This is a genomic window from Lactiplantibacillus modestisalitolerans, from assembly GCF_005405425.1.
In the GTDB taxonomy this organism is placed as follows: domain Bacteria; phylum Bacillota; class Bacilli; order Lactobacillales; family Lactobacillaceae; genus Lactiplantibacillus; species Lactiplantibacillus modestisalitolerans.
On the sequence record NZ_BJEA01000013.1, the window covers coordinates 1 to 114,042 of the forward strand.

Annotated in this window: 108 protein-coding genes, 1 tRNA gene and 1 other annotated feature; of the genes, 63 read left to right on the top strand and 46 right to left on the bottom strand. The window is 48.6% G+C overall.

Features of this window, described 5'->3' with window-relative positions; genetic code table 11:
• Positions 1-689 (bottom strand): RNA-guided endonuclease TnpB family protein (locus FFM79_RS08430; protein ID WP_170177425.1); only part of this gene is annotated, 689 nt, incomplete at its 3' end.
• Between the two features lie 94 nt (positions 690-783).
• On the opposite strand from FFM79_RS08430, the gene tnpA (FFM79_RS08435) reads away from it, so the two are divergent.
• Entirely contained in the window at positions 784-1,230 is a 447-nt protein-coding gene (gene tnpA / locus FFM79_RS08435) for an IS200/IS605 family transposase (RefSeq protein ID WP_137643039.1), read from the top strand.
• 181 nt (positions 1,231-1,411) lie between these two features.
• Positions 1,412-1,666 (top strand): hypothetical protein, encoded by a 255-nt coding sequence (locus FFM79_RS08440; RefSeq protein WP_137643040.1) that lies wholly within the window; start codon positions 1,412-1,414, stop codon positions 1,664-1,666.
• Positions 1,667-2,169: 503 nt separating this feature from the next.
• Here the strand turns inward: FFM79_RS08440 and FFM79_RS08450 are convergent.
• Both FFM79_RS08450 and FFM79_RS08455 read right to left on the bottom strand, forming a co-directional pair.
• The gene (locus FFM79_RS08450) at positions 2,170-2,349 is read right to left on the bottom strand and encodes a hypothetical protein (protein WP_225424410.1); all 180 of its coding nucleotides are present in this window, start codon (positions 2,347-2,349) and stop codon (positions 2,170-2,172) included.
• A gap of 84 nt (positions 2,350-2,433) precedes the next feature.
• A complete protein-coding gene (locus FFM79_RS08455) occupies positions 2,434-3,417 on the bottom strand; it encodes an AraC family transcriptional regulator (protein ID WP_137643041.1) in 984 nt (327 codons plus the stop codon).
• 135 nt (positions 3,418-3,552) lie between these two features.
• Between FFM79_RS08455 and FFM79_RS08460 the strand changes: the two genes are divergently transcribed.
• The 3 genes from FFM79_RS08460 to FFM79_RS08470 are packed head-to-tail and all read left to right on the top strand — an operon-like array spanning position 3,553 to position 8,405.
• Positions 3,553-4,830: an MFS transporter gene (locus FFM79_RS08460; protein ID WP_137643042.1), complete on the top strand. Its 1,278-nt coding sequence runs from the start codon at positions 3,553-3,555 to the stop codon at positions 4,828-4,830.
• 28 nt (positions 4,831-4,858) lie between these two features.
• Entirely contained in the window at positions 4,859-6,439 is a 1,581-nt protein-coding gene (locus FFM79_RS08465; protein ID WP_137643043.1) for an alpha-L-rhamnosidase-related protein, read from the top strand.
• 13 nt (positions 6,440-6,452) lie between these two features.
• A complete protein-coding gene (locus FFM79_RS08470; RefSeq protein ID WP_137643044.1) occupies positions 6,453-8,405 on the top strand; it encodes an alpha-L-rhamnosidase-related protein in 1,953 nt (650 codons plus the stop codon).
• A gap of 154 nt (positions 8,406-8,559) precedes the next feature.
• Here the strand turns inward: FFM79_RS08470 and brnQ are convergent, their stop codons facing one another.
• The gene (gene brnQ / locus FFM79_RS08475; RefSeq protein WP_137643045.1) at positions 8,560-9,957 is read right to left on the bottom strand and encodes a branched-chain amino acid transport system II carrier protein; all 1,398 of its coding nucleotides are present in this window, start codon (positions 9,955-9,957) and stop codon (positions 8,560-8,562) included.
• Between the two features lie 62 nt (positions 9,958-10,019).
• Positions 10,020-10,277: a binding site (T-box leader), on the bottom strand.
• Between the two features lie 186 nt (positions 10,278-10,463).
• Between brnQ and FFM79_RS08480 the strand changes: the two genes are divergently transcribed.
• Positions 10,464-12,221 carry an ABC1 kinase family protein gene (locus tag FFM79_RS08480; RefSeq protein WP_225424411.1) on the top strand — a complete coding sequence of 586 codons (1,758 nt, stop codon included), beginning with the start codon at positions 10,464-10,466 and terminating at the stop codon, positions 12,219-12,221.
• Between the two features lie 924 nt (positions 12,222-13,145).
• On the opposite strand, the gene FFM79_RS08485 is transcribed toward FFM79_RS08480, so the two are convergent.
• The 5 genes from FFM79_RS08485 to FFM79_RS08500 all read right to left on the bottom strand — a co-directional run bounded on the left by FFM79_RS08485 (position 13,146) and on the right by FFM79_RS08500 (position 19,069).
• Positions 13,146-14,984, bottom strand: coding sequence for a glycosyltransferase family protein (locus FFM79_RS08485; protein ID WP_137643046.1), 1,839 nt, complete (start codon positions 14,982-14,984; stop codon positions 13,146-13,148).
• Between the two features lie 12 nt (positions 14,985-14,996).
• Positions 14,997-16,826: a glycosyltransferase family 2 protein gene (locus FFM79_RS08490; protein WP_225424412.1), complete on the bottom strand. Its 1,830-nt coding sequence runs from the start codon at positions 16,824-16,826 to the stop codon at positions 14,997-14,999.
• On the bottom strand, positions 16,814-16,975 hold the full coding sequence (locus FFM79_RS12760) for a hypothetical protein (RefSeq protein ID WP_225424413.1): 162 nt from the start codon (positions 16,973-16,975) through the stop codon (positions 16,814-16,816). The genes FFM79_RS08490 and FFM79_RS12760 overlap by 13 nt, the downstream gene beginning before the upstream one ends.
• Positions 16,956-18,041 (bottom strand): bifunctional glycosyltransferase family 2/GtrA family protein, encoded by a 1,086-nt coding sequence (locus FFM79_RS08495; protein ID WP_137643047.1) that lies wholly within the window; start codon positions 18,039-18,041, stop codon positions 16,956-16,958. The genes FFM79_RS12760 and FFM79_RS08495 overlap by 20 nt, the downstream gene beginning before the upstream one ends.
• Positions 18,042-18,418: 377 nt before the next feature.
• Positions 18,419-19,069, bottom strand: coding sequence for an MIP/aquaporin family protein (locus FFM79_RS08500; RefSeq protein ID WP_137643048.1), 651 nt, complete (start codon positions 19,067-19,069; stop codon positions 18,419-18,421).
• A 313-nt stretch (positions 19,070-19,382) separates the two neighbouring features.
• On the opposite strand from FFM79_RS08500, the gene FFM79_RS08505 reads away from it, so the two are divergent.
• Genes FFM79_RS08505 through FFM79_RS08515 form a run of 3 tightly spaced genes read left to right on the top strand, consistent with a single transcriptional unit; the run spans position 19,383 to position 22,206 of the window.
• Entirely contained in the window at positions 19,383-20,576 is a 1,194-nt protein-coding gene (locus FFM79_RS08505) for a P-loop NTPase family protein (RefSeq protein WP_137643049.1), read from the top strand.
• A gap of 12 nt (positions 20,577-20,588) precedes the next feature.
• Complete coding sequence (locus tag FFM79_RS08510; RefSeq protein WP_137643050.1) at positions 20,589-21,935, top strand: vWA domain-containing protein; 1,347 nt, start codon at positions 20,589-20,591, stop codon at positions 21,933-21,935.
• Positions 21,910-22,206 (top strand): hypothetical protein, encoded by a 297-nt coding sequence (locus FFM79_RS08515; RefSeq protein ID WP_137643051.1) that lies wholly within the window; start codon positions 21,910-21,912, stop codon positions 22,204-22,206. Before FFM79_RS08510 ends, FFM79_RS08515 begins: the two co-directional genes overlap by 26 nt.
• Before the next feature lie 374 nt (positions 22,207-22,580).
• Here FFM79_RS08515 and FFM79_RS08520 read toward each other — a convergent pair whose 3' ends face one another.
• Positions 22,581-23,183, bottom strand: a complete 603-nt coding sequence (locus FFM79_RS08520) for a TetR/AcrR family transcriptional regulator (RefSeq protein WP_137643052.1) — start codon at positions 23,181-23,183, stop codon at positions 22,581-22,583.
• Positions 23,184-23,831: 648 nt separating this feature from the next.
• On the opposite strand from FFM79_RS08520, the gene FFM79_RS08525 reads away from it, so the two are divergent.
• The 5 genes from FFM79_RS08525 (at position 23,832) to FFM79_RS08545 (ending at position 28,636) form a co-directional block, all read left to right on the top strand.
• Entirely contained in the window at positions 23,832-24,101 is a 270-nt protein-coding gene (locus FFM79_RS08525; protein WP_137643053.1) for a cell surface protein, read from the top strand.
• Positions 24,098-24,667 (top strand): WxL domain-containing protein, encoded by a 570-nt coding sequence (locus FFM79_RS08530; RefSeq protein ID WP_137643054.1) that lies wholly within the window; start codon positions 24,098-24,100, stop codon positions 24,665-24,667. Before FFM79_RS08525 ends, FFM79_RS08530 begins: the two co-directional genes overlap by 4 nt.
• A 12-nt stretch (positions 24,668-24,679) precedes the next feature.
• Positions 24,680-25,354, top strand: a complete 675-nt coding sequence (locus FFM79_RS08535; RefSeq protein WP_137643055.1) for a WxL domain-containing protein — start codon at positions 24,680-24,682, stop codon at positions 25,352-25,354.
• Positions 25,355-25,440: 86 nt separating this feature from the next.
• Entirely contained in the window at positions 25,441-26,454 is a 1,014-nt protein-coding gene (locus FFM79_RS08540; RefSeq protein ID WP_137643056.1) for a WxLIP family cell surface protein, read from the top strand.
• 22 nt (positions 26,455-26,476) lie between these two features.
• Positions 26,477-28,636 (top strand): lectin-like domain-containing protein, encoded by a 2,160-nt coding sequence (locus FFM79_RS08545; protein WP_137643057.1) that lies wholly within the window; start codon positions 26,477-26,479, stop codon positions 28,634-28,636.
• Positions 28,637-28,784: 148 nt separating this feature from the next.
• Here FFM79_RS08545 and FFM79_RS08550 read toward each other — a convergent pair whose 3' ends face one another.
• The gene (locus tag FFM79_RS08550) at positions 28,785-30,131 is read right to left on the bottom strand and encodes an FAD-dependent oxidoreductase (RefSeq protein WP_137643058.1); all 1,347 of its coding nucleotides are present in this window, start codon (positions 30,129-30,131) and stop codon (positions 28,785-28,787) included.
• Positions 30,132-30,545: 414 nt separating this feature from the next.
• Positions 30,546-30,983, bottom strand: coding sequence for an IS200/IS605 family transposase (tnpA, locus tag FFM79_RS08555; RefSeq protein WP_137643059.1), 438 nt, complete (start codon positions 30,981-30,983; stop codon positions 30,546-30,548).
• A gap of 95 nt (positions 30,984-31,078) precedes the next feature.
• Between tnpA (FFM79_RS08555) and FFM79_RS08560 the strand changes: the two genes are divergently transcribed.
• Entirely contained in the window at positions 31,079-32,338 is a 1,260-nt protein-coding gene (locus FFM79_RS08560; protein WP_137643060.1) for an RNA-guided endonuclease InsQ/TnpB family protein, read from the top strand.
• A 633-nt stretch (positions 32,339-32,971) separates the two neighbouring features.
• Here the strand turns inward: FFM79_RS08560 and FFM79_RS08565 are convergent.
• From FFM79_RS08565 to FFM79_RS08575, 3 genes are all read right to left on the bottom strand, one after another.
• Positions 32,972-33,451, bottom strand: coding sequence for a GNAT family N-acetyltransferase (locus tag FFM79_RS08565; RefSeq protein ID WP_137643061.1), 480 nt, complete (start codon positions 33,449-33,451; stop codon positions 32,972-32,974).
• Positions 33,452-33,523: 72 nt separating this feature from the next.
• Positions 33,524-35,440, bottom strand: a complete 1,917-nt coding sequence (locus FFM79_RS08570; protein WP_137643062.1) for a M13 family metallopeptidase — start codon at positions 35,438-35,440, stop codon at positions 33,524-33,526.
• 101 nt (positions 35,441-35,541) lie between these two features.
• The gene (locus FFM79_RS08575; protein WP_137643063.1) at positions 35,542-36,213 is read right to left on the bottom strand and encodes a Crp/Fnr family transcriptional regulator; all 672 of its coding nucleotides are present in this window, start codon (positions 36,211-36,213) and stop codon (positions 35,542-35,544) included.
• A gap of 193 nt (positions 36,214-36,406) precedes the next feature.
• Between FFM79_RS08575 and FFM79_RS08580 the strand changes: the two genes are divergently transcribed.
• From FFM79_RS08580 to FFM79_RS08595, 4 genes are all read left to right on the top strand, one after another.
• Positions 36,407-36,625 (top strand): heavy-metal-associated domain-containing protein, encoded by a 219-nt coding sequence (locus FFM79_RS08580; RefSeq protein ID WP_137643064.1) that lies wholly within the window; start codon positions 36,407-36,409, stop codon positions 36,623-36,625.
• 18 nt (positions 36,626-36,643) lie between these two features.
• Positions 36,644-37,201, top strand: a complete 558-nt coding sequence (locus tag FFM79_RS08585) for a Dps family protein (RefSeq protein WP_137643065.1) — start codon at positions 36,644-36,646, stop codon at positions 37,199-37,201.
• A 186-nt stretch (positions 37,202-37,387) separates the two neighbouring features.
• On the top strand, positions 37,388-37,606 hold the full coding sequence (locus FFM79_RS08590) for a hypothetical protein (protein WP_137643066.1): 219 nt from the start codon (positions 37,388-37,390) through the stop codon (positions 37,604-37,606).
• A gap of 441 nt (positions 37,607-38,047) precedes the next feature.
• Positions 38,048-38,800: an MIP/aquaporin family protein gene (locus tag FFM79_RS08595; RefSeq protein WP_137643067.1), complete on the top strand. Its 753-nt coding sequence runs from the start codon at positions 38,048-38,050 to the stop codon at positions 38,798-38,800.
• Positions 38,801-38,967: 167 nt separating this feature from the next.
• Here FFM79_RS08595 and FFM79_RS08600 read toward each other — a convergent pair whose 3' ends face one another.
• The 3 genes from FFM79_RS08600 to FFM79_RS08610 form a co-directional block, all read right to left on the bottom strand.
• A complete protein-coding gene (locus FFM79_RS08600; protein WP_137643068.1) occupies positions 38,968-39,240 on the bottom strand; it encodes a metal-sensitive transcriptional regulator in 273 nt (90 codons plus the stop codon).
• Between the two features lie 13 nt (positions 39,241-39,253).
• Entirely contained in the window at positions 39,254-39,574 is a 321-nt protein-coding gene (locus FFM79_RS08605; protein WP_137643069.1) for a thioredoxin family protein, read from the bottom strand.
• Positions 39,575-39,826: 252 nt separating this feature from the next.
• A complete protein-coding gene (locus FFM79_RS08610) occupies positions 39,827-41,740 on the bottom strand; it encodes a heavy metal translocating P-type ATPase (protein WP_137643070.1) in 1,914 nt (637 codons plus the stop codon).
• Positions 41,741-41,862: 122 nt separating this feature from the next.
• Between FFM79_RS08610 and FFM79_RS08615 the strand changes: the two genes are divergently transcribed.
• Both FFM79_RS08615 and FFM79_RS08620 read left to right on the top strand, forming a co-directional pair.
• Entirely contained in the window at positions 41,863-42,837 is a 975-nt protein-coding gene (locus FFM79_RS08615) for an SGNH/GDSL hydrolase family protein (protein WP_137643071.1), read from the top strand.
• A gap of 64 nt (positions 42,838-42,901) precedes the next feature.
• Positions 42,902-43,696: an SDR family NAD(P)-dependent oxidoreductase gene (locus FFM79_RS08620; protein ID WP_137643072.1), complete on the top strand. Its 795-nt coding sequence runs from the start codon at positions 42,902-42,904 to the stop codon at positions 43,694-43,696.
• A gap of 67 nt (positions 43,697-43,763) precedes the next feature.
• On the opposite strand, the gene FFM79_RS08625 is transcribed toward FFM79_RS08620, so the two are convergent.
• From FFM79_RS08625 to FFM79_RS08645, 5 genes are all read right to left on the bottom strand, one after another.
• On the bottom strand, positions 43,764-44,462 hold the full coding sequence (locus FFM79_RS08625; protein ID WP_137643073.1) for a YdcF family protein: 699 nt from the start codon (positions 44,460-44,462) through the stop codon (positions 43,764-43,766).
• Positions 44,459-45,181 (bottom strand): demethylmenaquinone methyltransferase, encoded by a 723-nt coding sequence (locus FFM79_RS08630; RefSeq protein WP_137643074.1) that lies wholly within the window; start codon positions 45,179-45,181, stop codon positions 44,459-44,461. The genes FFM79_RS08625 and FFM79_RS08630 overlap by 4 nt, the downstream gene beginning before the upstream one ends.
• Positions 45,182-45,512: 331 nt before the next feature.
• Positions 45,513-46,469, bottom strand: coding sequence for a Dyp-type peroxidase (locus FFM79_RS08635; RefSeq protein ID WP_137643075.1), 957 nt, complete (start codon positions 46,467-46,469; stop codon positions 45,513-45,515).
• Positions 46,470-46,864: 395 nt separating this feature from the next.
• Positions 46,865-46,937, bottom strand: a tRNA-Ala gene (locus FFM79_RS08640).
• A gap of 55 nt (positions 46,938-46,992) precedes the next feature.
• Entirely contained in the window at positions 46,993-47,364 is a 372-nt protein-coding gene (locus tag FFM79_RS08645; RefSeq protein ID WP_137643076.1) for a hypothetical protein, read from the bottom strand.
• 106 nt (positions 47,365-47,470) lie between these two features.
• On the opposite strand from FFM79_RS08645, the gene FFM79_RS08650 reads away from it, so the two are divergent.
• The 3 genes from FFM79_RS08650 (at position 47,471) to FFM79_RS12645 (ending at position 49,364) form a co-directional block, all read left to right on the top strand.
• Positions 47,471-47,800 carry a hypothetical protein gene (locus FFM79_RS08650; RefSeq protein ID WP_137643077.1) on the top strand — a complete coding sequence of 110 codons (330 nt, stop codon included), beginning with the start codon at positions 47,471-47,473 and terminating at the stop codon, positions 47,798-47,800.
• A gap of 325 nt (positions 47,801-48,125) precedes the next feature.
• Entirely contained in the window at positions 48,126-49,124 is a 999-nt protein-coding gene (locus FFM79_RS08655) for a C40 family peptidase (RefSeq protein WP_137643078.1), read from the top strand.
• An 84-nt stretch (positions 49,125-49,208) separates the two neighbouring features.
• Positions 49,209-49,364 (top strand): hypothetical protein, encoded by a 156-nt coding sequence (locus FFM79_RS12645; RefSeq protein ID WP_170177426.1) that lies wholly within the window; start codon positions 49,209-49,211, stop codon positions 49,362-49,364.
• Positions 49,365-49,406: 42 nt separating this feature from the next.
• Here the strand turns inward: FFM79_RS12645 and FFM79_RS08660 are convergent, their stop codons facing one another.
• The gene (locus tag FFM79_RS08660; RefSeq protein ID WP_137643079.1) at positions 49,407-49,601 is read right to left on the bottom strand and encodes an LBP_cg2779 family protein; all 195 of its coding nucleotides are present in this window, start codon (positions 49,599-49,601) and stop codon (positions 49,407-49,409) included.
• 106 nt (positions 49,602-49,707) lie between these two features.
• Complete coding sequence (locus tag FFM79_RS08665) at positions 49,708-51,366, bottom strand: phosphoenolpyruvate carboxykinase (ATP) (RefSeq protein ID WP_137643080.1); 1,659 nt, start codon at positions 51,364-51,366, stop codon at positions 49,708-49,710.
• Positions 51,367-51,682: 316 nt separating this feature from the next.
• Here FFM79_RS08665 and FFM79_RS08670 point away from each other — a divergent pair, with 316 nt between their 5' ends.
• Both FFM79_RS08670 and FFM79_RS08675 read left to right on the top strand, forming a co-directional pair.
• Positions 51,683-52,351, top strand: a complete 669-nt coding sequence (locus FFM79_RS08670; protein ID WP_137643081.1) for a TetR/AcrR family transcriptional regulator — start codon at positions 51,683-51,685, stop codon at positions 52,349-52,351.
• Between the two features lie 164 nt (positions 52,352-52,515).
• Positions 52,516-53,013 carry a MarR family winged helix-turn-helix transcriptional regulator gene (locus tag FFM79_RS08675; RefSeq protein WP_137643082.1) on the top strand — a complete coding sequence of 166 codons (498 nt, stop codon included), beginning with the start codon at positions 52,516-52,518 and terminating at the stop codon, positions 53,011-53,013.
• Between the two features lie 253 nt (positions 53,014-53,266).
• Here the strand turns inward: FFM79_RS08675 and FFM79_RS08680 are convergent, their stop codons facing one another.
• Entirely contained in the window at positions 53,267-54,244 is a 978-nt protein-coding gene (locus FFM79_RS08680; RefSeq protein WP_137643083.1) for a DUF1002 domain-containing protein, read from the bottom strand.
• A gap of 172 nt (positions 54,245-54,416) precedes the next feature.
• Here FFM79_RS08680 and FFM79_RS08685 point away from each other — a divergent pair, with 172 nt between their 5' ends.
• The 4 genes from FFM79_RS08685 (at position 54,417) to FFM79_RS08700 (ending at position 56,840) form a co-directional block, all read left to right on the top strand.
• Positions 54,417-54,740 carry a DUF4870 domain-containing protein gene (locus FFM79_RS08685; RefSeq protein ID WP_137643084.1) on the top strand — a complete coding sequence of 108 codons (324 nt, stop codon included), beginning with the start codon at positions 54,417-54,419 and terminating at the stop codon, positions 54,738-54,740.
• 12 nt (positions 54,741-54,752) lie between these two features.
• Complete coding sequence (locus FFM79_RS08690; RefSeq protein ID WP_137643085.1) at positions 54,753-55,334, top strand: TetR/AcrR family transcriptional regulator; 582 nt, start codon at positions 54,753-54,755, stop codon at positions 55,332-55,334.
• A gap of 2 nt (positions 55,335-55,336) precedes the next feature.
• Positions 55,337-55,861: an O-acetyl-ADP-ribose deacetylase gene (locus FFM79_RS08695; protein ID WP_137643086.1), complete on the top strand. Its 525-nt coding sequence runs from the start codon at positions 55,337-55,339 to the stop codon at positions 55,859-55,861.
• A gap of 151 nt (positions 55,862-56,012) precedes the next feature.
• The gene (locus FFM79_RS08700; protein ID WP_137643087.1) at positions 56,013-56,840 is read left to right on the top strand and encodes an undecaprenyl-diphosphate phosphatase; all 828 of its coding nucleotides are present in this window, start codon (positions 56,013-56,015) and stop codon (positions 56,838-56,840) included.
• A gap of 120 nt (positions 56,841-56,960) precedes the next feature.
• On the opposite strand, the gene FFM79_RS08705 is transcribed toward FFM79_RS08700, so the two are convergent.
• A complete protein-coding gene (locus tag FFM79_RS08705) occupies positions 56,961-57,440 on the bottom strand; it encodes a threonine/serine exporter family protein (RefSeq protein WP_137643088.1) in 480 nt (159 codons plus the stop codon).
• An 11-nt stretch (positions 57,441-57,451) separates the two neighbouring features.
• The gene (locus FFM79_RS08710; protein WP_137643089.1) at positions 57,452-58,204 is read right to left on the bottom strand and encodes a threonine/serine exporter family protein; all 753 of its coding nucleotides are present in this window, start codon (positions 58,202-58,204) and stop codon (positions 57,452-57,454) included.
• Between the two features lie 216 nt (positions 58,205-58,420).
• On the opposite strand from FFM79_RS08710, the gene FFM79_RS08715 reads away from it, so the two are divergent.
• Positions 58,421-59,281: an aldo/keto reductase gene (locus tag FFM79_RS08715; protein WP_137643090.1), complete on the top strand. Its 861-nt coding sequence runs from the start codon at positions 58,421-58,423 to the stop codon at positions 59,279-59,281.
• Positions 59,282-59,861: 580 nt separating this feature from the next.
• On the opposite strand, the gene FFM79_RS08720 is transcribed toward FFM79_RS08715, so the two are convergent.
• Positions 59,862-61,409, bottom strand: a complete 1,548-nt coding sequence (locus FFM79_RS08720; protein ID WP_137643091.1) for a bifunctional metallophosphatase/5'-nucleotidase — start codon at positions 61,407-61,409, stop codon at positions 59,862-59,864.
• 234 nt (positions 61,410-61,643) lie between these two features.
• On the opposite strand from FFM79_RS08720, the gene FFM79_RS08725 reads away from it, so the two are divergent.
• Positions 61,644-64,262 carry a cation-translocating P-type ATPase gene (locus FFM79_RS08725; RefSeq protein WP_137643092.1) on the top strand — a complete coding sequence of 873 codons (2,619 nt, stop codon included), beginning with the start codon at positions 61,644-61,646 and terminating at the stop codon, positions 64,260-64,262.
• Positions 64,263-64,768: 506 nt separating this feature from the next.
• On the opposite strand, the gene FFM79_RS08730 is transcribed toward FFM79_RS08725, so the two are convergent.
• Positions 64,769-65,242, bottom strand: coding sequence for a nucleoside 2-deoxyribosyltransferase (locus FFM79_RS08730; RefSeq protein WP_137643093.1), 474 nt, complete (start codon positions 65,240-65,242; stop codon positions 64,769-64,771).
• Positions 65,243-65,515: 273 nt separating this feature from the next.
• On the opposite strand from FFM79_RS08730, the gene FFM79_RS08735 reads away from it, so the two are divergent.
• A complete protein-coding gene (locus tag FFM79_RS08735; protein WP_137643094.1) occupies positions 65,516-65,965 on the top strand; it encodes a DUF1836 domain-containing protein in 450 nt (149 codons plus the stop codon).
• A 20-nt stretch (positions 65,966-65,985) separates the two neighbouring features.
• A complete protein-coding gene (locus FFM79_RS08740) occupies positions 65,986-66,924 on the top strand; it encodes an alpha/beta hydrolase (RefSeq protein WP_137643095.1) in 939 nt (312 codons plus the stop codon).
• A 268-nt stretch (positions 66,925-67,192) separates the two neighbouring features.
• On the opposite strand, the gene FFM79_RS08745 is transcribed toward FFM79_RS08740, so the two are convergent.
• Complete coding sequence (locus FFM79_RS08745) at positions 67,193-68,410, bottom strand: MFS transporter (RefSeq protein WP_137643096.1); 1,218 nt, start codon at positions 68,408-68,410, stop codon at positions 67,193-67,195.
• A gap of 179 nt (positions 68,411-68,589) precedes the next feature.
• Between FFM79_RS08745 and FFM79_RS08750 the strand changes: the two genes are divergently transcribed.
• The gene (locus FFM79_RS08750; protein WP_137643097.1) at positions 68,590-68,883 is read left to right on the top strand and encodes a hypothetical protein; all 294 of its coding nucleotides are present in this window, start codon (positions 68,590-68,592) and stop codon (positions 68,881-68,883) included.
• A gap of 62 nt (positions 68,884-68,945) precedes the next feature.
• Here FFM79_RS08750 and FFM79_RS08755 read toward each other — a convergent pair whose 3' ends face one another.
• From FFM79_RS08755 to FFM79_RS08765, 3 genes are all read right to left on the bottom strand, one after another.
• Positions 68,946-69,332 carry a DUF1398 family protein gene (locus FFM79_RS08755; RefSeq protein WP_225424415.1) on the bottom strand — a complete coding sequence of 129 codons (387 nt, stop codon included), beginning with the start codon at positions 69,330-69,332 and terminating at the stop codon, positions 68,946-68,948.
• A 276-nt stretch (positions 69,333-69,608) separates the two neighbouring features.
• Entirely contained in the window at positions 69,609-71,075 is a 1,467-nt protein-coding gene (locus FFM79_RS08760) for a DHA2 family efflux MFS transporter permease subunit (protein WP_137643098.1), read from the bottom strand.
• Positions 71,076-71,189: 114 nt separating this feature from the next.
• Positions 71,190-71,606, bottom strand: coding sequence for a Zn-Finger Containing protein (locus FFM79_RS08765; protein WP_137643099.1), 417 nt, complete (start codon positions 71,604-71,606; stop codon positions 71,190-71,192).
• Positions 71,607-71,747: 141 nt separating this feature from the next.
• On the opposite strand from FFM79_RS08765, the gene FFM79_RS08770 reads away from it, so the two are divergent.
• The 7 genes from FFM79_RS08770 (at position 71,748) to FFM79_RS08800 (ending at position 79,159) form a co-directional block, all read left to right on the top strand.
• Positions 71,748-72,020, top strand: coding sequence for a hypothetical protein (locus FFM79_RS08770; protein WP_137643100.1), 273 nt, complete (start codon positions 71,748-71,750; stop codon positions 72,018-72,020).
• A gap of 218 nt (positions 72,021-72,238) precedes the next feature.
• Entirely contained in the window at positions 72,239-72,667 is a 429-nt protein-coding gene (locus FFM79_RS08775) for a CopY/TcrY family copper transport repressor (RefSeq protein ID WP_137643101.1), read from the top strand.
• Between the two features lie 236 nt (positions 72,668-72,903).
• Positions 72,904-74,952 carry a heavy metal translocating P-type ATPase gene (locus FFM79_RS08780; protein WP_170177430.1) on the top strand — a complete coding sequence of 683 codons (2,049 nt, stop codon included), beginning with the start codon at positions 72,904-72,906 and terminating at the stop codon, positions 74,950-74,952.
• A 90-nt stretch (positions 74,953-75,042) separates the two neighbouring features.
• Positions 75,043-76,029: a choloylglycine hydrolase family protein gene (locus FFM79_RS08785; RefSeq protein WP_137643102.1), complete on the top strand. Its 987-nt coding sequence runs from the start codon at positions 75,043-75,045 to the stop codon at positions 76,027-76,029.
• 655 nt (positions 76,030-76,684) lie between these two features.
• Positions 76,685-77,362 carry a VIT1/CCC1 transporter family protein gene (locus FFM79_RS08790; protein ID WP_137643103.1) on the top strand — a complete coding sequence of 226 codons (678 nt, stop codon included), beginning with the start codon at positions 76,685-76,687 and terminating at the stop codon, positions 77,360-77,362.
• Between the two features lie 26 nt (positions 77,363-77,388).
• A complete protein-coding gene (locus FFM79_RS08795) occupies positions 77,389-78,087 on the top strand; it encodes a VIT1/CCC1 transporter family protein (RefSeq protein WP_137643104.1) in 699 nt (232 codons plus the stop codon).
• 163 nt (positions 78,088-78,250) lie between these two features.
• Positions 78,251-79,159, top strand: coding sequence for a DMT family transporter (locus FFM79_RS08800; protein WP_137643138.1), 909 nt, complete (start codon positions 78,251-78,253; stop codon positions 79,157-79,159).
• A gap of 66 nt (positions 79,160-79,225) precedes the next feature.
• On the opposite strand, the gene FFM79_RS08805 is transcribed toward FFM79_RS08800, so the two are convergent.
• The gene (locus FFM79_RS08805) at positions 79,226-79,864 is read right to left on the bottom strand and encodes an SDR family oxidoreductase (RefSeq protein WP_137643105.1); all 639 of its coding nucleotides are present in this window, start codon (positions 79,862-79,864) and stop codon (positions 79,226-79,228) included.
• 163 nt (positions 79,865-80,027) lie between these two features.
• Between FFM79_RS08805 and FFM79_RS12650 the strand changes: the two genes are divergently transcribed.
• The 8 genes from FFM79_RS12650 (at position 80,028) to FFM79_RS08845 (ending at position 85,284) form a co-directional block, all read left to right on the top strand.
• Positions 80,028-80,177, top strand: coding sequence for a hypothetical protein (locus FFM79_RS12650; protein ID WP_170177427.1), 150 nt, complete (start codon positions 80,028-80,030; stop codon positions 80,175-80,177).
• Between the two features lie 661 nt (positions 80,178-80,838).
• A complete protein-coding gene (locus tag FFM79_RS08815; protein WP_137643107.1) occupies positions 80,839-81,282 on the top strand; it encodes an Hsp20/alpha crystallin family protein in 444 nt (147 codons plus the stop codon).
• A gap of 208 nt (positions 81,283-81,490) precedes the next feature.
• Positions 81,491-81,997: a putative immunity protein gene (locus FFM79_RS08820; RefSeq protein ID WP_137643108.1), complete on the top strand. Its 507-nt coding sequence runs from the start codon at positions 81,491-81,493 to the stop codon at positions 81,995-81,997.
• Positions 81,998-82,032: 35 nt separating this feature from the next.
• Positions 82,033-82,404: a hypothetical protein gene (locus FFM79_RS08825; protein WP_137643109.1), complete on the top strand. Its 372-nt coding sequence runs from the start codon at positions 82,033-82,035 to the stop codon at positions 82,402-82,404.
• Positions 82,405-82,469: 65 nt separating this feature from the next.
• Positions 82,470-83,585 carry an A/G-specific adenine glycosylase gene (gene mutY, locus FFM79_RS08830; protein ID WP_137643110.1) on the top strand — a complete coding sequence of 372 codons (1,116 nt, stop codon included), beginning with the start codon at positions 82,470-82,472 and terminating at the stop codon, positions 83,583-83,585.
• Positions 83,586-83,662: 77 nt separating this feature from the next.
• Complete coding sequence (locus FFM79_RS08835) at positions 83,663-83,986, top strand: hypothetical protein (protein WP_137643111.1); 324 nt, start codon at positions 83,663-83,665, stop codon at positions 83,984-83,986.
• Between the two features lie 307 nt (positions 83,987-84,293).
• Positions 84,294-84,668, top strand: coding sequence for a DUF488 domain-containing protein (locus FFM79_RS08840; protein ID WP_137643112.1), 375 nt, complete (start codon positions 84,294-84,296; stop codon positions 84,666-84,668).
• Between the two features lie 211 nt (positions 84,669-84,879).
• Positions 84,880-85,284, top strand: a complete 405-nt coding sequence (locus FFM79_RS08845) for a Spx/MgsR family RNA polymerase-binding regulatory protein (RefSeq protein ID WP_137643113.1) — start codon at positions 84,880-84,882, stop codon at positions 85,282-85,284.
• A gap of 113 nt (positions 85,285-85,397) precedes the next feature.
• On the opposite strand, the gene FFM79_RS08850 is transcribed toward FFM79_RS08845, so the two are convergent.
• Positions 85,398-85,898: a phosphatidylglycerophosphatase A family protein gene (locus FFM79_RS08850; protein ID WP_137643114.1), complete on the bottom strand. Its 501-nt coding sequence runs from the start codon at positions 85,896-85,898 to the stop codon at positions 85,398-85,400.
• Positions 85,899-86,133: 235 nt separating this feature from the next.
• Between FFM79_RS08850 and FFM79_RS08855 the strand changes: the two genes are divergently transcribed.
• Together FFM79_RS08855 and FFM79_RS08860 are read left to right on the top strand one after the other, a co-directional pair.
• A complete protein-coding gene (locus tag FFM79_RS08855; protein ID WP_137643115.1) occupies positions 86,134-87,030 on the top strand; it encodes an alpha/beta hydrolase in 897 nt (298 codons plus the stop codon).
• A 680-nt stretch (positions 87,031-87,710) separates the two neighbouring features.
• Positions 87,711-89,132: a Na+/H+ antiporter NhaC family protein gene (locus tag FFM79_RS08860; RefSeq protein WP_137643139.1), complete on the top strand. Its 1,422-nt coding sequence runs from the start codon at positions 87,711-87,713 to the stop codon at positions 89,130-89,132.
• Between the two features lie 157 nt (positions 89,133-89,289).
• On the opposite strand, the gene FFM79_RS08865 is transcribed toward FFM79_RS08860, so the two are convergent.
• Both FFM79_RS08865 and FFM79_RS08870 read right to left on the bottom strand, forming a co-directional pair.
• Complete coding sequence (locus FFM79_RS08865; RefSeq protein WP_137643116.1) at positions 89,290-90,270, bottom strand: SIR2 family NAD-dependent protein deacylase; 981 nt, start codon at positions 90,268-90,270, stop codon at positions 89,290-89,292.
• Between the two features lie 3 nt (positions 90,271-90,273).
• The gene (locus FFM79_RS08870; RefSeq protein WP_137643117.1) at positions 90,274-90,954 is read right to left on the bottom strand and encodes a hypothetical protein; all 681 of its coding nucleotides are present in this window, start codon (positions 90,952-90,954) and stop codon (positions 90,274-90,276) included.
• A gap of 242 nt (positions 90,955-91,196) precedes the next feature.
• Between FFM79_RS08870 and FFM79_RS08875 the strand changes: the two genes are divergently transcribed.
• A complete protein-coding gene (locus tag FFM79_RS08875; RefSeq protein WP_137643118.1) occupies positions 91,197-91,784 on the top strand; it encodes a TetR/AcrR family transcriptional regulator in 588 nt (195 codons plus the stop codon).
• Between the two features lie 98 nt (positions 91,785-91,882).
• Here FFM79_RS08875 and FFM79_RS08880 read toward each other — a convergent pair whose 3' ends face one another.
• The 3 genes from FFM79_RS08880 to FFM79_RS08885 form a co-directional block, all read right to left on the bottom strand.
• A complete protein-coding gene (locus tag FFM79_RS08880) occupies positions 91,883-92,980 on the bottom strand; it encodes an SIS domain-containing protein (RefSeq protein ID WP_137643119.1) in 1,098 nt (365 codons plus the stop codon).
• Positions 92,981-93,153: 173 nt separating this feature from the next.
• Positions 93,154-93,327 carry a hypothetical protein gene (locus FFM79_RS12655; protein ID WP_170177429.1) on the bottom strand — a complete coding sequence of 58 codons (174 nt, stop codon included), beginning with the start codon at positions 93,325-93,327 and terminating at the stop codon, positions 93,154-93,156.
• Positions 93,328-93,351: 24 nt separating this feature from the next.
• Positions 93,352-95,166: a heavy metal translocating P-type ATPase gene (locus FFM79_RS08885; protein WP_137643120.1), complete on the bottom strand. Its 1,815-nt coding sequence runs from the start codon at positions 95,164-95,166 to the stop codon at positions 93,352-93,354.
• A gap of 812 nt (positions 95,167-95,978) precedes the next feature.
• Between FFM79_RS08885 and FFM79_RS08890 the strand changes: the two genes are divergently transcribed.
• Positions 95,979-97,646, top strand: coding sequence for a BCCT family transporter (locus FFM79_RS08890; protein WP_137643121.1), 1,668 nt, complete (start codon positions 95,979-95,981; stop codon positions 97,644-97,646).
• 320 nt (positions 97,647-97,966) lie between these two features.
• Here FFM79_RS08890 and FFM79_RS08895 read toward each other — a convergent pair whose 3' ends face one another.
• A complete protein-coding gene (locus FFM79_RS08895) occupies positions 97,967-98,389 on the bottom strand; it encodes a hypothetical protein (protein WP_137643122.1) in 423 nt (140 codons plus the stop codon).
• Positions 98,390-98,666: 277 nt separating this feature from the next.
• Here FFM79_RS08895 and FFM79_RS08900 point away from each other — a divergent pair, with 277 nt between their 5' ends.
• Positions 98,667-98,909: a YdeI/OmpD-associated family protein gene (locus FFM79_RS08900; RefSeq protein WP_137643123.1), complete on the top strand. Its 243-nt coding sequence runs from the start codon at positions 98,667-98,669 to the stop codon at positions 98,907-98,909.
• 294 nt (positions 98,910-99,203) lie between these two features.
• Here FFM79_RS08900 and FFM79_RS08905 read toward each other — a convergent pair whose 3' ends face one another.
• Positions 99,204-100,124, bottom strand: a complete 921-nt coding sequence (locus tag FFM79_RS08905; RefSeq protein ID WP_137643124.1) for an aldo/keto reductase — start codon at positions 100,122-100,124, stop codon at positions 99,204-99,206.
• Positions 100,125-101,586: 1,462 nt separating this feature from the next.
• Here FFM79_RS08905 and FFM79_RS08910 point away from each other — a divergent pair.
• Genes FFM79_RS08910 through FFM79_RS08940 form a run of 7 tightly spaced genes read left to right on the top strand, consistent with a single transcriptional unit; the run spans position 101,587 to position 107,634 of the window.
• Positions 101,587-102,192: a VIT1/CCC1 transporter family protein gene (locus FFM79_RS08910; protein WP_225424416.1), complete on the top strand. Its 606-nt coding sequence runs from the start codon at positions 101,587-101,589 to the stop codon at positions 102,190-102,192.
• A 15-nt stretch (positions 102,193-102,207) separates the two neighbouring features.
• Positions 102,208-103,029 carry a Fe-S cluster assembly ATPase SufC gene (gene sufC, locus FFM79_RS08915; protein WP_137643125.1) on the top strand — a complete coding sequence of 274 codons (822 nt, stop codon included), beginning with the start codon at positions 102,208-102,210 and terminating at the stop codon, positions 103,027-103,029.
• Positions 103,019-104,257 (top strand): Fe-S cluster assembly protein SufD, encoded by a 1,239-nt coding sequence (gene sufD / locus FFM79_RS08920; protein ID WP_137643126.1) that lies wholly within the window; start codon positions 103,019-103,021, stop codon positions 104,255-104,257. The genes sufC and sufD overlap by 11 nt, the downstream gene beginning before the upstream one ends.
• On the top strand, positions 104,241-105,476 hold the full coding sequence (locus tag FFM79_RS08925) for a cysteine desulfurase (protein ID WP_137643127.1): 1,236 nt from the start codon (positions 104,241-104,243) through the stop codon (positions 105,474-105,476). The genes sufD and FFM79_RS08925 overlap by 17 nt, the downstream gene beginning before the upstream one ends.
• Entirely contained in the window at positions 105,466-105,921 is a 456-nt protein-coding gene (gene sufU, locus FFM79_RS08930) for a Fe-S cluster assembly sulfur transfer protein SufU (protein WP_137643128.1), read from the top strand. The genes FFM79_RS08925 and sufU overlap by 11 nt, the downstream gene beginning before the upstream one ends.
• Positions 105,914-107,323 (top strand): Fe-S cluster assembly protein SufB, encoded by a 1,410-nt coding sequence (gene sufB / locus FFM79_RS08935; RefSeq protein WP_137643129.1) that lies wholly within the window; start codon positions 105,914-105,916, stop codon positions 107,321-107,323. Before sufU ends, sufB begins: the two co-directional genes overlap by 8 nt.
• A complete protein-coding gene (locus tag FFM79_RS08940) occupies positions 107,323-107,634 on the top strand; it encodes a metal-sulfur cluster assembly factor (RefSeq protein ID WP_137643130.1) in 312 nt (103 codons plus the stop codon). Before sufB ends, FFM79_RS08940 begins: the two co-directional genes overlap by 1 nt.
• Before the next feature lie 823 nt (positions 107,635-108,457).
• On the opposite strand, the gene pflA is transcribed toward FFM79_RS08940, so the two are convergent.
• Positions 108,458-109,279 (bottom strand): pyruvate formate-lyase-activating protein, encoded by an 822-nt coding sequence (gene pflA / locus FFM79_RS08945; protein ID WP_137643131.1) that lies wholly within the window; start codon positions 109,277-109,279, stop codon positions 108,458-108,460.
• A 29-nt stretch (positions 109,280-109,308) separates the two neighbouring features.
• On the bottom strand, positions 109,309-111,567 hold the full coding sequence (gene pflB / locus FFM79_RS08950; protein ID WP_137643132.1) for a formate C-acetyltransferase: 2,259 nt from the start codon (positions 111,565-111,567) through the stop codon (positions 109,309-109,311).
• Positions 111,568-111,996: 429 nt separating this feature from the next.
• Between pflB and FFM79_RS08955 the strand changes: the two genes are divergently transcribed.
• Positions 111,997-112,980: a serine hydrolase domain-containing protein gene (locus tag FFM79_RS08955; protein WP_137643133.1), complete on the top strand. Its 984-nt coding sequence runs from the start codon at positions 111,997-111,999 to the stop codon at positions 112,978-112,980.
• Between the two features lie 49 nt (positions 112,981-113,029).
• Here FFM79_RS08955 and FFM79_RS08960 read toward each other — a convergent pair whose 3' ends face one another.
• Entirely contained in the window at positions 113,030-113,545 is a 516-nt protein-coding gene (locus tag FFM79_RS08960) for a VanZ family protein (RefSeq protein WP_137643134.1), read from the bottom strand.
• Between the last annotated feature and the right edge of the window lie 497 nt (positions 113,546-114,042).

Sequence of the window (114,042 nt, forward strand, 5' to 3'; positions counted from 1 at the left end):
CTGGCAGTAAGAAAATTGTCAGTATTAAGATCGATACCCACTTGCTTACCAGTTTTCTCTGGTATCTTTACAAATGCGTTATCAGATGCAAGCTGCATGGATACGAAGTATCGATCTAGGTTATCTTTGAAGACAGTTACAGTCCCAATGCGAGTTTCGCCAGGACGATTTAATATTTCATTATGTGATCCTGAAACTCTTAATCGTCCAATTTTTGGAAGTACAACGTGGGCTTTATCCAAAAACCTAACTGTGCCATTGTTTAAGAAAGCTTGCTTTTGTTTTGGGTATTGGCAATTAGTTTGATATTTTTCACAGTAATTTTTCTTATGAAACTTAGGTGTACCTGAACGATGCACTTTTCTAAATTGCCTCCAGGCTTTTTGGTAATTCTGGATGGCATTGGCTTTTGTTAAGCTATCGATCGATTTATCATTCAAGAATTGAAAATGATTGGATAATTGACGAGAATTTTTACGCTGTTGCAACTGTGCAATCCTTTGAATTACCAAGTCTATCGGAATTTTAACCTTTGAAAGCCTATATATCTCTTGATCGATGCCGACCATTTGATTGTATACGAACCTGCTTGCATCTGAATTTACTTTGATCATACGTTTTTGTTCATAATTTGGATACACTCTGATCTTCAATCCATAGTGGTATTCCAACTGTGCCATTGTCTTCATTATTTCACCTCTTCACTATGTTTACATTATATTACAATGTATCTATAATTAGAATTGATATACTTTGGTACAAAGAAGATAACAGTAAAAGACAATGACTAACAAAATAAATGATGCAATATACACAAAAAGATATGTTTACAACTTACATTTTCATCTTATCTGGTGCACGAAATATCGTAACCAAACGTTTGTAAATGAAGAATTATCGTCAGAGATGAAAGCGCTACTAGCTGATATTGCACAAACTAATGATATCACTATAGAAAAAATGGCAGTAATGCCAGATCACGTGCACTTGTTGATTTCATTTCCACCAAGAAAGTCAGCGGTTGACGTGATCAAGGCACTCAAGGGAAGAAGTGCTTTCTTGTTTTTGAAAGCTCATCCTGAAATAAGAAAAGACCAGTATTGGGGTGGTCACTTATGGTCGCCAAGTTATTACATAGGATCACTAGGAAACATGAGTAAAAGCGTGGTGGAGAAATACATCAACGACCAGAAATACAATCAAAGGCGTGGCTATCCATCCAATGACTAAAGTCACTGGATTTCCGCCATTAATTAATTAAAAATTTTGATTGGAGTGAATTGACATGTAATGGTGCGCGTTCGCTTGTAGCTGATGGCGAACCAGGCGTTTTTAATACATGCCCGTTTAGTATATACGTATGTATTTACATATAGATTATAGCTGTAAACGTAAGAAAGGGTGGTAACTTATGAGCAAGCTGGTGACATTGAGGAAATCTGGCAACAGCCTTGTTTTAACGGCTCCTGCTGACTTAAAAAATGAAGTTGGTCGTCAGTATTCTGTTGATAAACGATCGGATGGTTCTATTATTTATCAGCCAACAACCAAAAAGAATATTTTTGATAACTCGGATTGGCTACGGTATGACTACCAAAAAGACTTAACAGAAGACCCTGAATTACAACCATTGAATCCGGTCGGAAAGGAACGACTAGAAGAATAAAATTTCCAGTGCAGAAGGATGTTATCGTAGTGGATGGTGAACCACATTCTGGTAAAGAATACGGCGGACATGCACCTAGTGCTGGTAACGTTAGACGCTATATGGTGGTTATGAGTTCTGATAGTTATACACGGGCGACGGGAATGATACTAGCCATGCCAATTACGACAGTACAGCGATACATGAATAATCCCCAGTATTTTCCAATTCTTTTAGCCGGTGGCCCCTAAGATGGTGTTAAGGGCTTTATCGCATTATGGCAGTTACAAAACTTTGACTTTGTGTCTCGTAACGGTAGCGTGGTTAATCGGATTAATGACAAGACTTATAGGGAAACCCTTCCTTATGTTAAAGACATGTTAGGATTGTAAATTACGATAGTTGAATCATCAAAGTGCTTGGTGCCGATGCGCCCGGCACTTTTTTTGACACAAAAGCGGCTGTGACGGGTGCCACAGCCGCTTTTACATCTCTAAATGTCGAATAGGTGAAACGAGCTCGAATTAATAGTTGCGAAGTTGATTAAGATTTTGAACGTTAATGACGTAAGCCTGAGTGCCTAACCGGCTTAGTAAAGTACGCATTTCGTTTAAATTAATGGAAACGCACCCGGCAGTGGCCCACTGATTGCGGACGTGAATGAAAAAGCCAGAGCCGTTGCGTTGGCCGTGATTATCCATCATAACCGCTAGTTCATATTAGTTGGGGCCGCTTTCCCCAAATGCAAAGCTTAGCTGGTAAGTCCCTTTAGCGTAATGCTGCTACTTTCACGCATTCTTCCCACTAACTTTCCGCTTATAGGCGGAGGGGGTCGTGTGGAGGTGCTTCTTGAATAATCGGAACAGCGAAGACGTGTTTTCGTAGCCAACGACGGCGCAAATTTCCGGGAGCGTGCAGTTGGTTTTGATCATCAAGTTTTGGGCGGCCGATAAGCGCCGCTGGTCGACCAATTCCTTGAAAGTCTTGCCGGTCGCGTTTTTGAGCTTATTACCTAAGTAGTTCGTGTTGTAGTTGAACTTCGCACTAACCGCGGCCAGCGAAACCGACGCAAAGTTTTGATTGATGTACTCGATAATTGGGAGCAGGTGGTGATCGTTATTGTTCGCGAAGTTAATGTATTCCTGCTCGATAGATTGGGAGAGCTCTAAAATCAACGCCGAAAATAAAAGCCCCATCGAACGGTTGCGGAGGCGGTCGTGAGTTAGCCCCTTCATGATGAGACTTTCTACGAGGTTGATTGCCACGTGGCGGTCGGTCAGGTCGAACAAAATAAAGTTGTTATGCAACGTGTTAATTTGTGAGGCGTTGTATAGAAACTCCGTAATTTGATTGGTTTCGACCGGCATGTAATCGAATAAGCGGTTCATTGCCGAATCGTCCTTAACGAGAATATTCATCAGCAGGTCGTGTTCACCGGTCGATTCAATTTGTTGCACGATGTCCTTGTCCATCAAAATCAGATTATGCTTATGGAGCGTGACCTGTTCACCGTTGATGTACTGCGTACAAGTCCCAGAATACATGTAATTTAATTCGATGAAACTATGGGTGTGGGCGGGAACGTACGAAAAGCGGCTGTTTTTAGTGACAGCTAAATCGCCGTCCTTGAAGAAGTCCGACCGCGGCATTTGGGGAATTGGATTATGAATGTAGTCTAGGTCCATATAATTCACGTTACCGTGCGATGCCCGCTGCATTTGTTCGACTGAGTTAAGCGCAAATAGGTGTTGATCAAGCCATGGATTACTCATAAAAAGCACCTCCGTTTTTGAGTTTTAGTTTAACAGCAATCTGTGATTTTGCAATGGTTTCCATGTAGTCTGGATATGGTAGCCCTTCCAGCAATCGCTTACAATGACAGTGTAAATTAAAAGGAGGTTATTTAAATGAATAACGGTGAAACGTCATCATCATTAGTTAAGAAGTACCGCCCATTAGCCGTTGCCGCCGGAATTGGTTCAATTCTAGGTTCTGGTATTATTGTTGGTTTATCCGCAACCATTACGGTTTGGCAAACTGGTTTAGGGTTAACAAACGCCCAAGTTGGGGTGATTTCAGGGGCCTTAACCTTTGCGATTGCATTTGGCTCTTTATTCGCAGGACAAATTTCAAAGTCCTTTGGTCTAGTTAAATCTTTTAACTGGTTGAACTTAATTTATGCCATCGGGGCGTTAATTTGCGTTTTCGCGAGTGGCTACGCGATGTTACTGGTTGGGGTGATTGTAACGGGCTTTGCATCGGGGGCTGACCTGCCAATTAGTCTAACCGTGGTTTCGCACGATGCACCGGACGAGACGACTTCGGCGAGCCTAGTTTCGTCAACCCAAATTTTCTGGCAAATTGGGGTCTTCATGTCTTACATTTGTGCGTTCGTTGTTTCAAAGATGGCCGGTGCCACGGGTGCCCGGGTCGTTTTCACGATTTTAGCGGTCTTTGCCCTGATTACCTGGGCATGGCGGACCTTTTCCAAGAAGTTCCAAACGTTCCACGAAGAAGGGGAACGGCGGCGAATTAACCGCGAACAAGAAGCCCACACGACTGAAAAAGTTTCGATCAAGACCGTCTTTACGGGTGACAACAAACAACGCTTCCTCGGGTTCTTCTTCAGTATCATTATTTTCTACGTTTGCTGGAACTTGTTAGCGAACACGTTTGGTCAATTCCAAACCTTTACGTTAGTTCAAGCCCACGCTAGTCAAAGTTTCGCTACCGGGGCCGGGATTATTTTGAACTTTATTTCGCTATTAGCGACGATTGCGTTTGCGTCGGTTGCCGGCGGAAAGAACCGGAACCGTTTCTTCTTGGTCGGGATTACCGTTCAGTTCTTAGCCATGATTGGGTTAGCCATGAGCAGCCACGCGCTCTGGCCAATTGTCATTGCCATTGGCTGCTACAACGTTGGGAACAACATTGCCGGTGAAGCGATGTATAAAGTTTGGACGCAAGAAGCCTTTCCAGTTGAAGTGCGGGCATCCGTTCAAGGCTTTATTAACGGCTTTTCTCGGATTTGCTGTGGACTATTTGCCTTCATCACGCCTGCGCTGGTGGTTCCTTCCGCGATTCGTAACACGATGTTTGGTTTTGCCGGCATCGTCTTTATCAGTTTTGTTGCCGGAGTGACGATGATGCACTTGGAAAAGAAGCACGGGATTACGAAGTTTTAACGTGAAGTTTAGAAAGTGAGGATTAGGCATGGCATTTACTTTTCAAATTAACGACGACGTGCACTTTAAGCACGATCAACAATTATTAGCGAAGGCGAACCACAACCGGCCGACCTTGCACCACCAACAAGTTAAACCGCAAACGCTGGTGAAATTGGTGAAGCAAGCTGATCAGTTGGAAGGCTGGGGCGTCGAAGCCGTTGCGCCAGCAAGTGCGCTCGCTGAGCAACCGCTGAAACGGGACGGTAAGCTTATTTTGGACTTTGGCGACCATCAGGTGGGGCAATTTAGTATTCAAATTGACTCGGTCGGTTCGCCAATGGACGCGCCGTTAAGCTTAAAGTTGAAATTTGCGGAAATGCCGGCCGAACTGGCGCGAAATAGCGCGGACTACGATGGTTGGTTGAGTAAGTCGTGGATTCAGGAAGAAACGGTTCATTTGGATACGCTCCCCGCGACCCTAGCGCTCCCGCGGCGCTACAGCTTTCGCTATGTCGAGCTAACGGTTATCGATACGTCGCCAAAGTGGCAGGCGGTCTTTAGTGAGCCAGTCGTGACGACGGTTAGTTCGGCCAACCCGCAGGCGGTCAGCGTGCCGAAGTTGGCTGACCCGGAATTGAAAAAAATCTATCAGGTCGGTGTGAAAACGTTGGCGGACTGCATGCAAGACGTGTTTGAAGATGGCCCCAAACGCGACCGGCGGTTATGGATTGGCGACTTACGTTTGCAGGCGCTGGCCGATTACGCGACGTTTAAAAACACGGCGCTGGTTAAGCGGTGTTTGTACTTGTTCGGGGCGATGCCGGCTGAAGATGGCCGGGTACCAGCTAACGTGTTCACGAAACCGCAAGCCACACCGGACGACACCTTCTTGTTTGATTACAGTTTGTTCTTTATTTCGATTTTAGCTGATTATCAGGCTTTCCAAGCGGACGCGGAAGTGATGCAGGATTTGTATCCGGTAGCGAAGCGGCAGATGGACGTCGCGTTGAAGCAAGTTAGCGTTGCTGGTGAATTGCAGTTGACGGAGGATAACCCGGTCTTTATCGACTGGTCAAATGATTTTGATAAGGCCACTGCCGGGCAAGCCGTGATAATCTACGTTTTGAAGCAGTTCATCCAGTTGGCGAAACAACAAGCGGACCCGGATTTAGCGACGTATCAAAGCCAATTAGCAGCTTTAGTAGCGTTCGCGAAAACGAAGCTATTTGACGCGGACCAGGGGCTGTTTGTTTCGGGGCCTAACCGTGAAGTGAACGTTGCGAGTCAGGTGTGGATGACCTTGGCACACGTGTTATCCCCAGCGGAGCGTCAACGCGTGATGCAAACGACTGTCCACCAGCTTTTCCCGATTACGGGAATCGCGACGCCGTACATGTACCATCACGTGACCGCGGCGCTCTTTGAAGCGGGGTTAACGGATGATGCCATTGCGTTAATGAAAAATTACTGGGGTAAGATGATTCGATTAGGGGCCGATACGTATTGGGAAGCCTTTGACCCGAACCACCCCGACTACTCCCCGTACGGTAGCCCGATTTTAAACAGCTACTGTCACGCCTGGAGTTGTACGCCAGTTTATCTAATCGATAAGTACTTAGTGAAATAGAAAGGAGTCCCTTATGCAAAACGAAGCAGTATGGTTATGGTATCCCGGCGATTTTGAAATCCACCACGGGATGCTTCAAAATTTCAAACGGGAAGAACGGGGCATGGGCTGGCCGGCCTATTGGTACATTGACGATTGTAACCGCAACGTCAACTTTGAACGGCAGTACGATTTAGATGCCGCAACGACCTTTACGGTTCACACCACCGGGACTGGTTACGTGGACGTTAACGATCGTAAGTACCGGCTCGAAGAACCAATCGAGTGTCCAGCGGGGCCCGTCACGATTAAAGTCATGGTGGGAAGCGTTCAAGGACTGCCTGCAATTTACATTGACGGCCCGGTTATTAAATCTGACCAGGGCTGGCAAGCTAGCAACTTTGTCACGACGCTTCCAGCCGGTCACGACCCGTTATTTACTCGACCAGATCAGGACCCCAACGTGATCGAATACCACAAGCAAGCGGTTAAACCGCAGACGGAAACCGCCGTTAATGGTGGCACTCTGTACGACTTTGGGCGGGCGGTTAATGGTCAGGTTCAAGTTCAAACGCCCCACGCCGTCACGTTGTGCTATGGTGAATCGGCGACCGAGGCGGAAGACGTGGCCATGTGTTATTACAAGCAAACCGACGTTGATAGTCAGACGCCGGTTCGTAAGCGGGCGTTTCGGTACATTTTTATCCCGGACGTGGCGCCAAAAACGGTCCAATTAACCGCTATCCACGAATTCGTGCCCAAGCCCAATCGTTCGACGTTCAAGTCGGATAATTCAATCATCAATCAGATTTGGAACGTTTCGACCGAGACGCTCAACCTCTGCAGCGACGTATTCTTCATTGACGGCATCAAGCGCGACCGTTGGATCTGGGCCGGCGACGCCTATCAGGAAAACTTGATCAATCAATACTCGTTCTTTGATGAAGACGTGGATAAGCGGACCCTGCTGGCGTTGCGCGGTCAAGATGATATCAAGCAGCATATGAATACCATCGTTGACTACTCGATGCTGTGGGTAATCGGCGTTTTGAACCACTACCAGATGACCGGCGACCGGGAGTTCTTGGAAATTATTTACCCGAAATTGGAAAGTATGGTTCGGTACTTTATTCGGCAAACGAACGACCTGGGCTTCATTTACGGCCGTAAAAACGACTGGATTTTCGTCGACTGGTCCGAAATTGACCGTGACGGAACGGTTGCGGCCGAACAGATTCTCTTACTGGAAGACTACAAGACGATGATGACTTGTGGTCGGGTGATGGGCAAGGACGTTAGTGACTATCAACGCCGTTACGACGTGCTTAAGAAGAACTTGATGACCTACTTCTGGGACGCTGACAAGGGTGCCTTCATTGACAGTTATGAGTCTGGTAAGCGCCATGTGACGCGCCACGCCAACATTTTTGCCATCCTGTTTGACGTCGTGGACGCCGCTAAGCAGCAATCGATTCTCAAGAACGTTCTGTTAAACGACGCAATTACGCAAATCACGACGCCGTACTTTAAGTTTTTCGAACAGGACGCCCTCTGCAAGTTAGGCGAACAAAAACGGGTCTATCAAGTCCTCCTCGATTACTGGGGTGGCATGTTGGACCGCGGCGCCGTTACGTTCTGGGAAGAATTTGATCCGCAACAGACCGGTAAGGAAATGTACGCGATGTACGGTGATCCGTACGGTAAGAGCCTGTGCCACGGTTGGGGTGCTAGTCCCATCTACTTGTTAGGACGGTACTTTGTCGGCCTTAAACCAACGGCTCCCGGCTACGCTAGCTTTGAAGTGGCTCCGCACTTGGATGAATTTAACCAATTAACGACGGTTATGCCAATCAAGGACGGGACGGTCAAACTTGAAAAAGATGGTGACCGCCTAGTTGTCACGGCCAGTCGGGCTGGTGGGACGGTTAAGTACGCCGGCCATAGCGTTCCGTTGGAAGCGGGCGTTGCCACGGTTGTTAATCCATAATACTTATAGTTAAAAACGAAAACGGCCCCAACCACGATGAAAATGGTTGGGGCCGTTTTTTGTTGGCGGATCATGTTAATAGCCGAAACGTGCGCCAAAAGTCAGCTGGTTTTTGACACACTCGCGGCTACTTTTACTTATGAATGTTGGTGATTTAACGCTTCGTTGGCATCTCGAGGTTCGCGGTTGCGCCCGCTTTTCCCCGTTGTAAAACGAGGTAGTGAACGGTACCAAAGACCGCTCCCACTAGGGCGGGAACTAACCAGTCCATTCCACTTGAAGCCAGTGGTAGGTAGCTTTGCACGTGCGCCATGGCTAAGCCGAACGCACTCTGACTGACGACCGTTGGGAAGGCCGCAACCATGTCGAAAACGGCGGGAACGACCGTGAAAACAACGACCCAAACATAGACGACGCTAGCCTTGTGGAAGAGGGGTGACAAAATTGATAAGAAAATTAAGGCCATGGCAAGTGGGTACAGGAACATCAAAACGGGCGTTGACCAAGCAATGATTTGGTTTAAGCCGATGTTAGCCGTTAAAAAGGAAGCCAAGCAGGTGATCCGCAGCCATGCTTTGTAACTTAAGAATTTAAAGTGTTTGTGGAAATCTTGGGCGAAAGCGGCAACCAGACCAATCGCGGTCGTTAAACAAGTGGTGATGATCAGAACGGCTAGAATGGCTTGGCCGACGCCGCCCATGTAGTGGTTGACGATCTGGTTAAAGGCGACCCCGCCATTAGCTGACAGCTTAAACATGCCGAGGGACTGCGCACCCAATAAGATTAAGAGGACGTAGATCAAGCCTTCAAAGCTCATTGAGAATAACCCGGCACGCGCCGTGACCCAGGCCGCTTTGTTTGGGTCGGTTTGGCCCATAAACTTGACCGCCGTAACGATGGTGACCCCGAGGGCTAATCCAGCGAGGGCGTCCATCGTGTTGTAGCCTTGAAGGAAGCCGTTGACGAAACCGGCACCTTGGTAAGCCGCCGTGGCGGGCGTGCTACCAGCGTGGGCTAAGGGACTACTAAACGCAACCGTAAAGATCACGACGAGTAGTAACAGGAACAGTGGGTTAAGTAGTTTGCCGACCCGCGCCATGATTTTACTCTGTTCGACGGATAGGTAGTAGGCCAGTCCGAAGAAGGCGGCTGAAAAGGTGAGTAACGCTAGCGATTGGTACTTCGCCGGGAAGAACGGTGCTAAACCAACGGTGAATGAAACCGTGGCCGTCCGCGGCGTCCCAAAGAACGGTCCAATCGTAAAGTGAATGAGAACCATGAAGACGACCGCAAACGTCGCGCCTAGTGGCCGGCCAATGTCGTAAACGCCCTTGGATTTAGTGACACAAACGGCTAAAACGGATAATAATGGCAGTAATACGGCGGTAACTAGAAAGCCCACGGCCGCCATCCCCCAGTGGCCACCTGCGAGTTGGCCTAGGTGGAGTGGGAAAATTAAATTGCCGGCGCCAAAGAAGAGCGCGAAAATCATGGAACTGAGGGTGACGTAATCCCGTTTTGTAAGTGAACGTTTTTGGATTTTATCTAGCATTAACAAAACTCCCTTGTGTTTGGTTAAACAAAAAACGTCCCAGCTTCTGAATTAAGTTCAGAAACCAGGACGTTTAAAACGCGTTACCACCGTGGCTTTACGGCCGTATTACTACGAGGCCGCCTTAACAGGTACGGCGAGTGGCCGGCCACTCGTGATACCCGGGCTCGATAATGGGAGCACCCAACAGCAACTACTGGAACTGATCGCCACTGCCACTCAGAACTGATTTTCGGTTTGTCAGCCATGATTCCGTTTCACCAAGCCGGAATTCTCTAAGCATCGCCAAGCAAACTTACTGTGTTCATCAACGTGTTTGTTAACCGTTTTTTAATGTGCCTTTAATTTACAACCGTTATTTTGATTTGTCAACTTTTTTTGTTAAAAAGTGCGGAAGCTCGTGCAGAACGGCCGTGAAAGTTGGATAATGGAAGTAATTACGACGGTGAAAAAGACGCGTAACCGCAAGACCGTTAACTAGTTAAAGCACGAAGGAGGCGGGTCATTTGACTGAACCGAAAATAACGAAGACTGCGACAGCCGACCAGCCGGAACAATGGAAGGTCAATCAAAATCGCCATACGCGGTTCCGAACGATTGTGAGCGTGTTGCGGCGCTATAACGTCCTAAGTAACCTCGCCCGGCAAAAGAACCCGGACCAAGTCCGGCTTGCGTTTGAGGCGCTCGGCCCCACCTTTATTAAAATTGGGCAGATCTTATCGTCCCGAACGGACATCGTTAAACCCGAATTTGCCAACGAGTTTAAAAAGTTGCAGGATAACGTTCGTGCGGATCCCTTTACGACCGTTCAAGCGACAATTGAACGTCAAACGGGCAAACCGTTAAACGCGATGTTTGCTAGCTTTGACGAGCAACCGTTTGCGTCGGCCTCGATGGGGCAGACGCACCACGCAACTTTACTGGATGGTCAAAAAGTGGTCGTTAAGGTCCAACACCCCGGCATTGACGCCGAAGTAGCGCTGGACATCTCATTATTTGAACGGGCGTTGCCGTTATTAAAGTACATTCCAGATTCATCAGTCGTTGACCTGGGCGAAATGGTGGCGGAGATCAAGCGCTCGCTATTCAACGAACTTGACACGAGTATTGAAGTGAAAAACGGGACGCGCTTTTACCGCCTGAATAACGGTGACGACATTATCCGGGTGCCGCGCGTCTACGCAACTTATAGCACCCAAAAGGTGTTAGTTAACCAGTACATGCGCGGTAAGAGTATTCAGCACTTTATGGCGACGGTTCGCCAAGCTGACCAGGATGATGATCACCAGTACGATGCTGAGCGGCAGTACCTGGCAAATACGCTGGTTCGGAGCTTTTTAAAGCAGGTGTTTGAAGACGGCTTTTTCCACGCTGACCCGCACCCCGGCAACATATTGTTACGCGAATTAAAGCCGGGTGACATTGGCTACGATGATACGGTGCCGAAACATTTAGGGAAGGTCGGTCAGCGAAAATTACCGCCTTACCGCTTGGTATACCTCGATTTTGGAATGATGGGTACAATTAGCCCGGCCTTAATGGCGGGGATTGCAAACGTCGTTATCGCGGTAACGACCGAGGATACCCGCCAAGTCGGGAAGGCCATCCTCGCGATTTCTAACCGGACCGGCCCGGTCGATGAAGAGGCCTTTTTCAGCGAGTTAGCGCCGTTTCTTGGGCAGTACTATAACTCCGGCCTTGGTGATATTGACTTTCAGGGCTTATTGTTTGAAATGATCAAAGTTTGCCGGAGTAATAATATTCAAATGAATCCGGCGGTCACGATGCTCGGGAAGGCTTTTAGCACGATTGAGGGTATCGTTGAAACCCTGGATCCGAGCCTCTCAATGCTGGACGTCGCCCGACCGTTTGCCCGTAAGTACATGCGGGAGCACTTAAATTTACGCAACGAGTTGGAGGACGGCTTACTGGCGACGTTACAAGGACTACGAGACGCCCCCAAGTTGCCATCCCGGTTACTGGCCGCACTTGATACCTATGAAAACGGTCAGTCGCGCGTCAACTTGGTCTTTTCACACCGCAAGCAGTTTATGGATCGAATTGACCAAATGGTAAATAAAGTCGTGCTCGCGGTGATTTTAGCGGCGTTGATCGTCGGGTCATCATTACTGGTGCAAAGTCATTCGGATAACGGCTGGGTCACTAATATTGGGATTTTCGGCTACGTCACCGCGGTCGTTGTTATTTTGGGCCTGTTGATTGGCACTTTGCATACCTGGTATCAGCAGTGGCGACGGAAATAGTGGGGATGTACTTTAGTTCTATACCAATTGGTGTTGAGGTTGCCGCCAGCAGCGGGTGTAACCGGGTGGCTGGAACACTGCGGGCATCGATTTGAGCTTTATTCTAAGCCGGAAGCAGCCCACTTCCGGCCAAGAATAATTTCGCAGTTGAGCCATGGTTACACCCGCTGCTGGCTAGACTGGCTTTTATATTGAGTCTCACGGGTTACTCTAGTAAGTCTTAATTAATGAAGCTGATTCCGCAGAGCGGTTACCAAATTTAACGTAATCTTGCTTGCTATTTTGCTAGTCACAACGAACTGATTGAAAATACAATTGGCAACCTTCTTAGTAAATCAACACCAAATATCATAGACCCGTTTTAACACTAACTATTATAAAGTTTGTATTTTACACAGTAAAAAGCGGCGTGCCCTTAATAAGCACGCTGCTTTTTGGTGGTGAATGATTTTATTGAAACGTGCTTGGGCCGACTGATGCCTGCGCCTACTACGATAAGGTCACAATGCCAAACCCCGGCATCATGCCCTTATCGTAGTAGGCGCAGGCATCAACCCGTCGGCCCTCACACTCTAAACGTGCTCAACCAAGCTGACCTCTGCGCTTGCTACGCTAAGTCGCCATCGCCAAACCCGGGCGATAACGCCTTAGCTAGGCAATGCTCAGTTTGGTGCTTTCCTGCGAGATAGTCGAAACGTGTTCGGGCCAGCTGGCATCTGCGCTTGCTACGCTAATCAGCCATCGCCAAGACCGCGATAACTGCTTAGCTAGGCAATGCTGGGCGCTTCTCTGCGAGATAGCCGAAACGTGTTCAACCAAGCTGACCTCTGTGCTTGCTACGCTAAGTCGCCATCGCCAAACCCGGGCGATAACGCCTTAGCTAGGCAATGCTCAAGGTCAACCCGCTTGGTTTCACACTCTTTTTCACACTCTTTTCAATCCTCCACTCACCACCCGATACATTCCCGTTCGGATGCCCTTCTGGTGGTACGCGTGTTGCATCATCACCGTGAACGTATGGTGGTACTCCGGAATCGCCACGTACTGGTACCGCTGAATCTGTTTCCTAAACTGCGCCGGCGACTCCATGAAGTTTTCCTGCCCATCCGCGCGGTCCGTGAAGAAATAATAATGCGCCACAAACCCCACGTAATAATCATCCACGTCCCCCGCATGCGGATCGACCACCAAAATCTTCGTATGATTATAATGGTCGACCGGCTTCGCAATCCGCGCCAACTGCCGCGGCACCGTCTCCCGGTTGTAGCGGTTCGTAAACTGTGTTCCGTTAATTTCCGACAACATCAAAATAATTGCAAAAATCATCAGGATAAAAGTACTCATTTGATAGAGGTTCTTCGTAAACATCGACGCAAAACTCCGTAGGTCGCGTTTCGCGATTCTTTGTTCAAAAAGGCTGCGATCCAACGCCCGCACGAACGCCATCGCCGCCAAAAACAACCCTAAAATTACAATGCTCGACATGTAACGCTCATAACCGTCCAGGTGCATCGCCTCCAAGTAAGGCATCGACAGCCCGTACATCCCGTAGAGACTCGCAAAGTAGCCGACAAACATCAGGTCCAAGCCAAGCGCCACCTTCAACAAGTTAGTCCGGTTGGCGGCAAAGAGCCGCAGCACCATCCACGTGATGATCAGCACCGCATTAATGAGCAAGATGCCTTCAAAGGAGAGCGACGTCCAATTGAGTTGCTGCAACATGTGCCGGCCAATCTTCAGTAACTTATCAGGACCATCAGTTGTGAGCTGGTGGGCGTACGCTTGGGCGCTGATTTCGTGCTTTGAGACCGGAAACGTCTGCTTAACGTGGCGATTCCACCAGAAGAACGGGGCCGCACCAACGAGGACGACGCCTAGCCAACTGGCCGTGCCGTTGAGGACCCGCCGCCACCTAGTGTGCGCAGTTGAATGGCGAATGAGGGTGACGAGCAGGGCGCCGGCAATTAACGCGACGTAGAACGCGGCCGAATTTTTAACGAGCAGTAAAACGGCGATGAAGAGGGTGGTGTGCCCGAGTAGCAGGGCGGGGCGCCGCCGATAAACGAAGATACCGACGAGGGCGGCCACCGTTAGGAGCGGCAGCACGTAGTCGACCAGTAAGTTGTTCAGCCGAATCGCAATGTTAAAAACGAATGATAACGCAATCGTAAAGCAGAGCGTTAATGACAGGAGCGCCCGCGAGCGGTCGCGCAACAGCGCAAATACTGAGTAAACGGCCGCCCAAATCAAAATAAATTGAACGACCAGTAAAACGCCATCGTTAAAGCCGACGAGGGTCGCCCACTGGGTCAGCCACAGCGCGGTCGCGGGCGGGTACGACGTAAATTGAATAATCGTATCGTGCACGCCGGGTAACCGGCCTTCAAAGGTCATAAACTTGACCATGGTTGCCCAGTGCGAAAAGTTATCGTAGTGAATTAGGGGACTGTGGTACAGTACGTTCCCCATCGCCAGCCCTAAGCCGACCATCCAGAAATCGAATAGGTGAAAACCTTCAAATTGCAGACGACCGTAGCCGAAGAAGCTGGCAACCGTGCGGATGATAAACAGACCGACCCCGCCGCCAGTCACGATGAGAATCCCCCAACGAAGCGCGCCTAGCATGGCAAAAACGTATAGCCAGATGATTTGCCACGCGATGGCCGTGATCCAGGCGAGGTAGGGGCTAACGCCGAGGTAACGTAGGCTACCGTTATAGCCAATTAAGGCGAGCACTAATGCTAATAAACCTAACCAATGCATTGCAGTCCTCCTTTAGAACCGAGTCAAACGACTTAACTGGCGTTCCCACTTCTCGAGCCGCATCATGACGTTGGTGTAAAGTTCGTCGAAGGGCGTTACCCACGTGTCTTGTTGTTGTGGGAGGGCGTCGTTGAAGCCGTTGTAAATTAAATGTAAGTAACGGTCCTCGTTTTCCCTATCGGGTAATTGGACTTGCAAGCTGTAGACCGGCTTAGTGTCCGCGTCACTAACGCGCATCAGTTCGCCCGTTAAAGCGATTGGTGCGGACTGCGGCGGGGTTAACCGCAAGCGTAAAGTTTGCCCGGGATGCAGGTCGGTCGGATTGGTCAGTGAAAACGAGAGTCCGCCTTCGGACGTATCCAAGGTCGTGAGCGGTTGCCAACCATTTTTTACCCAGAGTTGGCCGTTGACTTGCCTTGAAAAGCGCTCCGTTTTGCGGTAAACCGGGCGCCCCATTGCGATGAACAGGCAAAAGCTGAGGTTGATAAAGTGCATCAATAACCAGAACGTAATTACGCTCCCAATTAAAATTTCGGAGCCGAATTTACCGTAATTAAACTTAATAATGGCAATTAACGTGACGAGCCAAAATAGGAAGTAGGGAATGATGTACAGCTTATCGATTAGCGAGAACGTGACGTGCTTGTCGGTGACCTTGAACTTCTTCGCCCGAATGCCGAGGGTTTCTAAAATCACCGGTAAAAACAGGTACGGGGCGAAGAAGGTTTCCTGAATTTCACCCCAGCGCTCGTTGCGAATTGAATCGGAAGTATCCTTCAAGACGTAGTGCAACAGGAAGTAACCCGGCGCCCAAATAATCATCAGAATCCAAAAGTTGGCATTGACGACTTGAACCTTAAAAAGCGCGTAAAGGATGGGGGCGATCATGTAAATGATGCGCCGTAAAAATGACCACCAGTATAAGTACGAGTTAATTAAGATCAGCCGGTTTTTAAACGACAGCTTCGGGTTAATGAAAATGTGCAAATTACGGCAACTCCGGATGACCCCGCGGGCCCAGCGCTTACGTTGCTTGATGACGCCTTTTAAATCGATGGGCGTAATCCCGCTGGACTGCGGTTTGGAAGTCGCTAGGCTGGTATAGCCGGCCATGTTGATTTCGGAGCCTAATTGAAAGTCTTCGGTCAACGTATTGGTCGGAAAGCCCCCGACGGCATCCACGGCCGCACGTGAAAATAGCGCGTTTGAACCGGTAAACAGGGCGGTTTCGTTACTGCCGTTTAAAACGTTGACGTCGCGTGAAAAGAAGTCCTGTTCGTTGGGGACGATTTTTTCGGAAAACAAGTTAAATTGAAAAATATCGGCGTTGTAAAAACTTTGCGGGGTCTGCACGAAGCCCAGTTGTTTAACGGGTGGTTGGTGTTTGGCCGCGGCTTCGGCCCGTAACTGGCGGTTTTGCTGGAAGAGCGGCACGGTGTCGGTCAAAAAGCCCGTGAAGGGGATCATGTCGGTATCGAAAATGGCAAACAATGGTGCGGAGAGGTGCTCGAGGGCGTGGTTAATGTTACCGGACTTGGCGTGCTGGTTGCCTTCCATACCAATGTATTGGACGTGGTACTGCCGCGCCAGCGCCCGGACCTCCGGGCGGTTTAAATCGTCCGCAATTACGACGTTGAGCTTGCGTTTGTCGGGATAATCAATGAACGTGGCGGCATTAACGGTCTTGCGCAGCAGGTCAACGTCCTCATTATGGGTCACGATGATCAAGTCTACGGCGGGGAGCGGTTGAGCAGTCGTTAACGCGGGCACTTGCAAGTGGACCTGATTTTTACGTGCCAGTAGCCGGAAGAAAATCAGGATAAACGCAGTCAGGTTGGACACGAGTTCACTGCAACCAATAACAGCGCGAAGATCAGCGCAAACAGCGAGGTGTGCCAAGGGATGGTGAAGCCGACGCGCCAGACTAAGTAAATCACCGACAGCGCAATCGCTAAAATATAGACAATTTTTTTAAAGCGGGTAATGGTCATATTGAGGGTCCTTTTTGAAAATTAAGCGGCGTTGCACCTGGTAACTCACCAGGAAGAGGCCCAGATCAACTGCCATTTTGGCAATCAACGGTACGACTGCCGGACTGTTCGGGCCGAACAGCGCGGTCACGCCATCGGTTAGCAGTCCCGACGCAATCATTTGCACGCAGAACAGGGCGGCGTATTTGATTAAGGTTTGCCGACCGGCGCCGTTAAAGACGACTTGGCGATTCAGGCCGTAGTTAACGATGCCGGACAATAACCGGGAACTAATGGTCGCAACCAAAATATTTGTTAAATCATGCTGACCAAGGAGTACAAGCGTGAGCTGAAAGCAGGCGATGTCGACGCAGAAACTGAGTAAGTCGCTCATCGTAAACTTAATAAATTGGGCGTAAATGGCGATGGAATCGCGCACGACTCGGAAGTGCGACGAGCGGTTCCCGTCGATGTAAATGGTTGGAATCGGCTGTTCAACAATCTGAACGTGGTAGTGACGCGCCCGTAAGAGCATGTTGAATTCATATTCAAAACGTTCGCCGGGCAATTGACATAGCGGTGCTAAGTACGCTTGGGGAATAATTCGTAGCCCGGTTTGCGTGTCGGAGATATGCTGCCGGGTCACCAACCGTGTCAGGGTCCGAGTAACGCGGTTCCCGAATTGACTCCGCCACGGAATGGCCGTGGTAAATTGCCGGACACCGAGCACTAAGGCGGTTGGCGTTTGTGCGAATTTTTCCACGCAGGCGTGTAAAGCGCCGACGGTGTGTTGACCGTCGGCGTCAAGGGTGGCAATCCCGGTTAAGTCCGGAGCGTTCGTTTGTAAATAGGTAAAAGCGGTTTTTAGGGCCGCCCCTTTACCGCGATTAGCGGCATGGTGCAAGATCGTCAGGGCGGGGGTTAAATGGATTAATTGGTTGAAGTAGGGTTGGTGTGCGGCGTCGCTACCATCGTCAACAATCACGATGGGGGCCGTTTTAAGTGGTGTTTGGGCTAGTTCTTTAATTAATTGAATTAACCGTTCGTCCGGGTTGAGGGCCGGAATAACGATTCCAATGTTTGTCATAATTCACTCCTAATAATCAATTGATAGATTAATAATTCATTGCTAGTATACGGCTTTTTTCATGGAAAAGATACTTATATTTTCATGAAAAGAAATCCAACGTTTATTTAATAATAAAAAGGTCGTAATTGGCGTGAATACAAGGATTATCGGTTGTATACAATTAACTAGCCCTGATAATTACGCATCGTCATAGTGAAAACAAATATAAATAATTATGGTATTTGGTTATATAGAAATGATAATTGCATTTTGATTATTAATTATGATTTGATAATTCAAAACTATAAAAAAGGAGGCCATGACATTAGTCACAGTCTCTTGTGTATCTTCGAGTATTATATCGTTAAAACGTGTACTCCAAATTGGAATGGTTGCTAGTCCTCAGAACCTAAGGCCCGGGAACAAAAGGCAGCTAAAATCGCACCAACTTCGGGTGCCAAGATGTAAACCCAGAGGTGGGTAAGGGCGCTCCCACCAGCAAAGATGGCCGGGCCAATTGACCGGGCCGGGTTCAACGAACCACCGGTCAAGTTTAAGGCCACGATAATGAGAAAGGCCAGCGTTAAGCCGATGGTTAAACCAGCAAAGTCCGCGTTTCCGTGGTCGCGACTCGTCACGTTTAAAATGACGAGAAGGAACAGGAACGTAACTAATGCTTCGACAAAGAAGGCCATCCCGGCCCCGATTTTGGGAAAATCAGTTTGACCGAGAGCGTGGGGCGCTAGCTTAAGCGCACTAACGAACGTGCGGATTGCGGCTGAGGCTACGATGGCGCCTAAAATTTGAGCGACCATGTAACCAACCGCATCAGTGACGTCGATCCGTCGGTTGATTAACATCGCGGTCGTCACGGCCGGGTTAAAGTGACCGCCCGAGATGCCCCCAAAGGCGTAGGCCGAAACGGTAATGGCTAACCCGAAGGCCAAACCAATCGCTAAGACGTTGCCCTGAGCGATGACAACGGTACCGGTCCCAAAGAAAACTAACAAAAAGGTTCCTAAAAATTCTGCAAAATAATTGCGCATACTTCGACTCCCTTTACAATTGAGATACTTCCATAATATAACACTTTTGCATATATAATTAAATTAATTAACGAAGGTCAATTTTGCAATGGATCCGCTGGTGACACAATCTTTACGGCTGCCTTTTAGAAAATGAACTAACGGTAATAGCTGGATTACGAAGATGTTGCTAAGCAACGGTGACCCCAATAATTTCACTGGGGTCTGTCCCAGAATCTGGCCTATAATATAAGTATTTAAGCCCCGTGAAAACTTAGGGACATTGTTTCACGTGAAACAACGGGGCAAATTAACGGAGAGGAGTTTTTAAACGATGGCATTAACCTACCAAGCAATGTTAACGGCGATTCCGGTTGTTTTAAAGGCCGGCAACGTTCCGAACATCGTTGGTGAAGCGGGAATTGGTAAGTCGGCACTAGTCGCCGACGTTGCCCGGCGGTTGCACGCTAAATTATTCACGACGGTTGTAAGTTTATCTGAAAAGGGGGACCTTGCCATTCCAGTTCCGCCCCTGACCGACGCATCCTTTATTCAAACCGAGGCCTATGGTCGCTTAGCGGACGTTCAGTACGGTTACGCCCATACTTTGATTGAAATTATTCAGTACGCGCAGAACCACCCGAACCAACCAATTTTGTGGTTCTTAGACGAATTCAATCGCGGTACGCAGGCCGTTCAGAGTGAGTTGATGAACCTTGTTTTACAACGCACGATCAATACGTTGAAACTGCCCGCCCAGGTTCAATTAATTTTGGCAGAAAACCCGGATGCTAGCATGGCGGGCTTTGAAGATAGCCGTTACGGCGTCGTTGCTGGCGACGCGGCCATTAAAGACCGGACCGTCCGGCTAGTGATGATCAGCGATGCCAGTGACTGGCTTCATTGGGCGAAAACGCAGGATCCAGATCAGCACCGCCCCCACGTCCATCCACTCGTCCAACAATTCATTAGCGAGGACGTTACGCGCTTAAATTTACCCGACGAACACGACGACTTAACGGCTACGCCCCGGGCTTGGGAACGCGTTTCAGCGAACCTTTACGCCTTGGAACGACTGCCGCGCGACCAACAAATGGCCGTGGCGCTCGACATTTTTCAGGGTGACGTTGGTCAAACTTTGGGCCTGCGGTTCGAGCAATTTTTTGAACAACAAACGATTCGGCTAACCCCAGCGATGCTCTACACGGCCACGCCAGCGGGGGCCCGGGTTCCGCGTGCCACCCTCACCGAATTTAAAGCAATGAGCGAGGCTCAAAAGAGCACGGTGCTCCGTAGTTGCCTCGCTTTGCAAGCGGACTACCCGCTAACGACGGACGCCAACGCGGGCCGCTTCTTACAATTGTTACAAACGGTCAGCGCGGACGGTCAGTTTGCCCTGGTTCAAGCCGTGGGGCAACGCTGCGAGTTGCTTAAACAGCTGTACACCGTGACGGTGACTGGTACGCAGCCATACGTGAACGCGCTCTATCAATATTTGCAGACGGTCGCGAGTTGGTCGAATCAGTAGGAGGGGACGGGCATGCTTAATAATGCGGCGGAATATCAGCAGTGGCGCCAGCGCATGTTGACGACCGAACGGACCCAGGCCAAAACGGCCGCCACGGTGATGGTCAGTCGCGCCATCATCGAACTGCTGGCTACCGACCAGTTTTACGGCGAGTTGTTAACCCGGTTACCGCGGACGGTAGTGACGGGCTTAACGGCGCCATTTGCACTCGCGTGGCGTGAAAATCAATTAGTGTTACAAGTCGATGCGGACGTGCTAGCGACCACCTTCGCTCGGTTTGACCAATTACAGGCGGGCCTCAAACACGTGGCGCTTCACGTGCTGTGGCAACATCCGCTCCGCTACCGCACAACGGTCCAACGCCAGCCTGAACTTGTCCACCTGGCGACCGACGTGGCCGTTAACCAGTACGTCAGCGGGTTGCCCCAGCCCACCGTTACGCTCGCTACGGTCCAGGCGCAGGTCGCCACGCGCTTGCCACGCAAGGCCGACTCGGGAACGTATTTGCGGCTACTACAAGCGGCACCGCAGCCAGTGTCACGGCCACAAGGTGGTCAACCAAGCGAGTCTAAGGGACGCCAGCCCGCACCATCGTCCGGCCCGAAACCGGTCTCGATTGACGATTCAAACAGTTGGTCCGCAACGACGGGACAACTGACGAACCCCAACTTGGCGGAGAGTCGACTCCAACAGCTGGCAAAAGATGCTTGGACCGCAACCCCGGAAGCGGGGCGGGGACTCGTTGCGGGGCGCGCCGTGGCCGCGTTAACGCGTGAACGCCGCCCGGCTAGTGTGGACTGGCGGCGACTTTTGATGCGGGGACTCGGGCGTATTCCAGCGGGACGGCGGCCTTCGCGGGCGCGGTTCAACCGCCGGCAGCCGGCCCGGATGGAACTTCCCGGTCAAGTGACAGATCGCCGGTTAAACATTGTCGTTTACGTGGACCATTCGGGGTCAATTAGCGACGCTCAGTTGGCGCGCTTTCTAAGTGAAGTGGCGGCGCTGACGCAGTTGGTTCAGGCACAAATCACGGTGCAGGCGTTTGACGCGGTCGTTCAACCCGGGGCCACCTATCAAGCTAGTTTGCCGCAGCAAATTCAATTCAGCCGGCACGGGGGCGGTGGGACCGTTTTTCAAAGTGTATTTGACGACTTAGCCGCCCGGCATTTGACGAACCAAAACGCGCTTGCCATCATCTTGACGGATGGGCGGGGTGAGCGTGAAGTGGCCGCCCACCACTTCACAAACGTGTTGTGGCTGCTAGCCCGGCCGACGGACCAGCTTTCCGTGCGGCCGGTGGTTGGGCGCGTTGTTCATTTAGGAGGGGAGCAGCATGGTGGAAGCCTTGAAACCGACTGATATGCAGTCGTTATTGACGCACGACCGGCGTTACCGGCGGGCGCTAGCACTGTTGAACGGAACATGGCAGGCGGTGCTGGCGGAGGAGCCGCAGCGGTATCGCCAGCAGATTTTAATTGATGACGTTCGCTTTGCGGTGGCGTTGATGAGGAGTGGTGCGGTCAAGAGCACGTGTGATTTTGACAGTTATGCGGGGGTCCAGCACTTAATAAGGCGGTGGGGGAGTTTGCTGTCGACGGAGGCACGGGGGTGGATGCTGGGTAGAGTGTGAAACCAAGCGGGTTGACCTTGAGCATTGCCTAGCTAAGCAGTTATCGCGGTCTTTGCGATGGCTGATTAGCGTAGCAGGCGCAGGTACCAGCTGGTCCGAACACGTTTCGGCAGAGTGTGAGGTTCAAACGGGTTGGTCAGAGGATTAGCCTAACAAGTCACTGTGTGCGGGTTGTGCATATAGTGACTTGTGTAGCTAACCGCAGGACCAGTTTGACCTGAACACGTTTCGGCCCCAAGGCAGGAACGCCGCCTCCAACCACCATCTCCAGCAACTCATTCAGCCAATTCAAAAAAATGAAAGCTCGGCACGTCACCCAAATTGGGCGGTCACGTGCCGAGCTTTCATTTCACGTTAATGTTTGATTGCAGGTGCTATTCAGCTACTTGGGCCACCGCTAAAAACTGACGCCAAGTCCGCTGACGTTGGGCCAAGTTGGGGTGGGCACCTTGTCGTAGCCGAATTTGTAGACCAATTCGGGCTTCTAACAGGGCCTGAGCCAGTTCGGTACTGGGCTGTTGGCTGGTTAGCTGCTGACTTGCTTGTCCCTTCAAAATGGCGGCGGCAATCAAGGTTAGGTAGTCTTCGTAAAACCAGTTTACGGCCTGCTGAACGGCGGCGTCGCTCGTCCCAAATTCGGCGCTGGCGTTAGCCATCAGGTCACCGATGGGGGCGTTTTTAGTGGGTTCGAGGCCCCGGGAGAACAACATCGCTAGCACTTCGAGTGCCGTTTTGCCGGCTTGTTCAAGGGCCTGCATTTCCCGCGCACAAGCGGTGAGCGTTTGCTGGTGGTAGCGTTGGAGGGCTTTTAAATACAGGGTGTGTTTATCCCCTAACGCGTTGTAGAGGCTTTGTTTTTTAACGCCGCTGGCAGTGACGATGTCGTCCATCGACGTGTGGTAATAGCCTTGTTGCCAAAAGAGGCGCATGATCTGTTCGAGCACTTGATCATCTTGGAACGTTTTTTTAGCTGGCAAATGGATTCCTTCTTTCACGGTCAACATTACTGCTGTTAAGTATACCATACCTTACGGGGGATCCCGGTTCGCGGTGACCACTAGGTTGGATTCGGCGATCCCTTAATTACTTAACAGTGTCTTCTAATCTAAATTGACGCGTCAGAATGGATTAACGGAATTCTTTAGTGCTGGTTTGCCTAATGATGAGCAATTGGTTTTGGGGTTCTTTGACTATCATGACGGTAATTATGGCGTATTTATGAATGCGTTTTAGTATGAATAATTGATTATAATTCCTAAAAAGATTAGCTAATTTTGAGTCTCATAAAAATTTAATTGAAATATAATCTTAACTCATTTTAATTGGATGACCAACTAAAAGTTAGTGGCGGGGGTAGCCAACAATCGAAGTGAAACCCTTGACTTTAAACTGATTGAAACAGTTTATATAAAAAGTTTTATTTTTGGATAAAATTAGAAACATACAAGAGCTTCGTTAAAAAGCAGTTTTTTGTTAATAGTTAAGCCCCAACATTAATTGACAATTGCTAGAATCCCGTGCTATATTCTCGTTGCTGATAGGGTTACTCAATAACGATTCACTATTAGTATTCAAAATTAGGAACAATTATTATATTAGTCGATAACCGGAAAGGTGGGGATTGGATGATACTATCGAACCTACTCGTCAATTTAACTGGTAGTCACTCGCTACACCTCGTTAGTGGGGATGTTCAGTCGGGGACGTACCAGCTATTGATTCAACCGGCTCCCGCAAACGCACCGACCGGTCCACTGGCGAACTGGTTGCCACAAATGAATGCGGTTCAACAGTGGGGCTTGGTGCTTGTGGGGTTAATCGGGCTAACGTTAACGTTGGGACTAATCACAATCTGGTGGCGTAACCGTCAAAGAATAAAGGAGCAACCGCAATGAAAAAATATATTGGAACGTTAATCGCAGGTGTAACGCTGATGGCTGGGTTTCCCGTGGTGGGACACGCGGCGGATCAAAAGACGACCGCGGACGTTAGTTTAACGCAGGATGAATTAAATAAGGATGTCACGTTGGATCAAGCGCCAAGCGTCGACTTTGGTAGCAACGTGCGCGATAACGGGACGGTGACTTATAGCGCCAAAAGCATTACGGACGCCATTAAGGTTACGAACCCGGGGAATACCGATGGCTGGCAAGTTTCCGTTTCACGGACTGGGTTTACAACAACTGATGCACAAGCCTTAAAGGGCGAGTTATTAAAATTTGGAACGGCGGCAGTTACGCCGGATGATGATCAAAATGCCTCTACCCGACCAACGGCGCATGAAATTACCATTAATAACGCGCCCCAGGCCATTTTAACGGCCAACGCGAAAGAGGGGATCGGGAAGTTTACGGCGACCCACGCGAACGACCAAATTACGCTGGTCGTACCGGCAGGGAACGTTGCCGGCGCCTACAAGTCAACCTTGACATGGACGCTTGCAAATACGCCCGAAGCTTAATGGTCCGGGCTGATGAAGCGCCAAGCATGGTCCGGTTGGGGAGCGGTCTTCGGACTGTGCGTCCTAATTGGTTACGGACAGCCCGCACATGCCGCGACGCAAACGACAGCCCAAGTTGAGTTAACACCGAGTACCGATGAGCGGCCGGTGCCGCCAGTCGATCCCGAACAGCCCGATCGGCCTTATCCGGGGGATCCGGCTGATCCTGATAATGAGACTGGGACCGGAGCTTACGGTCAGTTGACGATTGATTTTGTTAGTAACGTTCATTTCCAAACAACGACTGCGAAAACGGGCCCGCAAACGCTAACGGCCGCGAACCAGCGGGCTATGATTCAAGTGAGTGATCGGCGTACACGGCCTGACGGGTGGACGCTGCAAGTTACGGCGAGTCCTTTGCGTAGTCAGCAACGGACGTTAGCGAGTACACTAACGCTGGGGAGTGTCCAACTAACGCCCGGCAAAAATAACGTTAGTGCCGCACCCCAGCTTTTAACGACCGGTGAAATTCGGCCGGGGGTGACGGCTAACGTTGTTACGGCGCCAAGTGGAAGCGGTTTAGGGACCTGGCTAGTGAGCCTTAACCGCGGACCGACGCCAGTTCAGCTCCATCTTTACGAACACGAGTTAGAAGCGGGTCGGTATACGGGTAACTTAGCTTGGTCACTGACAAACGCGCCCGCTTAAACGGTTGGAAGCTGCGTTGACGATTGTCGAAACGCAGCTTTTCGCTACATAGCGTTTGACCCAAGAACAAAGGGAGGGGTTTTGAAATGAAAAAGACGTTGCAATGGTTATTAGTGTTACTTGGAATGGTTGCGGTTGGCACCGCGCTTACGGCGCAGGCGGACAATTTAAACTACGCCGTAACGGCTAATTTACCAGAAAATCAAATTAATGATCAGGTCTCCTATTTTGACTTGAAGGTTAAACCGGGACAAAAGCAGGACCTAACCATTCAAATTAAAAATAATGATGAACAGGCGCACCGTTACCAAGTGTCACCCAACTTAGCGGTGACCAATGACAACGGGGTGATTGATTACAGTCAGGCGAAGGCGAAGGCTGATCAGTCGTTGAAGTTTAACCTCAAGACGGCGTTGTCGGCGAAGCAGACGGTGACCGTCCCCGCTAAGAGTGCTAAAACGGTCACCATTAAATTGGCGTTGCCGACCAAAGCGTTTGATGGGATTGCGCTGGGCGGCATTAACGTGGTTCAAGAACTAGCGGATCAGAACCAGCAGTCGGGTGGCGTAGCGCTACAAAATCAGTACGCGTACGTGATTGGGTTACAGTTACGGGAAAAAACGACGACCAACCGCAAACCTAATATGCGCCTGCACGCGGTTAAAGCGCGCCAGCTCAATTATCGCAACTACGTGACCGCGAACCTGCAAAACGACCAGCCAGTCATTATGCGGCATTTAAAGATCAAGAGTACCGTCACTAAGGCGGGCAAGACGAAGCCGGTGCTGACCACGACGAAGGAGAATTTGTCGATGGCGCCTAATAGTAATTTTAACTTTGCGATTGGGGATGGCCAGCAGGCGCTCCAACCCGGGAAGTATACGTTACACCTAACTGCTAAGGCGGACGAAGGTCAGTGGAAATTCACCAAGAACTTTACGATTAGTAACCGGCAGGCGAAGAAATTAAACGATACGTCGGTCGCAACCCAGCAGTCACCAAACTATCTATGGTGGTTTGTGGGTCTCGGCGCGGTGATTGTCCTATTATTAGCGCTCGTCATTTGGTTGATTTTACGGAACCGGCGGCGCGATCAGTAACCCCCTTAAGGAGGAGATGACCATGCGGCAAGTGCCTAAACGAATTTTAACGATGATTACGCTATTAGTGGGGCTGGGACTGGGCCTCCCGCACGCATTCGCGGAGGATAGTGCCGTGAGTACGTCTTTAGCAACGGCTCCGTCCGGCCTAAATCAATTGGAACAACTCTTTACGGTGCCGGGAACCTTCAGTAACGGCATTGCTAATAGTGCCAAAATTGCGGATGCGACTAACCCGGATGCCCCCAATACGCAGGTGGTCCAAGTGGTTGGCAGTAAAAAGCAACTCGGAGGTTTTTGGTCAAACGACGCTAACCGCATTAACTTGAATCAGGATACGACTTTAAAGGCGTGGCTATTTTTAGGGAGTTCCCTGAGTGCGACGAAGAGTGCTGGTGATGGGATGGCCTTCGTGATGCAGAATGATTCTAACGCAACGACCGCGGCCGCTCAGCTGAAACCCGGCAGTATTATTGGGGAAACGCTAGGGACTTGGGGCGTTGATACGGATAATAAGCGCAAGGACCCGCAAGCCATTGCGGCTACGGCGATCCAAAATAGTTGGGCCTTAGAGTTTGATACCTACGCTAATAATTCGACGTCCTATGGGGATGCAGGAAACGGGACGTCGTTTGATAAGGGCGTTAAGACGCAACACATCGCGACCGGCTATCCCGGCGAAGCGAGCACCTATAACAGTGAGGTGCAAAAAAGTTGGGACTTAACCGGACTAATTTGGTCGACCCGGTACTATTTCTCACAAAATCACGATAACTTAGTGACCAACTTGAACTTAGGAACGGGTGGTTGGCACCACCTCGTCTTGCAGTGGTCGGCGGCTAACCAGACGATGACCTACACGTTTGACGACGTGCATCCGGACGGCTCCAATAATCCCGCCGCAATCACGAAAACGACGCCCATCGATCCGAGTGTTTTCAAGACGAGCGATGGCTTGGTTCGGTGGGGCTTCATGGGGGCTACCGGCAGCAATACTAGCGCGAACATGGTCGTGATTGAAAGCGTGCCGAACCTAGTGCAGGCGGAAGCCGACGTTACGGTTACCGACACAACGAAGCAGACGGTCGTGAAGGACGGCGCTAAGGTCAAGGCTAAGCACGGTTTACGTTATGATTATCAGTTGAACTATTTAGGTGGCCAGCAGGCGTGGGATAACGTGGTTGCCGACCTAAACCTACCCGCAAACGTAACGTTCGATCAGGCGGTGATCAAGTACGCTAACGGACAAGAACAGGCGCTAACGGCGCCGGCAGCGGACGCGACCAGCGTGACTTATACGCTGGACCACGCGCTGGCGGCCGATAATGAAAGCGCTACGATTACGCTGACCGGGAAAGCGGATGACGTCAGCGTCAATAGCCCGACGACTGCCCCGACGAGCACCTTTAAAAATAAGAGCTTCGAGACGACAGCGAGCGCACCCGATTTTACCATTACGGTTGACCAGGCAATTGAACTTTTCATTCTTAAATCCGAATACACGGCGTCCAAAGGTGACGATGTCCGGGTGACTGGCCTGGTCATTGCCGAAGACTCGGTGCAGTTGAAGAACAGTGATATTACGATTCACCCAACCCTGAACGGCGAAAAATTAACGGCTTTTCAAATGAGTGATGCGGACGAATCCGGCTTTTTCAGCCTGACAATTAAGGGTGATCAGCTCAACGTTGGAGCTAACGACCTGCGGCTATGGGCGGTGGACGTTGACGACAATGAATCACCAGAGGCCCGGACCAAAATTACGGTTAAGAGCGGCGAGCTCGGCTTTAAAGCGGTCGCAACGAACAGTAGCTTTAAACCGATTACGCTTGACGGTAACGCGCAACTGACCGACCGGCACGATGACTGGGAGCTCGTGGTCAGTGATGAACGTGGCAAGGGCGGCGCGTGGCAATTACAGGCCAGCGTAAGTGATTTTAAGAACGCGGCGGGTCAGAAGTTGCCGGGCGACGTACTATTTAAGCAGGATGGTCAGACGACCGTTCTGTCAGCAATCGGTGCCGTAATCGCGGAACGCCAAACGACGAGTGACACCGACGAAGTCGACGTTGCCGGTCAGTGGCGGGCGGATGACGGCTTATTGTACCGCAGTAACGCGGGGGCGACGCCGGGCGATTATTCGGGCACGATTACGTGGACGTTGAATAATGCGCCAAGTTAATTTTACAAAAATGAAAAGAGACAGCCGGTGACTTTTATCACCGGCTGTCTCTTTTCGCTTTTAAATACTAATCATCAAAATGACATTGAAACGCCCATCTTTTGGAGTGATGCTCAGGGTTAGCGCATCGCTTTGCGCACGCTAATACTTATTTTGCTTTATCCGCGTGGGCAATGGCTGCTTGACCAAGTAAGTTCAAGTAGTTAAATGGCCGGTCATAAGTTGGCTGGAAGAACATGTCAACAAAGCCAAGGTCGTCGATCGTATTTTGATTTTGAATCATGATCGAGATGGCGTTCGCCGATTGCGAAACGTCGTGCTTACTCATAAATTGCGCCCCTAAAATTTGCCGGTTTTCAGGGTTGTAAACGAGTTTCATGAGAACTGGTTCCGTCGTTGGCATGAATTCTGGCCGGTAGTTATCTTCAAAGAGCACGGCTTCAGCGGGCACGTTTTCGGCTTTAGCGTGTTCCACGGTCATCCCGGAGGAGACGATGGTGTTGCCGAATAACATTAGGCCGGAGGTTGCCTGAGTACCCATATACTTGCGAGTTGGCTTAAAGATGTTCAAGCCAACCAACGTCCCTTGCCGAACCGCGTTGGTCGCCAACGGAATGTAAGCGTCGCTGTGGGTTGGGTTGTAGTGAACGGCTACGGAATCACCGGCACCGTAAATGTCAGGATCAGAGGTTTGCATGTAATCGTTGGTCTTGATAGAACCGTTCTTGTTCATATCAACCTTGCCCTTCAGCAGACCAGTGTTTGGCCGGAAACCAACGCACAGGATGGCCATGTCTGCGGTGTAACTTCCCTTATCGGTCGTGACCGTTACTTCGTCGCCATCGCCACCAAAGCCTTGAACCATTTGGTTAAGGGCTAGCTTAATGCCGTGCGCTTCGAAGTCGGCTTCGATTCGGTCGGTGAAGTCCGCGTCGAGGTACTTGTTTAAGATACGTGGCAGGCCGTCGATTAACGTTACTTCCTTACCTTGTTGTTGGTAAGCTTCGACTAATTCGGTCCCAATGTAGCCACCGCCGATGACAATGATTCGCTTAGCATCCTTAGCATCGGTCCAAAGTTTTTGTGCGTGGCCCCAGTTCTTGCAGAGATAGACGTTTGGGTTATCAATGCCGTCAATTGGTGGAATCACGGGCCAGGAGCCGGTTGTCATGACTAATTTATCGTAGTGGTCAGTCGTTGCTTCGCCGGTCTTTAAATCGGTGACGGTGACGAGGTGACCGGTCGTATCAATATCGGTAACGTCGTGTTGCATTTTAACCGTTGCACCGAGCTTAGCTAAGTCGGCTGGGCTGGAGTAGAACAGTCCTTGGGGATCAGCGACCTGCCCGCCGAGGTAGAGGGCAATTCCGCAGGATAGGAACGACACGTTGTCGTTGCGTTCATAAACGGTGATCTCCGTCTCCGGATTAGTGGCCAAGATTTGTTTAACGGCAGCGGTGCCGGCGTGGGTACAACCAATAACGATAACTTTCATTGAAAACAGCTCCTTTAGGTGTTTGTTTTTTCACAAATATAGTTGTGTATCATCCATTTGGTAACAATTACATTGTACTAGATTAAAAAGAAAACGCAACCAAAAACGGTAAAAAAGCTTAACTTTCTCAGCTATCAACTGATAACAAATGCCTATAAAACAAGTGATAACGGGAGTTAAGCGAGTTGATGACGTTAGTACTAAATTATTTATATCCTTGCCTAAGTAAGACTAGTTTGCAAGTTAAAACAGGGGCTTAAATAGATTGTGATATAGGTTGCTAGAGTGATTGATAATCCGGTGCTGTTTCAAAAAATAAGGCTTAGCAAAATAGTGAAATAAAGGGGATGGCTAGTTTTCAATTAAAAGATGGCAGGAATCTTCTGATTTCAATCAGGAGATTCCTGCCAACAATTAGTGTCGAGCGGCGCCGTGCTTTTGATTATTAATATAGTTTTCGGCAACCTGTTTACTCATATTACCAAGCGTACTCATGTAGTAGCTGTGCGACCACAAATGGCCACCCCAAAATTTCTGGGATTTTATTTCAGGGTGTTGTTCGAAAAACATGCGCGCTGACCCACCTTTGAATGCTTTGACGATATTAGTCGGGGCATATTTGGGCTTAAAGCTGATAAGTAAGTGTACGTGGTCTGGCATAACTTCCATTTTTTCGATAGTAACTTCATTCAGTTTTGCAATCCGTACTAGAATCCGCTTCATATCGCTTTCTAATTTTACTGTTGAAAAAACTGGGTTGCGGTATTTCGTCACCCAGATCAAGTGATAATGAAAATTATAAACATAATTCCGTTCATAAATAGCATCGTCTAGCCCATGTTTTTCGCTCATGTGGTAGTTCCTCCGCTAATATTTTAAAGTGTTAATAGCTACATTTATTACACTCATGTGATATGCTGATTATAGCATAAAAGAGGTGAATTAGTATGAGTAAAACGATGGCCCAGTTGCCTTATCATTATGGTGTCAAGATTCGTATTTTTCCATCAACAGAACAGAAACGGTTAATCAAGCGTAATAGTGACGCTAGTCGCTTTATTTACAACGAAATGAATGGAATCAATCGCGAACTCTATCTGCTCCGGCAGGTGAAATTGCCAATCAAACTTGTTCAGCAACGTATTCAGACATTAGAAAACCGTATAAAGTCTCCGGCCACTGGCATATCCAACATTCATGGTTGGCTTAATAATCCGGACTATGATAGCGATATGAAAGCCAATACAATTAAAAATTATCGCTCGGCTTGGAATCTTTTCCGTAAAGTTCATCGGTCAGGAACACCAGTATTCCATAAACGCAGAACTGAACAAAGATACCAGACTTCGAATCATTATACGGCTAAGCGTGGGGAGCCCAACATGATGAATGGTAGTTTGCGACTGCTTGATTGTAAGCATGTGCGAATTGCGAAATTAGGGCGGGTAAGATTTAAGGGAATGCCGCAAAATCTATATGCACGCAGGGACAATATCCGAATTGGTACTGCTACAATTTCGATGGACGCCACTGGCCGCTATTACTTGTCGTTGCAATTAGGCTCAGAACAGCCATTTGTAAAAAAATTAAACGCGGCCATACAATCCAGCATTGGGATTGATTTGAATACCGATAATTTCCTGACCGATTCTACTGGCAACATCGTTGCCAATCCCCGCTATTACCGTTCTATCCGGGGAAAATTAGCAAAAGCTCAACGTAAACTATCTCGGCGTGCCTTACGAGCAAAGAAAGAACACCGGTCTCTTCGTGATGCTAAAAACTATCAAAAACAACGGCTGGTTGTGGCAAACATTCAGCGAAAAGTGGCAAATCGACGTAACAATTTCCTACACCTTATCTCAACAACACTTATCAAGAACCACGATTTGGTTGTTGCCGAGGAATTACGGAGCAAAAACTTGTTACGCAACCATGCGCTTGCAATGAGCATTGCCGACGTAGGCTGGCGAACTTTCCTTGAAATGCTGAGTTACAAAGCAAATTTGTATGATCGGCAATTTGTGACGGTTTCCCCTCGCAATACCACTCAGACTTGTTATGCTTGTAGCTTTGTAATGGGTACTAGGAATACTAGTAAGTTAACATTAGCTGACCGAGAATGGACATGTCCAAATTGTGGTATTCATCATATTCGTGATTTGAATGCTGCCCAAAATACCTTGGCTAAAGGATTAGCAAAATAAGATAACTGTCCGTCTGGCAACCTGCGGACGTAAAAGGCTTTGGTAATTAGCACGTAAGACCCGCATATGGGCAACCGCTGTATCTAAGCAAATTGTGGTGGGTGCTCCGTTAGGTGCAGTTCTCACAAGCTTCCGACTTTAGTCGGGAGTGGTTGACAAAAATTACAATATCTTTGCAATAAATTGAAGACGTGTCTTTCTGCGGTTGTTAGTATTATTCGTGTAACGTGTTGATGCACAAGGATCATGATTTTTAAGGAGTGTTTAGGCATGTTGTATTCGGATTTTTCAATCCTTTTGTTGTTAGTCGTAATCCTCCCTTGGCTTAGTCATAAAGGAGCGACAGATCCGGTCGTTAAATATTTGACTAAATTGAGATGGTTGGGTGCGGTGGGACTCAGCTTATATGTGATTTATAGGACTTTTCACTATCCGTTAAGTACGTTGCATTTCTTGCTTAACGTGCCATTGTTGTACATCGTTTACGAGCTAGTTTGGGGGAACAAAGTTAAGAAAGAAAAGAAACCGCCACTAGTTTAATTTTAAAACTTGTAGTGTTGTTATAAAATAATGCCAAAAAGCGACTTTAGAGGGACGAACATGACCTCTAAAGTCGCTTGCTTTATTTCTATATTAGGATGTCAAAAGCTGGTAGTGGCCCTGATCACTGGGTGTAAAGCCGAGGCGCGTTAAAATTGCCTCCAGTTCAGGGTTAGCACTAGTAAGGTTGACCGTTAATACCTTGAGCTGAAGCTCGGCGGTCGCAAAGGCGACTAGCCGTTGGTAGAGCTCCGTCCACGTCGCGGTTGTTTGTGCGTCAGCTAGCAGGTCAACAATCAATGTCGCTTGGTGATTGTGCAAATCAATTGGCGCGAAGCCGACCCGGCCGACGAACTGATCGGTGGTGCGGTTGGTAACGCCCCAAATTAATTGTTGGTCGCGGAAAATGAGCCGCATCGTTTGGTTGATTTGCGCGGCGGTCGTCGTTAACGCGACGGTAGTACTGGTTGCCTGCTGATCGAGCGTCTGGACGTCGATGGCCCGCGCCTTGGTCAGCCAGTCGAGCGTGTAGTGGGCGGTTAAGATGGGGTGATATTTTTCAAATTGAGCCATGCAGGTCCTTCTTTCAATTGAAGTAAAAATGACCTAGGCGCAAGCCCCGGCCATTTTAGTGGATTATTGGAATTACCAGATTTGAACGCGATCGGCCGGTGCTAAGTACATCGGGTCGCCGGGTTCAATCTTAAAGGTACTGTAAAAGTCGTCGAGATTTTTCGGCTGTACGTTTGCCCGGAGTTTCGCGGGAGCGTGCACGTCGATGGATAATAGTAGTTGCATGTATTGCTTAGTTGCTTTCATCCGCCAAATCATTGCCCAGTTGGTGAAGAAGGCGGTCAGGTCGACGTCGCTTTCACCCTTGGCAGCCTCTTCAGCACAACTAAGACCGCCAGCATCGGCGATGTTTTCGGAAACGGTGAGGGTCCCGTTGACCTTGGCCCCCGCAAAATCAAGTCCGTCAAATTCGGTGATCATCGCTTTTGCCAGCTCTTTAAAGTGCGCGGTATCCGCGTCAGTCCACCAGTTGTTCAGATTTCCGAACTCGTCAAAGAGCGCCCCGTTATTATCGAAGGCGTGTGAAATTTCGTGGGCAATTACCGCCCCAATCCCACCGTAGTTAGCACTGGAAGATTGGTCCAAACTATAAAACGGCGCTTGTAAAATGGCGGCTGGGAAGACGATGATGTTCATGAACGGATGGTAGTAAGCGTTGACCGTGTCCGCGCTCATTTCCCAACGGGTGCGATCGGTCGGTTGCCCCCACTTGGCAAACATTGTCTTACGGGCAATTCGACTAAAGTTTAAAACGTTACTTAAAACGTTGCCCCCTTCAGCCGGGGTGTGCGTCTTAAACTGTTTATAAACGGCTTCCAGTTTATCCGGATAGCCGACCTGAATACCGAGGTGGTTGAGCTTGGTAATCGCCTTGGCGCGGGTGGCCGCACTTAACCAGGTGTTGGCTTCTAGCCGGCGTTTATAAACGTCAATCATTTTTTCAACCATGTGGTGCACGTCGGCTTTAGCCGCTTCACCAAAGTATTTATGACCATAGTACAGACCAACAACTTGGTCGAAAGTACCGGCAGCTAAGTAGTAGGCACTCTTTTCCTTGCTACGTGGTTCGGCTTGACCGGAAAGTGTCCGTGAGTAAGTCGTTGCAAGGGTCCGTAGTTCATCACTGAGGTAGCCGCTCAACCGTTGGACTAACTTGGCTTTCATCCAGTTCTTCATAATGCCAAAGTTATCTGGATTGACAACTTCGTTAAAGTGGTCGAAGTAGGCCGGCTCTGGCAAGATGACCATGTCGGGATTGCCATCGATCACGGAATAAGTAATGGCGGCAAGGTCGAGGTAGCGACTCGTGTTGGTGAAGGCTTTGAATTTGCGGGGATTATACATTTTACTGTAATCGGCCGCTTCTTCGGCGCTCTTGACCCACGGTACGATCAAACGGTCAAATTTCAGCGCGTCGTCAACCACGGCCTGCGCGTCGGCTTCATCGTAGCCAATTTTTTGGAGGAGTTCGGTCATCATTTTGGCGTAAACGGCGAGTAGTTTTGGTCCCGACTGGTTACCTTCATCGTAGTAAGTTTTATCGGGTAAAATTGTCCCAGGCGCTTGCGCAAAGAGGGCGTTGACCTTGGTGTTTTTCATGTCCGCGTCAACGTCTAAACTGAATGGCAATGGCAAACCATCGTAAATCCAGTCTGGCATCCGGTGCTGTAAATCGGCAAAGTCGCGCAGACTGTCAATCTGATTGAGGCACGGGAGAATCGGCTTTGCACCGGCGGCATCCCGTTGCTTGAAATCCTTTGTTAACCGGTAAAATTTAATAAATTCGGCCAATTGCGGGTCGTCCGGATCGGTGTCACGATCGGCCATGGCATCAAAATCGTGCATTAACGTTTTTTCAATCGCATCAACTAAGTCCATGAAACCACCCGTCGAAGCGTGGTCAGCGGGAATTTCAGCGCTCTTGAGCCACTCACCGTTGACGGCATCGTAAAGGTCTTGTTTCACTGCTGCTTGATTAATGGTTGCCATTAAATCCAACTCCTTAATAAATTTTCTTATACTAACTTAAATTATACCGTAGATTACCGGAGAAAGTAGCGGTGACGGTCTGGATTTGCTGGCAAAACTGCCTATTCGGCTAATAACAATTGATCGGCATCGTTAATTTGAATGACCTTACCGGGCTTCTGCGTAATCAGGCCCTGTTGCGCAAAACGGGTCAATTTCCGACTGATCGTTTCGGGGGTCGTCCCTAAAAACGTAGCTAAATCCTTCTTCTTGAGGGGCAGTTTAAACGTATCAGTGTGCAGTGACGCGGCGGTTTCGGTCAGATAACTGGCTAGGCGGGCTTCCACGGACTCGGTTGCGGTACTCGTGGTTTGGCGCTCCAGTTGGGTGAGCCGTTTACCGAAGACGTTCAGCACATTAATACTGATGCTGGGAAACTTTTGCATTAGCGCCTGAAAGTCTTTGCGGCGAATGCCGCACACGTCGGTTGGAACTAGGGCTTCACCAAAGGACGTCCGCCGCTGATTTTCAAACAGTGCCGCTTCACCGTCAATATCTCCCGTTTGTAATAGGTAGAGGAGTTGTTCACGGCCGTTCGCGGCCAACTGATAAACTTTAACCTGCCCATTGGCGACAATCATTAACGTATCAAGTGGATCGTCGGCGCTGAAAAGCGTTTCACCAGCTTCAAAGTGGTGGTGACGGACGATTGATTCAATCGTATCCTGTTGTTCTTCAGCGAGTTCTTGAAAAATTGGGACAAGCTGGACGCATTCGTGGGTGTGAGTTGCCATAACAGAGAACCTCCTTGATTAATTTCATCACTACTATAGCAGATTTAAGCCGTTAATTGCGTTTGAAAGATTGAGGGCCCAATTTTCATTCAAAAAAGCAAACTTTTTTGAGTTTCTTGACGGCCGTCAAGTTCTGAATGCCAATTTCTGATTATGATATAGACATCAAATGAATTGATGGAGGTAATCATTTATGAAAACTATTATGCAATTAGGAACGTTAACTTGCCCGTCATGCATGACTAAGATTGAAAAAGCGGTTGCCAACCACGACGGTGTTGAAGACGTTAAAGTCTTATTCAATGCCAGCAAGGTTAAGGCTAACTTTGACCCCGAAGTCACCAACGCCGATGAATTAAAGGACGTTGTGACTGGGCTTGGTTACGAAGTCGAAAAAGTTAAGGTTAAATAATAGGAGGGTCCAATTATTATGAGTGAAGCAACGATTGATGAATTATACGCCGCAGAATTAAAGCAAAGCGACATTGACCACCACGCCCCAACGGCCGGTGCCATGACGAACCACATTTTATCAAACTTAATGGTCGCTTACGTTAAGCTGAGCCAAGTTAAGTGGTACGTTAAGGGCCCTGAATCATTTAGCTTACGGGCTGAATACCAACGGCTATTGGACCAAAACGTTCAACAGTTCGCGGAATTAGGGGACTTATTGTTGGATGAAAACCAAAAGCCATCTTCAACGACGGAAGAATTGATCAAGTATTCCATGTTGGAAGAAAACGGTGCGTTCAAGTACCAAAACGCAAGCGACTTAGTAGCAGGCACAATTAAGGATTTCGATACGGAAAACTTATTCGTGGACCGCGCGATTAAGTTAGCGGAAAAGGAAGACCGGCCAGCCTTAGCAGCCTGGTTAACTGACTACCGTGGTAGTAATAACCGCAACATCCGTGAACTTCAAGCTTACCTGGGCAACGATGCTCGGACCGGCCTTGACGAAGAAGACGATGATGAGGACGACGATTAAAGTACGATTTGACTAAAAGTGTGATTTGACCAATCATGCGTGAATAAAACCTAATCCCGAAAAGAAGCTGTGACTAGTGACGTGCTGTGTGGGCACGCGTCCTGGACATGGCTTTTTTTGTGCTGGTTGGGGGCAATGGGCTATACTGCTACTAGTAAAAGTTCTTAGGAAGCGAGGCTGAATTTGATGGCGATTAGTGAAATTTTGATGTGGACGCTGGTTTTTATTATTGCGACGGGGTTTGTGACGGTGGTGTCGACGGCCGTCCTTTTGAAGCGGGCGCGGCGCCGACCAGATGCAGATGATCCGCAAGCACCAAGTTCAGGAGCGGATACTGAAGGAGATGAGTGGAAAAAGGACGACTGGAATCATGATGATTGGAAAAAGGGGAATTGGAAGGACTAAGATTGTAGTAGGCGCAGGAATCCATTGGGCTGAACATGTTGAGCTTGCAGAAAAACGATGGGGTGACCTAAAGTCCGTTGTGAGAATTTTCATGCAGATAAATGGTGGCTGTGATTTTTATGACAGCCTTTTTCTTCAACCATTTGCTCATTGATGAGCAAATGAAAATATTTTCTAATTTTTTTTAACGAAATAAAATATTTAAAAAGGTGCTAAGTCTAGACCAATCAACGAAACCGGTTGCCATTCAGTGTTTATCAGGGTTTGTGAAGGACTGCTTTTTTTAGTTTGGGTGCAAGCTTAATTAACCCGGGTAAAAAAAGCATGAAAAAAGCAACTGAAAACCGCTATCACGATAAAGAAAGCGTTTACATAAAACGCAGTTTCTGATATAGTTCAAATTGTCAGAGATCATTGGTATACATGAAGGAGGATATCACGATGACAGGTTCATGGGAGGCACGCTACGCAGCGGAATTTTTTGGGACTCTAATTTTAGTCGTCCTCGGTAACGGGGCTGTCGCAAATGCGTTCCTAAAGGACACGACCGGGAACGATGATCCGGGATTAGCTAACGGGGGCTGGCTCCTCGTGGCAGCCGGATACGGGCTGGGGGTAATGCTCCCCGCCATGATGTTTGGTTCGATTTCTGGGAACCACTTGAATCCGGCGGTTACCTTGGCGCAGGCGTTTGCAGGAATTTTCCCGTGGTCACACGTTACCCCGTACTTAGTTTGGCAATTTGCGGGAGCAATTGTTGGTCAAATTTTAATTCTTGCCGTTTACTGGCCGCACTACAAAGCGACGAAGGATGCCGGTGCGGTACTGGGGACGTTTGCCACGAAGGACGTTGCTCAAAGTCAGCTCAACGGGTTCGTTACCGAAGCCGTTGGGACCGGGGTGTTACTCTTCGGTGCGATGGGACTTTACCGGGGAATGTTCTTCCATCAAAACGTCGATATTGCTAACATCGGGGTCGGGCTGTTGATTGCGGCGATGGTTATTTCGCTTGGGGGACCAACTGGCCCGGCGTTGAATCCAGCCAGAGACTTAGGTCCGCGGCTTGTGCACGCATTATTCCCGGTACCGAACAAGGGGAGTTCGCACTGGGAATATAGTTGGGTGCCAGTTGTTGCCCCAATCGTTGGTGGGACTATTGGTATTTTTATTTATAAAATATTCTTTGGATTATAAGTTTAATTGCGGTACATATCACAACGCGTTGTTTTAATTATTTAAATTTAAGTTACACGCTCGCTATAAATACGTACGTAAGCCATTGTTCTGACGGCGTCGTGGCGTCACCGCATTCGAAAAAAGCAAGCGACTGTGATCAACATCATAGTCGCTTGCTTTTGAATTTACTTAGTTTTCAGTAACAAGTCCAGCGCGTGCTCAAGCTGGCGTTCGCTGTCGGCGGCAAGTCCGTCCGTGCAGTCGTTGATATTTCGAGCGATAACGAGCTTCATGGCTTTATCGATGCTTGACTTGACGGCGGAGAGCTGAACGAGCACGTCCTCGCAAGGGCGCCCGTCATCCATCATCCGTAAAACGCCGTCTAACTGGCCAGCGGAGCGCTTGAGCCGGGTTTGAATTTGTTTACTAGTAACGTAATTGGAACCGGTCGTTGCCATGGTGACCGCCCTCCTAATTCAATGCTTTTTGAAGTTCCGCTTCAAACGCGGGCTTTGGACGCGCACCAACCATGCGGTTAACGACTTGGCCATCCTTTTTAATCAGAAAAGTCGGAATGCCCTGCACTTGAAACTGGGTTGCAACCTGTTTGTCGTTATCAACGTTTAAGGAAACGAAGTTGACTTGCCCCTTGTACTGCGGATCCTCGGACAAGGATTTGAGGATTGGGTCCATCATCCGGCAAGGCGGGCACCAGTCGGCCCGAAAGTCGACAACGGCGATGCCAGTATCGGTTTCCTTGGCGAAATCTTGATCGTGAATTTCTTTAATCATGAAAAAATACCTCCAGTAAGTGTTGGCCACAGGGACCACGTGATTGATTGCTTCTAATATACCCCTATGGGTATACAAATACAATTGAAACGTTCCAGTGTGATCTTTTGGTTGCCTTATATTAATAGCCGAAACGTGCACTAAAAGTCAGCTGGCTCCGCTCACCAGCTGACTTTTGGCCCACTCTCGTTTTAGTCACTTTGATAATCAAAAACGCCCCTTCAAGTTGAAAGGACGTTTTGATTGAAACTGTTAGGCCGGATTGGTTTGTGGTTGGGTTACTTGAGCTTGTTGCTTGTCAAACTTAGTCCGGAACTTGATTAAACGCATTGCGTTGAAGATTACGACGAGGATGCTGGCTTCGTGAACGAACATCCCACTAGCCATGTAAATGTAACCGAAGATTAAGCCGATTAATAAGAAGACAACGGTCGCAATCGCGATAAAGATGTTTTGCCGGGTGTTGGCAACGGTGTGCTTAGCTAAACCGTGCGCGTGCACGAGGGCTGGGAAACTTGATTGCATTAAGACGATGTCGGAAGTGTCAATCGCAACGTCGGTCCCACTTCCCATGGCAATCCCGATGTCCGCGTTGGCAATCGACGGACTGTCGTTGATGCCATCACCAATGAAGGCAACCGTGTTACCATCCGCTTTGAGTTGCTTGACGTATTCCACCTTTTCTTCAGGCAGGAGGTTGGCGTGAACTTCGTCGAGGTTCAGTTTCCGAGCAACGGCTTCGGCGGTGAGCTGGTTATCACCGGTTAACATCACGAGCTTCTTGATTCCTTGTTGCTTTAAGGCGGCTAAGGATTCCTTGACGCCTGGACGGATTTGGTCGGCAATCCCGAAGGTCAATTGCACTTGACCATCAACGGCCATGATGACGGTTGACTGACCCGCAGCCTGGAGTTCCTTTAAATCCTTGGCTTGGGCGGCCGTTAAGCTAACTTGGTGCTGGTCCATCATCTTTTGATTCCCAATGATGACGGTGTGGTCGGCAACTTTAGCGCAGATTCCTTGGCCCTTGACCGTTTCGGTGTCCGTTAAGGTTGCGGTTGGTTGGTCACTTGGATGTTGTTGGGCATACGTAATAATGGCTTGACCAAGTGGATGGTCCGAGACGCCTTCAATGGTTGCGGCTAGGGCTAATTGATCATTTAAATGATCGGTGTATGAGCGTAAACCAGCAACGGTAGTTTTACCTTGCGTTAAGGTCCCAGTCTTATCGAAGACGAGGGTGTCAACTTTGGCGAACGTATCGACGACTTCGCCACCTTTGATCAAGATTCCCCGCTTGGCACCATTCCCAATTCCGGCAACGTTTGAAACGGGCGCGCCGATAACCAGGGCACCGGGGCAACCAAGAACCAGAACGGTAATCGCTAAGCGAAAATCACGCGAAAACGCGAACACTAATGCTGCTAAAACGATGACGGCCGGCGTATAATATTGAGCAAACCGGTCGATGAATTTTTCGGCCTTCGACTTCGTATCTTGGGCTTCTTCGACGAGTTCGATGATCTTTGCAAAGGTCGTATCGTCCCCAACTTGGGTCGCTTTGATCTTTAAGTAGCCGTTTTCGACCATTGTCCCGGAATAAACGCTATCTTTTAGTTGCTTATTGACTTGGCGGGATTCACCGGTAATGGAAGATTCGTTTAAATAGCCACTACCTTCAACGACTTCGCCGTCAACGGGAACTTGGCCCCCGGTCTTGACGAGAACGATATCGCCCTCGTCAACGTCATCGACGTCCATGTCTTCGGTCGTGCCATCCGCGTTAACGACGGTCGCCGTCGTTGGGGACATGTCCGTTAAGCCTTTGATGGCCGTCCGTGTTTTTTGGAGCGTTTTGCTTTCGAGGTAGGACCCAAAGAGGAAGAGGAACGTAACAATGGCAGATTCGTTAAACTCCCCGATGATGAAGGCCCCGATAACCGCGATGCTGACGAGTAGTTCAATACTGAAGACCTTATTGCGTAACGCGCTCCAGGCCCGAACGGCGATTGGAACGGCCGCGATAATGGATGCAATGGCGAGGGTTACTTGATAGCCCAGGGTGAAGTTAAGCAAAAACTTGCTTAGTTCACCGAGTACGATCAAAATCCCAGTAACGAGTGTAATGTGATTGGTATGCTTGGTTAAAAATAATTGGAATTTCATGACTAGGCGCTCCTTTGTTGATTTGATGACTCTAGTATAGCGACGGTGAGCGTGCTCGAACTTGATAGGGGTCAAGTTTTGTAAAAAGGGGCTTTTTTTTTACGAGAAAGGAGCTTGAAACCGTGCAGTATCAAACGACAACCGCCAACAATCCGTTGATGCCGGCCTACTTTTTAGGCCGCTGGGCCGTGAAAATAATTGACGGTACGCGGGTGATGTATAGTACCAATCTAGGTGCGGAAATGTGGACGCAAGTGACGAACGCGCAGTTTGTTCGACTGAGTTTATTAGATTTAGCGGCCGACTTACCGAGTTGGGTGGCGTTACAAATTGACGGGTTGCCGTACCAACGCTACGCCGTGACGGCCGCACCAATTACGGTGACCCTGGATGGTCGGCCCCACGTTTTACGCTTAGTTTTAAGCGGTAATACGGATGAAGATTTGGTTTGGCAAGGAACGGCCGGATTTGCGGTTAAAAGCTTAACGACGGATGGGCAACTGACCCCGGTACTGCCGGGCCGCCGGAGTATGACGTTGATTGGCGATTCCATTACGGCCGGCTGCTGGGTCGCGGGTCGGCAACCGGGGGAAGACTACCGGGCGGAACAAAACTACGCCGCCGTGGCCTGCGATTTACTTAACGCCCGCGACGTTCGAATCGCTTACAGTGCGGCCGGACTCAGTAAACCGGGGACGGGTGGCGTGCCACCCTTACCATACGTTTTAACAGCCCTGGATGCGCAAACGCCGTGGCAGCCAGCCCCAACTGACGTGGTCGTGATTAACGTGGGAACGAACGACGGCCGCATTAGGGGGCCTGAATTTGCCCAGCAACTAACAGCCTTTATCAATCAGGTTCAACTGGCCTATCCGAATAGTCGCTTAGCGGTCATGATTCCGTTTAACCAGCGGTTTGACCGGGTGATTCGCCAGGTAGTTAGCCATTTCACGGCCGTTACGTTAATCGAAACCGTCGATTGGCAACCAGCCCTCACTGACCACGTCCACCCCAACTTAGCCGGCTCGCAAGTTGCCGGGGCGCGGTTGGCGCGAGCTTTAACCATGCTGATGCCCCAGGTATTTAAAAGAGACTGATTAATTGGGAAATCACGAGTTTTAAGTTAGACTAGCGGTATCAATCGTAAGTGGAGGACATGTTATGGAAATGCAATTAGCCCATCGCCGGGTTTTAGTTACGGGATCGACCAAAGGAATTGGGCGCGCCATTGCAACGGCATTTGCTCAGGAAGGCGCCGACGTGGTCGTCAACGGGCGCAATGCCGAGACGGTGCAAGCCGTCGTTGACCAACTGGCACAGGATTATCCGGAAACCACACCGATAGCCGCACCGTTTGATATTAGCAATCCTGAGCAAGCACACGCCCTGTTTGAAAGCGTGCCAACCGTTGACGTTCTGGTTAATAATATGGGAATTTTTCAACCAATGGCCTACGCGGACATTGACGACGCGACTTGGAAACGGTTCTTTGATATCAACGTTTTAGCCGGTAACCGGCTTGCCAAGCACTACTTACCGGCAATGTTAGCGCAAGACTTTGGCCGAATCATTTTTATCGCGAGTGAGGAGGCCGTCATGCCTTCGGGCGAAATGCCGCAGTATTCGATGACTAAAACGATGAACTTATCATTAGCAAAAAGTTTATCTAAGTTAACCGTGGGAACCCACGTGACCGTGAATACCGTGATGCCCGGTTCGACCCTAACGGAAGGTGTCCAGCAAATGCTTGCGAAGATGTACGCTGATTCGGACCTCCCACAAACGGAATGGGAACACGATTTTATGGTGCATCACCGACCGCTTTCACAAATTCAGCGCTTGATTCGGCCCGAAGAGATTGGCCGTTTAACTGTCTTTGTGGCGAGTCCACTTGCTAGCAGCTTTTCAGGGGCAGCCATTCGTGCGGATGGCGGCATGGTGCCGACAATTTATTAGGACGCAAAGATTATTACTTGGAAACGCAAAAAAGGCGGTGACGGTGGTCATCGCCTTTTTTAATGATTTAGCGTTTACGTTGTAGAGTGGTTCTCGCCAGCTGCTGGGCCGCGCTTAGGGCGGTTGCTGGAATCGATACGTGCGGAATGAACCCAGCGCCGTTCGGGCCATAACCGGTCGGGGTATCGTGCAAGCGCTGAAATTCGCCGAGCACGAGTTCGGTGAAGTAGGCGGTGGGCCAATTGGCGGGCGGTTGGGTGTTATTTTTCAATCGGAGTGGTTCAAGTTGGGTTAGGGCTAAGGTTACCGGGGCAAACCGGTCGAAATGAACCGCGGGCCCCCAAACTTGTTGAAAGGTGAGGGTCGCGCGGCGAGCCAGCACGGGATCCTGAACTAACAAAACGTGCCGCCAAGATTGGGGTGCCAGCGCACGGGCGTTCTGAGCGTTACTACCGGTATTCGTTGAAGTCGTGTCCAGCAGACAGTTGCCGGTGTAACCGGCTTGACGAACAACGGTGGCAAATAGTTCAGCTTCACTCAACTGATTGTGAACGCCTAAGTTTTGGCGCAGGTACTTGGTCGCGTGGCCGACCCCACCAGCAATCACAATACTTGGAAGCTGATAATCCTGGGCAATGTGGCTAGCTAACACCGCAGTACTTGGCAAACTATTGCCGCAAAGAACCAAACCGTCCAGGTGGGCGGGGAAGTCGGTGGCCGCGGTTAGCCAGCGGAGCGCCTGGTTAAAAGTGGTTAAAGTTGTCATGAGACGCCTCCCGTTGGTTTGGTGCCAAAGTGGGCCGCCGCCGCGCCAAAGTTAAACCGCTGATAGTGGACGGCTTGAAAGCCCGCCGTTTTGAACATGTCAGCTAATTGCTGGTAACTCGCAAAGTGGCGGGTGGTTTCTTGTAAGTATGAATATTCTTGGTATTGATGGGCGAACAGGCGGCCAAACCAAGGGACGACCTTGGTGAAGTACCACTGCCAAACGGGTTTGATCAGGGCCTGATCGGGTTGCGACGTCTCCAAACAGACTAGTTGGCCACCGGGCTTTAAAACCCGGTAAATTTCGGCGAGTGCCCGCTGCTTATCGGGTAAATTGCGGAGCCCGAAGCCAATCGTCACGAGGTCGAAGGTGTTCGGCTTAAAGGGAAGCCGCATCGCGTTGCCGTGGCGAAGCCACACCTGGTCCTGAACGTGGGCTGCGCGCACCTTTTGTTCGGCGTAGGTCAGCATTGGCAGTGAAAAGTCGAGTCCAATCACTTCACCAGGAACTTGAAGCCGCTGTGCAATTGCAATCGTCCAGTCACCGGTCCCACAGCACAGGTCGAGTGCGTGTGCGGTTGGCGCGAGCTGGATTTGCCGCATTGTTTGAGTGCGCCAGTGGCGGTGCGTGCCCAAGCTAATGATGTTATTCATACGGTCATAGTTAGGGGCGATGGTGTCAAACAAGCCCCGAACGTTATGTAAATACTGATTTGCCATCCTGATACCCACCTTTACGTGTCTTACCCATAGTTTAGCAGAAAACGGTTTATTCGGTTGAAAAAGCCGCTCCGTTCGCAGACGGACGGTCTGCAAACGGAGCGGCGGAATGAGGCGGTGACAAAGGTCATCGGCTTGTTAATGTTTTTGAATGGAAATCGTCTAAGCGTGTTCAGACCAACCCGCTGGGCTTCACACTCTAAACGTGCTCAGCCCAACTGACCTCTGCGCTTGCTATGCTAAGGTCACAATACCCAACCCCGGCATCATGCCCTTAGCTAGGCAATGCTCAAGGTCAACCCGTTGGGCTTCACACTCTCCTGGTTACCTTCTAATGAAATTCATCCTCGGCAATCTTAGCCAATAGATCCCGTGACGGAATAAAGAAAACTTGGCCCGACAAGATGGTCGAGAAGGTGAGTAGGAAATCGCCCTTTTCCACCATGTTAGTCAACATGCCCTTAGTCACGGACCAGTAACGGGAATAACCAATAAAGTAGGTTCCAGTGTTACCGGAGGCCGGATTGGAGAACGGCACGTTCATCCGCACGATTTTTTGCTCGACCCCGTCAACCTCAAACTTCGAAGCGACGTTATGGGCGTTCTTAAACTTATCTTCATCTTCAAGTTCAAAGTCACTGAACTTTTCACGCCCAACGGCTTTTTCTTGGTCCTCAGTCTTCATGTGTTCCCAAACCGGCATATCGTGCTGCCATTTTTGGGCGAAGGCGTAGGAGCCATTTTCAAAAATCGGGTCTTCGTCGCCAACTAAGGCGTAGTCGGCCGCATCTTCCACCGCTGGTGCTTCGGTGCCGTCGATAAAACCGATAATGGCGCGACCTTCAAAGTACCGGAAGCCCTTGGTTTCGTCGATAACCGTGGTAATTGGTTCAAGCACGCGGCGAAATTGGGTTTGCGTCTCATAAACGACGGCTTCATCACTAGCTCGGATATGGAAGAAGAGGTCCCCCGGCGTCGCCGGCATACTGTACTTGGGTCCGGAAAGCGTTTCGTAAGTTTCTAACTCACGGGGCTTCGGGGCGTCCGGGAAGAGGTAGTCCCAAGCGGCGTTACTAATCCCGATGGACACTTTCAGCTGGGTGCCGGTTTCGGGTTTAGCGTCGCGGATGCGCATGGAACGAATGATCGCCTGTGAACGGTCGGCAAATTCTTGGAAAACCGCGCGGTCGTTTTCGGGATTTTCGCGTTTCAGCGCGAGCACCGTAAACTGAACGTGTTCACCGACATCTTTCCAAACGTCCTGGGCGTGACTCGGATTAATTGACATGGTAATTCCCTCCTAATATAGCGTTAAGTTTAGCGTAGCGGAGGGGGTGCGGTTAGTCAATCAATTACATTGATTAACTGATAAATTAATGGGAAAGTGCGCGGGTAGTTATTAGTTGCGACTGTACAAACGGTTGCGTCGCGGGTGAATCAGATGGTTGCAACGGGCCGAAAATTACTAAGCTTAATGGTTAATTGAAGTAAAAAAAGAAGGTCACCACGGATGGCAACCTTCTGCTAATTTAATCTTCTGAAAGCGTTTATGATATTTATAAAAGTTACCCAAAAGGTTACCATCTGTTAAAAAATCCTGCCATTTTTGAAATTAATAAAGGGACAAGAAGCACTGACAGCAATCCTCACAGCTACTTATTCATATCTATAAACACACTAAAATGGACCCTACCGGATTTGAACCGACGACCTCCTGCATGCGAAGCAGGCGCTCTCCCAACTGAGCTAAGGGCCCAATACCTTTTCAGTATACCGCAAAATGAGTGAAGCGCAAGCCCCTAAATGGAAATTTAATGACGGCTGGCCCGGTGATTCGCATTACCGCGAATCTTGTGAACCCGGCGTTTAAAGCTGGGCTGCTGGTTGCTTTCAAACCTAAAGTGGCGCATGCGGCCGTTGAATGGCCGCCCCGCTAAGCGAAGTTTTAACCAATCCTGCATGACGGCAATCATACTTGTAATTTGGTCCACGCGGAGTTGCTCGTGTTGTTGGCGAGCAAGCGGTAATAAATTAGTTTGTAATTGATTAACTAATTTTTGATGATAATCGATTAATTCTTGAGTTAAGGGGGCGTCGGTATAGCGATTAAATAATTGTTGAATCGTTTGTAACGCATCCTTGATATCGCTAGGTTGATAATAACGGTCATTTTGATTAGTCACGAAAATCCCTCCTCATGCTTAATTAGTATAACAAATGAGTGGCGGGCGTGGTCAAAAGGTGCCAGTTCGGTTAAACTGTGGCTAGCAAATATGGGAGGCGCCAATTATGACAATCGCAACACCACTCGAACAGCAGGCCCAAGAAGTGTTAACAACGGCCTATAACCGCTACCGGCAAACCCAACTGAACCTGCCAGTCACCGTCGTCTTTGATCGTGCGGATGAAATCTACGTCGTCAAGCAACTTGTAACGGCGGCTAAGGCGTACGCGTTTGATGAGTTAATTGCTGACCGGATTGTGACCATTGGAACACCGGTGCTAATGCAAATGTACCAGCAGGCCCAACGGGCGAGCGTTATGAAGTTAAATTTTACTGGCAATGACGTACGGTGGCTACTTGGATTACCGCGGACCCATCAACGGCGACGACACTGAATAGAAAAATTTGTCATCTAAATGTTAAAAATTGTTTAAAAAGTCGGATTTTGGGCAAAAAAAGACCTAATTTCCGACTTTTTTGAATTTTTTTAAAATTTTTTTCAAATTAGTTCACGGTTTTTGTCAGAAAGGTTGTAATAATTCTGCTTGATATGACGCTGTTTTGCTCAAATAATGTTACGTAACTCAATTATTGTTACGTTTTTGTAACTTTCGTAACATAATGTTATTTTACTGGTATTTGTATGTAACACAAAATGAGTAGTATAGATGTTGGCTTGAAGTACATACGTGACATTCTTTTCTGGAGTGATCATTAATAATGAAAGTAAATTTTAAACAAGTAATGTTAGGGACTGCTGCATTAGCTGGTTTGTTAGTTGCCGGCCAATCAGTTGCTAACGCTGATTCAATGAAAATCAAAGCAGGAGATACGGTTTGGGCATACGCTCAAAAGTATCACGTTTCAGTTGACAAGATCGCTGAAGCAAATAACTTAAGCAACCCAGGTTTAATCATTGCTGGTCATACGATCAACATTCCTGGCGTTGAAACTGGTGAAGCAACCACTACAACTACGACTGCAAGTGCAAGCAGCTCGCAAGCAACTAGTGCCGCAACTTCATCAAGCAGCCAAGCAACCAGTGCCGCAACCAGCTCAGCTACTAGTGCAAGTAGCACGAGCCAAGCAGCATCAAGTAGCTCAGTTGCTGCTCAATCAAGTAGCACTTCCACTGCTAGTGCAAGCAGTGTTGCTTCTAATGCTTCAACGAGTTCCGTTGCTTCACAAGCAAGTTCAAGTGCTGCAACGAGCTCATCAACTTCACAATCATCCACGACCGCGGCTTCAACTAGTTCTAACACAGGTGTAACTTCATCAAGCTCAGCACAATCAAGTGCCGCTTCATCAAGTTCAAACACGAGTGCAACTTCAACTAGCACGCAACGTGCGACGACTTACAAGGCTGCTGCCCAAACAACGACTTCAACTGCAACGACTGGCTCAGTTATTGGCGCTGCTAAGACGTTCTTAGGCACACCATACGAACAAATGGACTGCTCTGCCTTCACGCAAGCTGCTTTTGCTAAGGCTGGCCGTTCAATTGGTCGGACGACTTACGCTCAAGCAACCCTTGGCACCCACGTTTCATTTAGCCAAGCTCAAGCTGGCGACTTAGTATTCTGGGGTTCTGATTCAGCACCTTACCACGTTGGGATCTACTTAGGCGGTGGCCAATACATCGCTTCACCTGACTACGGCGACGTTGTTTCAATCAAGAGCACCACTTACTTCACACCAAGCTTCGCCATCCACATGTAAGCTGAACCTTTCTACGGAAGGGACTTACAGTGAAGCGTTAGCTTCATAAATGAGTACACAAACATAGCGACGACCGGTGAAATTATGCAGATTTCACCGGTCGTTTTAGTGTCCAAAGATATCGTGTTCGTCCCGATTGGGGTTTTATACCGCCAGCAGCGGGTGTCACCGGTTGGCGGTAACACTGCGGGCATTGATTTGAGACTTGTTTTGACGCATGTATTAGTCATTGTCGTTTAGCGACAAACGAGGCTGTGACGGAAGTCACAGCCTCGTTAATTGCTATTTAGCCTTACTATTCATGAATTTTTTGAGTAATTGCAATTCTTCCTGGGTCGGCGTCGCTTCTCCAGATTTAATATTGTGGATCCGTTCGACGGAAATCCGACTGCCAAAGGCCAGATCATTGTCCGTGAGATGGTGTTGACGTTCAAATCCAATGATCTTTTCTGATAGTTGACTTAATGGTAGTTCCATGCTCCTCACCCCGATTATTAGAATTCGTATAAGTTCAGTGCGCTGCAACTGATACTTCTATTATAACCTTAATTTGGTAAAAACGGGGCCGTGAGCGATTGGTTTCTCATTTTGTTGACCCCGTTAGCTGTTGCTGCAACTTCGCTAAAATATCATGAATTTCGTGCGGTAAGTGGTCGTTGTGACTGTGCTGGTATTGATCTACAAAGTGGGCCCGAATATCCATCCGACTTGCAACTAGTTGCCGGTAGTCCTGATCAGCATAATCAACCGGAAAATCGGCTAATTTGAGGTTCTGCATGTGGTCCAAGCCACCGAAGGACTCCCACTCAGCAGTCTTATTAACAATCGCTTCTAGGGATCCCAGGGTGGTTTCTTTAGGGACCTTGTGTTTACCGAAGTAGCCGGTATTAAGCAGGTAACAATCGACGTGGCGTTCTTCGAAGAGGGCTTTAAAGTCGTGATAATCTTCAGAGAGCGGGTAAACCCGGAACGGGTTCGCGAATGGTTCGATGACGAGGGCGTTGCGATCAACGTTCCCAACTAAGTTTTCGGCGGAACTGCGCTTCGTCGCTAGCGTTACCCCGAAGGTGGCAGCCAGTACCGGGTCGTCAACTTTGATGACCGGCGGTAAACTATCATCCTTCATAATCCAAAAGATCGCGTTAATCGGGGCGTTTTCCTTATCAACCCGGTTGGTCGAAGCGTAACGCGATTTAATCGTTCGGCCGTTCCCGTTACGTAAGTCCTCGGTAACCAGCACTTTCCGCCCCTGGTCGTCACGCGTAACGCCGACGTTTTGGACCGTCATAAAGTACTTCGGTTCGTTGGACGTCATCGGGTAATCGTTCGTCTTATCGAAATAGGATGGCTCCAATGCGACCGAACTGCCGTCGTGGCGGTTGATGACGAAGGCGTCGTCGTGCAGGACTGTGATATCATATTTGTAGCCGTGCTTGGCGTGCGTGAGCGTTGATTTACCAGAACCGGAAAGGCCGAACATTGCAAAGACCTGATCTTGTCGGTCGTCGAAATGGAAGGCTTTTAAGCCACCGTGACAAGCAACGTAGCCGTGCCGGTGGGCGATTGACCAAGCCAAGGTTAACGTGGATTTCTTCAGTTCGCCAAAGTAGGAGAGCCCTAAAATAGCTGCCACGTTATGTTCGGGATCAAAGAGGGCGAGCCCGTCCGGATAATCCGGATCGTGGTAGGTTGGGTCAGCGTAGATGTAAATATCGCCTTCAGGGTAGGCGGTGGACTGGTTAAACATCTTTTGGTAGGCTTCGGTAATTGGCTGGAAGTTCAACATATATGAAAGCAAGTTGTTGGCAAAGCCTTCCGGAACAGCTAAATGAGCACGAACAATGAAGTCTTCATCCAACCCAACGAAGACGTCAGTTTTAATGAATTTGCGCTGGTGACCAGCGTAGATTGCCTGGCGTAACCGGCCAGCCATGTCGGCCTCATCAACGCCGGGATTACCTAAAATTCGCCGGGCTTGGGCGGTCCGGCCAACGACTTTGCCGGTATTGGCGACCAGCATTTTGGCGTCGCTAGGCAAGCCGAGGTCGGTGGGCCGATAAATTGGTAGGTCGGTGACCACGGTACCGGGGTCCTGGGTGGCCAGTTCGTAGGCGGTCGCGACGTTGGCAACGTGCGTCATGTTGTTAGCATAAAAGGCCGTTTCGACGGTCGATCGGATCTGTGAGAAGATGGGATTTTGACGGCCGATTTCGGCTAGTTGGTATGAATTCTTTGTGCTCATATTGCATGCCTCCCTGAATATTTGTTAAGTTTATTTTAGCACAGTTTCATGGTGTTGAAAGCGCTTTATCAAAGATGCTATCACCGAGCAATTTGAGCTTTAATTTGATTAAAATGACGCCGGAATAAAATTGTTTAAACGCAACCAACTAAATTGGGCTAAACTGGTGATACGTGGAGAATTGCGGGAACGTCAGGAAAAAAGGCGGAACCGCTTGCACCTAAAACTATATTAGTATAGTTTATTAAGGGGCGCTTTTTTAACGCAAAAATGGGTCGGATAACGTGCCGGCCAGAAGTAAAGAGGTGGACAACTAATGCCCAGAAAAAGGAATACACAACGTCGTATGGAGATTGTTAACACGGCGTTTCGGCTATTTGCCGAGCAAGGATATAATAACGTTCAAATGAAGGATATTGCGGACGCGTGCGACATTAGTAAGTCATTGCTCCAACATTATTTCCCTAAAAAAATTGTTTTATTAAGTACAATGCTAAATGAATTAATGTTAAGTGCTTTTATTTATGGCAACGAACAATTAACGGCTTTATCACCCGAGCAACGAACGATGATTCAGATGAGTTTTATGCTGCGAATGTTGGATGAAAACCCGCGAATCGAACACTTTATTCGGGACGTTTTTGAGAGTCCCGAATTGACGACTGAAATCGTTTTAGTAAGCCTGGATTGGTTAGAAGCAATCGGCGTTCAGGGGGAAGCTGCAAACATCCGGTATGCCATGAACTTCGCGGTTTCTGGCGGAATGGCGGTCTTTTTTAAGCGCAAGATTTTGCGGGCGAGTGTGGAGTTAATTGCGGAAAATATTGATCAGGCTTTTTACTTATTATTAGGTGAAGATCGCCGCAAAATTGATCAAATTTATTTGAGTACGGCGAAATACAATACGGACCACTATTATCAGCAGTTTATTGCCTACTTACACGAGCACGCAACCATCGATTTACGGGCCGAAATAAAAATTTAATATTATTTTCAACCTAATTTACTTGTATTTCATAAAATATACTAGTACACTTTAAAGCGGGGAAATGATAAAAGACGCTTACTAATAAAAAAAGCTATGGGGCGAATTATGAAGGCTGTATTCAGATAGTGATTCGACTTTTAGATTGAAAGGGAGACTAAACTATGAGTGAAGATATGGAATTTTTTAACCGGTTCAGCCACATGTATTTACATGGGTTTAAAAATCTATCAGATATGTTCGCCGAACCAGCGACGGAACACGGGATTACTTTAGATGAATTTTACATCTTGTATGATATTGCGGAAGCTAAGGGTAAGATTCGTTTGATGGATATCGCCGAAAGTCACGGTGTGACGCGTTCCGCAATTTCACGGTTGATCGGTCGCTTACTACGTAAGGACTACCTCTACCAAGAAGCTGAGGACCATGACCGGCGGAATAAAGTTTTGAAATTAACGCCTGAAGGTGCGCGGATCGAACACGCCGTCTTTACAGAGCTCGTATTGCGTAACCGGCAGTGGCGGCAATCCTTTAGTTTGGATAAGCAGTACCAGACTTTAGACTTGGTTGAAGAATTTATGGATAAATTCGTTAACGAAGATGCCGGTAAGCCAGCTCAAAAAGCCAGTTATGCTGATTTGAAACGTGCCGAGGCATAATCACGATGACGCGGGATTCCTTCAATCGAACCCCACGTTTTTATTTGGCCTAAAATGATACCGATTACATAAATGAAGCTTATTTAGGTCGAATTAATGCGTAGTAGGGGAAATTTATGGTTAATAATGGATGCTTGTTCGATTAATTAATTAATTAAAAGTACTAACTAGGCTACCAATTGGTGCAGAAACACAAAACGCGGAACCCCAAATGCCTTGGCGGTTCCGCGTTATTTTTTTACCCTGAAAGTTATTAGCTAATCAAATTAACCAGTGCTTGGAAAACAGAACTGAAGAAATTGACGATGGCGTCCCAAATCTTTTGTAAAAAGTTACGGTTTTCAGCCGTGTTGAGTTTGCTAAAGACGCCCTTGGCATTCGATTGAATGTTTTTCATCAGTGAACTGGCTTGATTCTTAAAGTTTGACGAATTTAAGGCCCCCGAATCCCGAATCTCAACGAGCAAGTTGATGATCTGCTGCTTCTGATTATTCGTGATCACGTTGGTTAAATTGTTATTCGTAATTTGCTGGTTGACGATGGTGGTGATTTCGTTTTTGGTTACGTCGGAACCCTTCTGGGCCATTTCCTTTTTGGCCCCGGCCACCGCATTGTTCAATTGCGAGTCGGTATAACCATCCTTATCTTTGTTTTCCTTAGTAATGTCACTCAGTGTGCTGAGCTCGTTTTGCGCGGCGTTCACTTGCTTGGTATTTAACGTTTCGCCGTTTTGGGCGTAAGCTGCGTAAACCCCAGCGAGGGCTCCCGAACCATCAATCGGGGTGGCTGACGTCACGTAAATGTTGGCATCGCTGATTCCGGCGGTTAGGGCCGCGTTTTTATACTGGTTGGCGGTAATCGTGGTGATATTATTGCTACCGTTATAATCTAAAATTTTGACGTTGATTCCCGAACCAGAGCTGGTCTTTTGAATCATGGCACTCGACCAAACGCCTGAATTACTCGTAAAGCTTTCACCGGATGGGTTTAAGTACTTAACGAGAGTCGCCCCGTTGACGGTCAAGGTTTGATAATCCGCCCCGTTGAGGCTGGCAGTTAGCGTATTGATAGTTCCATTCTTTTGTGAGCTGGTCAGACTACTACCCAACGTTACGATTGGGGTGTCCGAACTCGTTTCGGCGTTGGCGGTTACTTGCCAACTAATTAGACCGAAGCACAGGGTGGTCAAAAGAGCCACCCAATTGAATTTAAAGCCGATTTGTTTCAGCATAATGATTCCTCCGCATCTTAATTAAGTGCACCTGTATTATACCAGAGCGGGGGAACGTAAGTTGGGGTCGGCGACTAAATTTGAAAGACTTATAAGGATTTTTAGATTTCTTTATTATTTGCCGCCGAGTATCGATTTCGCTATACTCAAATTAAATAGGGGAGGGATTACCATGGCTAATAATCGATTAATTAATAGTTTGAGTTACCTCAGTATTTTATTTTTACCGGTACTATTTCCGTTAATTGTCTGGCTGATGACGGGCAATAATCCGGATGCCCACCGAACGGCTGGCCGCGCTTTTTGGCTACATTTATTACCGACAATTTTAATGATTATTTTTTTAATTATCTTTGGTATCAGTGGTTTTTACCTGAACGACGTGGTTAAAAGTGGTTGGATCGCAATCATCGTGTTGCCGGTGCTGGCATTGATCGCAATTGCGAGTTACCTATGGTCGCTTATTCGCGGCATTCAGTACTTGCTTGCAAGTTAGGAGGAATGGCTAATGGCAACGACTTTAACACCGATTGAAGCCCGGCGTGCTATGCTGATGCAGTTTTGGCGTGCCGGCTATTATCAGACGACGGTGGCGGATTTGGCGGCGGCCGCCCAGTTATCGCGTTCCCAATTTTACCGGCAGTATCATAGTAAGACCGTCGCGGCCCGGCAGTGTTTACAACTGTATCAGGACGTGCTTAACCAAGAATTGACCCGCTTAGTTGCGCGGGAAAAAGCCCGGCAAACGCCCCCGGCCGCCATCATCAGCGCTTGTTGCTTGTGGCCGTTTCAAAGTGACCAGTGGCCACGCGGCTGTTGGATGGTGGACTTATTAGCGACGCTCGCACCTGACCAGGCGCCGGTTCTAACCGCGCAATTGCAGGCGTTGTATGCGGATTTGCAGAGCCGGTTTGTGGGGTGGTTGGCACCCCAAGCGGCCCAGCTTGACGCGCCGTTAGCTGAAGTGGCCGCGAGTTTGATGCAAGTGCGGACTGGTTTACAATTACTGGCAAAACAAGATCCTAGTGCAGCGCAGTTGAAACAACAAGCAACGACAAGTGTGAATTTGATTTTAAAGGGGATTGCATAAGGATGGCAACGATTAAAGTTGAACGGGGCGACATTACAACGGTTGCGGTTGATGCGATCGTGAACGCGGCCAATACGAGTTTATTAGGTGGGGGCGGTGTTGACGGTGCGATTCACCAAGCGGCTGGGCCGCAATTGTTAGCGGCATGTCGCCAGTTAAACGGTTGTCCAACGGGTGAAGCTAAGCTGACGGATGGTTATGAGTTGCCCGCGAAGTACGTGGTGCACACGCCCGGCCCAATTTGGCGGGGTGGTCAACACGATGAGCGGCGACTGCTAGCCAATAGTTATCGAAATAGTTTGAACGTGGCGGCGCAGGCGGGGTGCCAAACGGTTGCGTTTCCGTCCATTAGTACCGGGATTTACCACTTTCCGTTAGCGATTGCGGCGCCACTGGCATTACGAACGCTAGCGACGACTGCGGCCACCACCGCGAAGTCCGTTAACGAAATTCGAATAATTTGTTTTGACGCTCAGACCGAGCAAGCGTACCAAACGGCATTGAAAGCGTTATTAAAGGAATCTTAACTAAAAAAGTGCCCGTGAACGCTATTATCAGCCCACAGTGATTGTTATAATGTGACTATGTTGCGGTCATCGGGGGATGATCGGCATTGATTTCGGTCGGGTTATTGCAAGTGCGTGGTAGCCGACTTTGGACAAAGAAAGGAATACGCTTGTGTTAGATATTATTAAAGCGGTGATCCTGGGGATCGTTGAAGGGATTACCGAGTTCTTACCGATCAGTTCGACGGGTCACTTGGTGTTGGTGGACGAATTCATTAAGATGCAACAGTCCACGCAGTTTACGGACATGTTTAACGTCGTGATTCAGCTGGGGGCCATCATGGCGGTGGTTGTCCTTTACTTCCACAAATTAAACCCGTGGTCACCACGAAAGAATCATCAGGAACAGCGGGACACCTGGGTATTATGGAGCAAGGTGTTACTGGCGGTGATTCCATCGGTCATCATTGGGCTGCCACTCAATGATTGGATGGACGAACACTTAATGAACTGGGCCGTCGTTTCGGCTACGTTGATTATTTACGGGGTTCTGTTTATTGTGATTGAAAATCACAATAAACGTCTCACACCGCGGCACAGTAACTTACAAACGTTACCGTACATGACGGCGTTATTCATTGGGTGCTTCCAATTACTTTCCCTGATTCCAGGAACGTCGCGTTCAGGCGCAACCATTTTAGGGGCGATCTTAATTGGAACTTCCCGGTACGTTGCAACGGAGTTCTCATTCTTCATGGCGATTCCAACGATGTTTGGGGCGTCACTCCTGAAGCTGTATAAGTTCTTTGATCACGGTGGTACCTTAGTCGGGATTCAGGGGATGGTCTTGGCGGTCGGCGTGATTGTTTCCTTCGTTGTCGCGTACTTATCGATCCGGTTCTTATTAGACTACATCAAGAAAAACGACTTTAAAGCTTTTGGTTGGTATCGAATTATCTTAGGGATTCTCGTTATCGGTTACTTCGCTTTAGTCCACTAAATAATAATAAAACAGGGTGCGCCGCTTAGTCGACGCACCCTGTTTTTTTAGGCCCTATACTGATTAGATTGATAATTGCCGCCAGCAGCGGCCTGACACTAGTAACCAGCCTTCCATCCACTAGTGGCCTTGCGCGCGCCGCCCAGTGCCGAAAATTAACTGATTAATGAGCTCAGCAATTAAAAAGCCGATGGCGATTACGCCGGCAATGATCACGACCTGGCCCAGATAATGGTTGGCGAGCTGCGGCTGGCCCGTCACCAGGTTGCGGACGACCCGGTAGGATTGACCACCGGGCACGAGTGGGACGAGGCTCGGAATGTTAAAGATAATCATGGGCATGCGTTTATAGTGGGCGGCTAGGCCGCTGGTGACCCCAATCACGATGGCCGCAACGAGGTTACCAATGGCCAGTTTACCGTTTACTGAGACGGGGAGCGTTTGGTAGAGAATTTCATACGTTAGCCAGCCCGCCGCACCGACCCAACCGCTAAGATTGACGGCCCGTCGCGGAATGTTGAGGATTACGGCAAACCCGGCGGTTGCCAGGTACGCGAGAATCAGTTGAAGTAGGCCGGTTGTTAAAAGCCAAGTCAGCATACGGGTTCCTCCTAGTAGAAAAATGATGTCAGGGCGATGCCGACCCCGATGGCGCAGGCGGATAAAATGGCCTCAATGGCGCGAGCAGGGCCACTTAATAGGTTGCCGGTCATCGTATCACGGACCGCGTTGGTAATGGCGACACCGGGCACGAGCGGCATAACGGCACCGATAATGATGGCGTCGGGATGGTAATTGCCAGCCGTGAGGTAATTACCGATGAGGGTGATCAGGCCGATAATTAGGGCGCCAATAAACTCGTTAACGAACCGGATGGTGCCGAGCTCGCTAGTCCAGTAGTAGGCGGCAAAACCGGCCCCACCCGCTAAGCCGCAGGTAATCAAGTCGCTGGGGGTGAGATGGCCCGTAAACGCAACCATCAGGGTGACGCTGACCACAACGGCGGCAACGCAGAGCCAACTGGCAGGAAAGGTCGGGACGGCCTGGTTGACCTGCTGGAGTGCTTGGTAGAAGCCGTCTAAGTCGATTTCAGTGGCCGCAAACCGCCGGGACAGACTGTTTACTTGGTCGACCTTTTCAAGGTCGATACCGCGGCGGTGGATGGCCCGAACCTGACTCGTTTCGTTTTCGGGTAACGAAACCGTAATCCCGGTTAGGAGGACGAACACCTGCATGTCCGGGTAGCCGGCATTGGTTGCGATGCGGTGCATGGTATCTTCGACGCGTTGAATTTCGGCGCCGTTTTCGAGTAAAATCGCCCCGGCAAGGAGGGTGGTTTGAAGCGTTTCGGTTAACGGATTGATGGTGAGCGGCCCCCTTTCAATAAGAATGATTATATTTTCGCACGAATTATGGCTAGCGTCACTAATTTTAAAGCAGAATGTTTGACGCGCCCCCCGGGAGGCAGGGTAAACTTAGGGTAATTGTTGGACCGCCTTTAGTGGGCGGCGCCACGTTAAGGACGAGCTTCAACCAGCATTACTAAAGTAGTGCCGGAATTAACTATTGGAGGGCTTTAAATGACAGCATTGACCAAATTAACCGATACGTACGCGTTAAATAACGGTACGAAGATTCCAATTGTGGGCTTTGGTACTTGGCAAACACCCGACGGCCAGGTCGCTTATGATTCAGTGTTAGCCGCGTTGAAAGCGGGTTATCGTCATATTGATACGGCGGCTGCTTATGGTAACGAAGAAAGCGTGGGTAAGGCGATTGCGGATAGCGGGGTCGCGCGTGAAGACCTGTTCGTCACGACTAAGTTATGGAATGCGGACCACGGTTACGAAGCAACTAAAAAGGCCTTGGCGACATCCTTGACCAAGTTAGGGTTGGACTACGTCGATTTATACCTGATTCACTGGCCGAACCCGGCACCGATGCGTGATCACTGGGAACAGTTGAACGCGGAGAGCTGGCGGGCTATGGAAGAAGCCTACGCGGATCGGAAAGCCCGGGCCATTGGGGTTTCAAATTTCCGGGCCAAGCACTTAGACGCGCTCTTAAAAACGGCAAAGGTGGTGCCGGCGGTCAACCAGATTTTCTTAAATCCGAGTGACACGCAGGATGAAGTGGTGGCGTACAACCGCGCCCACGATATTCTATCCGAAGCGTACAGTCCACTTGGAACTGGTAAAATTTTTGGCATTCCAGAGTTGAAGCAGTTAGCGGACCGGTATCATAAGACGGTGGCGCAGGTTGTATTGCGCTGGTCCCTCCAGCACGGATTCTTACCGTTACCAAAGTCGGTTCACGCTGACCGAATTGAACAAAATACGGATTTATTTGATTTTGAACTAAGCACGGCCGACATGCAGACGATCGATGGTCTTCACGGTGTTGCGGGCTTGGCGAAGGATCCGGATCAAACGGACTTCTAATGAAGAATTAGCCTGAATAAACAGGTTCTGTACTAATTGGTGTTGATATGCCGCCAGCAGCGGGTGTAACCGGTTGGCTGGAACACTGCGGGCATCGATTTGAGCTCACTCAGAAAACCACTGAGTAATCTCAAATACGAGCCTTATTCTAAGCCGGAAGCAACCCACTTCCGGCCAAGAATAATTTCGCAGTTGAGCCATGGTTACACCCGCTACTGGCTAGTCTTGCCTTAATATGAGACTTCGCGGCTGACTTTAGTGTCTCAATTGGTAAAGCTGATTTTGCGGGATGTTTATTAATTAAACTCAACCTTGCCCACTCACTCTGGCAAGCATAATGAATTTTTGGAAAGCTTAACTGGCATCTTTTTTGCGGATCAATACCATATATCATAGATCCAATAAACAAAGACCACGTTAGTATCGGTGAACTGCCGGTAACTAGCGTGGTCTTTGTTTATGGATTCATATAGTTGGTACGGATGCTTCCTAATCAGGTTAGTCGATAAAAGTGGAAACGAAGTACCTAGCCGGCTGGTCTCGGGCTCCTACTGGTGGCAATTCAAAGCCGATTTACAGCCTAATAGGACACCGTAAAGTTTGTGGGTTGGCTGGCCGTCACGACGGGGTGTTCCGCGAAGTAGTCGGCAATCAGGACCGTCATGTCAGTTGAGAGTTGACGCTCAATTTTATCGGTCTGATACATTGGGTAGTTCCCGCCACCGCCGGCCCGGTAATGGTTGAGCGTGACCGTTAATTGTTGGTCGGGTTGCACCGGTTGACCATGGTAGTCTAATTGAACGACCCGTTGACCAAACGGTTTGGTTAAATCAAACCGGTAGTCGATGCCACTATAAATATCGTAAACGTAGTGCCGTAACTTGGGCTTCAAGAAAGCGGGGTTCACCTGAACCTGACCGTCCTTGAGGATGAAGTAGCTGGCGCAGCGTTCCAACGCCCCCCGCAAATCGGCACCACTCACCGTTTCAACCGCGAGCTTATTGGGGTAAACGTAACTGTTCATGACTTCGCGCATCGTGACGTGTGGTTTAAGACCGGGAACGTCGTCGTTAAATAGGGCGGTTGCCGCAATGTCGGTCCCCGTCGCGGCCATTTCAACCTGGTTAATAAAGTTAAGGTACGGGTGGTTATGTAACCGCGCTTCCAGGTGGTCATGAACGAGCATGTTACCGTTGATTTGACCAAGCGGCGTGTCGAGCCAATCTTCCATGGCATGGTTGATGGGGGCAATTCGCTGCATTAGTGCTGGGTCTGCGGGCGCGTTAGCGACGGTTAACAAGTCGGCGTGCCGGTCGGTGATTTGTCCCCGTTCGAACGTTAGCGTAATTAAGCCAACGTTGGTGCCCCGCATACCGGGCTGGGTTACCGGGACGCCCTTAATACTGGTGGCGAGTTGCCGGTGCTGATGGCCGGTGATTAGGGCGTCGATACCCGGAACTTCGGCTAGCATGGCGTAACCGCGGTTTTCGCCGTTTTGACGTTCAGTTGGGTGGCCCGTTAGTGGGTCGCATTCAATACCACCATGGTAGGCAACGACGACGACGTCGGCGAGTTGCCGTAATTTAGGTACCCAGTGTTTCGCCGTATCCACAACGTCGGCAAAGTGGAGCCCGGCGATGTTGCGGGGTTGCTCCCAATGGGCAACGAACTGCGTGGTTAGCCCTAAAATAGCAACTTTGACCCCGGCGCGTTCAAGGATGGTATACGGCTTAGCAAACAGGGCGCGGTTTTGATCATCATGAATATTAGCCGCCAACATTGGATAGTGGCGACTAGATTCGCACAGGTCGAGGTAGTCGAGCCCGTAATTGAATTCGTGGTTGCCAAATACGCCGGCCGCAACCTGGTTACAATTAGCCAGCTGTGAATAGAGGGGGGCGGTTGCGCGGTGTCTTTTTGCAATGAAATAGGTCAATGGTGAGCCCTGCACGTAATCACCGTTGTCGATGACAATCGGCCAAACGTTGTCATTATCGTGCTTAGTTTGCTGGCGAATCACACTGGCGACGCGAGCCAGGCCAAATGGCGCGACGTTGTCCCTCCGACTATAATCCGTTGGTGCTAAGTAGCCGTGCACGTCACTTGTTGAGATTAATTTAATTTTCATTCCAGCTAGGCCTCCAGTATGTGTTTAAACTCTATTATAACAATATTCCTGAATTTAAACTTACTCGTGAACATAAACTTATTAGTTTTTTCACTGTGAAACAATTTGAATTATTATAGCAGCTAGTCAGAACTTCAAACCTTTTTCATATTTTGGTTAAAAAACGACCAAATGTTTACGTTATCATTAGTTAACGGATATAGTAACGATAATCGAATTACGGAGGAGAATGCTATGCAGAAGTTTTCGAACGCCCCATTCCATCCAACCCCCGAGTCCGGTTTAACGACCGCGATGGTAACGGAACGCACAACTAAGTTCGGTGCAAACGAACTGGTTGCGGCCCGTCCCGTGCCGTTGTGGCGCAAAATTTGGCAACATCTGAGTGACGTTTCGTCACTGGTGCTACTCTTTGCAGTCGGGTTGGCCACTTACTTAGCCATCGCTCAAAACGGTGGTTGGACAAAAACAATTGTGATTGGAACGATTTTAATCATTAACGTGGTGATTGGGTTGTACCAAGAAGCGTCGGCGGAAAAGTCGCTGGCGGCACTGAAGTCAATGAGTTTACCGACCGCTAACGTTCGGCGCGACGGAACGGTTCAAACGGTTGCGGCGACGACCCTCGTACCGGGGGACGTCGTGCTTTTGAAGGCCGGGGATCAGGTTCCCGCCGACGCCGTCGTACTCACAAGTACCAACTTAGCGGTTGACGAAGCTGTGTTGACCGGTGAAAGTTTACCAGTTGAAAAACAAGCTTATGCTGGCGCAGCTGAACTGACCGCGGAGCAGCAAGTTTATTCGGGAACGGCGGTGACGGCCGGAACCGCGACGATCCAAGTGCTCACGACCGGGATGGCCACGGAATTAGGTCAAATTGCTGGGTTGCTGAACAAAACGAAGCCACGCGCAACGCCATTGCAGGGACGCTTGAACCGGCTTTCTAGCTGGCTAACGGCCTTTGCGGTTCTCGGTGGAATGACTATCTTTGCCCTGAGTGTGTGGGTGCAGAACCAGGGGGTTGCGGATAGTTTAATGATCGGGGTTTCACTCGCCGTGGCGGCGGTTCCCGAAACATTACCAATTATTGTCACGATTAGTTTGTCGCACGGGGTGCGCCGAATGGCCGACCAAAACGCAATCATGCGGCGGGTCAGTGCCGTTGAAACTATCGGGAGCGTTGATGTGATTGCGTCGGATAAGACGGGAACGTTAACGCAGAATAAGATGACGATTACGACCTACTGGACACCCCAAAAAGGGGTCGCTAAAGCGGACGCACCGCTGTCCCAAGCGGGGTGCGACTTAATGCGCTACCTAGGGTTAGCAACGAATGCCGAGATCAACGAGGTCGATGGTGAAGAGCACCCGGTGGGTGACGCAACGGAACTCGCTGCCATTCGCTGGTTAGCTACTAACGGGCTGACCCGGGCGGAACTAGAAGCGGAAACACCCCGAATTGCGGAGGACCCGTTTGACTCCACGAAAAAGATGATGTCGACGGTTCATCGGCTGCAGGATGGCCGGCAGCTTGTAATCGTCAAGGGAGCTTGGGACCGGCTACCACTCCGGGCGGATGAGCCGCACCGGGCCGCTGCTCAGCGGGCCCACGACCAGTTTGGAAAACAGGCTTTACGGGTCCTAGCGGTCGGGTACAAAATTGTTGGTGCCGACGTTGCCAGTGATGACTGGGCGCGGTTAAGCACTGAGTTACATTTAGCCGGGTTAGTCGGGCTCATTGACCCGCCGCGGCCGGAAGTGTTTGCCGCTATTCAAGCAGCAAAACAAGCTGGGATTATGCCCGTTATGATTACCGGGGACCACCTGGTGACGGCAACGGCCATTGCTACTGAAATTGGTATTTTAGAAGACGGACTTACAGCCGTTAGCGGTGAAACGCTACGAGCGCTGTCCGATCAAGAGTTACAAGCCCAAATCGATAAGATTGCGGTTTACGCGCGGGTTTCCCCAACTGATAAGATTCGAATCGTCCAAGCATGGCAACAACTTGGCAAATCCGTTGCCATGACTGGTGACGGGGTCAACGACGCGCCGGCATTGAAGGCGGCCGACGTTGGAATTGCCATGGGGATCACCGGGACCGAAGTGTCGAAGGGCGCCGCCGATATGGTCCTAACGGATGATAACTTTGCGACCATCATGACGGCCGTTAAGGAAGGCCGGACGGTGTACCAAAACATCATTAAGGCGGTTGAGTTCTTAGTAGGGGTGAACTTTGCCCAGATTTTCCTAATGGTGGGGGCGGTCCTCTTTGGTTGGGGCGCGCCGCTATTGGCAGAACAGTTACTGATAATTAACGTCTTAGCGGACGGGATTCCGGGCTTCTTTATTAGTCAGGAACCGGGTGAGCCGCAAGCGATGCAACAGCCACCCGTGGCGAACGACGAGAGTATCTTAGCCCGGGGGTTACGCCAACGACTAGCCGTTCGGGCCGCGACCTTTACGGCCCTCACGCTGGGAATTTACGCGTTGGGTCGCTTCGGCTTAACGAATAATCAGGCGGGCGTTGGAATGACGATGGTCTTCCTAGTGTTGGCACTCGGGTCAATGATCGACATTTACGCGATCAAGGACCGGCGGAGCCTTAGCTGGCAGTCAATCAAGCGGAACCCGATGTTAAACCGCGGGCTGATTGCTGGGGTGTTGGTCGTTTTGGCGATTGCAACGGTTCCATTTTTACGGACGTTCTTTAGCCTGACGACGCTCCCAGTTCTGAACTGGTTAATTGTGCTTGGCGCAGTTCTCGTCCCAACACTGGTCCTCGAAGCCAATAAACGTTGGCAGCAACGCCGTGCAACCGCCCCGGCACTGGAAGTGACGGAAGGCGATTGAAGTTGGTGCAAAATGGGATGTAAACAATAAAAATTAAGCCTCGGTACCAATTGGGGTTGAGATTACCGCCAGCAACGGGTGTAACCGGTTGGCTGGAACACTGCGGGCATCGATTTGAGCTCACTCAGAAACCCACTGAGCAATCTCAAATTCGAGCCTTATTCTAAGCCGAAAGCAACCCACTTTCGACTAAGAATAATTTCGCAGTTGAGCCATGGTTACACCCGCTGCTGGCTAGATTGGTTTTTATACTGAGTTTCACGGGTTGCTTGGTTAAGTCTCAATTGATGATCTGGCAGAACGGTTACCAAATTTAGCGTAATCTTGCTTGTTTCGGTAGTCACGGCGAACTGCTTGAAAACTCAATTGGCAGTCTTTTTAGCAGACCAACACCATATATCATAGAGCTAAAATTTAATGAATTAATGCAATAACGCGTCGTTCTCAGTATAAAGAGAGCGACGCGTTATTTTTAGTGTTTGTAATTAGTGCTGATGTTCTCTTCGTTAAAACACGGGCCGCTTGGCTGGCTTAGAGCGAAGGTTATCGCAGTCGTAGGTTGCGAGTTCTTCAAGGCCGCTTTTGCTAGCGTCGAAGTAGGCGGTCAACCCTTGGGCGATCATTAAGTTCAAGTCTTTGTTCGCATCGAACTGAACGATTAGGACCGGCGTTTTTTCTGCGACCGCCGCGCCAACTTCGAACATTGTCCCGGAATCGGGTTCGTTAGTTGCGCTCGTCATATCATAGTCGAGGATGGCAACGAGGACGTCGGCCCGGTGCACTTGGCGCATGTCAGAGGCGTAAACGTATTGTTGCCAAGCCCGACTACCGAAAGGTTCTTCCTCGAATTGGTGTTCTTCGGGAATGAAGATTCCGTCAGAATTGATAGTTGGGTTGGCCATTAAAGCGGCCTTCACTTGTTGAATGCGTTCTTTTTGGGCGTCGTCGAAAAAGGGCGCCGCTAAGTAAACGTTGTTCATGAGAGTTGTCCTTTCTGAACTGCAAAATTTATAATCAATGGTTATATTGTAGCCGAAAATGGGGGTGCGTTTCAACTTTTTCTGAACACTAAGAGGCTAAAATGGCAAAAACGTTCATGTTCTTCAAATGAACCACCGACTTGACAGGCAGGCGGTTTGTTCGTTTTAATATTAAATAGATTATAAATCTACATAATATAATGTATACACGAGTAAAGCTTGAATTTAATTCTAGTTTACGGTAAATTAAAACGTGCTCAAGGAGGAATTAGGATGACGACCCCATTAACCAACTACGATTTACCCGCCTGGGAGACGCTCCCGGCAATGCCAATTTATATGGACCAACTATTAGCGCTGGTGAACCAGCAACTAACCGCGTTGGCCCTTCCGTTGGTGACGAAAACGATGGTCAATAGCTACGTCAAACAACACTTTTTCAGTCGGCCCACCGGACGGCGCTACACCCGTAATCACGTGGTGGCGGTGTTGATTGTGTCGCTCTTAAAAACGGATTTCAAATTGGAAACGATTAGTCGGGCGATTTTGGCAATTCGGGAATCACGTGAAATTGAGGTGCGCTACCAGCAGTTTCGACTAGCGCTAGCGGCGACCTTGGCGCAACGAGCCGTTCCACGAGCAACGGACCAGTTAGGGCAAGCGATTCAGTTCGCGGCGCAAACCGTGGGGGCCCACCTATTGACGACGCGGGCGTTAAGTTAGAGAGAATAAGAGGGAATTGAATGAAGAGACGTAAAAAATGGCTGCTTGCACTTGCGGCGTTGTTAACCGTCGTGGTGCTGGGCGTGGTTGGAGGCAGTTTTTACCTGTACCACTTCGCCTTTGAGCCGACCCCAAAAGTTTTGAACCATAGTTCGAGCAAGAACAAGTCAAATTTGAAAAAGAACCAGGCGTGGTTAAAACGCACCCCTAAAGAAACCTGGCACGAGACGTCGGCGACCGATGATTTAAAATTGGTGGCGGTGTACGTGCCGGCGGCTAAGCAGACGAAGCGCACGATCGTTGTGGCGCACGGCTACATGGGCAACAAGGAGGAAATGGCGAGCTATATTCGGATGTGGCATCGTCAGGGCTATAACGTACTTGCGCCGGATGATCGCGGTAATGGTCAAAGTGAGGGCGATTATTACGGCTTTGGCTGGCCAGACCGGTTGGATTACGTGAAGTGGACGCGGCAGGTTGTTCGGCGCAACGGGCAGGCAAGCCAAATTGGTTTGTTTGGCGTTTCGATGGGCGGTGCGACCGTGATGATGATGAGTGGGGAGCAGTTACCAACGCAGGTCAAGGCAATTATTGAGGATTGCGGTTATACGGGAGTTGGTGACGAGTTAGGTTACGAGTTAAACCAGTTGTACCACTTGCCGAAGTTCCCGTTGTTGTATACGGCGAGCTGGGTGGCGAAGTCGAAGGCTCATTTTGATTTTATGCGGGCGAGTTCGGTTGCGCAGTTGAAGCGGAACCGGTTGCCGATTTTCTTTATTCATGGGGATAAGGACACGTTTGTGCCGACGAAGATGGTTTACGAAAATTACCGGGCGACGAGTGTGAAGGATAAGCAGTTGTGGGTCGTAAAGGGTGCGGGGCACGCGGAGTCGTATACGATGCACCCAAGGGAGTATGCACGGCGAGTTGGGGCGTTTATGGGGAGGTATGTGAATTAGAGTGTGAGGGCCAGCGGGTTGGTCTGAGGATTAGCCTAACAAAGTGCTGTATGCGGTTTGTGCATATGGCACTTTGTGTAGCTAACCGCAGGACCAAGCTGGCCCGAACACGTTTAGACTATAAGGCAGAAAAGCGCACTAACTAGTTATTGCGGTCTTTGCAATGGCTAGTTAGCGTAGCAAGCGCAGGTGTCAGCTCGGCCGAACACGTTTCGGCTATAAGGCAGAAAAGCGCCTGGCTACCGTGAATGGTGGCCAGGCGCTTTTGCTATCCTTTCGTAGCAAACGGATGCCGCATGCTCGGGATAAAAATCAACACAACAATAAAGTTGACGAGTAGTGAGAGTGCGGTGAATATAAAGACGCCGTTATAGTCAAACCAGTTAGAAACGAGTCCACCAAGTAAGGCCCCTAACATACTGCCCATTGTTTGAAAGGATTGGTTCCAACTGAAAATCGTCCCGGTTAAGTGCTGGGGCGTGTTTTTGGAAAGGAGCGTCTGGACGGTTGGAAACAGGGCACCGTCAGAAATCCCAATCATGAAGCGGAGGAGACCAAGGGTCCAAATGCTGGAAACAAGTCCCTGGGGAAAGTACATGAAGATGGCGAACACGAAGCCGAAAACGAGAATCCGGTCAGTCCCGTGCTTGTCCCCGAGTTGCCCGAGTTTGGGGGCGGCTAGTAACGTAGAAATTCCGGGTAAAGCCGCAATGATGCCGGCAACGACCGTAATCGGACCGACGTTGTGCATCAATTCCTTAACGTACAAACTAATAATGGGTGTAATGGAATTATTACCCATTTGAATGATCATTGTTGAGACGAGCAGCGTGATAATCAGCGTTGGATTCTTAAATTGGTTAACGAGTTCGCGCGTTTTCGGTTGCTTGCGGCTAAGGTCCGGATGGTAGTGTTCGTGAACTAGCGTTAAACTGAGGACGAAAACGATCAATAGGAGCACTCCGGTAATCACGAAGGTTAATCGAATTGAGAAAAGCTGCGCTAAGACGCCCCCTAAAATCGGACCGATTAAATTGCCTGAAACGTAGCCGGTCGTTAAAATGCCGATCGCGGTTCCGCTATTTTCCTTCGGGGTTTCGGTGGCGATTAAGGCGCTGGCATTGGGAATATAACCGGCGCACAGGCCCTGAAGAAAGCGGAGCAGGATCAGCGTCCAAATGTTATGAACAAAGCCCATGAGGCCGATCACAAGTGCCATGCCAAGTGAAGAGCGCAGGAGCATCAACTTACGGCCGTGGCGGTCGGCGAGTTTGCCCCAAATCGGTGAAACGAGCGCGACCACTAAAAAGGTAACGGCGTAAGTGACCCCGCTGTAAATGGTGAGTTGGCCCTTGGTAAAGTCGCCGAGTTGACCAACGTATAACGATAAAAACGGCATGACTTCGGAGAAGCCCATGCCGGCGATGAAGGTGCCTAGCCAGAGGACGGCTAAGTTACGGCGCCATCCCGATAACGTTCGTTTCAAAAATGTCACTTCCAAAAATAATATTAATAAATTAATATTACGGCGAAAAGCCAGCCGATGCAATTAACGAACCCGTAAAAATAGTGATAAATTAGGGTTGGCACCGCTAACAATAGTTGCACTTTTCACCGAGCTCCCTCACAATGAAAGTAACCGATTAGATGAGCGGAGGGCTTGGCATGAATCCTGAAGAAGTATTGAATCGCTACCTCACAAAGTATCAAATTAAACTCCAGCACCCGGAACACGGGCTGGTGATGCTGACGTCGCGGGTCTGGCCGCAACATCCGGACCTGCAGCGTTCGGTACGGCAAATGTTGGTGGACCAGCCGGGGGTGACGGCGGTGACCGTTAATAGTCCCGAACAACTGGTAGTACGGTACGATTCCACCCAGTTGCGCAAACTCAGTATGTTGACCGTCCTCGCGAATGAGCGGCGGTTAAGCCGCCAGTACCACCGGGCCGGGTATTAAAAAATTAATTAAAAACGCTCCCCTGATTGTCCAGTGACAGTTAGGGGAGCGTTTAACGTTTCTTAGAAGTTGACGGCGACGATAATTTTACCTTCCGCACCGCTAAAATCGATGATTTTACGCTTTAAGTTGGCCGTCCACGCGTGACAACCAGCCGCGCCGAGTTGCTTAGCCGCGTCAGCTAGGCTTAACTGGCCGCTCACGTAGTTGTTGGCAACTTGTTCGACCGTCGCCGCATCGAGTTCGCGGGCGACCGTGGCTGCGTGACCGTTAGTTTGGCGTTCAACGATGTAGCCGTTCGCCCCAAAGTAGGTCGTTGCACCGCTGGCAACGTCGTATTGAAAATGCTGGACACCGAGGTCCGCTTCCTTCTGTGCGATCGTCGCAAAATCAGCGTGGTCACCTAACGTTGCGAGCACGTGGTCAATTGCATCTAATTTAAACATCATGCCACCCCTTCAAATTTTTGTACGTTTCCATTGTAATCCAAATTGGGTCAAACGGGTTAACTTCCTTGCTAAAACTGGTAAACGAAAGAGGGACAGTGACATAAGTCACAGCCCCTCTTTCGTGTTGCCTCATGTTAATAGCCAAAACGTGCGCCAAAAGTCAGCTGGCTCCGCTTAACCCCGTAAGTCAAACAATCCAAACCCGGGATTATTCGCCTTCCGCCGTTAATGCTCACCAGCTAACCAATTTTTGGCACACTCTCTTAATCGTTTTAACTAGTTTTCAGAGCCGGCCTGATCCAATTGACCAGCTGGTTGGTCGCTTGCGTTTGCGCGTTTTTCAGCCAGCGGGTCGTAAGCTTTTTCCGGTTCGTTAGAAACGAACATGGAAAGGCAGAAGCCTAAGACGGCGAGGGCCAGCGTGAACCAGAAACCGTAGTGGACACCGTGGACGAAGGAAGCTGCGCCAGTTGCGTTGCTTGCGCCTTGACCAATGCCGAGTAAACTGGTGGCAACCGCCGTCGCCAGAGCCCCGAGAATTTGTTGTAAGGTGTTCAAAATCGTGCTCCCATCAGCGGCAACCGGACCGTGAAGGGCGTTCAAACCGTAAGTTTGAGCCGGTGACATGGCTAACGGCGCTCCAATCATCAAAATGATGTGGGCGGTCACGACGTACCAGTACGGACTGTGCGTGCTGGTAAAAATCAACATTAACGCACCCAGAAACGAGAGGGCGAAGCCGCCACGGGTCAGATATTTAGCCCCGTAGTTATCAAACAAGCGGCCGGATGTCGCGGAAATTACGGCGTTAATCACCCCACCAGGTAACATGAGGACCCCGGTCATGGCGACTGGTACGACCAGGCCCTTTTGCCAGTACATTGGTAATAAGTACATGGAAGACATGATAATCCCGAAATCGATCATGACAAGCGCGGTCCCAATACTGAAGCGGTGGAAACCGAAGGCTCGTAAGTTTAAAATTGGCGTTGTTAAATGTAATTGACGATAAATGTAGAAGAGGAGACCGACAATCCCGATAACTAAGGCAATTACAACTAACGGGTTGGACCAACCGCGGTCACCAGCTAGGCTGGCCCCAACGACGAGTCCGCCAAAACCAACTGAGGATAAAACGATTGATAACGCATCGACTTTTGGCTTGGTTAATTCGGAAACGTTTTGCATAAAGAAAATTGTAATAATTAAGGCAATTGCTAATAATGGAACGAAGAGCCAGAAAATCCAGTTCCAGGAAAGGGCCCCTAAGATAATTCCGGCAATCGTTGGCCCTACGGCTGGAGCAAACATGATGACTAACCCAACGAGTCCCATGGCCGCGCCACGTTTTTGGGGTGGGTAAACCGCTAACAAGACAATGAAAATTAGTGGTAGTAAGAGCCCGGTGGCAATCCCTTGGATCATCCGGCCGATTAATAACTGTGCAAACCCACCGGCTAACGCGGAAATAGTCGCACCGACCATAAAGTCGGCAAGGGCGAAGATGATTAATTGCCGGGTCGTAAAGTGTTTTGTGAGCATACTAGATAATGGTAAAACGATCCCAACCATTAAGAGGTACCCCGTGACTAACCACTGAATGGTCCCAGTGTTCACGTGTAATTGTTGTTCTAATTGGGGGAGGGCAATGTTTAGTGCGGTTTCGCTAAACATACCGACAAAGCCCCCGAGTAATAATCCAATCATAATTAGGGTTGGATTAGTATGTGACTTTGACTGCATGAAAAAAACGCTCCTTTATCTGTTTTCAGTAAGCACAATTGGTCACTTTAACAGAAAAAATCGCGTTTCGTAAGTGTTTTATGAAAAAAGTTTAAAGATTTCTGAAATGGATCGTTAAGTTCGGGCTTCAAATTTCGTGCCACAGCTAGGACAAGTGATCCGGACCCGACCGTGGTGCTTGGGAATCCGAATGCGTTGCTGGCAGTTTTGACAGCGAAAGAAGCGGTAGTGCCGGTGCTGCGAAATTTGATAACCCAAGCGTCGAAACGGCCGGGCTACTGGATTGAAAAAGCGTTGAAAGCCACGGTTGATTGCGACTTGGCGATAAATTTTCTTTGAAAATAAGCGCCAGTAACTCAGAATGATAAGTAGCACTGCCAGCCAAACCAGTTGATGGAAGGGGCGCCAAAGGCTAACCACGACCAGAATTAAAGCGAGATAATTCAGGCAGCGGTTGAGGGTGTCGTTTTGCCCGTAGCGTCCGCGCATAAAGGCTTGAACGCGGGCCAGTAATTTGGAATTAGGTTTCATTGTCAAGGGCCTCCGTTAAGTACTGATGCAATATCCTAACATAGTTTCCGGCTCGTCACAAATTGGGGATAAAATTCGCGTTTCTGCGGGCTTAGCGGTGTATACTAATGGGTATTCTTAATTAAGTGGGGGTAACAACCGATGGCAACACAATCACAACCAACGCAAACCCAAGTTTTAGACGCCGTGAGTCGGGCGGCGCTGACTTTAGAACCACGGAATTCGGAGCAACAGGGACTCCAGCAACTGTTAAATGAGTTTCGAGAAGCACTCGTGAAAACGGCGGGTAGTACGGCAACGACGGTTCTCTATAATGGTAAATTAACGACGTATTTGCGGCAGCACCCGGCGGACTATCCGGAGACGGTCGCGAGTTTGAGAAAGTTGTTGGCGCGGTTTAGTAGGAGCGTGTGAGACCAAGCGGGTTGACCTTGAGCATTGCCTAGCAAGCGCAGATACCAGTCCGGCCGAACACGTTTTGGCTATCAAACAAAAAATAAACTAATAATGGAAGTGTTCAGTCCCTGCGATTTGCGCTATGCTTACTAATGGGAGAAACTGAACACTTGCTTTTTTGTGTTTACGCTTGTAAACTATAAGAACTAATTCAGAATAAGGAGGTCGGTGCAGCGATGGAAGCACAAACTGCAATTGAAATTAGCGACGCCGAATGGGAAGTCATGCGGGTCGCGTGGACACTAGGGCAGGTGACGAGTAGTCAGGTTGCTGAAATCATGGCCGATAAAATGGGCTGGAAAACCGCGACCGTTAAGACGCTCTTGGGGCGTTTGATTAAAAAGGGCGCGCTACGGTCTGAAAAGCACGGCCGGGCCTTTACCTACTATCCGACCGTTGAAGAACAGCCGTCGATGGACATGGCCGTTAAGACGCTGTTTGGGCACATGTGTCAAATGCGGGTGGGTCAAACGTTGACCGACCTCGTCAATCAAGTAACGTTAAGTCAGGCGGACATTGCCCAGTTGCAAGCCGTGCTGGCTAAAAAGGCGCCCACCGCTCCGGCGATGGTCGACTGTGACTGCGTACCGGGGGAACGGTGCTGACGAAGGACAATCGCGAAGACCACCAAGCGTCATACTAGTATTAATTAGTGAACACCATTCAAGTTGCGGCTTGAATGGTGTCTTTTTGTGCTGGAGTTTGTTAAGGTTGCTTTACCAAATAAGAGAACCTAGCTCATTTTTAGTAGTGAAGGGCTTTAACTTGACGGCTATCGTTTACAATTGTAAACTGTAATTGAATAATTGATTAGCAATTAAGGGAGGAAGTAACGATGAAGATGTCAGAACATAATCAACACCAAATGGCCGGCATGGATGGTCAAATGGCGATGGATTCGCACGAAATGGACATGGGGAACGGTCACATGATGCACATGGGCAACCTCAAGCGTAAGTTTTGGGTATCACTCATCTTGACGATCCCGATTATTATCATGAGCCCGATGATGGGGATGCGTCTACCATTCCAATTAACCTTTCAACCGTGGTCGGATTACCTGGTCGCGGTTCTGGGAACGATTTTATTTATCTATGGGGGTCAGCCGTTTTTTAGCGGGGCAAAAGCTGAGCTCGCCAACCGCAAGCCGGCGATGATGACCCTAATTGCTATGGGGATCGGCGTTGCTTACGTTTACAGTATTTACGCGGTCTTAGCCAATAATGTTTGGCAGGTGACCCCGGTTGTGACGGACTTTTTCTGGGAACTTGCGACGTTGATCGACATCATGTTGCTGGGGCACTGGATTGAGATGAACACGGTGATGAGTGCCGGCTCCGCGGTCGATAACTTGGCGAAACTATTGCCAAGTACGGCACATAAGCTGGTTGACGGACAACCGCAGGACGTGGCGTTGGATCAAATCCAAACGGGCGATCAACTACAAGTCCGGGCCGGTGAAAAGATTCCGGCTGACGGACAAGTGGTCAGCGGTGCGACGAGCGTCAACGAAGCAATGGTCACGGGTGAAGCTAAATTAGTTGAAAAACAGGTTGGAGACGCGGTCGTTGGTGGAGCCGTGAACGGCGATGGTACCTTTACATTGAAGGTAACCGGGACTGGTGAGAGTGGCTACTTGGCGCAAGTCATGCAGCTGGTTAGTGATGCGCAGGCGTCAAAGTCGGCGCAGGAAAACATGGCTAACCGGGTTGCCGGGTTACTCTTTTACGCGGCGCTCACGGTGGCAATCGTGGCGTTTATTGCCTGGCTTTTCGTTGGTAACTTAGCGGTGGCACTCTCCATTGCGGTTACGGTGCTCGTGATTGCCTGCCCGCACGCGTTAGGACTAGCGATTCCGCTGGTGGTAGCGCGTAGTACCGCCATTGCGGCAAGTCACGGGTTGCTAATTCGGAACCGCGACGCGTTAGAACGGGTTAAGCATTTGAAGGCCGCTTTAATGGATAAAACCGGGACCTTAACGGAAGGTAACTTTAAGGTTGCGGAATATCGGAGTATGACCACTGACCTGACGGATGACGCCGTCCTCGGGCTAATGGCTAGCCTTGAAAATGGCTCCAGTCATCCGTTGGCCGTCGGAATTCTAACGGCGGCCAAGGACCGGCAGTTGGAACTGCAAGCGGTTGAAAACGGTCATCAGATCACGGGGGCCGGCCTCAGTGGTGACATTGCGGGTCACAACTACCAACTCGTGTCCGCCGCTTACCTTGATCGCCAGCGGCTCACTTACGACCAGGCGGCGTTTCAACGGTTGGCGTCTGCGGGTAATTCAATCAGCTTTTTGATTCACGAACAACGGGTCCTCGGGTACGTCGCCCAGGGGGACCAAATTAAACCGGAGGCGCACCACCTCATTACCAGCCTGAAGGCGCAGGGGATTACGCCGGTGATGCTAACGGGGGATAACGAGCAGAGTGCGCAAGTCGTTGCCAAGCAACTGGGAATTACGACCGTCCACGCTAGCTTGTTACCTGAAGATAAAGCGAAACTAGTCCAGCAGTATCAGGACGCCGGGCAGCCCGTGATGATGATTGGTGACGGTGTGAACGACGCACCCAGCTTAGCCCGGGCGGAAGTTGGCATTGCAATTGGTTCCGGTACCGACGTTGCGATTGATTCGGCGGACATCGTCCTCGTGAAGAGTAATCCTAACGACGTGGTCGATTTTCTGAATTTGGCCCGGCAGACGACCCGCAAGATGACTCAGAATCTTTGGTGGGGTGCCGGTTATAACGTTATTACGATTCCGTTAGCTGCCGGAATCCTGGCCCCGATTGGCTTTGTGCTCAATCCAATGGTTGGAGCGGTCGTGATGTCCCTCAGTACGATTATTGTGGCGATTAACGCAATGACGTTACACCTCAAAAAATAAACTGATGGGCGTAAATTAATTGTCGCAAATAGGTGTTTCACGCCAATATCGGTGCTAAAATAAAGGTATTTCAATAAGGATGTGAAACCCATGTGTACAAGTGTAACGTATCAAACAACGACTGGTGACCAGTTCTTGGCCCGGACGATGGATTTCGGTTTTGAGCTGGGTGGCCGGCCGGTTGCCATTCCACGGAACCACCATTTTAATAGCGTCGCTGATTCGGATGGCTTTGACGCGCCGTACAGTTTTATCGGCACGGGCCGGAATCTAAACGGCTATATTCTGGTTGACGGTGTCAACGAGCATGGGGTTAGTGCAGCCGCACTTTACTTTGCTGGTCAGGCGCAGTACGCCGATGAAGCGGTTGCGGGGAAGGTTAACCTAGCTCCCCACGAAGTGATGATGTGGATTTTAGGCAACGTGAAGAGCGCTGCCGAACTGGGACAGCGGCTAGCGGAATTCAACATTGTGGCGGCCGCTGCACCATTATTAAACATTGTCGTACCACTACACTGGATCGTAAGTGACCGTAACGGGGCAACTTACGTGTTGGAACAAGAAGCCGATGGCATTCACTACATGCAAAACCCGGTTGGGGTGATGACGAATACGCCGGACTTTAATTGGCACTTAAAGAATTTAAGTAACTACGTGCAGTTGCAACCAACGCCGCATCCGGATCGTCAGTACGGCGATTTGACGGTGCGGGCGTTTGGGCCGGGGACTGGTGCGCTCGGGATGCCGGGTGACTATACGTCGGTGGCTCGTTTTGTACGGACGGTGTTCATGCGGCAGCATACGGAAACGGTGGACACGGATGCGCAGGCGGTTAATGCTTTGTCGCACATGTTGAACTCGGTTGAAATTCCGAAGGGTGTGAAGGTCAAGGCGGATGGTTCCGATGATTATACTCAGTACCGGGCGTACATGAGTATGAACGAGCCGGCGTTTTATATGCAGCCGTATGAGGATCAGACGATCACGCGGGTTGCGTTGACGGAGGAATTGATGACGGCGGACCAGCCAAAGGAATTTACGTTGGATAAGGTGCAGGGGTTTGTGGACAGAGTGTGAGGTCGAGCACGTTTAGAGTGTGAGGGCCAGCGGGTTGATGCTGAGCACTACCTAGCTAAGGGCATGATGCCGGACTTTGGCATTGTGCCCTTAGCGTAGTAGGCGCAGGCATCAGCTGGCCCGAACACGTTTCGGCTATATCGCAGTGGCGGGACGCGGGCTTTGCGTGGTGGCGGTGGCGTAGCAAGCACAGAGGTCAGCTTGGTTGAACACGTTTCGGCTATAAAGCATGGGCACTGCCCCCGTAGTTTAGCCCCAATTAATCAATTGAATAAACAGTGAACCGCTAGCAATGAACGTAAATCGTTTATCAGCTAGCGGTTTTTGATTGGCATTTAAGTGGCAAAGGCGCATTCTCAGAGGGTGCGCCTTTAGTAGTTTTCAATCGTAACTAGTCACCTGTTCTTATCAGGTTAGTTGCAATGGTGTGACTAAATCACGCACAACCGATGACAGTTGTAACCGCGAGCTAACAATGATTAGCGACGTTTGTTTGACTAACAATAGTTCTTGATTCGTGTTAAACTGTTATTTGGTTTAGGGTTCCATAACTTTAACTTAAATAAGATTGAGTAGATGCTTGCAATCTTTGACTATAAGATATAATATTTACTAGGTGATAATAATTATAAAGTAGATACGGAGGCGTCGCGAAATGAAAAAGAAAATGACCTTGGCACAGCGCGTCAATATTTTACGTGCAAGTGTGATGGGGGCTAACGACGGGATTTTGTCAGTGGCCGGGATCGTTGTCGGGGTTGCTGGTGCGACGACCAATAGTTTTTCCATCTTAATTTCTGGGCTTGCTGGGATGCTAGCCGGGACGATTTCGATGGCGATGGGGGAGTACGTTTCGGTTAACACGCAGAAGGATTCGCAGAAAATGGCGATTACGAATCAGAAGCAAGCGCTAGCGAACGACTATGATGGTGAAGCTGACTGGGTCACCCAAAAATACGTGAAGCAGGGGATCAGTGCCCCGCTAGCGAAAAAGGCGACTGAAGAAATGATGAACGAAGATGCGCTCGTCACGACGGTTCGGGAACGCTACGGCTTTAATCCAAGTCAATTTATTAGTCCGTACGCGGCCGGAATCGCCTCCATGATTTCATTTCCAACTGGTTCAATTTTACCGTTGGTCTCGATTACCTTTTTCCCACCCCACATTAAAGTGATCGCAACCGTGATTGCCGTTGCGATTGCTTTGGCGATTACGGGCTACGTGGCTGCGGTTCTTGGTAACGCCAACCGCTGGCACGGCGTCTTTCGGAACGTGGTGTCTGGATTATTAACGATGGTGGTCACGTATTTCATCGGCCACTTATTCGCCTAGCGAAGTAGGTCAAAGGGAGTGCAAGGATGCAATTAACAAAAGCAAAACCAAAGAAGTCTAAACAGACGATGGACGAAAAACTGAATTCGCTTCGAGCCGGGGTGCTCGGTTCCAACGATGGGATTCTAACCGTTGTTGGGGTGTTATTCAGTGTTGCGGCCGCAACAACGAATCAATTTACGATTTTTATTGCCGGCTTATCCGACTTATTAGCGTGTGCCTTTTCGATGGCGTCTGGGGAGTACGCGTCGGTCAGCACGCAAAAGGATACCGAAAAAGCCGTTGTTGAACGGGAAAAGCAATTATTAAAAACCGACTTTGACAGTGAAATTGCCGCGGTTAAACGGCATTACATGACACTGGGAGTTTCCGAAGCCACTTCAATTGAAATTGCGAAGGACTTATTGGCGAAGAAGCCGTTGGAAACGGTCGTTAGCGTTAAGTATGACATGGAATTAGGCCATTACATGAACCCGTGGGACGCCGCCTTTGCGTCACTATTTTCCGCGTCAGCGGGGGGGATTTTCCCGCTCTTTGCAATGACCTTTGCGCCGGACCGCTTCCAGTGGCCAGCTACGATTATTGCCGTTTCAGTTGCGGTCGCTTTAACGGGGTTCTTATCTGCTAAATTAGGTAAGGGGAATGTTAAGACGGCGGTGATTCGGAACGTGATCGTTGGGATCATTACGATGTTTATTCACTATTACGTCGGGAAATTATTTTAAGCGAATTGTCAGAAAACTGAACGATTAAGATGACGATTACCGGTTTTGGTCGGTTATCGTCATTTTTTACGCAAAAATAGCATGAAATTATCAGTTAGTTTTAATTATTCATCGGTATAATGTTGCCATCAATTAAATTTGGGGTAATGTAGATTTGAAAAATATGACAACTAGCCGTTACATGAAGGGTATCATGTGGGCCATGCTGGCATCGACGTTATGGGGAATTTCGGGAACTGTGATGCAGTTCGTCTCGCAAAATCAGGCGATTCCCGCTGACTGGTTTTTATCAGTTCGAACGTTAGCGGCCGGAATTATTCTATTGGTGTTTGGCTTTCTCAAATACGGGATGAAGATCTTTGACGTCTTTCGGTCGTGGGCGTCATTCGGGCAGCTATTGGCCTACGCCGTGCTGGGACTGATGGCGAACATGTACACTTTCTACGTTAGTATTGAACGTGGAACGGCCGCAGCCGCAACGATTTTGCAGTATTTAAGCCCGTTATTTATCGTTTTAGGAACCCTGGTGTTTAAACGCGAGCTTCCAATGCGCACGGACCTGATTGCGTTCGGCGTCTCTCTATTAGGGGTGTTTTTAGCCATCACTAAGGGCAATATCCACGAATTGGCAATTCCGACGGATGCACTGATTTGGGGAATCTTAGCCGGGGTTACGGCGGCCTTATACGTGGTCTTACCTCGAAACATTGTTGCGGATAACTCGCCGGTCGTGGTACTCGGCTGGGGGGCGCTGATTGCAGGGATTTTCTTTAACCTCTACCATCCGATTTGGGTGGGGGCGCCCAAGATTACGCCAACGCTGGTCATCTCGATTGGGGCAATCGTGTTAATTGGGACGATCTTTGCCTTCGGCTCACTGTTACATAGTTTACAGTACGCACCGTCCGCAGTGGTCAGTATCGTGGACGCGGTTCAGCCGGTGGTCACTTTTGCACTCAGTATTATCTTTTTAGGGCTCGAAGTTAGTTGGGTCGAAATTTTGGGGTCGTTACTCGTTATCGTGGCGATTTATATTTTACAACGTTACCGGAGTGATCCGACGTTGGACTAATAGGTATGCAAAAAACAACGTGTTTTCCATTTTAATTGGAAAGCACGTTGTTTTATGAATTGGTTACTAATACCAAGCCGGTTTATCGCCGTCCGTATTCGGCTTGTTAACGCCTAAGGAAGCTCGAACCGCTTGCTCTGGATGGGTAGCCAGTTTAACCACTAAGGCCGCAATACTTTTGCGTGAAACTTCGGTTCCTTTAAAAGCATCGTGACGCTGAGTCGTTTCATAATCAATTTCATCATTATCTGTCAACCATGCTGGCCGGATGATCGTGTAATCGAGGTCGGAGTTTTCCAAAACTTCGGCCGCCTGGTAGTAGCGGGTGAGGTAATCACCCAACGTGGCGTTGTTCCACTTACCAAATTTACCGGGCACTTCATCGTAAATGCCAAGCGTCGAAATCCAAATGAGGCGTTTGAGGTGGTTCGCGTGCATGGCGTTAACAACGGTTTGGGCCTGCGTAACGATGTCCTGGCCGGCTAGGTTAGCGTAGACAACGTCCTGACCAGCCATGACCCGATTGAGGGCGGCCTGGTCCGTTACGTCACCTTCGACGACCCGCACCCGGTCCGATTTTAAGCTTGCGACCCGCTGGGCGTTTCGTAAGTAAAGTGTGAGTTCTACCGACGAATCCGCTAAAAATTGTGTTTCGGCTAACCGGGCAATCCGGCCGGAAGCCCCTAATATCAATACTTTTGACATGAAATCCCTTCCTAAACAGCTTAACTGTAAATCTAATAGTTACAGAATGCAAGCCAGCGGTTTCAAAAAAAATGAGCAAATTTGCGCCACTTTTTGATTTTAGTCTTATAATGAACTTGTAACGAGGGATACCTCGTGAGTCAAAATAAAAGAGGCGATAATCATGGCACAAAAGCTTAGCAAGGAACAACGTAAGGCTATGATTCAAAAAGCCGAAGAAGAACGTGCAAAGCATCCAAAGAAGAAGAGCAACGTTTCCGGTTTTGAAACGATCGATCAAGATGCCAAGAAATTAGCTAACGAAGACAACTAATTTCGTTGCATGAACTTCAACAACTTTTAGAGCGGAGCAGGGAGTCAATCCCCGTTCCGTTTTTTTAGCTTCTGTATTAATTCGGGGTGAGACTGCCGCCAGCAGCGGGTGTAACCGGTTGGCTGGAACACTGCGGGCATCGATTTGAGCTCACGGGGAGGCCCGCCCGCAATCTCAAATTCGAGCCTTATTCTAAGCCGGAAGCAACCCACTTCCGGCCAAGAATAATTTCGCAGTTGAGCCATGGTTACACCCACTACTGGCTGGATTGGTTTAAATATTAAGCTTTGCTGTTTACTTTAGTAAAACTTAATTGGTGAAGATAGCTATGCTGAATTAGTTAAATCAAGAGTGAACTTGCTGATTTATTTTAATAGCTACAGTGAGTTTATTGAGAATTTAACTGATTACCCGTTTAGAAAATCAACACTACGTATCAGAGAGCTTTTTCTGAACGTGCGGAGAATTGTGTTAAAGTGCGGAAGCTAAATTTTTCTGGTGGATTGATAACGCTTGCAGTATAATGAAACCCAACCATTATTTACAGGTGGTTGGTTGATGAAAATGGTTTAGCACTCGTATGTATTGAGTGCTAATTCGTTGCATTTAGGTCTAAAGTTGTTATCATAAACAGTGTAAGCAAGTTGAAAGGATGATTTGAATGGCTAACGATATGTTGAATTGGCACAACGATTTATTTGATCGGTTTAACGACCTGACGAAGGTTGATGATTTGGTCAACGGCTTAGGACGGTCGTTCTTCAACGCAACCCGCAATGGTGCGGTTTTGAAAACTGATATTCAAGAGACCGACGAACAGTACACGATGAAAGTTGACGTTCCTGGAATCAAAAAGGAAGATTTAGCGTTAAAGTACCATGACGGGACGTTATCGATTGCGGCTAAGCGAGAACAGCTTAGCGATGAAAGTGACCATGATGGTAACGTGATCGTCAGCGAACGCGAAGGCGGCCGCTTTGGGCGCCAATATTCACTTCCAGACGTGGACGTTGATAAAATTACGGCTAAGTACGTTGATGGGGTCCTGATGCTGACGTTGCCGAAGAAGGCCGCGGCTGATACGCACCATATTGAAATTCAATAGAATAATTAGCGATCCGTTAAGCGGAACAGCAATTCTGCTTAACGGATCATTATTTTAACGGTAATGTAAGCGTAATCAATAAGTTTTCATGAAAGTTAGAAGTTTGGTTACCCGCGGGTACCAGATTTCTGGTACAATGCCTGTATCGGTAAATGCTTACCGAAAGATGATAGTTTGATCGGATTTATTAAGAAAGTAGGAATGTGTGATGACGGAAGGTTTTAGACCGAGCCACCCGAAAATATCGATTGACGATGACCCTGGAATACGGTCCCAAATCGAAGCTTTAACGGGTGCACTCTCGCAGCAACAGTTAGCTAAATGGGCGTTAATTATCGCTAAGAAGGCGTTACAATACGTTGATGACCAGCAAAAATATGACCGGCAATTACGGTTGGCAATTGATGCAAACGAACTGTGGCAAGTGAACTTAGTGAGTGTTTATCAGGTTCGACAGGCGCTAACCCGCATGTCGGCCATGAAGGCAAACAGTACGAGCTCGATCGGCGCGGCCGCCCTTGAGTGTGTGTTTTGGGCGATTGCTTCAGCAGATGCGGACGAAAATGCACTGCGGGCGTCAGATCAAGCCATTAAGTTGGTTAATTTAACCAAACCGAATAACCCAGCCGCCGTCGCTGCGGAACGGCAGTGGCAGTACGATCAATTAGCTGAATTGGCAGAAAATATTCAGCAAGGGTTGCGTCATATGCTATAATTCTCACAGACAGAAGTTAGGTGGGGTTTATAATTATGACAACCGAAGTACACGCAGAGGCAAAGTCGGAGTTACTACGTCAGTACCAAGAAATCGTGACCAAGTATTTAGGTAACATTACGGAAACGGTGGACGTACAGGCACATTTTAAGTTGAAAAATGAACCGGGATTTAACTACTTTGTCGATTACCTGTTCCTAGCGAACGTTTGTTACCAGGCGAGTTTGGATATTCTCAATAATGAGGATGCTAAGTATCCGCAAACGAACAATCAGCTGGCACGGGTCATTACGAAGTACCCGGAATACCTCACGTTGGCGGTTTTTAACGCTGACTTCCAGGATGAGAGTGTGACGGACCATTATGAAAAAACGCTGGTCGACCTCGCAACCACTTTAGAAAAATAATTAAATTGAAACGCCCCAAAGACCGCTTAGCCGGGCTGATGGGGCGTTTTTTTGGAGGAACTCGGATGATTGAATGGGATGCGGCCAAAATTAAGGCCTTTCAAACCACCTTGCTTGATTGGTACGACCGAGCGGGACGCGACTTGCCATGGCGCCATGACCAGGAACCGTACCACGTGTGGGTGTCGGAAATTATGCTCCAGCAGACCCAGGTCCAGACGGTGATTCCGTATTACGAGCGCTTTATGGATTGGTTTCCAACGTTAAAAGCCCTCGCAGACGCACCCGAGGAGCGGTTACTCAAAGCTTGGGAAGGGCTCGGTTATTATTCACGGGTCCGCAACATGCAGCGCTGTGCCCGGCAACTGATCAATGATTACGATGGTCAGTGGCCCCAAACCGCAGCGGAACTAACGGAACTGATTGGAATTGGACCGTACACGGCCGGCGCAATTGCTAGCATTGCCTTTGGCGAGGCGGTTCCGGCGGTCGATGGCAACGCGTACCGGGTCTTTAGTCGGCTGTTGGAAATCGACGCGGACGTTGCTAAGCCGCAAACGCGGACCGTATTTGAACGGGCGATTAGCCGGATTATATCGCGGGAGCGCCCCGGGGACTTTAACCAGGCGATTATGGATCTGGGCGCCAGCTATATGACCGCCCGTCAACCGGATAGTGCCCACTCGCCCGTCAAGGCGTTCAATCAAGCTTACCTAGACGGGGTCGAGGCGCAGTATCCCGTAAAAACCAAGAAACCACGTCCAGTTCCGGTAGCGTACGTGGCCGTCTTGGCAACCATGGCTGATCGCTGGCTGATGGTCCAGCGGCCGAGCACCGGGATGCTGGCTAATTTATGGACGGTTCCCTTGCTAGCAGTCACGGATTTGGATCTGGCGGATGATGCGACCGATGCGGAGTTATTGCACGCGGTTACGACCACCTTTACCAAGGATTACCAATTAACGTTAACGGACGTACAGTTGGTGAGCGGCCGTCCGGTCACCCATACGTTTACCCACCAAAAATGGACGATTCGGTTAGTTCGGGCAACGGTCCAACCGGCCGACTTAGCTTATTTTGATGGCCGGGCGGTCACTGAAAAACAGCTGGCGGCCTTACCAATGCCGAAAGTGCAAGAAAAAGTTTTTGTTCGTTATCAGGCCGAAACTAAGGACCGCTGAATGACGTTTCGGCTTCAGTCAGCGGGCGTTTGTGGTAAACTAAAACAAACTTTAAAATATTAACGGAGGGTGCGCACATGTTAAATGTTTTTGATATCGTTAAGTTAACAAAAATTGATCACAAGGAAGTTGATAATAACCAGATGGTGATTACGGATGGTAACGGCAAGCCCAATGCAATTTTAACGGAATTATTGAACGACGTGATTAGCAACTTGCGGATCTTCGTTGACATGGCGAGCGTTTACTCGGTCGACGACTTATTACGGGAACTGGCCGAACATACTCCGTTACCAGAAGACGTGTTAGAAGAATACGAAAAAGTCTTGCGGGAACCCATCTATGATTTGAATTTTGTCCCTAAACGGGGTCAAGTTGAAGTTGTAGTGGGCGAAGGTTAGCGATGCAATCTTGGTTAGTCTAAACGGACGCCAAGATTTTTTTAGTTAAAGGGCCCAAACCGCAACCCCGCAGTTGCCAGTGTTGACATAAACTTAGCCGGTTCGGATAGCAACGGGCTAGAACCCAATCAGGACGGGGCTTACGAGCTTTTTTTGTCTAAAATATTAAAATTTGTAGGGATGAATTTTAAATTGGTATAGGTGCCGGTTGTGTACGACTGATTCGTGTACGTTCAATGGAAGGGGTGGGGTGCGGTATAATGGAGGCGGATTAGCTAATCAAATTAAAAGAAATGAGGATGATCATTTGGAATTAAAAATTGAACGAATTTATACGAAACCAGCTGATTTGGAAGGTTACCGTTTGTTAGTTGACCGGCTATGGCCCCGCGGAATTTCAAAGGTCAATGCGCACTTAGACGACTGGGTTAAAGAAATTGGACCATCGACGGAACTGCGCAAGTGGTTTAACCACGACCCCGAAAAATATCCAGAATTCGTAACGAAATACCGGGTTGAATTGGATGCGAACCCGATTACACCAGACTTTATCAAGCAAGTGGCAACGCAATTGAAAACGACCAACGTCATTTTATTGTTTGGTGCTAAGGATGAACAGCATAATCAAGCGGTTGTGTTACGTGATTATTTAAAAGCAAGCGGTAAATTATTGAATGATTAGATAATAAAATTAGTAATATTGGTATAGCTAAAAACGGAATAAGGACTTGAATAAACTGCGCTCATCAAATTATTTTAATTATTTTGCTGGAAACGCTAGCAATTCCAACCGAAGTTTGCTATGATGGTGTTGTTAATTAATGACGTCAACTATTACAGTGCACAATAATGGGGGCTGCATTGTAAGGCAAGCAAGATTGGGGATAATATTAATGATAAACTTATGTGTGTTACCAAGTACCGCAAGTTGTCGCAAAGCCCATCGCTGGTTACTCGAGCATCGAATCCCGTTCCACGAACGTAACATGAATGCTCAGCCTTTGACGGAAACTGAGATTAAACACTTGCTTCAGTATACTTATGATGGGATCGATGATCTAATTAGTACTAAGTCAAATGCTTATCATCAACTTAGTAAGACGACACCGATTGAGGACATGCCGTTAAGCGAAGCTATTAAGGTTCTTAGCGAAACACCACAACTTTTACGCCGGCCAATCATTTTTGATGACCACCGGTTATTATGCGGATTCAATCAGGATGAAATCCGGATGTTTATTCCGCGCGAACAACGTATTTTGAAGATGCGCGCTATGTCGCAACACCAAATGGCTTAAAGTTAATCGGCTTAAGAGTTTGCCGTAACTTTGGGGAAATTAAAAAAATTTAAGAACAAGGTCCCGACCTGCATTCATAAACTGATGATAGCAGGTAGGGACCTTGTTTGCATTTATGCGTATTTATGGGCGATTTTAGCGGCCGCCGCAGCGGCAATCGCACCGACCATGTCGTCAATGAACGTATTGACCACGCCCGATTTGTCGGTATCTAACTTTTTGATAATACCTTCTTTAACTTTATCTACGTACCCGTAGTTGGTCACGCCAATGGTACCGTAAATGTTAGCCATGTTAAGGGCCAACCCTTCATCGACGCCAAAGACGCCGGCGTCGTTAGCAACGATCGATAGGAGTGGTTCCTTTAATTGACCGGCGGTGGCGAGCCGGTCCAGTTCCAAGGCAACCATCGCGTTATTGAGTAGCTCGCGTTTACGGAGCACTTCTTTGGTTTCAATTTCACATTCCTCGATAGTGAGTTGCGGAACGTAGTTGATTTGTAAATTATAAGTGATGGTGGCAATGTCGTGAATGGTGACGCCCTTGTCAGCCAGCGCCTGAATCACAAAGGTGTGAGCGGCTTTGTCGGGGTATTTAAACGTATGTGTGTCCATGATAACCTCCTCAGATTGTTTGCTAAGTTATAATGCAAACTAACTAAGACTAATTATAGTGGTGTCCGCCGTGAAATTATATTAATAAGGGTTAAAAGAATGTAAATGTTGAATAATTACTTTTTTAGAGTTTATCAATAAAGTATTTTGTAAAGAGATGCAAACTTTATCCGCCGCTTGGCCGCAGAAAACGTTAAAATAAGAATTGTGAAATTAACGAAGGGTTCGATCACGTTTGAGTAAAAGAAAACAGCGCGGCGCCCGCTGGGGACTATTAACGTTCGTTTTAGCGGTCGCCGTTATTTTAATTGGTGCGGGCGGTAGTCAACGTCGACTTAGCCGGGTGACGAGTCAGCTGACGGAGCAACCCGTTCGCCGGCTAAGCCCAAACTATCACCAGACGCAAACGGCAACCATTTTTCTGCACGGCTATAATGGGGGCGCCTATTCGACAAATTATTTGATTCGGCGGGCGCAACGCGCTGGAGCAGCGCAGAAGGCGTTAGTGGTGCACGTTTATAAAAATGGCGTGATGGCGTTTCGGGGGTATTGGCACCGGGCGATTAAAAATCCGATGATTCAGATTGTCTTTGAAGATAACCACGCGTCGCAGGCGAAGCAGGTGGATTGGTTACACCAAGTACTGGTGCAGTTAAAACAGCGTTATGGGGTTAAGCGCTATAACGCGGTTGGGCACTCGTTGGGCGCCAATGATATTGTGAACCAGGCGTTGAAGTATGGTCAGGATCGGCGGGTGCCGGAGTTAAGCAAAATAGTGACGATTGCCGGACCGTTTGATGGCTTGACGGGCTTTTTAGGCGCGGAGAAGACGGCGACGGTTAGACAGTTGGCGGCGAAGCCGGTGCGGTTCACGCGGCATTTTGCGACGGCGCTGAAGTACCGCAAAAATTTCCCGCAGCACGTGCAGTTGTTGAACGTGGTGGGGGATACGAACAATGGGTATAACAACGATGGCTTTGTGGGCGTGGCGTCGGCGCGGTCGGTTAAGTACTTGTTGCGAGGGAAATTGGCAAGCTATCAGGAGAAGTTCTACCAGGGGGCGGGGGCGGCGCACTGTGCGTTGAACCAGAACCCGAGAGTAGCAAAGGGAATGGTGAGGTTTTTGTGGTAGAGTGTGAGGCCGAGCGGGCTGACACTGAGCATTGCCTAGCTAACTAGTTATTGCGGTTTTGGCAATGGCTAGTTAGCGTAGCAAGCGCAGGTGTCAGCTCGGCCGAACACGTTTCGGCTATATAGCCAAGAAGCGTCGCGGTTTTTGCGATGGCGGCTTAGCGTAGCAAGCGCAGATGCCAGTCTGGCCGAACACGTTTCGGCAATTAAGTTTGAATAGGGAGCCTTCCCACAAAAATTAAAAAAAGATTAAAACAATGACTTGACGATTAAAACTATCGGTGATATTCTTAGTCACAAGTTAATAAACGAGCGTTTAACGCTACATCAAGTAGTTGCAGTTCTGGGTGTCAGGAAGTCGGTGGTTGCTGCGAACCGATCAGGAGCTGTGGATGAAATACGGTAGCCGAGTTTCGATGAACGGAATAACTAGAACCGTTACCTTCTAGTGAGTGGGCGTCCTAATCAAGTTAGGGGGTCAACATGGGTGGTACCGCGACTAGTCTAATCGTCCCTGTTGTTCGTAATGAACAATGGGGGCGATTTTTTTATTCTAAGGTAAAGAGGATGATTAGTGATGGAAACGAAACGTTGTGGTGGTTTGGCTCGATATTGAGGCCGTGTTAGTTGGTGATGTTGTAGAACGGACTCAAGAGGAGCGAAGCAGATATGAAAAAGACAATGACAACCCCGAACGTTAGTACCGGGGAAGCGGTAATCGTACTTTTAGTTGTATTAGGAATTATGAGTTTAGGCGTGATTGGTTTTGGACTGTCGCCACAAGTCCCCGTCCTATTGGCAATGGGGGTCGTAACGGCCTGGGCGATGTTGCGGGGCTTTCCGTGGTCTGCGGTGAACGCTGGGATCAAGGAAGGGATTGATAAAGGAATCGTACCAATTTTTATCTTCATTCTAATTGGGGCGATGATTTCAACTTGGATCGCCGCTGGGACGATTCCAACCTTGATGGTCATTGGTTTTAAATTGATCAACATTCAGTGGTTCCTGCCATCCGTCTTTATCGTTTGTACGTTAGTCGGAACGGCCGTTGGGAGCGCCTTTACGGTTACTTCAACCGTTGGGATTGCCTTCTTCGGGATGGGCGTGACGATGAATTTAAATCCCGCGTTAGTTGCCGGTGCCATTATTAGTGGGGGCGTTTTTGGTGATAAGTTGTCCCCGTTGTCGGAAACGAACAACTTGGCGTCAGCCGTGGTTGATACCGACTTGTTCGCGCATATCAAGCACATTATGTGGAGTACCGTTCCCGCTGGCTTAATTACGTTGGGCTTGTTCACTGTTTTAGGTCACGGTGATAGTGGAACTAGCTTAGCTAAAATTAATCAAACGGTCGCCGTCTTAAACGCCAACTTTAGTGTTTCGGCACTGTCATTGCTACCGATTGTCTTGGTGTTCGTTTGCGCGGGCTTCAAGATGCCGGCCATTCCCACCATGTTACTCAACATTTTTGTTTCGGCCGGATTGATTTTGTTTGAAAATCCTAAAATTACGATGACCAAGTTAACCGCCATCATTAACAGTGGTTTTGTTTCTAAGACTGGTAATAACAGTGTTGATACGTTGCTTTCACGGGGCGGCATCGTTAGCATGATGAGCATGGTGGCGTTAATTGTTGTGACCCTATCACTTGGTGGATTGCTCGTGAAATTTGGGTTGATCAATAAGGTCATGACGCCCGTTGCTAAGCACCTTAACAGTGACGGTAAGTTGATTTTAGCCGGGGTGCTAACTTGCATCGGCGTGAACGTTTTCGTCGGCGAGCAGTTCCTATCAATCATTCTTCCTGGGCGCGCTTTCCGGAAGGCTTTTAACGATGGGGGCTTAGCGGGTCAAGCCCTTGGGCGGGTCCTAGAAGATGGCGGGACCGTCATTAACTACCTCGTTCCATGGGGCGTTGGTGGGGTCTTCTTGGCCACCACGTTGGGCGTTCCGACGGTGGACTACTTACCATTTACGTTCTTCAGCTTACTTTGCCCGGTCATCTCCGTAATTAGTGGGTTCGTTGGCTTTGGGATTAGTCACGTTGGTCAAACTAGTTCGGCGGATACTAAATCAGCCGTTCAAGCGGCGCAAACGAATTAAAATTTAAGAGAAGGGCCAAGTACGTTGCGGCTCGGAGACACTAAAGGCGGCTGTGATTTTCACAGTCGCCTTTAGTGTCTTCAAATGTTAATAGCCGCAACGTGCGTCCAAAATTAACTGGCTCCGCTTAACCGACTTTTGACACACGCTTTTTAGACTACTTATTTAATTGAGCCCGGACGTCCTTTAAAACTTTTAGAATATCGCCCTTAATAGCGGTCCCCTTGTTTTCAATTTGTTCGGGCAGAAATTGGAAATCGCGGTTGACCATCACGTCGTAAGCACCAGGTAAGCTGTTGGTTAGTGCCCAGAATGGTTCCTGGATAAACATTGGTGTCAACCGACCCACGCCGAGTTCAATGAATAGTAGGTGTTGGTCGTGCAAGTGCTGTTCCAAGTCGGAACTGATTTTTTGATACTGTTCTTGGTAACGAGTCCCCTCTAAAAAGTTCCCGTAACCGCGAACCCATGGGAACGCCTCAGCGCCACAGTGGGGGCAGCGGGGAATTAGGTCATCAGGAAGCACGGTGGTATCGTTTGCTTCCAAGTAGTCGTACATTTGATCAATGGCCTGAGTCGCATCCCATACGTCGTCGGTACATTGTTGGCTACATTGGAAGAACCGGTGGTCCCCTTGAATTTGGGCCACCTTGGTTTCGGGAAAGGCCTTGATGGCTTGGGTATCCTGATTAGTTGTTAAGATGAAGTAGTCTTTATCGGCGAGGATGGCTTTTAAGTCGGCGTATGGTTCACGCACCGCGGCGTGCAGGGTCGTGTGCAAAAAGGTGGCGAGGTAGCCCCAGAATTCACCGCGGCTTGTCCACTGGTGTTGCATCCCCGCGAAGGCGCCCTTAAAATGGTAGCGGTCATAGAACCGTTTAAAAGCTTGTTGGTACGACGGTGAATCGGTGTAGTAAAAATCACCCCCGCCAGCGGCTGAAAGTCCAGAGGCGCCGCCCACGATGATATGATCGGCATCGCGGACCTTTTCGGCAAAGGTTGCGATTTGTTGGTCGTAGGGCTGCGCGGGGTTAGCAGAAAGCTTGATGGCGGTACCGCCGTTAGCGTAAACCCCGTAATATTGTGAGTAGTTGAGTTGGGTCTTCATGACGAGTTGTTCGTAAAGCGTTTGATCCATTTTTTAAGACTCCTTTGTAAGTTGAGCTAGTGTTTGCGTTAGGTCACCAGGCAGGGTCAGGGTGCGGTCCTGAATAGCGGGTAAAACGTTGATTTCATTTGCTAAATTAAGGGTGACGTACTGCCACTGCGGGTGCGTGTTGATGAGTTGCATTAGCGGCAATTTAATTAGTCGGTTGGCGGCCCCGATGCCGAGTTCCAGTTGAACTAAGTGATGGTGGGCGTGGCGCTGCGTGAAGTCCTGAAAGCGTCGTTGCTGGGCCTGCCAAGCCGGAGACTGCATCTGGAGATCAAAAAAGTTTCCTTCGATTTCCCAAATGCGCTGCGCATCAAAATCATTTTGTTGAAAATGTTGATCGGCGTTGGAGGTCAGGACAAAGTAGTCCTTGGTACTAATTAATTGCCGAATTTGTTGGAACTGAGCTGCGCCGGGATAGTCGTCAATCAGGTAGCGGTGGAGCTGCCGAGTAAATGCTTGGCGGGCCGCTGGTGGGAGCGGTAGCTGGGCACCTTGTAAGATGCTCGTAAAGCCGTATTGATCGGCGAGGGGACCGAGGTACTGTTGAAACGCGTGATTGTTAGTGAAGATATTAACCCCTTCGCTAATGGACAGGCCGTTGCTGGCACTAACGAGAATGGCGTCTGCGTTGGCCAGTGCGGCTTGGGCTTCCGTTAAGGTTGACATGCTTAAATCATCTCCTGAACATCATGTTTATTTATGGACAACGTGTCATTGACTTGATGGGGAATAGGATAGTTCAGCTGGCGTTGAAAGAAAAGTACAGTTTGGCGGAACCCGTCTACTTCTGGACAGAATTAAAAAAGTGTCCGGCTTTTCTCGTTAGAATAGGTTCGCATTATTTGAAATGGCCTGTATAATGAGAAACCAAGCGACGGTATCCTCAAAGTTAGGAGTGGATGTTAGCGATGGAAAAAGCTAAGCGCAAAATTGATCGGCGAACGCTGTACACGTTAAACGTGATTAAAGACGCCTTTATTAGCTTAATTAAGCAGGAAGGCTATGATCAAATTACCGTGACGGAGCTTTGCCGCGAAGCGGAAATTACCCGCTCGACCTTTTATTTACACTATGATAATCTGAGTAACGTTTTAAACGCGGTCCTCGATGATGCGCTGATGTTCAATACGCAGCCGGGACGGCTACCGACGGATGATAGTCCCATATCGGTGGACTATTTAAAGGAGAATGAGTCGCAATTAGCTGCGTGTCAGCGGGTGGCGGATTCGGAAAAGTATCACGACTTATTAATGGATCCCACTTTAAGTGACTACATTGTGGGGCGGATTATTACCCACGAGCACGACCGAATGGTGCCAGCGATTCAAAAACGAACTGGCTTGCCGATTCAAGACGCAGAGAAGATTTTTATTTATACCGTGCATGGTTCGTTTGCCATTAACAAAATGAATAAATTTATTAAAAACGAAACTTGGTATCACGATTTACAAATTTTGAACCGGTTTATTCAGGGTGGTTACCGGTCATTAGAATAGTCAAAAAAACGAAGCTACGGCACGCGCCACGGCTTCGCTTTTTCTACGATGAGTTCAACTTAGATTGTGAAAGCTTGAGTTGGTAAAAACCGCATTTATTACGGTTGCTTCGGTCGAATAAAATCCTGAAAGTCAGTGAAAATGGGATGACTCAAATTAATGCCCTTAGCCTTGGCAATGTACCAAGCTAGCACTTGAAACGGAATCACAGCGAGCAGTGGCGCTTTGTACGGGTCGTCGACTGCGAGCAATTGGAGCGTTTGACCATCGTTAATTGCGGGTGCTTCACCGGTCAAACTAATGGTGTAAACGTGGGGCGTTAACCGGCTTTCATAGGCCTTAACGGCTTGGAGCTGTTGGGCGTTAACGTCACTGGCGGGTAGTTCCACGTAGAACTGGCAGTGATTTTCGTGCGCACCAAGGTAACCGCCGTGGGTAAAGTTAACTAGCGGATAGCCGTGGGTTGGTACCCGGACAATCTCGGTGAACTTGGTTTCAAACTCCGCCAGAGTCCCGGTCAGAATGGTTGAGCCGATCGCGGTAAATTCCGGGGCGTTCGCAAAGTCGATCGTAAATTTGCGGTAGAAGTCGTTGGCCTTTTGAATGGTCCGGTTCATGTTTTCAATTAACAGGCTAAATTCATCCAACTCTTGGTTGGCGGTGAGTGAACTGATTAGTTGTCGGTCCATCGCCGCGTGGACGCTTAGGAGCATCAGTGTCAGAACAATGGCTTGATAGCTAAGCGTAATGTAGGGGACCGTTTCTTGACCAGTCAGCAGGTCGCAGGTCGCGTCACTCGCAACGGCGAGCGGGCTACTAGCATCCGCGGTGAGGGCAATCGTGTAGGCGTCACTGGCCGCGTGGGCTTTTTTAACGGCGGCCTGAATGACGGCATCCTGACCAGAAATCGAGATACCGATAATGACGTCAACGAGCGGGCTCGGGGTGCCGTAATGGAGAAACTGGGCCGCATTGTAGACGTCAACCTGCACGTCAGCCGTTTTCTGCATGTAAAGGCTAGCGGTGGTGGCGGCGTTAAGGCTGGAAGCAGTCGTTAAAATGACCCAATGTTGGTGGTCATTAGGAATCGCCTTGGTTGCGGTGGCAATTTGATCCGGGTAAGTCGCTAAAATTTGGCCGAGCACACTTTGCTCACGGCGGATGTAGGACAACATGGTGGGGTTATTCATCATCATCAAAAAAATCAGCTCCTATATTCAAAGTCAATCGTTTGAAATAACTGTTTTAATTTTAACCTAACTAACTGTTAATGATAACGCTTAATTTAAAAATGGGTCCAAAAAGCGTCCACCTTCAGTATGACTGAAAATGGACGTTTTTTGGATGGTTAACGGTTGCGGTTAACGACCTATTTTTTACGCCGTTCACGGTACCAAGTTAATGGAAACGTTACGAGCATGTAAAGGAAGTCGACGGCAATCGCTTCTTTTAATGAAACTTTTAGGAGAACGACGGACACGAAGGTCAGCACGACGATAAACGTCAGTGCGGCTTGCGACCAGCGTAAAACCCAATCAGGCATGTTGTCACATCCTTCGTTTGAAATCTAATTAGTGAGGGGGGCGGGAGCTGGCCGGTCACGGAGCGCCCGTAGTGCCCAGAGAATCGAAACGGTATCGACGACTTCTTGGAGCATGGCACCAAAGAGCGCGGGAATGATACCAGTACTGGCAATTAACATTAAAATTGTACAAATGGCAATCCCAATCCAGACGGACTGTTTAGCGACCCGCATCGTATCTTTAGCAATGTACATTGCCGTGACGACCCGACTAAGATCGTCTTTTAAAATGACGACGTCCGCTGATTCACTGGCAGCGGTCGATCCGTGGGCTCCCATGGCAATGCCAACGTCTGCGATGGCGAGTGAGGGAGCGTCGTTGACCCCGTCACCGACCATGATGACGGGCCGCTGTTCGGCGGGGAGCGCCTTTAACCGGTTGATTTTGTCTGCCGGTAGGAGGTCAGCGGCGACGGTATCAATTCCCACTTTTTTTGCAATCCGGTCGGCAATTGCCCGTTGGTCACCAGTCAGCATTAAGACGTTTTGAACGCCAGCCTGGTGGAGCGCCCGTAATGTTTGGGCCGCCTCCGGCCGAATGAGGTCAGTAAAAGTAATGTAACCGGCGTACTGGTCATTGACCCCAACGTAAATGGCGGTTTGGGCGAGCGGGTGATGAAGCGTGTGGGGCGCAACGAACTTTAATTTTCCCACTTTGACCCGTTGCTGGTCAATTGTCGCAACGATGCCCTTGCCAGTGACTTCTGATAAATCCTGTGCACGGCTGAGTTGGTGGTCACCCGCGTACTTGACGATTGAGCGGGCGAGAATGTGTCCCGAGTTTTGCTCGGCACTAGCGGCAAGGTGGAGGAGTTGTTCAGCGGTAAACCCCTTTTGCGGAACGATGCGATTTACCGTTAGCTGTCCGCTGGTAATCGTCCCAGTTTTATCAAAGGCCGCTGATTTGGCGGTTGCTAGTTTTTCTAGTACGTTGCCCGTTTTAACAACAATCCCATTGCGGCTCGTGCGACTCATCCCCGAAACGAGTGCGACCGGGGCAGCCAAAATTAATGGACAGGGTGAAGCAACGACCAGTACCTCTGCAAATCGATGAGGATCGCCACTCAGCGCCCAGGCAATTCCCGCAATGACGTAGGCGACTAATGTAAACGGGACCGCGTACCGGTCGGCCAGCCGGACGAATTTGGCGGGTTGCGCTTCGGATTCTTTTACTAATTTAACTAATTGTTGGTATTGGCTATCACTGGCGAGTTTATCAACGACCATGGTAACGGCGTTATCCCCGTTCACCGCCCCGGACATGACGTCGTCGCCAACGTTTTTTTCAACTGGCTTGGATTCGCCGGTCAATGACGATTCGTCAAATAGGGCGCTTCCGTTGATTAAATGACCGTCAACCGGAACGAGTTCTCCGGGCTTGACGACGAGCTGATCACCAATTCGAGCCTCATCAACGCCAATGTCGACTAACTGGTCCCCGGTTAGCCGGTGGGCGCCTTGGGGTGAATTATCGAGCAAGGCCTTTAGTTCCGTATTGGCCCGCTTGGCAGCGTAGTCTTCGAGTGAATCGCCCCCGGTAAGCATGATCAGCACGACTAAGCCGGCCCAGTACTCGCTGACGGCGAGGGTGGCAACGATTGCGGTGATGGCGAGTAGGTCGACCCCGTACTTGCCCGAACGAAGCGTTTTGATCATTTCAATCAGCATCGAGAGGGCCATAACGGACCCCCAGACGGTAATAATGAGTTGCGCTAGGCTTGCTTGATCAGCACCAAATTGTAATACTAAGGCAATGATTCCGACACTGAGTGTTAGAATAAGCTTATAATAATGTCGCATCAAAAACCCCTCCTATTCAGTTATCATAAAGCACGCTTGTTAAGCTTATAACAAGGATAGCATGAAACGCGCTTAATTGAAACAGATAAGAATGATTCTAAAGTGAAAACTTATTGTTACGAAAAACTTTGACTATTTACAGAAAAAAAGGCCATTAAAGCGCTCCCAAAAACCGGCTGAGACTTGTCATGCTAGGCCTCAGCGGCTGAAAGTAGCTATATTTTACATCTGAATTAATACTAGTATACTAAGGGTTGAGCATCAGATATCAGACGAAATACTGAAATCAGCATTTGTATAAGACCAGTCGCGCTGTACAAGTGGTAACCCGTTACCCTTGTCGCGTGTTTTTTTGTACCACGAGCAATCAGTTCCAACTTGCGGGGGCGATCGTGGGGCTGGTGATTTATCTGATGCATCAAGGGGGTTATCCATTAGCAAGATAAATGTAACCATTAATCGTTACGTGGTGGGTCAGGGCACTGTCCGTTGGGGACCAGTGCCAATAAGAAACACTAATCAGCTAAAATAAAGATTAACACCAATGCGATTATGCAATTAATCTACAATTTTTCAACATGGTGCCATTGGGATTCAACCAACGGAAAGAAGGAAATTCTGCTACTGATTTTGAGTTAGCACAAAAAGAATCTCCGTGGCAAAACCGATTAAACCTGATTCAGTCAGGGTGTTGAGTGCTCCGGGCCAACCCGGGGGGATGTACCGATTGCTAGTCGGAAATTTACGCGTGGGGACTACCAGCGTTTCGGACGGGTAGGAAGAACCACGAATTTTATTAATATAGAGAGTATATGCTCAGTAGCAGGTTTATTATTTTAAAAAGTAAGAATATTGATTGGTGGGTCTATTTACCAACGATTGGTCTTTTTGCCGCAGCTTCAGTTATTTTGTTAATTGGTGGTCATTCACTTGAAACGAGTTTATCAGGAATCTTAAACTGGTTAACGAATAACATGAGCTGGTTGTACATGTCGGTATACGTCATCACTTTTATCTTTTTCATTTACTTAGGGTTTAGCAAGTTGGGTAAAACCAAGCTTGGTGGGCCGAAGGATAAACCAGAATTCTCAAGTTTTCACTGGGGGAGCATGGTTTACGCCACGGGGATTGATGCCAGTATTTTAATGCTGAGTATCGTTGATCCGTTACGTTACTTGCAAAGCCCTTCATTCGGCGCAAAGCCATTTTCAACTTCTGCGTATAACTATGCGCATATGCTAGGTCAATTCAACTGGGGCCCAATGGCGTGGATGATGTTCGCGCCGGCCACGATTGCGATTGCCTATGCCATGTATGTTAAGCACGTCAAGGTGCAACGGCTTAGTGCCGCCATTTCTGTTTTAGAAGGTCCGGGAACCACTAAACGGATTATTCGGAATTTAATTGACTTCCTCGTAATCATTGGGATTATGGGTGGGGTCGGAACCTCCGTCGGGATGGAAATCCCCGTTATTTCCAAAGTACTCAGTACCGCAACTGGGATTGCGGATACGATGACGCTCAAACTTGGTTTGTTTGCGTTATTATTCGTTATTTTTGCGGTGGCCGTCTTCAATGGTTTGAAGAAGGGGATTGGTCGCCTGAGTTCAGCCCATATTTGGTTAGCGATTGGCTTTTTAATCGTTGTCCTATTAGTCGGGCCAACCCTTTACATTTTGAATTCGGAAACAAACAGTATTGGTCTGTTTATCAACAAATTTATTAGTTTAAGTACGAACACTGCGCCAAACGGTCAGGCAACTGCGATGCAGCGGCAAACGATCTTCTATTGGGGCTGGTGGTTATCCTTTATGCCAGTCATGGGCTTATTCATTGCCCGGATTTCACGTGGTCGGACGATTCGTCAGGTCTTAGGTGGAATGCTACTTTGGGGTTCGCTTGGCTGTGTAACCTTCTACATGATTTTAGGGGGCTACGCACTTTACTTGCAAAAGATGGGCATTGTTAACTTAGTGCACATTCTAAACACGCAGGGACAGGCCGCCGTTATTGCTGCCGTCTTATCGACCTTGCCATTGAAGATGATCATGCTTGCGCTTTACTGCTTGTCATGCTTTATTTTCTTGGCAACGACGGTTTCATCGTTTGCGTTTATCACGTCGTCCTTTACTAGTAAGCAATTATCAGCTGGGCAACAACCAAGTCGGTTCAACCGGATGAGCTGGGTCGTTATCTTCCTACTCTTCTCCCTTGGACTGGTCACGGTTGGGGGCTTTGAATCGATTCAAGCGATTTGTGCCATGTCCGGATTCCCACTGACAGTTGTGGCGTTGATTTTACTGTATTCGATTCACCACGACTTAACGACTGATCCGGTTAAGGAAGCTGCCAAGGCAAATGCTAAGGCCGCTGAACTGGCTCGCCGCAAGCGTTTAGCGCGGGATGTCGAAATCACGACCAACACGGACTATGCCCGGGAACGTCGAGTTGCCCGTAAATCGGCCCAAGAAACGGATTAACTGAATATTTAAAAGACAATTAAGCGCACGCCGCTGACGAGTTGAACTGGTCATTCGGGGTGCGTTTTTAGTATTTTGGCTACGATTATGAAAACTATGGTAAATCTTTACAAAGTGCTTGCATGGATTTTACATTCAACCGCTATACTTAGAATTGTTATTTGAGTTAGCCGTTGCAGGTAATGTGGGGATTACAAGGTTGACGTGAATAATGGTCAAAAGAGTGGGCACAGCCTGAGATTATTTTGATTCAGTGATTACTAAAAAAGGCAAGTTAGCGGATAACAATCCAACGCTACTTGCCTTTTTTGAGTTTAACTTTAAGCGTTACGCTTCTTTTTCGGGTGCGCTTTCTTGCGTGCCCGGAGTTGATCTTTGAAGGCCTCAATCTCAGCGCTATGCTTAGTGACCCACTCCTTGTAATTTGAATGCGAGTCGGTATCACTAATTTTAAGGCCGGTTTCTAGCCAGAACAGGGCTTCCGTGAGCGACCCAAAGTTACGAAACCAGAGGGTGTGCCCGTTATCGGAATCCATGGCAACGTACGATTTATAGTGGGGCGTTAAAAAAGTGTGCTTAACGATTTTAAAAGCCGCCCGGCGCCGCGTTAATTTATAGTCCGGTAAAATGTAACGGCCGGGATGGGTCAAGTGTGGAACGGAATTACGGCGTTGTTCCTTGTATTCCGTCAACATTTGCTTAGCCTGCTCGGCAGTGATGAGGGTGATATTGAATTTTGGCATGACAGAACTCCCTTTAGTGATGGCAGTTGGTCGAAAACCAACTAACGGTGTGCTTATACTATTAATGATAGCGCAAACCTAGCAAAATCCGAAATATAAAAACTCTTTCGTTCAATCATTAAGGTTGTAACCAGATTTACTTAAATCGGCGTTGTTGGTAGCGATTGCGCGCTTTGGCTTTTGAGGTGGTCACTGGGTGGGGGCGGTTAAAATAATTTTACCCAAGGATTGCTTGTGTACAATTGACCAGTTAAACTAGGAATAAGGGGGTGAATCCATGGCAGAACCATTGAGTGCCTACGAACGGTTTATTCCGGAAGTTGCACCACTTTTAGCGGATACGCCGGACTTAGCCCAGTTCTTTACCGACTTAACACCAGGTTATCAGCGAGAATGGGCGCGCTTCATTTTTGGCGCCAAGGCGGAAGCAACCAAGCAACGGCACATTGACGTGATGAAGACGGTCTTTAAGGCCGGTTACAAGTCTAAACGAGCTTATGATAGTCGGCCCAAAGCATAGTGGGCGCGGCTATATTCCAGTAATTTAAAAGGCGGTCCGGATGGGCCGCCTTTTTGGTGGAAACGGATTTGAATTGAACTGCTTCCTGCGCCTACTACGCTAAGGGCACAATGCCAAAGCCCGGCATCATGCCCTTAGCTAGGTAGTGCTCAGCATCAACCCGTCGGTCTTCACACTCTAAACGTGCTCAGCCCGAGCTGACCCCTGTGCTTGCTACGCTAAGTCGCCATCGCAAAGTTCGCGACAACGCCTTAACTAGGCAATGCTCGGAGTCAACCCGCTCGGCCTCACACTCTACGGCAAATCATTCCCCGCCGCCAAATATAAATCATACCATTCCTGCCGTGTTAACTCGATTTCAGCTCCCGCCGCATTTTCCCGTAAATGCTTTGGATTCATCGTTCCCAAAATAACCTGGAATTGCGCCGGGTGCCTCAAAATCCACGCCGTCGCAATCGCCGCCTTGTTTACGTGCTTTTCATCCGCTAAACGCTGCATTGCCGCGTTTAACTCTGGAAACTTGGGATTATCTAAAAAGATTCCCGCAAAGCTACCATACTGGTACGGCGACCACGCCTGAATAGTCAGCCGGTGCAGCCGCGCGTATTCAATCATTTGACCATCGTGGTCGATGCTACGATCATCCTGCATGTTAGTATGGAAACCAAAATCAAGCGCTCCCGTGTGCATCAACCCAAACTGTAACTGGTTAATCATTAAGCGCTGGTTTAATTCCGACTGCAATAAATCAACCTGCAACGGATTAAAGTTGGACACCCCAAAGTGCCGCACCTTACCACTGGCCTGAAGGGCATCAAAGGCGGTTGCGACCTCTTCTGGTTCCATTAAAGCATCGGGCCGGTGAAGGAGAAAGGCATCCAGGTAATCGACGCCTAAGCGCTGTAATTCGCCATCTACGGCTGCGATGATGTGTTCCTTAGAAAAGTCGTAACGTTTGCCAGGGACGATGCCTCCCTTGGATTGAATATAAAGCTGATCGCGCTGAACGCTGGCTTGTTTTAACGCCGAGCCGAAGATCTCGGAGGAACGACCACCGCCATAAATATCGGCTGAATCAATGTAATTAATACCTAAATCAACGGCCGCTTCAAGTAATTCGGTGGCCTGGGTAGTGGTGAGCGCGTCCATCCGCATAATTCCCAACGCAACCGCTGAAGCGGATAGGTGGCTGGCACCTAACTGGATTGTTTTCAAAATATTGAACCTCCCTTATGATGTGGTTTTAGTATACGAGTTGTGTTTGAAGCTGTAAACGATTTCAATGTTTTTGGGGGGCTAGCCGGATGCTGCTCAGAGTGAGAATAATTGGGTCTATGATATTTGATGTTGATTTGCTATGAAGGCTGCCAATTGAATTTTCAATCAATTCGTTGTGACTAGCAAAATAGCAAGCAAGATTACGTTAAATTTAGTAACCGTTCTGCGGAATCAACTTCATTAATTAAGACTTACTAGCGTAACCCGTGAGACTCAATATAAAAGCCAGTCTAGCCAGTAGCGGGTGTAACCATGGCTCAACTGCGAAATTATTCTTGGCCGGAAGTGGGGTGCTTCCGGCTTAGAATAAGGCTCGAATTTGAGATTGCTCAGTGGTTTTTCTGAGTGAGCTCAAATCGATGCCCGCAGTGTTCCAGCCACCCGGTTACACCCGCTGCTGGCGGCAACCTCAACACCAATTGGTATAGAACCGAATAATTAGGGTTCTATAGTGTTCCAGCCACTCAGTTACGCCCGTTGCTGGCGGCAATCGCAACAAATTAGTCCGGAGCCAAAACAAAAAAGGACAAAAAAATAGGGCCCAAGGCTTCTCAACTTGAGTCCTACTTATGAGGAATGATCGCAGTTAGCTAGAAAGAACTGTTTAGTACGTTTAATACATTACACCTTCATGCTATTCAATTTTACGCGTGTCCAACTTCTACGGACTAACCCGTATTTCTTATATACTATCTGCTATAGTCGATCGAAAGTATTTCGTTACTTGATTGCGACTCGTTTAACGGGTTTTAACGAAAGTCGAATTCGCGTTTAAAACTTGGTAATGTCTTCGTAACAGACATGCACCTCCGTTTAAACTTTTATAACCTGAGTCTACAATGGAACTGTGGTACTAGTGGAACTGACAACTGGTCATTGGTGACACCTGTTTCCAACTGCAAAGTTTTTCAACTGCTAAGTTAAAATCTGATAGTCGAGCTAATGCCAATTAATTCTGTTGCGGTTATCGTTTATTCAAGGATCAACGTTCAGTCATCCAACGGTATCTCGCGACAAGCACTGAACCGATAACGCTTAACGATGCTTAAAACGGTTTCGATAACGACCCAAACGGTAATGCAAGCTGCCTAGCTTTGTGGCGACAGCCGAAACTCATTGAGAAGCTGTTACTAACTGAGGTCTAATTCCTTTCCTCACCATGTACTATAACAGGTTGTGTAAGCGCTTGCAACGAAAACACCCCCTTTTTTTAAAACTTAATAATCATAAGTTTTGGCGCTTGAAACGCACCAAAAAAATCAATGAGTCGCATGAAAGTTGCGGGTTGAAAATTTATTGTGACGAATTCAACAAATTTCCAAGAATTCATTGAATCGTGCTGTCAGCAACGTATAATTAAGACAAGGGATGAAAACGCTTTAACATATGGGAGTGTTGTATGATGAAACGTAGTATGATTGGCAAAATTAGTCGTTTCCGTTTTTGGGATAGTTTGAACGTATTACGGGCAGGTATCTTAGGCGCAAACGATGGCATCATTTCTGTATCGGGGATTGTCCTCGGTGCGGCCGGAGCGGAGCTGAATTCTTCAACCTTGTTCTTCAGTGGTCTAGCGGGAATGATTGCTGGTGCTTGCTCCATGGCGGGGGGCGAGTACATCTCCGTAAGTGCGCAGCGCGACGTCCAACGCCAAAAACTAGCGATGCAACAAAAGTATGAACATTTAGATGGGAATAGTGCGGAAACGCTAATTCGGGCGATTGACGTTTTGAATCCAATTCACGCGTCGATTTCGTCCTTCCTATCGTTTATCTTAGGGGCGGTCATTCCGCTGATGGCGATTAGCTTATCATCGGATCGGTGGCGAATTTTAAATACGTTAGCCGCGATGATTTTTGCGTTAACGATGAACGCAATTATTAGTTCGGCGAATTCAAAAGTATCCACCAAGCGAACAATCGTGCGGAACATTGCCGTCGGAATTTTGACCACCGTGTTAACCTACGTCATTGGTCGGTTATTCGGTGTGTCAGTAGCAGGATAGAAAGAGGGAACGATAATGTCAGTTTTAGAAATTAAAGATTTACATGTTCGGATTAATGATCCGGAAGATCAAGCGAGTCGTGAGATTTTAAAAGGGGTTAATCTAACCCTAAATACGGGTGAAACGCACGCCATTATGGGCCCTAACGGAACCGGGAAGTCAACGTTAGCGGAAACCATTATGGGGAATCCTAGCTACGAAGTGACCCAGGGGGACGTTTTAATCGACGGGCGCTCATTAATTAAGCTCCCAGTTGATGAACGGGCCCGGGCCGGTCTTTTCTTGGCGATGCAATACCCGGTCGAAATCAAAGGGATTACGAACTTGGAATTCATGCGAGCTGCAATCAACGCTCGGCGTGCCGATGATGATCAAATGTCAATCCGGGATTTCTTAGCTGAACTGGATAAAAATTTGGCTTTTTTAAACATGTCGGAATCCATGGCGCGGCGGTATTTGAACGAGGGCTTCTCCGGTGGTGAAAAGAAGCGTAACGAAATTTTGCAATTAATGATGATCAAGCCGAAGTTTGCCATGCTGGATGAAATTGACTCTGGTCTGGATATTGACGCGTTACAAGTGGTTGCTAAGGGCGTTAACTCAATGGCGGCTCCAGATTTTGGGACGTTGATCATTACCCACTACCAACGACTACTGAATTATATTAAACCCGACTTCGTTCACGTGATGATGGATGGCCGCATCGTCAAGACCGGTGACGCCCAATTAGCCATTAAATTGGAAGATGAAGGGTACGCTGGTTTGCGCGACGAATTAGGAATCAAGGCCAACTTAGTCGATGACGATGTAACGGAGGCGAAGTCCGATGACCATTAGTAACGCACCAAGCTGGTTTCAGGCGTTACAGGAACGGGCCCGGCAACTGTACCCGACGCTCGCGTTACCAGATTTTAAACGGTTCAATTATCGCGACTGGCAACTCGATGACCCGGCGATGCAGCCACCGGCCGCGCTTACGCCGCTTGCGTCTGATGACCAGCATTTTAACCAACAGGCAATTACTTACGGCAGTGCACCGCTTCAAGTGAACTTGACCGCGGAAATGCGGGATGCGGGGGTGGTCGTGGAAGACTTCGCGACGGCGTTTACCAAGCACGGTGATTTATTACAACAATACTTAATGACCAAGGCGGTGGCCGTGGATGAAGACCGCTTAACCGCATTCAATTTAGCTAATCTTCAGCACGGACTCTTAGTTTACGTGCCGGAAAATGTGCAATTAACGACCCCGTTGCAGTTATTACACTTGCAAAATAGCACGACCGCAAGCAGTGATTTTGGGCACGTCTTGATTGTGGCTGGCCGCCATAGTCAGGTGAAAGTTTTACAGCAACTCGAAACGCGGGGGACGCACGCTAACCAGTTCCACTTGATTACCGAAGTCGTGGCGTTGGCAAATAGTCACGTGACCTTTACGGGCTTAGATATGCTCAGCCAGCAAACGACGGCCTATTTAAACCGGCGCGGGTACCTGGGGACGGATGCCCGGATTGACTGGTCAATCGGGGTTTTCAACAACGGGAACACGATTGCGGACTTTGACTCTGATTTACGGGGGCATGGTTCGGATGCCGAAGTTAAGGTCGTGGCCTTGTCCGGCGGCGACCAGCGGCAATGTATTGATACCCGCGTGACGAACTACGCGCCACATTCGACCGGTAACATTGCCCAACGGGGTGTGATTTTAGGCCGCTCGGAGCTGATTTTTAACGGTATTGGTAAGATTATTAAGGGTGCGCACGGCGCCCATGCCGATCAGGAGAACCGGGTGCTGATGCTTTCGGATCAAGCTCACGGAGACGCTAACCCCATTTTATTGATTGACGAAAATGATGTTTTAGCCGGTCATGCGGCCAGCGTCGGCCGGGTCGACGAGCACCAGATGTACTACTTAATGAGCCGGGGCATTCCGAAGAAGATGGCCCAGCGCCTAGTTATTCGGGGCTTTTTAGGTGACGTCTTAAGTCAGTTGCCATCCGAAGAACTACGTGAACGCATGGTTCAAGTTATCGAAGGGAAGTTGAAAAATGAATTGGCAGATTGAGGCGATTCGCCGCGATTTTCCAATCCTATCGCACCGAATCAATAAGGAACGGCTGGCGTACCTGGATAACGCCGCCACGATGCAACAACCCCGGCCAGTCACGGCAACGGTTGACCGGTACTACCGCTACGACCACGCTAATGTTCATCGCGGGGTCTATACTTTATCAGAACGGGCGACCGAGGCCTATGAAGGGGTCCGTGAAAAGGTCCGGCATTTTATCCACGCCCATTCGGCGGATGAAATTGTTTTTACCCGTTCGACGACCGAAAGTCTGAACATGGTTGCCCGCGGGTTTGGTGATCAGGTTGTGAATGCGGGCGATGAAATCGTCATTTCAGTTGCCGAGCACCATAGCAATTTAGTGCCGTGGCAGCAACTAGCTGAACGACGTGGCGCAAAATTGAAGTACATTGAATTAAATCCGGATGGCAGTTTGGACTTGGAAAACGCCGCGCAGCAGATTACGGCGAAAACTAAGATTGTTGCGGTCGCCCACGTGGGTAACGTCATCGGCGTGCTCAACCCGATGAGTGCCCTGGAAGCTTTGACGCACGCGGTTGGTGCGTACTTGATTGTGGATGGGGCGCAGGCCATTAGTCACCTTAAAGTTGACGTGCAGGCGCTCAACGCCGACTTTTATGCCTTTTCCGGGCATAAAATGGGCGCACCGACCGGAATCGGGGTATTATACGGGAAAGCGGCCCTGTTAGAGCAGATGGCGCCCGTGCAATACGGTGGTGAAATGATTAGTCAGGTCACCCGGACGGCTACGACCTACAAGCGCGCCCCGCTAAAGTTTGAGGCTGGGACGCCAAATATTAGTGGCGCAATCGGCCTGGGAGCCGCGGTCGATTACTTGGATGCTTTGGGGATGAATGCGATTCAGACCTATGAAGCCCAATTGATGGGGCCGATGTTGGCCCGAATAGTTGCAATTGACGGGGTGACCGTTTACGGGCCCCAAACAGCTGCGGATCGCCTCGGCGTGGTCTCGTTTAACATTGATGGGGTCCATCCGCACGACGTTGCGACTGGACTGGATATGCTGGGTGTTGAAGTCCGAGCGGGGCACCATTGCGCACAACCGTTGATGCAAGATTTAAACGTAACCGCAACGGCCCGCGCGAGCTTAGCCTTTTATAATAATCAAGCGGATGTTGATCAATTGATTGACGGGATTAAACAGGTAAAGGAGTTCTTTTTGCATGAGTCTTGACCAAATGAATGAGTTATATCGTGAAGTGGTCTTGGACCATGCCCAACACCCCCATCATAAGGGGCACTTAGGTCAGGAAAGCTTACACTTCACGATGGAAAATCCGACGTGTGGGGACGTTATCGACGTTGCCACGGTTGTTAAGGACGGTCAAATTGACCAGCTTGCGTTTACGGGGGCGGGCTGCACGATTTCGCAAGCGTCAGCTAGTATGATGACGGTCGCGTTATTGCATCGACCGGTCGCTGAAGCGCGGCGGTTGATCGTTAGTTTTTCCAAAATGATTACTGGTGCCACCATTAATGACCAGGATCAACGGGCGTTAGGGGATGCCAGTTTGCTCGCCAGCGTGGCTGAATTTCCGGCCCGGATTAAGTGTGCGACGTTGGCTTGGCACGCCTTAGACGAACTATTACAACGAGAGGGGAGCCAGGAACATGAGTGAAGATGTTAATTCAATCGTTAAAGGGACCGAAGATTATGATTATGGCTTCCATGACGATGTGCAACCGGTTTTTTCAACCGGCCACGGTTTAAGTGAGGAAGTTGTTCGGGCAATCTCTGCCGAAAAACATGAACCAAAGTGGATGTTGGATTATCGACTGAAGGCTTATAAGATTTATCGGCAGATGCCGATGCCGGCGTTTGGCCCCGATCTAAGCGGCCTCGATTTAAAGAACATGCTGTACTACCAAAAAGCCACCGATAAAAAGTATCGCGATTGGGAGGACGTTCCCGAAAAGATTAAAACGACCTTTGATCGGTTAGGGGTACCCCAGGCCGAACGGAAATATTTAGCGGGTTCCTCCGCACAATACGAGTCTGAAGTGGTCTATCACAATATGCGGAACACGTTTGAAAAGATGGGGATTATTTTTACGGATACCGATACGGCCCTGCAAGAATACCCAGAACTTTTTAAAAAGTGGTTCGGTAAGTTAGTCGCCCCGACGAATAATAAGTTTGCCGCGTTAAACGCGGCCGTCTGGTCTGGCGGAACCTTTATTTACGTGCCTAAAGGGGTTCACGCCAAAACGCCAATTCAATCTTATTTCCGCATTAATGCTGAAAATACCGGCCAATTTGAGCGGACGCTAATTATCGTCGATGAAGGGGCAAGCGTGGATTACGTTGAAGGGTGTACCGCACCCAAATATGATTCCGATAGTTTGCACGCTGCCGTGGTGGAAGTAAACGTTGCTAAGGACGCTTATTGCCGTTATACGACCATCCAAAATTGGTCGAATAACGTTTATAGTCTGGAAACCAAACGAGCGGCAGCGGACGCCAACGCCACAATGGAGTGGGTCGACGGTAACATGGGCTCAAAGATTACCATGAAGTATCCATCGGTCTACCTGAATGGTGAGGGCGCGCGGGGCACGATGTTGTCGATTGCGGTTGCCGGGCATAATGTGGACCAGGATACCGGGGCGCGGATGATTCATAATGCGCCGAACACGTCTTCTTCAATCGTTTCAAAGTCAATTGCTAAGGATGGCGGTGCGACGGACTACCGGGGCCGGGTTCGCTTTAGCCGTAAAGCGGATGGTTCGAAAGCCCACGTGGAATGTGACACAATCATTATGGATGACCAATCTTCCAGTGATACGATTCCGGTTAATGAAATTTATAATGGGAACGTTGCGATGGAACACGAAGCAAAGGTTTCGAAGATTTCCGAAGAACAGCTTTACTATTTAATGAGTCGGGGGATTTCGGAACGAAAGGCGACTGAAATGATCATTATGGGCTTCGTTGAGCCGTTTACGAAGGAATTACCGATGGAATATGCAGTTGAATTAAACCGACTGATCAGTTTTGAAATGGAAGGATCGATTGGCTAATGGCAGAGAAAACGTTCAAGGAACAAGCTTACGAGGCACTTCACAACGTGATTGATCCCGAACTGGGGATTAACTTAGTGGATTTGGGGTTAATTTACGATGCAAAGCTAACGGACGAGGGCGAGGCCCAAATTCTCATGACACTGACGATTGTGGGCTGTCCGTTGACGGAGTGGTTAGCAGACTCGATTCAAGAAGAGTTAAAGAAGGTTCCGGGTGTGAAGACCATTTCGATTGAAGTGACCTTTGATCCGGCGTGGACGGAAAACATGATGTCCCGTGAAGCGCGCGTTGAGCTTGGAATTTATTAACAGTACTTTGATTTAGACAGTCTTTTAAGAATAAAATACAGTTTTGAATGCTAAGTAAGGGGCTGTGGCTTATGTCACAGCCCCTTCCTGCATTAGTCAAGCCCGGATAGTGGTAACTGATCAAGGTTTTCTAATGATTGAAATTGGAAAGATTGATGTGAGACTGCTAAAGTTAAATTATAGGGTGTGAACCTGATTGGACTTCGAGTCCGTGGTATGAGTAATCATACACTTAGTTGGCTTTCACCATGGTTAAAAGGCATTTAACGGTCTTATGCATGCAGGCCACCACTGCGACCTTATCCTGTTTGGGATAAGGTTCTTTTTGTAATCGATCACAATGGTTATATGATAATTGATGTTGAACTGTTAAAAAGGGTATCGACTGAATTTTCAATCAATTCGTTGTGACTAGCAAAATAGCAAGCAAGATTACGTTAAATTTAGTACCCGTTCTACGGAATCAGTTTCATTAGTTAAGACTTACTAGCGTGACCCGTGAGACTCAATCTAAAGCCAGTTTAGCCAGTAGCGAGTGTAACCATGGCTCAACTGCGAAATTATTCTTGGCCGGAAGTGGGGTGCTTCCGGCTTAGAATAAGGCTCGAATTTGAGATTGCTCAGTGGTTTTTCTGAGTGAGCTCAAATCGATGCCCGCAGTGTTCCAGCCACCCAGTTACACCCGCTGCTGGCGGCAATCTTAACACCAATTGGTATAGAGCCAATCTTTACGGGTTATTTAGTCAGACTCAAAAGAAGCCGCTGACAATTGTCAACGGCTTCCCAAATGGTTGGTTCATTTATAGCGTGGAATCTAGCTCGGTTATAGTTTAGGTAACGGCATCCAAGTCTTATACCCAGTATAATCAGCAGTACGCAGTAACTTTTCAGCATTTGCAACGCGATCAGGTGTTGGGGACTCGATACCTTCCAACCGATACTTGATCTTCATTTCGTGATATTTCTTAACCCCAAGGGTGTGATATGGCAGAATTTCAACTTTTTGAACGACGTTGTTAGGAATTTTTGCAATGTAGTCGCCCAATTCAGCTAAATACTTGTCATCGTCAGTCCGTTGCGGAACAAGAACGTGACGAATCCACATATCGTTATGGTTTTGCGCCATATATTGGATCATGTCCAGAATGTTCTCGTTACCGTATTGGGTTAATTTTTTGTGTTCAGCGGAATTAATGTGCTTGATATCAACCAAGGAGATGTCGGTAACTTGCATCAACCGTTTGAACTTATCGAAAAATGGTTGTTCCCTTGTAAATGGCTGTCCCGAAGTGTCCAAGCAAGTACTGATATCCAATGCTTTCGCTTTTTCAAACAGCTCCAGAATGAAATCGATTTGGACTAATGATTCACCACCACTGACAGTGATTCCACCGGTCTTACCCCAGAACGCGCGGTACTTCATTGCGTCTTCAAGGATTTCGTCAGTCGTCATTTGATCACCGACGTTTAATTTCCAAGTATCAGGGTTATGACAATACTGACAGCGCATGTGGCAACCTTGTAAGAACGCCACGTAGCGGATACCAGGACCGTCGACCGAACCGAATGTTTCAATGGAATGGACGTAGCCAATCAAAGGCTCCTTCGTTGCTTTTTCGTTTGTTGAAACTTTACTGCTTGCCATGAGCCTTCGCCTCTTTAACTATAAATTAATTACATCTTATCGAAGAACGTCCGTGAAATAACGTCATCTTGTTGTTCCTTAGTTAAGTCCGCGAAGTATACGCAGTAACCAGAAACACGAACCGTTAAAGTAGGGTATTCTTCTGGGTGCTTTTGAGCATCAATCAAAGTGTCTTTATTGAAGACGTTGATGTTCAAGTGCATCCCATCGTTCTTCATGTAACCGTCTAACATGTTTACCAAAGTGTCTTTACGTGATTCCAAATCGTGGCCTAACGTGTTTGGCGTTACACCGAAGGTATTGGAAATCCCGTCAGTTGCATAGTGGTATGGTAATTTAGCAGTTGAAAGGAGTGAAGCTAACGCACCGCTCTTTTCAGCGCCGTATGCTGGGTTAGCACCTGGTGAGAATGGTTCACCTTTTTGACGACCGTTAGGAGTAGTCCCGGTGTTCTTACCATAAACAACGTTTGAAGTGATGGTCAGAACAGAAGTAGATAACTTAGCACCACGATAGAGGTGATGAGTGTTCATCTTGCTGTAGAGTTCCTTGACTAACCACTTAGCAATGTCATCTACACGGTCATCGTTGTTCCCATAGCGAGGGAAGTCCTTGTCAACTTCGAAGTTAACTGCAATACCACGTTCGTCACGAATAATCTTAACGTGTCCGTACTTGATAGCAGAAATTGAGTCGGCAGCGTGTGATAAGCCGGAAATACCAGTAGCGAAGGTCCGGTTCAAATCAGTGTCCTTCAAGGCCATTTCAGCGGCTTCATAGTAATACTTGTCGTGCATGTAGTGGATGGTGTTCAGTGAGTTGACGTAAGTGTCAGCTAACCAGTCCATTTGCTTGCCAAACTTCGTCATGAATTCATCGTAATCAATGTATTCTGAAGTGATTGGTTCGTAGGCAGGACCAACTTGATCGCCAGTAATTTCATCTTTACCACCATTAATAGCGTAAAGAATAGCCTTAGCCAAGTTAGCACGTGCACCGAAGTATTGAATACCATCGGCAATTGGTTGTGAAGATACACAGCAAGCAATGCCGTAGTAGTCAGTACCCCATTCAACCCGCATTAAGTCATCGTTTTCATATTGAATCGTTGAGCTATCAATTGAAACTTGGGTTGCATAGCGTTTGAAGTCTTCTGGTAAGCGGTCTGACCAAAGAACGGTGATGTTTGGTTCAGGCGCAGCACCCATGTTGTCCAAGGTCTTTAAGATCCGGTAAGAAGTCTTGGTAACGTGATGACGACCATCGAGACCTAAACCAGCGATTGAAACGGTTGCCCAAATTGGGTCACCTGAGAACAGTGAGTTATAAGTTTCAGTCCGGATAAAGCGAACCATCCGAAGTTTCATAACGAATTGGTCAATTAATTCTTGGGCTTGACTTTCGTCGATGACACCGTTTTCAAGATCACGTTGAATGTAAATATCCATAAGCGCATCAACCCGGCCAACGGACATTGCGGCACCGTTTTGCGTCTTAATGGCAGCTAAGTAGCCAAAGTACATCCATTGAATAGCTTCTTGAGCAGTTTCAGCAGGACGGCTAATGTCGTAACCGTAACTGGAAGCCATTTCTTTCATTTCTTTTAAGGCTTTATATTGGTCAGCAACTTCTTCACGGAGGCGGATAACGTTATCAGTCATTTCGCCGTCGCCGATATGTGCGTAGTCGTTTGCCTTTTCGGCCATTAAACGATCAATCCCATAAACGGCAACCCGTGGTAAGTCAGGAATAATCCGACCACGTGCGTATGCATCTGGAAGACCAGTGATGATCTTGTCGTGACGAGCTTTACGCATGTCAGGAGTGTAAACATCAAAGACCCCTTGGTTATGAGTCTTACGGTATTCGGTGAAAATCTTGTCCATTTCTGGATCTAATTTATAGCCGTATGACTTCAAGGCGTCATCAGCCATCCGAATACCACCAAATGGCATGAATGCACGCTTCAATGGCTTGTCAGTTTGTAAACCAACGATCTTTTCAAGATCTTTGTTAATATAGCCAGGTGCGTGTGAAGTAATGGTTGAAACAACACTGGTATCGGCATCTAAGACACCACCAGCTGCACGTTCTTCCTTCTTCAATGCCAAGACTTTGTCATTCAAAACCTTAGTGGCCTTAGTAGGGCCAGCTAAGAAGCTTTCATCCCCGTTGTACTGTGTGAAGTTTCTTTGGATGAAATCGCGAATGTTGATTTCTTCTTGCCAATGACCACCCTTGAAGCCCTTCCAAGCTTTTGGAGTTTCGGTTTTATCAAATGTAATCATTTTTTCGTCGCCTCCATAAATTTAAAAGCAATTGTAGCATGTGAAATACTTTACAACAGAATAATAACAATATTTCGGGAATATGTAAACGCTTCCAGCAAAATTCTTTTATCTTTTTTTTAATTGCTATTTGAAAGCGATATGAAAACGCTATTATACCAGTGCTTTAGTTAAGATTGAAAAGTTGTGATTTGAACGTTAAGTAAATTAAAGATTGAGATTTTCTTAGAAATATTCATATTCCAAATATATATCAAATTAATTGTGCGAAACTTAATTTTGTGATAATTTGTTTAAGCGAATGGTTCGCGTGAGTTTTAGGGTGGTTGGTCGTTGCTTTTACAGTGAATTTCGTTATGATAAAAGAGTAGTAACGCCCATTCACATCCAGTTTGATGGATGGCAACGATGAAAGGCAGGGGCAAAACGATGCTCAGAAAAATTGAAGATTATATTGATAGCTGTATTCAAAATGGTGACATTTACGGGGCTTCATTTAGTTTGATTACGCCACGGGGAATCGATCAGTATTACCATGGTAAGCAGGGGCGTGATGAGTTTGCACTCGGACTTGATCCGGCGATGCTGTATGACCTAGCTTCGGTGACGAAGGTCGTTGCCACGACCACCCGGATTTTTCAACTGTTGTCGGACCATACGATTCGGTTACATGATTCGGTAACCCGGTTTTTACCGGGGTTTACGCACCCAGAAATTACAATTAAAAATCTATTACTTCATAATAGTGGGCTCCCAGCGGATATTGAACATTCGGATCGAATGAACCGTGAAGACCTGATTACGGCCATCTATGATTGCGAGTTGGAACACGAGCCGGGGCAAGCGACGGTTTATTCCGACTTAGGCTACATTTTGTTAGGTTGGATTATTCGGACGGTCGATGGGTCACTAGCCCGAAGCGTTCAAGATCACATTTTATATCCACTCGCGATGACTAATACGGGTTACAATTTGAACCGACCGAAAGTTCGATTCGTCCCAACGGAGTTTGATTTACGCCGGGGCCAGATTCAAGGGCAAGTACATGACTATAAGGCGTTTCTGTTAAACGGTGAAAGCGGACATGCCGGTTTGTTTTCAACACTGACGGATTTGACCGTCTTTACGGAAATGATGCTGAACTTTGGAGCTTATCAAGGAAAACGGGTTCTGGATGAAAACGTCTTTGACTGGCTCGGCGCTTATGACGAAAATGGTCGTACGTTGGGTTGGGAGCGGTATGCTGGGCAGCACCAGTATTACCACACCGGCTACACTGGTCCGATGATTGCGTTTGATTTGGATCGGCAGCTAGGGTTGGTGGTGCTGACCAACCGGGTTTACCCGACCCGTGAAAATACGGCTTGGAACCGCGACCGAAAAGAAGTTCTGGATCTATTTTTTAAGAAATAAGTTTGAAAACGCGTGCCTAACAGAGGGAGATAATCTGTTAGGCACGCGTTTATTTTTGTAGCCAGCGCAGTCCGGGGATTCTGCGGAACAGGAAGTAAGCGCCGCTTCCAATTAGAACGCCACTCCAGTTTGTCAGCACGTCGTCGGTTTCAACCCAGCGGTCAACGTGCGCCAATAGGTCGAATAGAAACTGACCACCTTCAAGCGTGAGACCGGTTAAAAGGCCAACGGCGATGCGGCGGCGCCAGGACCAGTTAGGGAAGTTCCAAGCTAGAAGACCGCCGAGCGGGACGGTCAAGAGAACGTTGAGCCAAAACTCCGTATCGAGTTGTTGGAACGGAACCGGGTTTAACTTGACGGGTCCCCACTGAATGTAATGAAGAATAACGTCCCCACTAAAATTATAGGAAGTGGGGGTGTAACAAAATGCGGTTAGAATCCAAATGAAGCCGAGTAGCCCGAGACGTTTGAAACGGGTCCACCCGTCGGTTGCTTGTTGCCACTGATGAACAGCAAGCCCCCAAATGAAAATGGTGAGTAATGAAAATGGTAGCCAAGCACGCATGTAAACACTCCTTTATGATGAGTATTATAGAAAAAAAGGAGCCCGTTGGCTATGCGGAGTTAATGACTGAGGTGTGTAAGGAGCTGAATAGCGGGAATTTTGTGGAGGGGATTGGGAACGTGACACTGGCTTTCAAAGCACTTCATAACAGCAATTTTGAAAATAGTTGAAAAAACAGTTGACAGTTTTCAAGCAAATGCGTATAGTTAGTACTCGTTGCTGCAACAGCAGTTATTGATTTCGCAACAGTTGTTGACTTAATAATTTCAAAAAGTTATTGACAAGTTTTGCTGAAGTTGGTATGATTATTTCTGTTGTCGCAACGGCAACAATAACATGTTAATCATTAATGACTTTGAAAAAAAGTTGTTGACAAAAACTTGATTAAGATGTTATGATTATCAAGTTGCGTTAAGCAATTGACGTAACGAATTAGACCTTTGAAAACTGAACAAAGTTTCGACGAATCAAATGTGTAGGGTCTCTTGATTTTGAAT

What these genes read in the sequence shown, in the direction of transcription:
- FFM79_RS08770 (WP_137643100.1), top strand. Translation starts at nt 71,748, where the DNA reads ATGGCAACACAATCACAACCAACGCAAACCCAAGTTTTAGACGCCGTG.
- brnQ (WP_137643045.1), bottom strand. Translation starts at nt 9,957, where the DNA reads ATGCTAGATAAAATCCAAAAACGTTCACTTACAAAACGGGATTACGTC.
- sufD (WP_137643126.1), top strand. Translation starts at nt 103,019, where the DNA reads ATGACCATTAGTAACGCACCAAGCTGGTTTCAGGCGTTACAGGAACGG.
- FFM79_RS08470 (WP_137643044.1), top strand. Translation starts at nt 6,453, where the DNA reads ATGCAAAACGAAGCAGTATGGTTATGGTATCCCGGCGATTTTGAAATC.
- FFM79_RS08680 (WP_137643083.1), bottom strand. Translation starts at nt 54,244, where the DNA reads ATGCTGAAACAAATCGGCTTTAAATTCAATTGGGTGGCTCTTTTGACC.
- FFM79_RS08805 (WP_137643105.1), bottom strand. Translation starts at nt 79,864, where the DNA reads ATGTCAAAAGTATTGATATTAGGGGCTTCCGGCCGGATTGCCCGGTTA.
- FFM79_RS08725 (WP_137643092.1), top strand. Translation starts at nt 61,644, where the DNA reads ATGCAGAAGTTTTCGAACGCCCCATTCCATCCAACCCCCGAGTCCGGT.
- FFM79_RS08540 (WP_137643056.1), top strand. Translation starts at nt 25,441, where the DNA reads ATGAAAAAGACGTTGCAATGGTTATTAGTGTTACTTGGAATGGTTGCG.
- FFM79_RS08755 (WP_225424415.1), bottom strand. Translation starts at nt 69,332, where the DNA reads ATGATGTTTAAATTAGATGCAATTGACCACGTGCTCGCAACGTTAGGT.
- FFM79_RS08620 (WP_137643072.1), top strand. Translation starts at nt 42,902, where the DNA reads ATGGAAATGCAATTAGCCCATCGCCGGGTTTTAGTTACGGGATCGACC.
- FFM79_RS08860 (WP_137643139.1), top strand. Translation starts at nt 87,711, where the DNA reads ATGACAACCCCGAACGTTAGTACCGGGGAAGCGGTAATCGTACTTTTA.
- FFM79_RS08705 (WP_137643088.1), bottom strand. Translation starts at nt 57,440, where the DNA reads ATGCTGACTTGGCTTTTAACAACCGGCCTACTTCAACTGATTCTCGCG.
- FFM79_RS08440 (WP_137643040.1), top strand. Translation starts at nt 1,412, where the DNA reads ATGAGCAAGCTGGTGACATTGAGGAAATCTGGCAACAGCCTTGTTTTA.
- FFM79_RS08635 (WP_137643075.1), bottom strand. Translation starts at nt 46,469, where the DNA reads ATGTCAATTAATCCGAGTCACGCCCAGGACGTTTGGAAAGATGTCGGT.
- mutY (WP_137643110.1), top strand. Translation starts at nt 82,470, where the DNA reads ATGATTGAATGGGATGCGGCCAAAATTAAGGCCTTTCAAACCACCTTG.
- FFM79_RS08535 (WP_137643055.1), top strand. Translation starts at nt 24,680, where the DNA reads ATGAAGCGCCAAGCATGGTCCGGTTGGGGAGCGGTCTTCGGACTGTGC.
- FFM79_RS08650 (WP_137643077.1), top strand. Translation starts at nt 47,471, where the DNA reads ATGACAATCGCAACACCACTCGAACAGCAGGCCCAAGAAGTGTTAACA.
- FFM79_RS08760 (WP_137643098.1), bottom strand. Translation starts at nt 71,075, where the DNA reads ATGCAGTCAAAGTCACATACTAATCCAACCCTAATTATGATTGGATTA.
- FFM79_RS08765 (WP_137643099.1), bottom strand. Translation starts at nt 71,606, where the DNA reads ATGAAACCTAATTCCAAATTACTGGCCCGCGTTCAAGCCTTTATGCGC.
- FFM79_RS08570 (WP_137643062.1), bottom strand. Translation starts at nt 35,440, where the DNA reads ATGGCAACCATTAATCAAGCAGCAGTGAAACAAGACCTTTACGATGCC.
- FFM79_RS08610 (WP_137643070.1), bottom strand. Translation starts at nt 41,740, where the DNA reads ATGAAATTCCAATTATTTTTAACCAAGCATACCAATCACATTACACTC.
- sufC (WP_137643125.1), top strand. Translation starts at nt 102,208, where the DNA reads ATGTCAGTTTTAGAAATTAAAGATTTACATGTTCGGATTAATGATCCG.
- tnpA (WP_137643059.1), bottom strand. Translation starts at nt 30,983, where the DNA reads ATGAGCGAAAAACATGGGCTAGACGATGCTATTTATGAACGGAATTAT.
- FFM79_RS08735 (WP_137643094.1), top strand. Translation starts at nt 65,516, where the DNA reads ATGACGACCCCATTAACCAACTACGATTTACCCGCCTGGGAGACGCTC.
- FFM79_RS08845 (WP_137643113.1), top strand. Translation starts at nt 84,880, where the DNA reads ATGATAAACTTATGTGTGTTACCAAGTACCGCAAGTTGTCGCAAAGCC.
- FFM79_RS08495 (WP_137643047.1), bottom strand. Translation starts at nt 18,041, where the DNA reads ATGACAAACATTGGAATCGTTATTCCGGCCCTCAACCCGGACGAACGG.
- FFM79_RS08605 (WP_137643069.1), bottom strand. Translation starts at nt 39,574, where the DNA reads ATGATTAAAGAAATTCACGATCAAGATTTCGCCAAGGAAACCGATACT.
- FFM79_RS08485 (WP_137643046.1), bottom strand. Translation starts at nt 14,984, where the DNA reads ATGCATTGGTTAGGTTTATTAGCATTAGTGCTCGCCTTAATTGGCTAT.
- tnpA (WP_137643039.1), top strand. Translation starts at nt 784, where the DNA reads ATGACTAACAAAATAAATGATGCAATATACACAAAAAGATATGTTTAC.
- FFM79_RS08690 (WP_137643085.1), top strand. Translation starts at nt 54,753, where the DNA reads ATGGCAACGACTTTAACACCGATTGAAGCCCGGCGTGCTATGCTGATG.
- FFM79_RS08960 (WP_137643134.1), bottom strand. Translation starts at nt 113,545, where the DNA reads ATGCGTGCTTGGCTACCATTTTCATTACTCACCATTTTCATTTGGGGG.
- FFM79_RS08940 (WP_137643130.1), top strand. Translation starts at nt 107,323, where the DNA reads ATGGCAGAGAAAACGTTCAAGGAACAAGCTTACGAGGCACTTCACAAC.
- FFM79_RS08515 (WP_137643051.1), top strand. Translation starts at nt 21,910, where the DNA reads ATGGTGGAAGCCTTGAAACCGACTGATATGCAGTCGTTATTGACGCAC.
- FFM79_RS08740 (WP_137643095.1), top strand. Translation starts at nt 65,986, where the DNA reads ATGAAGAGACGTAAAAAATGGCTGCTTGCACTTGCGGCGTTGTTAACC.
- FFM79_RS08545 (WP_137643057.1), top strand. Translation starts at nt 26,477, where the DNA reads ATGCGGCAAGTGCCTAAACGAATTTTAACGATGATTACGCTATTAGTG.
- sufU (WP_137643128.1), top strand. Translation starts at nt 105,466, where the DNA reads ATGAGTCTTGACCAAATGAATGAGTTATATCGTGAAGTGGTCTTGGAC.
- FFM79_RS08730 (WP_137643093.1), bottom strand. Translation starts at nt 65,242, where the DNA reads ATGAACAACGTTTACTTAGCGGCGCCCTTTTTCGACGACGCCCAAAAA.
- FFM79_RS12760 (WP_225424413.1), bottom strand. Translation starts at nt 16,975, where the DNA reads ATGACCATTACCCGCTTTAAAAAAATTGTCTATATTTTAGCGATTGCG.
- FFM79_RS08625 (WP_137643073.1), bottom strand. Translation starts at nt 44,462, where the DNA reads ATGACAACTTTAACCACTTTTAACCAGGCGCTCCGCTGGCTAACCGCG.
- FFM79_RS08865 (WP_137643116.1), bottom strand. Translation starts at nt 90,270, where the DNA reads ATGGATCAAACGCTTTACGAACAACTCGTCATGAAGACCCAACTCAAC.
- FFM79_RS08460 (WP_137643042.1), top strand. Translation starts at nt 3,553, where the DNA reads ATGAATAACGGTGAAACGTCATCATCATTAGTTAAGAAGTACCGCCCA.
- FFM79_RS08575 (WP_137643063.1), bottom strand. Translation starts at nt 36,213, where the DNA reads ATGGCAACTCACACCCACGAATGCGTCCAGCTTGTCCCAATTTTTCAA.
- FFM79_RS08900 (WP_137643123.1), top strand. Translation starts at nt 98,667, where the DNA reads ATGGCAGAACCATTGAGTGCCTACGAACGGTTTATTCCGGAAGTTGCA.
- FFM79_RS08780 (WP_170177430.1), top strand. Translation starts at nt 72,904, where the DNA reads ATGTCAGAACATAATCAACACCAAATGGCCGGCATGGATGGTCAAATG.
- FFM79_RS08450 (WP_225424410.1), bottom strand. Translation starts at nt 2,349, where the DNA reads ATGATGGATAATCACGGCCAACGCAACGGCTCTGGCTTTTTCATTCAC.
- FFM79_RS08720 (WP_137643091.1), bottom strand. Translation starts at nt 61,409, where the DNA reads ATGAAAATTAAATTAATCTCAACAAGTGACGTGCACGGCTACTTAGCA.
- FFM79_RS08925 (WP_137643127.1), top strand. Translation starts at nt 104,241, where the DNA reads ATGAATTGGCAGATTGAGGCGATTCGCCGCGATTTTCCAATCCTATCG.
- FFM79_RS08775 (WP_137643101.1), top strand. Translation starts at nt 72,239, where the DNA reads ATGGAAGCACAAACTGCAATTGAAATTAGCGACGCCGAATGGGAAGTC.
- FFM79_RS08750 (WP_137643097.1), top strand. Translation starts at nt 68,590, where the DNA reads ATGAATCCTGAAGAAGTATTGAATCGCTACCTCACAAAGTATCAAATT.
- FFM79_RS08880 (WP_137643119.1), bottom strand. Translation starts at nt 92,980, where the DNA reads ATGATGATGAATAACCCCACCATGTTGTCCTACATCCGCCGTGAGCAA.
- FFM79_RS08685 (WP_137643084.1), top strand. Translation starts at nt 54,417, where the DNA reads ATGGCTAATAATCGATTAATTAATAGTTTGAGTTACCTCAGTATTTTA.
- FFM79_RS08505 (WP_137643049.1), top strand. Translation starts at nt 19,383, where the DNA reads ATGGCATTAACCTACCAAGCAATGTTAACGGCGATTCCGGTTGTTTTA.
- FFM79_RS08895 (WP_137643122.1), bottom strand. Translation starts at nt 98,389, where the DNA reads ATGCCAAAATTCAATATCACCCTCATCACTGCCGAGCAGGCTAAGCAA.
- FFM79_RS08785 (WP_137643102.1), top strand. Translation starts at nt 75,043, where the DNA reads ATGTGTACAAGTGTAACGTATCAAACAACGACTGGTGACCAGTTCTTG.
- FFM79_RS08820 (WP_137643108.1), top strand. Translation starts at nt 81,491, where the DNA reads ATGACGGAAGGTTTTAGACCGAGCCACCCGAAAATATCGATTGACGAT.
- FFM79_RS08500 (WP_137643048.1), bottom strand. Translation starts at nt 19,069, where the DNA reads ATGCGCAATTATTTTGCAGAATTTTTAGGAACCTTTTTGTTAGTTTTC.
- FFM79_RS08660 (WP_137643079.1), bottom strand. Translation starts at nt 49,601, where the DNA reads ATGGAACTACCATTAAGTCAACTATCAGAAAAGATCATTGGATTTGAA.
- FFM79_RS08565 (WP_137643061.1), bottom strand. Translation starts at nt 33,451, where the DNA reads ATGGCTCAATTTGAAAAATATCACCCCATCTTAACCGCCCACTACACG.
- FFM79_RS08670 (WP_137643081.1), top strand. Translation starts at nt 51,683, where the DNA reads ATGCCCAGAAAAAGGAATACACAACGTCGTATGGAGATTGTTAACACG.
- FFM79_RS08825 (WP_137643109.1), top strand. Translation starts at nt 82,033, where the DNA reads ATGACAACCGAAGTACACGCAGAGGCAAAGTCGGAGTTACTACGTCAG.
- FFM79_RS08850 (WP_137643114.1), bottom strand. Translation starts at nt 85,898, where the DNA reads ATGGACACACATACGTTTAAATACCCCGACAAAGCCGCTCACACCTTT.
- pflB (WP_137643132.1), bottom strand. Translation starts at nt 111,567, where the DNA reads ATGATTACATTTGATAAAACCGAAACTCCAAAAGCTTGGAAGGGCTTC.
- FFM79_RS08510 (WP_137643050.1), top strand. Translation starts at nt 20,589, where the DNA reads ATGCTTAATAATGCGGCGGAATATCAGCAGTGGCGCCAGCGCATGTTG.
- FFM79_RS08580 (WP_137643064.1), top strand. Translation starts at nt 36,407, where the DNA reads ATGAAAACTATTATGCAATTAGGAACGTTAACTTGCCCGTCATGCATG.
- FFM79_RS08675 (WP_137643082.1), top strand. Translation starts at nt 52,516, where the DNA reads ATGAGTGAAGATATGGAATTTTTTAACCGGTTCAGCCACATGTATTTA.
- FFM79_RS08550 (WP_137643058.1), bottom strand. Translation starts at nt 30,131, where the DNA reads ATGAAAGTTATCGTTATTGGTTGTACCCACGCCGGCACCGCTGCCGTT.
- FFM79_RS08695 (WP_137643086.1), top strand. Translation starts at nt 55,337, where the DNA reads ATGGCAACGATTAAAGTTGAACGGGGCGACATTACAACGGTTGCGGTT.
- FFM79_RS08870 (WP_137643117.1), bottom strand. Translation starts at nt 90,954, where the DNA reads ATGTCAACCTTAACGGAAGCCCAAGCCGCACTGGCCAACGCAGACGCC.
- FFM79_RS12650 (WP_170177427.1), top strand. Translation starts at nt 80,028, where the DNA reads ATGGCACAAAAGCTTAGCAAGGAACAACGTAAGGCTATGATTCAAAAA.
- FFM79_RS12655 (WP_170177429.1), bottom strand. Translation starts at nt 93,327, where the DNA reads ATGCCTGATTGGGTTTTACGCTGGTCGCAAGCCGCACTGACGTTTATC.
- FFM79_RS08465 (WP_137643043.1), top strand. Translation starts at nt 4,859, where the DNA reads ATGGCATTTACTTTTCAAATTAACGACGACGTGCACTTTAAGCACGAT.
- FFM79_RS08910 (WP_225424416.1), top strand. Translation starts at nt 101,587, where the DNA reads ATGATGAAACGTAGTATGATTGGCAAAATTAGTCGTTTCCGTTTTTGG.
- FFM79_RS08630 (WP_137643074.1), bottom strand. Translation starts at nt 45,181, where the DNA reads ATGGCAAATCAGTATTTACATAACGTTCGGGGCTTGTTTGACACCATC.
- FFM79_RS08955 (WP_137643133.1), top strand. Translation starts at nt 111,997, where the DNA reads ATGCTCAGAAAAATTGAAGATTATATTGATAGCTGTATTCAAAATGGT.
- pflA (WP_137643131.1), bottom strand. Translation starts at nt 109,279, where the DNA reads ATGGCAAGCAGTAAAGTTTCAACAAACGAAAAAGCAACGAAGGAGCCT.
- FFM79_RS08525 (WP_137643053.1), top strand. Translation starts at nt 23,832, where the DNA reads ATGATACTATCGAACCTACTCGTCAATTTAACTGGTAGTCACTCGCTA.
- FFM79_RS08790 (WP_137643103.1), top strand. Translation starts at nt 76,685, where the DNA reads ATGAAAAAGAAAATGACCTTGGCACAGCGCGTCAATATTTTACGTGCA.
- FFM79_RS08795 (WP_137643104.1), top strand. Translation starts at nt 77,389, where the DNA reads ATGCAATTAACAAAAGCAAAACCAAAGAAGTCTAAACAGACGATGGAC.
- FFM79_RS08560 (WP_137643060.1), top strand. Translation starts at nt 31,079, where the DNA reads ATGAGTAAAACGATGGCCCAGTTGCCTTATCATTATGGTGTCAAGATT.
- FFM79_RS08455 (WP_137643041.1), bottom strand. Translation starts at nt 3,417, where the DNA reads ATGAGTAATCCATGGCTTGATCAACACCTATTTGCGCTTAACTCAGTC.
- FFM79_RS08655 (WP_137643078.1), top strand. Translation starts at nt 48,126, where the DNA reads ATGAAAGTAAATTTTAAACAAGTAATGTTAGGGACTGCTGCATTAGCT.
- FFM79_RS08800 (WP_137643138.1), top strand. Translation starts at nt 78,251, where the DNA reads ATGACAACTAGCCGTTACATGAAGGGTATCATGTGGGCCATGCTGGCA.
- FFM79_RS08530 (WP_137643054.1), top strand. Translation starts at nt 24,098, where the DNA reads ATGAAAAAATATATTGGAACGTTAATCGCAGGTGTAACGCTGATGGCT.
- FFM79_RS08815 (WP_137643107.1), top strand. Translation starts at nt 80,839, where the DNA reads ATGGCTAACGATATGTTGAATTGGCACAACGATTTATTTGATCGGTTT.
- FFM79_RS08715 (WP_137643090.1), top strand. Translation starts at nt 58,421, where the DNA reads ATGACAGCATTGACCAAATTAACCGATACGTACGCGTTAAATAACGGT.
- FFM79_RS08885 (WP_137643120.1), bottom strand. Translation starts at nt 95,166, where the DNA reads ATGCGACATTATTATAAGCTTATTCTAACACTCAGTGTCGGAATCATT.
- FFM79_RS12645 (WP_170177426.1), top strand. Translation starts at nt 49,209, where the DNA reads ATGCAGATTTCACCGGTCGTTTTAGTGTCCAAAGATATCGTGTTCGTC.
- FFM79_RS08600 (WP_137643068.1), bottom strand. Translation starts at nt 39,240, where the DNA reads ATGGCAACGACCGGTTCCAATTACGTTACTAGTAAACAAATTCAAACC.
- FFM79_RS08875 (WP_137643118.1), top strand. Translation starts at nt 91,197, where the DNA reads ATGGAAAAAGCTAAGCGCAAAATTGATCGGCGAACGCTGTACACGTTA.
- FFM79_RS08585 (WP_137643065.1), top strand. Translation starts at nt 36,644, where the DNA reads ATGAGTGAAGCAACGATTGATGAATTATACGCCGCAGAATTAAAGCAA.
- FFM79_RS08595 (WP_137643067.1), top strand. Translation starts at nt 38,048, where the DNA reads ATGACAGGTTCATGGGAGGCACGCTACGCAGCGGAATTTTTTGGGACT.
- FFM79_RS08590 (WP_137643066.1), top strand. Translation starts at nt 37,388, where the DNA reads ATGGCGATTAGTGAAATTTTGATGTGGACGCTGGTTTTTATTATTGCG.
- FFM79_RS08890 (WP_137643121.1), top strand. Translation starts at nt 95,979, where the DNA reads ATGCTCAGTAGCAGGTTTATTATTTTAAAAAGTAAGAATATTGATTGG.
- FFM79_RS08835 (WP_137643111.1), top strand. Translation starts at nt 83,663, where the DNA reads ATGTTAAATGTTTTTGATATCGTTAAGTTAACAAAAATTGATCACAAG.
- sufB (WP_137643129.1), top strand. Translation starts at nt 105,914, where the DNA reads ATGAGTGAAGATGTTAATTCAATCGTTAAAGGGACCGAAGATTATGAT.
- FFM79_RS08665 (WP_137643080.1), bottom strand. Translation starts at nt 51,366, where the DNA reads ATGAGCACAAAGAATTCATACCAACTAGCCGAAATCGGCCGTCAAAAT.